The 110,423-nt window shown below is 70.4% G+C and carries 109 protein-coding genes and 2 pseudogenes (2 of these 111 running past the window's edge); 50 read left to right on the top strand and 61 right to left on the bottom strand.

The window, feature by feature from the left end; all coding sequences use genetic code 11:
- Together ABXJ52_RS35355 and ABXJ52_RS35360 are read right to left on the bottom strand one after the other, a co-directional pair.
- Positions 1-1,030, bottom strand: the 5' portion of a protein-coding gene (locus ABXJ52_RS35355) for a cryptochrome/photolyase family protein (protein ID WP_367047979.1). Its footprint begins 467 nt before the window's first position; the window shows 1,030 of its 1,497 coding nt (coding positions 1-1,030); it begins with the start codon at positions 1,028-1,030; its stop codon lies beyond the left edge, outside the window.
- 13 nt (positions 1,031-1,043) lie between these two features.
- Positions 1,044-2,417 (bottom strand): deoxyribodipyrimidine photo-lyase, encoded by a 1,374-nt coding sequence (locus ABXJ52_RS35360; RefSeq protein ID WP_367047980.1) that lies wholly within the window; start codon positions 2,415-2,417, stop codon positions 1,044-1,046.
- A 253-nt stretch (positions 2,418-2,670) separates the two neighbouring features.
- Between ABXJ52_RS35360 and ABXJ52_RS35365 the strand changes: the two genes are divergently transcribed.
- The gene (locus tag ABXJ52_RS35365) at positions 2,671-3,252 is read left to right on the top strand and encodes a fasciclin domain-containing protein (RefSeq protein WP_367047982.1); all 582 of its coding nucleotides are present in this window, start codon (positions 2,671-2,673) and stop codon (positions 3,250-3,252) included.
- A gap of 90 nt (positions 3,253-3,342) precedes the next feature.
- Here the strand turns inward: ABXJ52_RS35365 and ABXJ52_RS35370 are convergent, their stop codons facing one another.
- The 3 genes from ABXJ52_RS35370 to sigK form a co-directional block, all read right to left on the bottom strand.
- Positions 3,343-4,002 carry a fasciclin domain-containing protein gene (locus ABXJ52_RS35370; RefSeq protein ID WP_367047984.1) on the bottom strand — a complete coding sequence of 220 codons (660 nt, stop codon included), beginning with the start codon at positions 4,000-4,002 and terminating at the stop codon, positions 3,343-3,345.
- A gap of 185 nt (positions 4,003-4,187) precedes the next feature.
- Positions 4,188-4,952, bottom strand: a complete 765-nt coding sequence (locus tag ABXJ52_RS35375) for an anti-sigma factor (RefSeq protein WP_367047986.1) — start codon at positions 4,950-4,952, stop codon at positions 4,188-4,190.
- Complete coding sequence (gene sigK / locus ABXJ52_RS35380; protein WP_367047988.1) at positions 4,949-5,533, bottom strand: ECF RNA polymerase sigma factor SigK; 585 nt, start codon at positions 5,531-5,533, stop codon at positions 4,949-4,951. Before sigK ends, ABXJ52_RS35375 begins: the two co-directional genes overlap by 4 nt.
- Positions 5,534-5,758: 225 nt before the next feature.
- Here sigK and ABXJ52_RS35385 point away from each other — a divergent pair, with 225 nt between their 5' ends.
- Positions 5,759-7,423, top strand: coding sequence for a sulfite oxidase (locus tag ABXJ52_RS35385; protein ID WP_367047990.1), 1,665 nt, complete (start codon positions 5,759-5,761; stop codon positions 7,421-7,423).
- Between the two features lie 113 nt (positions 7,424-7,536).
- Positions 7,537-8,115, top strand: a complete 579-nt coding sequence (locus ABXJ52_RS35390) for a hypothetical protein (RefSeq protein WP_367047992.1) — start codon at positions 7,537-7,539, stop codon at positions 8,113-8,115.
- Between the two features lie 12 nt (positions 8,116-8,127).
- On the opposite strand, the gene ABXJ52_RS35395 is transcribed toward ABXJ52_RS35390, so the two are convergent.
- The 3 genes from ABXJ52_RS35395 to ABXJ52_RS35405 form a co-directional block, all read right to left on the bottom strand.
- Positions 8,128-9,672, bottom strand: a complete 1,545-nt coding sequence (locus tag ABXJ52_RS35395) for a sulfatase (protein WP_367047993.1) — start codon at positions 9,670-9,672, stop codon at positions 8,128-8,130.
- A 101-nt stretch (positions 9,673-9,773) separates the two neighbouring features.
- Positions 9,774-11,201 carry a HAMP domain-containing sensor histidine kinase gene (locus ABXJ52_RS35400; RefSeq protein WP_367047995.1) on the bottom strand — a complete coding sequence of 476 codons (1,428 nt, stop codon included), beginning with the start codon at positions 11,199-11,201 and terminating at the stop codon, positions 9,774-9,776.
- Positions 11,198-11,950, bottom strand: coding sequence for a response regulator transcription factor (locus ABXJ52_RS35405; RefSeq protein WP_367047997.1), 753 nt, complete (start codon positions 11,948-11,950; stop codon positions 11,198-11,200). The genes ABXJ52_RS35400 and ABXJ52_RS35405 overlap by 4 nt, the downstream gene beginning before the upstream one ends.
- Before the next feature lie 186 nt (positions 11,951-12,136).
- On the opposite strand from ABXJ52_RS35405, the gene ABXJ52_RS35410 reads away from it, so the two are divergent.
- The 3 genes from ABXJ52_RS35410 to ABXJ52_RS35420 all read left to right on the top strand — a co-directional run bounded on the left by ABXJ52_RS35410 (position 12,137) and on the right by ABXJ52_RS35420 (position 15,455).
- The gene (locus tag ABXJ52_RS35410; RefSeq protein WP_367047999.1) at positions 12,137-13,000 is read left to right on the top strand and encodes a class I SAM-dependent methyltransferase; all 864 of its coding nucleotides are present in this window, start codon (positions 12,137-12,139) and stop codon (positions 12,998-13,000) included.
- A complete protein-coding gene (locus ABXJ52_RS35415) occupies positions 12,997-13,683 on the top strand; it encodes a GNAT family protein (RefSeq protein ID WP_367048001.1) in 687 nt (228 codons plus the stop codon). Before ABXJ52_RS35410 ends, ABXJ52_RS35415 begins: the two co-directional genes overlap by 4 nt.
- A gap of 104 nt (positions 13,684-13,787) precedes the next feature.
- Positions 13,788-15,455, top strand: coding sequence for a helix-turn-helix domain-containing protein (locus ABXJ52_RS35420; protein ID WP_367048002.1), 1,668 nt, complete (start codon positions 13,788-13,790; stop codon positions 15,453-15,455).
- A gap of 294 nt (positions 15,456-15,749) precedes the next feature.
- Here ABXJ52_RS35420 and menC read toward each other — a convergent pair whose 3' ends face one another.
- From menC to ABXJ52_RS35445, 5 genes are all read right to left on the bottom strand, one after another.
- Entirely contained in the window at positions 15,750-16,850 is a 1,101-nt protein-coding gene (gene menC / locus ABXJ52_RS35425) for an o-succinylbenzoate synthase (RefSeq protein WP_367048003.1), read from the bottom strand.
- Between the two features lie 42 nt (positions 16,851-16,892).
- A complete protein-coding gene (locus tag ABXJ52_RS35430) occupies positions 16,893-17,711 on the bottom strand; it encodes a GNAT family N-acetyltransferase (protein WP_367048004.1) in 819 nt (272 codons plus the stop codon).
- A complete protein-coding gene (locus ABXJ52_RS35435) occupies positions 17,708-18,799 on the bottom strand; it encodes a M20 family metallopeptidase (protein ID WP_367049474.1) in 1,092 nt (363 codons plus the stop codon). Before ABXJ52_RS35435 ends, ABXJ52_RS35430 begins: the two co-directional genes overlap by 4 nt.
- A 237-nt stretch (positions 18,800-19,036) precedes the next feature.
- Positions 19,037-19,969 (bottom strand): acetylxylan esterase, encoded by a 933-nt coding sequence (locus ABXJ52_RS35440; RefSeq protein WP_367048006.1) that lies wholly within the window; start codon positions 19,967-19,969, stop codon positions 19,037-19,039.
- Positions 19,970-20,013: 44 nt separating this feature from the next.
- On the bottom strand, positions 20,014-20,910 hold the full coding sequence (locus tag ABXJ52_RS35445) for an SGNH/GDSL hydrolase family protein (RefSeq protein WP_367048007.1): 897 nt from the start codon (positions 20,908-20,910) through the stop codon (positions 20,014-20,016).
- Between the two features lie 107 nt (positions 20,911-21,017).
- Here ABXJ52_RS35445 and ABXJ52_RS35450 point away from each other — a divergent pair, with 107 nt between their 5' ends.
- Together ABXJ52_RS35450 and ABXJ52_RS35455 are read left to right on the top strand one after the other, a co-directional pair.
- A complete protein-coding gene (locus ABXJ52_RS35450) occupies positions 21,018-22,250 on the top strand; it encodes a helix-turn-helix domain-containing protein (protein ID WP_367048009.1) in 1,233 nt (410 codons plus the stop codon).
- Positions 22,251-22,253: 3 nt separating this feature from the next.
- Entirely contained in the window at positions 22,254-23,393 is a 1,140-nt protein-coding gene (locus ABXJ52_RS35455; RefSeq protein ID WP_367048011.1) for a winged helix DNA-binding domain-containing protein, read from the top strand.
- 24 nt (positions 23,394-23,417) lie between these two features.
- On the opposite strand, the gene ABXJ52_RS35460 is transcribed toward ABXJ52_RS35455, so the two are convergent.
- The gene (locus tag ABXJ52_RS35460; RefSeq protein ID WP_367048013.1) at positions 23,418-24,506 is read right to left on the bottom strand and encodes a polyprenyl synthetase family protein; all 1,089 of its coding nucleotides are present in this window, start codon (positions 24,504-24,506) and stop codon (positions 23,418-23,420) included.
- Positions 24,503-24,919 carry a VOC family protein gene (locus tag ABXJ52_RS35465; protein ID WP_367048015.1) on the bottom strand — a complete coding sequence of 139 codons (417 nt, stop codon included), beginning with the start codon at positions 24,917-24,919 and terminating at the stop codon, positions 24,503-24,505. Before ABXJ52_RS35465 ends, ABXJ52_RS35460 begins: the two co-directional genes overlap by 4 nt.
- A 143-nt stretch (positions 24,920-25,062) precedes the next feature.
- Here ABXJ52_RS35465 and ABXJ52_RS35470 point away from each other — a divergent pair, with 143 nt between their 5' ends.
- Positions 25,063-26,178, top strand: a complete 1,116-nt coding sequence (locus tag ABXJ52_RS35470; protein ID WP_367048016.1) for a hypothetical protein — start codon at positions 25,063-25,065, stop codon at positions 26,176-26,178.
- Between the two features lie 11 nt (positions 26,179-26,189).
- Here the strand turns inward: ABXJ52_RS35470 and ABXJ52_RS35475 are convergent, their stop codons facing one another.
- The gene (locus ABXJ52_RS35475) at positions 26,190-26,558 is read right to left on the bottom strand and encodes an STAS domain-containing protein (protein WP_367048017.1); all 369 of its coding nucleotides are present in this window, start codon (positions 26,556-26,558) and stop codon (positions 26,190-26,192) included.
- Between the two features lie 208 nt (positions 26,559-26,766).
- On the opposite strand from ABXJ52_RS35475, the pseudogene ABXJ52_RS35480 reads away from it, so the two are divergent.
- A pseudogene (locus ABXJ52_RS35480) lies at positions 26,767-27,412 on the top strand (DNA alkylation repair protein).
- Positions 27,413-27,441: 29 nt separating this feature from the next.
- Here ABXJ52_RS35480 and ABXJ52_RS35485 read toward each other — a convergent pair.
- Entirely contained in the window at positions 27,442-28,017 is a 576-nt protein-coding gene (locus ABXJ52_RS35485) for a TetR/AcrR family transcriptional regulator (RefSeq protein WP_367048019.1), read from the bottom strand.
- Between the two features lie 96 nt (positions 28,018-28,113).
- Here ABXJ52_RS35485 and ABXJ52_RS35490 point away from each other — a divergent pair, with 96 nt between their 5' ends.
- Both ABXJ52_RS35490 and ABXJ52_RS35495 read left to right on the top strand, forming a co-directional pair.
- A complete protein-coding gene (locus ABXJ52_RS35490) occupies positions 28,114-29,064 on the top strand; it encodes an alpha/beta hydrolase (RefSeq protein ID WP_367048021.1) in 951 nt (316 codons plus the stop codon).
- A gap of 64 nt (positions 29,065-29,128) precedes the next feature.
- Positions 29,129-29,908: an NAD(P)-binding domain-containing protein gene (locus ABXJ52_RS35495; protein WP_367048023.1), complete on the top strand. Its 780-nt coding sequence runs from the start codon at positions 29,129-29,131 to the stop codon at positions 29,906-29,908.
- Positions 29,909-29,941: 33 nt separating this feature from the next.
- On the opposite strand, the gene ABXJ52_RS35500 is transcribed toward ABXJ52_RS35495, so the two are convergent.
- The 5 genes from ABXJ52_RS35500 to ABXJ52_RS35520 form a co-directional block, all read right to left on the bottom strand.
- On the bottom strand, positions 29,942-30,343 hold the full coding sequence (locus ABXJ52_RS35500) for a nitroreductase family deazaflavin-dependent oxidoreductase (RefSeq protein WP_367048025.1): 402 nt from the start codon (positions 30,341-30,343) through the stop codon (positions 29,942-29,944).
- Positions 30,344-30,846: 503 nt separating this feature from the next.
- Positions 30,847-31,785, bottom strand: a complete 939-nt coding sequence (locus ABXJ52_RS35505) for a sigma-70 family RNA polymerase sigma factor (RefSeq protein WP_367048026.1) — start codon at positions 31,783-31,785, stop codon at positions 30,847-30,849.
- A 10-nt stretch (positions 31,786-31,795) separates the two neighbouring features.
- Complete coding sequence (locus ABXJ52_RS35510; RefSeq protein ID WP_367048028.1) at positions 31,796-33,058, bottom strand: FAD-dependent oxidoreductase; 1,263 nt, start codon at positions 33,056-33,058, stop codon at positions 31,796-31,798.
- A gap of 97 nt (positions 33,059-33,155) precedes the next feature.
- Positions 33,156-34,520 (bottom strand): AMP-binding protein, encoded by a 1,365-nt coding sequence (locus ABXJ52_RS35515; protein ID WP_367048030.1) that lies wholly within the window; start codon positions 34,518-34,520, stop codon positions 33,156-33,158.
- Positions 34,521-34,634: 114 nt separating this feature from the next.
- Positions 34,635-35,558 (bottom strand): ANTAR domain-containing protein, encoded by a 924-nt coding sequence (locus tag ABXJ52_RS35520; protein ID WP_367048032.1) that lies wholly within the window; start codon positions 35,556-35,558, stop codon positions 34,635-34,637.
- A gap of 306 nt (positions 35,559-35,864) precedes the next feature.
- Between ABXJ52_RS35520 and ABXJ52_RS35525 the strand changes: the two genes are divergently transcribed.
- Positions 35,865-36,281, top strand: a complete 417-nt coding sequence (locus ABXJ52_RS35525; protein WP_367048034.1) for a CBS domain-containing protein — start codon at positions 35,865-35,867, stop codon at positions 36,279-36,281.
- Between the two features lie 312 nt (positions 36,282-36,593).
- Here the strand turns inward: ABXJ52_RS35525 and ABXJ52_RS35530 are convergent, their stop codons facing one another.
- On the bottom strand, positions 36,594-37,034 hold the full coding sequence (locus tag ABXJ52_RS35530) for a glutaredoxin domain-containing protein (RefSeq protein WP_367048036.1): 441 nt from the start codon (positions 37,032-37,034) through the stop codon (positions 36,594-36,596).
- A gap of 76 nt (positions 37,035-37,110) precedes the next feature.
- On the opposite strand from ABXJ52_RS35530, the gene ABXJ52_RS35535 reads away from it, so the two are divergent.
- The 3 genes from ABXJ52_RS35535 (at position 37,111) to ABXJ52_RS35545 (ending at position 38,929) form a co-directional block, all read left to right on the top strand.
- Positions 37,111-37,788 (top strand): helix-turn-helix domain-containing protein, encoded by a 678-nt coding sequence (locus tag ABXJ52_RS35535; protein ID WP_367048038.1) that lies wholly within the window; start codon positions 37,111-37,113, stop codon positions 37,786-37,788.
- Positions 37,789-37,820: 32 nt separating this feature from the next.
- Positions 37,821-38,351 (top strand): DUF3291 domain-containing protein, encoded by a 531-nt coding sequence (locus ABXJ52_RS35540; RefSeq protein ID WP_367048039.1) that lies wholly within the window; start codon positions 37,821-37,823, stop codon positions 38,349-38,351.
- An 86-nt stretch (positions 38,352-38,437) separates the two neighbouring features.
- Entirely contained in the window at positions 38,438-38,929 is a 492-nt protein-coding gene (locus ABXJ52_RS35545) for an SRPBCC family protein (RefSeq protein ID WP_367048041.1), read from the top strand.
- 68 nt (positions 38,930-38,997) lie between these two features.
- On the opposite strand, the gene ABXJ52_RS35550 is transcribed toward ABXJ52_RS35545, so the two are convergent.
- The 3 genes from ABXJ52_RS35550 to ABXJ52_RS35560 form a co-directional block, all read right to left on the bottom strand.
- Positions 38,998-39,885, bottom strand: coding sequence for a SigB/SigF/SigG family RNA polymerase sigma factor (locus ABXJ52_RS35550; RefSeq protein WP_367048043.1), 888 nt, complete (start codon positions 39,883-39,885; stop codon positions 38,998-39,000).
- 33 nt (positions 39,886-39,918) lie between these two features.
- A complete protein-coding gene (locus ABXJ52_RS35555) occupies positions 39,919-40,686 on the bottom strand; it encodes a VOC family protein (protein WP_367048045.1) in 768 nt (255 codons plus the stop codon).
- Between the two features lie 324 nt (positions 40,687-41,010).
- Positions 41,011-41,745 (bottom strand): alpha/beta hydrolase, encoded by a 735-nt coding sequence (locus ABXJ52_RS35560; protein ID WP_367048046.1) that lies wholly within the window; start codon positions 41,743-41,745, stop codon positions 41,011-41,013.
- 144 nt (positions 41,746-41,889) lie between these two features.
- Between ABXJ52_RS35560 and ABXJ52_RS35565 the strand changes: the two genes are divergently transcribed.
- Both ABXJ52_RS35565 and ABXJ52_RS35570 read left to right on the top strand, forming a co-directional pair.
- The gene (locus ABXJ52_RS35565) at positions 41,890-42,297 is read left to right on the top strand and encodes a YciI family protein (protein ID WP_367049475.1); all 408 of its coding nucleotides are present in this window, start codon (positions 41,890-41,892) and stop codon (positions 42,295-42,297) included.
- 9 nt (positions 42,298-42,306) lie between these two features.
- On the top strand, positions 42,307-43,446 hold the full coding sequence (locus ABXJ52_RS35570; RefSeq protein WP_367048048.1) for a DUF6596 domain-containing protein: 1,140 nt from the start codon (positions 42,307-42,309) through the stop codon (positions 43,444-43,446).
- Positions 43,447-43,459: 13 nt separating this feature from the next.
- Here the strand turns inward: ABXJ52_RS35570 and ligD (ABXJ52_RS35575) are convergent, their stop codons facing one another.
- Together ligD (ABXJ52_RS35575) and ABXJ52_RS35580 are read right to left on the bottom strand one after the other, a co-directional pair.
- A complete protein-coding gene (ligD, locus tag ABXJ52_RS35575) occupies positions 43,460-44,470 on the bottom strand; it encodes a non-homologous end-joining DNA ligase (RefSeq protein WP_367048049.1) in 1,011 nt (336 codons plus the stop codon).
- Positions 44,467-45,135, bottom strand: coding sequence for a DNA polymerase ligase N-terminal domain-containing protein (locus ABXJ52_RS35580; protein ID WP_367048051.1), 669 nt, complete (start codon positions 45,133-45,135; stop codon positions 44,467-44,469). Before ABXJ52_RS35580 ends, ligD (ABXJ52_RS35575) begins: the two co-directional genes overlap by 4 nt.
- A 242-nt stretch (positions 45,136-45,377) precedes the next feature.
- Between ABXJ52_RS35580 and ABXJ52_RS35585 the strand changes: the two genes are divergently transcribed.
- Genes ABXJ52_RS35585 through ABXJ52_RS35595 form a run of 3 tightly spaced genes read left to right on the top strand, consistent with a single transcriptional unit; the run spans position 45,378 to position 48,470 of the window.
- Complete coding sequence (locus tag ABXJ52_RS35585) at positions 45,378-46,259, top strand: SDR family oxidoreductase (protein ID WP_367048053.1); 882 nt, start codon at positions 45,378-45,380, stop codon at positions 46,257-46,259.
- A 54-nt stretch (positions 46,260-46,313) separates the two neighbouring features.
- Positions 46,314-47,225, top strand: a complete 912-nt coding sequence (ligD, locus tag ABXJ52_RS35590; RefSeq protein ID WP_367048054.1) for a non-homologous end-joining DNA ligase — start codon at positions 46,314-46,316, stop codon at positions 47,223-47,225.
- Positions 47,226-47,285: 60 nt separating this feature from the next.
- Positions 47,286-48,470, top strand: a complete 1,185-nt coding sequence (locus tag ABXJ52_RS35595; protein WP_367048056.1) for a zinc-dependent alcohol dehydrogenase — start codon at positions 47,286-47,288, stop codon at positions 48,468-48,470.
- A 9-nt stretch (positions 48,471-48,479) separates the two neighbouring features.
- On the opposite strand, the gene ABXJ52_RS35600 is transcribed toward ABXJ52_RS35595, so the two are convergent.
- Positions 48,480-49,277 (bottom strand): VOC family protein, encoded by a 798-nt coding sequence (locus tag ABXJ52_RS35600; protein WP_367048057.1) that lies wholly within the window; start codon positions 49,275-49,277, stop codon positions 48,480-48,482.
- Between the two features lie 243 nt (positions 49,278-49,520).
- On the opposite strand from ABXJ52_RS35600, the gene ABXJ52_RS35605 reads away from it, so the two are divergent.
- Positions 49,521-49,766 (top strand): DUF6479 family protein, encoded by a 246-nt coding sequence (locus ABXJ52_RS35605; RefSeq protein WP_367048058.1) that lies wholly within the window; start codon positions 49,521-49,523, stop codon positions 49,764-49,766.
- Between the two features lie 58 nt (positions 49,767-49,824).
- Entirely contained in the window at positions 49,825-50,844 is a 1,020-nt protein-coding gene (locus ABXJ52_RS35610; RefSeq protein ID WP_367048060.1) for a Gfo/Idh/MocA family oxidoreductase, read from the top strand.
- 118 nt (positions 50,845-50,962) lie between these two features.
- Here ABXJ52_RS35610 and ABXJ52_RS35615 read toward each other — a convergent pair whose 3' ends face one another.
- On the bottom strand, positions 50,963-51,955 hold the full coding sequence (locus ABXJ52_RS35615) for an NADP-dependent oxidoreductase (protein ID WP_367048062.1): 993 nt from the start codon (positions 51,953-51,955) through the stop codon (positions 50,963-50,965).
- A 69-nt stretch (positions 51,956-52,024) separates the two neighbouring features.
- On the opposite strand from ABXJ52_RS35615, the gene ABXJ52_RS35620 reads away from it, so the two are divergent.
- Complete coding sequence (locus ABXJ52_RS35620) at positions 52,025-53,017, top strand: helix-turn-helix domain-containing protein (protein ID WP_367048063.1); 993 nt, start codon at positions 52,025-52,027, stop codon at positions 53,015-53,017.
- Between the two features lie 54 nt (positions 53,018-53,071).
- Positions 53,072-53,284, top strand: coding sequence for a hypothetical protein (locus ABXJ52_RS35625; RefSeq protein WP_367048065.1), 213 nt, complete (start codon positions 53,072-53,074; stop codon positions 53,282-53,284).
- Between the two features lie 14 nt (positions 53,285-53,298).
- On the opposite strand, the gene ABXJ52_RS35630 is transcribed toward ABXJ52_RS35625, so the two are convergent.
- The 4 genes from ABXJ52_RS35630 to ABXJ52_RS35645 all read right to left on the bottom strand — a co-directional run bounded on the left by ABXJ52_RS35630 (position 53,299) and on the right by ABXJ52_RS35645 (position 55,346).
- Positions 53,299-53,955 carry a disulfide bond formation protein B gene (locus ABXJ52_RS35630; RefSeq protein WP_367048066.1) on the bottom strand — a complete coding sequence of 219 codons (657 nt, stop codon included), beginning with the start codon at positions 53,953-53,955 and terminating at the stop codon, positions 53,299-53,301.
- The gene (locus ABXJ52_RS35635) at positions 53,955-54,119 is read right to left on the bottom strand and encodes a DUF5993 family protein (protein ID WP_367048068.1); all 165 of its coding nucleotides are present in this window, start codon (positions 54,117-54,119) and stop codon (positions 53,955-53,957) included. The genes ABXJ52_RS35630 and ABXJ52_RS35635 overlap by 1 nt, the downstream gene beginning before the upstream one ends.
- A gap of 99 nt (positions 54,120-54,218) precedes the next feature.
- Positions 54,219-54,671 (bottom strand): hemerythrin domain-containing protein, encoded by a 453-nt coding sequence (locus ABXJ52_RS35640; protein WP_367048070.1) that lies wholly within the window; start codon positions 54,669-54,671, stop codon positions 54,219-54,221.
- A gap of 63 nt (positions 54,672-54,734) precedes the next feature.
- Positions 54,735-55,346, bottom strand: a complete 612-nt coding sequence (locus ABXJ52_RS35645; RefSeq protein WP_367048071.1) for a dihydrofolate reductase family protein — start codon at positions 55,344-55,346, stop codon at positions 54,735-54,737.
- Between the two features lie 277 nt (positions 55,347-55,623).
- Between ABXJ52_RS35645 and ABXJ52_RS35650 the strand changes: the two genes are divergently transcribed.
- From ABXJ52_RS35650 to ABXJ52_RS35665, 4 genes are all read left to right on the top strand, one after another.
- Positions 55,624-56,775 (top strand): hypothetical protein, encoded by a 1,152-nt coding sequence (locus ABXJ52_RS35650; protein WP_367048074.1) that lies wholly within the window; start codon positions 55,624-55,626, stop codon positions 56,773-56,775.
- Positions 56,776-56,798: 23 nt separating this feature from the next.
- Positions 56,799-57,296, top strand: a complete 498-nt coding sequence (locus ABXJ52_RS35655) for a DinB family protein (protein ID WP_367048076.1) — start codon at positions 56,799-56,801, stop codon at positions 57,294-57,296.
- Positions 57,297-57,443: 147 nt separating this feature from the next.
- A complete protein-coding gene (locus ABXJ52_RS35660; protein ID WP_367048078.1) occupies positions 57,444-58,565 on the top strand; it encodes a winged helix DNA-binding domain-containing protein in 1,122 nt (373 codons plus the stop codon).
- Positions 58,566-58,680: 115 nt separating this feature from the next.
- The gene (locus tag ABXJ52_RS35665) at positions 58,681-58,872 is read left to right on the top strand and encodes a hypothetical protein (RefSeq protein WP_367048080.1); all 192 of its coding nucleotides are present in this window, start codon (positions 58,681-58,683) and stop codon (positions 58,870-58,872) included.
- On the opposite strand, the gene glgB is transcribed toward ABXJ52_RS35665, so the two are convergent.
- The 5 genes from glgB to ABXJ52_RS35690 form a co-directional block, all read right to left on the bottom strand.
- A complete protein-coding gene (glgB, locus tag ABXJ52_RS35670) occupies positions 58,859-61,147 on the bottom strand; it encodes a 1,4-alpha-glucan branching enzyme (RefSeq protein ID WP_367048082.1) in 2,289 nt (762 codons plus the stop codon). The two genes, ABXJ52_RS35665 and glgB, sit on opposite strands and share 14 nt — an antisense overlap.
- Positions 61,148-61,194: 47 nt before the next feature.
- The gene (locus tag ABXJ52_RS35675; protein WP_367048083.1) at positions 61,195-62,541 is read right to left on the bottom strand and encodes a maltokinase; all 1,347 of its coding nucleotides are present in this window, start codon (positions 62,539-62,541) and stop codon (positions 61,195-61,197) included.
- A gap of 14 nt (positions 62,542-62,555) precedes the next feature.
- Positions 62,556-64,277: a maltose alpha-D-glucosyltransferase gene (treS, locus tag ABXJ52_RS35680; RefSeq protein WP_367048084.1), complete on the bottom strand. Its 1,722-nt coding sequence runs from the start codon at positions 64,275-64,277 to the stop codon at positions 62,556-62,558.
- A gap of 39 nt (positions 64,278-64,316) precedes the next feature.
- Positions 64,317-66,290 (bottom strand): alpha-1,4-glucan--maltose-1-phosphate maltosyltransferase, encoded by a 1,974-nt coding sequence (locus ABXJ52_RS35685; RefSeq protein WP_367048086.1) that lies wholly within the window; start codon positions 66,288-66,290, stop codon positions 64,317-64,319.
- Positions 66,291-66,382: 92 nt separating this feature from the next.
- On the bottom strand, positions 66,383-66,607 hold the full coding sequence (locus tag ABXJ52_RS35690; protein ID WP_367048087.1) for a DUF5133 domain-containing protein: 225 nt from the start codon (positions 66,605-66,607) through the stop codon (positions 66,383-66,385).
- A gap of 293 nt (positions 66,608-66,900) precedes the next feature.
- On the opposite strand from ABXJ52_RS35690, the gene ABXJ52_RS35695 reads away from it, so the two are divergent.
- Together ABXJ52_RS35695 and glgX are read left to right on the top strand one after the other, a co-directional pair.
- Positions 66,901-67,419 (top strand): pep a2, encoded by a 519-nt coding sequence (locus ABXJ52_RS35695; protein WP_367048089.1) that lies wholly within the window; start codon positions 66,901-66,903, stop codon positions 67,417-67,419.
- A 108-nt stretch (positions 67,420-67,527) separates the two neighbouring features.
- Positions 67,528-69,639, top strand: a complete 2,112-nt coding sequence (gene glgX / locus ABXJ52_RS35700) for a glycogen debranching protein GlgX (protein WP_367048090.1) — start codon at positions 67,528-67,530, stop codon at positions 69,637-69,639.
- A 90-nt stretch (positions 69,640-69,729) separates the two neighbouring features.
- Here the strand turns inward: glgX and ABXJ52_RS35705 are convergent, their stop codons facing one another.
- The 3 genes from ABXJ52_RS35705 to ABXJ52_RS35715 form a co-directional block, all read right to left on the bottom strand.
- On the bottom strand, positions 69,730-70,380 hold the full coding sequence (locus ABXJ52_RS35705; RefSeq protein WP_367048091.1) for a hydrolase: 651 nt from the start codon (positions 70,378-70,380) through the stop codon (positions 69,730-69,732).
- Positions 70,381-70,482: 102 nt separating this feature from the next.
- Positions 70,483-71,262 (bottom strand): cytochrome c oxidase assembly protein, encoded by a 780-nt coding sequence (locus tag ABXJ52_RS35710; protein ID WP_367048092.1) that lies wholly within the window; start codon positions 71,260-71,262, stop codon positions 70,483-70,485.
- Positions 71,259-71,681 carry a DUF2243 domain-containing protein gene (locus ABXJ52_RS35715; RefSeq protein ID WP_367048093.1) on the bottom strand — a complete coding sequence of 141 codons (423 nt, stop codon included), beginning with the start codon at positions 71,679-71,681 and terminating at the stop codon, positions 71,259-71,261. Before ABXJ52_RS35715 ends, ABXJ52_RS35710 begins: the two co-directional genes overlap by 4 nt.
- A gap of 282 nt (positions 71,682-71,963) precedes the next feature.
- On the opposite strand from ABXJ52_RS35715, the gene ABXJ52_RS35720 reads away from it, so the two are divergent.
- Positions 71,964-72,638: an HAD family hydrolase gene (locus tag ABXJ52_RS35720; protein ID WP_367048095.1), complete on the top strand. Its 675-nt coding sequence runs from the start codon at positions 71,964-71,966 to the stop codon at positions 72,636-72,638.
- Positions 72,639-72,651: 13 nt separating this feature from the next.
- On the opposite strand, the gene ABXJ52_RS35725 is transcribed toward ABXJ52_RS35720, so the two are convergent.
- Genes ABXJ52_RS35725 through ABXJ52_RS35735 form a run of 3 tightly spaced genes read right to left on the bottom strand, consistent with a single transcriptional unit; the run spans position 72,652 to position 74,657 of the window.
- Positions 72,652-73,029 carry a toxin Doc gene (locus ABXJ52_RS35725; RefSeq protein WP_367048096.1) on the bottom strand — a complete coding sequence of 126 codons (378 nt, stop codon included), beginning with the start codon at positions 73,027-73,029 and terminating at the stop codon, positions 72,652-72,654.
- Complete coding sequence (locus tag ABXJ52_RS35730; protein WP_367048098.1) at positions 73,029-73,268, bottom strand: hypothetical protein; 240 nt, start codon at positions 73,266-73,268, stop codon at positions 73,029-73,031. The genes ABXJ52_RS35725 and ABXJ52_RS35730 overlap by 1 nt, the downstream gene beginning before the upstream one ends.
- A 60-nt stretch (positions 73,269-73,328) precedes the next feature.
- Positions 73,329-74,657: an aspartate aminotransferase family protein gene (locus tag ABXJ52_RS35735; RefSeq protein ID WP_367048100.1), complete on the bottom strand. Its 1,329-nt coding sequence runs from the start codon at positions 74,655-74,657 to the stop codon at positions 73,329-73,331.
- 91 nt (positions 74,658-74,748) lie between these two features.
- On the opposite strand from ABXJ52_RS35735, the gene ABXJ52_RS35740 reads away from it, so the two are divergent.
- The 5 genes from ABXJ52_RS35740 to ABXJ52_RS35760 all read left to right on the top strand — a co-directional run bounded on the left by ABXJ52_RS35740 (position 74,749) and on the right by ABXJ52_RS35760 (position 78,314).
- Positions 74,749-75,654, top strand: coding sequence for a LysR family transcriptional regulator (locus tag ABXJ52_RS35740; protein WP_367048101.1), 906 nt, complete (start codon positions 74,749-74,751; stop codon positions 75,652-75,654).
- A 125-nt stretch (positions 75,655-75,779) separates the two neighbouring features.
- A complete protein-coding gene (locus ABXJ52_RS35745; RefSeq protein WP_367048103.1) occupies positions 75,780-76,058 on the top strand; it encodes a hypothetical protein in 279 nt (92 codons plus the stop codon).
- Between the two features lie 17 nt (positions 76,059-76,075).
- Positions 76,076-76,489 (top strand): immunity 49 family protein, encoded by a 414-nt coding sequence (locus ABXJ52_RS35750; RefSeq protein WP_367048105.1) that lies wholly within the window; start codon positions 76,076-76,078, stop codon positions 76,487-76,489.
- Between the two features lie 62 nt (positions 76,490-76,551).
- On the top strand, positions 76,552-77,526 hold the full coding sequence (locus ABXJ52_RS35755; RefSeq protein ID WP_367048107.1) for an ATP-binding cassette domain-containing protein: 975 nt from the start codon (positions 76,552-76,554) through the stop codon (positions 77,524-77,526).
- Positions 77,523-78,314 (top strand): ABC transporter permease, encoded by a 792-nt coding sequence (locus ABXJ52_RS35760; RefSeq protein WP_367048109.1) that lies wholly within the window; start codon positions 77,523-77,525, stop codon positions 78,312-78,314. Before ABXJ52_RS35755 ends, ABXJ52_RS35760 begins: the two co-directional genes overlap by 4 nt.
- Before the next feature lie 56 nt (positions 78,315-78,370).
- Here ABXJ52_RS35760 and ABXJ52_RS35765 read toward each other — a convergent pair whose 3' ends face one another.
- Positions 78,371-81,538: a BTAD domain-containing putative transcriptional regulator gene (locus ABXJ52_RS35765; RefSeq protein WP_367048111.1), complete on the bottom strand. Its 3,168-nt coding sequence runs from the start codon at positions 81,536-81,538 to the stop codon at positions 78,371-78,373.
- Positions 81,539-81,895: 357 nt separating this feature from the next.
- On the opposite strand from ABXJ52_RS35765, the gene ABXJ52_RS35770 reads away from it, so the two are divergent.
- Positions 81,896-83,404, top strand: a complete 1,509-nt coding sequence (locus ABXJ52_RS35770) for an MFS transporter (RefSeq protein ID WP_367049476.1) — start codon at positions 81,896-81,898, stop codon at positions 83,402-83,404.
- Here the strand turns inward: ABXJ52_RS35770 and ABXJ52_RS35775 are convergent.
- Entirely contained in the window at positions 83,338-84,534 is a 1,197-nt protein-coding gene (locus tag ABXJ52_RS35775) for an erythromycin esterase family protein (RefSeq protein ID WP_367048112.1), read from the bottom strand. The genes ABXJ52_RS35770 and ABXJ52_RS35775 overlap by 67 nt on opposite strands.
- A gap of 58 nt (positions 84,535-84,592) precedes the next feature.
- On the opposite strand from ABXJ52_RS35775, the gene ABXJ52_RS35780 reads away from it, so the two are divergent.
- The 4 genes and pseudogenes from ABXJ52_RS35780 to ABXJ52_RS35795 all read left to right on the top strand — a co-directional run bounded on the left by ABXJ52_RS35780 (position 84,593) and on the right by ABXJ52_RS35795 (position 87,720).
- Entirely contained in the window at positions 84,593-85,387 is a 795-nt protein-coding gene (locus ABXJ52_RS35780) for a TioE family transcriptional regulator (RefSeq protein ID WP_367048114.1), read from the top strand.
- A 33-nt stretch (positions 85,388-85,420) separates the two neighbouring features.
- A complete protein-coding gene (gene ppk2 / locus ABXJ52_RS35785; protein WP_367048116.1) occupies positions 85,421-86,389 on the top strand; it encodes a polyphosphate kinase 2 in 969 nt (322 codons plus the stop codon).
- A gap of 32 nt (positions 86,390-86,421) precedes the next feature.
- Positions 86,422-86,915 (top strand): annotated as a pseudogene (locus tag ABXJ52_RS35790) (PIG-L family deacetylase).
- A 19-nt stretch (positions 86,916-86,934) separates the two neighbouring features.
- Positions 86,935-87,720 (top strand): alpha/beta fold hydrolase, encoded by a 786-nt coding sequence (locus tag ABXJ52_RS35795; RefSeq protein WP_367048118.1) that lies wholly within the window; start codon positions 86,935-86,937, stop codon positions 87,718-87,720.
- A 27-nt stretch (positions 87,721-87,747) separates the two neighbouring features.
- Here the strand turns inward: ABXJ52_RS35795 and ABXJ52_RS35800 are convergent, their stop codons facing one another.
- Positions 87,748-88,602, bottom strand: a complete 855-nt coding sequence (locus ABXJ52_RS35800) for an alpha/beta fold hydrolase (RefSeq protein WP_367048120.1) — start codon at positions 88,600-88,602, stop codon at positions 87,748-87,750.
- Between the two features lie 131 nt (positions 88,603-88,733).
- Here ABXJ52_RS35800 and ABXJ52_RS35805 point away from each other — a divergent pair, with 131 nt between their 5' ends.
- Together ABXJ52_RS35805 and ABXJ52_RS35810 are read left to right on the top strand one after the other, a co-directional pair.
- Complete coding sequence (locus ABXJ52_RS35805) at positions 88,734-89,351, top strand: hypothetical protein (protein WP_367048122.1); 618 nt, start codon at positions 88,734-88,736, stop codon at positions 89,349-89,351.
- Between the two features lie 47 nt (positions 89,352-89,398).
- On the top strand, positions 89,399-89,743 hold the full coding sequence (locus tag ABXJ52_RS35810; protein WP_367048124.1) for a VOC family protein: 345 nt from the start codon (positions 89,399-89,401) through the stop codon (positions 89,741-89,743).
- On the opposite strand, the gene ABXJ52_RS35815 is transcribed toward ABXJ52_RS35810, so the two are convergent.
- Complete coding sequence (locus ABXJ52_RS35815; protein ID WP_367048125.1) at positions 89,689-91,266, bottom strand: hypothetical protein; 1,578 nt, start codon at positions 91,264-91,266, stop codon at positions 89,689-89,691. The genes ABXJ52_RS35810 and ABXJ52_RS35815 overlap by 55 nt on opposite strands.
- Complete coding sequence (locus ABXJ52_RS35820) at positions 91,259-92,452, bottom strand: FAD-dependent monooxygenase (protein WP_367048127.1); 1,194 nt, start codon at positions 92,450-92,452, stop codon at positions 91,259-91,261. The genes ABXJ52_RS35815 and ABXJ52_RS35820 overlap by 8 nt, the downstream gene beginning before the upstream one ends.
- A 320-nt stretch (positions 92,453-92,772) precedes the next feature.
- Between ABXJ52_RS35820 and ABXJ52_RS35825 the strand changes: the two genes are divergently transcribed.
- Positions 92,773-93,117: an STAS domain-containing protein gene (locus ABXJ52_RS35825; RefSeq protein ID WP_367048130.1), complete on the top strand. Its 345-nt coding sequence runs from the start codon at positions 92,773-92,775 to the stop codon at positions 93,115-93,117.
- A 25-nt stretch (positions 93,118-93,142) separates the two neighbouring features.
- On the opposite strand, the gene ABXJ52_RS35830 is transcribed toward ABXJ52_RS35825, so the two are convergent.
- The 7 genes from ABXJ52_RS35830 to ABXJ52_RS35860 all read right to left on the bottom strand — a co-directional run bounded on the left by ABXJ52_RS35830 (position 93,143) and on the right by ABXJ52_RS35860 (position 101,659).
- A complete protein-coding gene (locus tag ABXJ52_RS35830; protein WP_367048132.1) occupies positions 93,143-94,204 on the bottom strand; it encodes a DNA topoisomerase IB in 1,062 nt (353 codons plus the stop codon).
- A gap of 63 nt (positions 94,205-94,267) precedes the next feature.
- A complete protein-coding gene (locus ABXJ52_RS35835) occupies positions 94,268-94,576 on the bottom strand; it encodes a hypothetical protein (protein ID WP_367048134.1) in 309 nt (102 codons plus the stop codon).
- 13 nt (positions 94,577-94,589) lie between these two features.
- A complete protein-coding gene (locus ABXJ52_RS35840; protein WP_367048136.1) occupies positions 94,590-95,570 on the bottom strand; it encodes an alpha/beta fold hydrolase in 981 nt (326 codons plus the stop codon).
- A 146-nt stretch (positions 95,571-95,716) separates the two neighbouring features.
- The gene (gene cydC / locus ABXJ52_RS35845; protein ID WP_367048138.1) at positions 95,717-97,429 is read right to left on the bottom strand and encodes a thiol reductant ABC exporter subunit CydC; all 1,713 of its coding nucleotides are present in this window, start codon (positions 97,427-97,429) and stop codon (positions 95,717-95,719) included.
- Positions 97,426-99,216 carry a thiol reductant ABC exporter subunit CydD gene (cydD, locus tag ABXJ52_RS35850; RefSeq protein ID WP_367048140.1) on the bottom strand — a complete coding sequence of 597 codons (1,791 nt, stop codon included), beginning with the start codon at positions 99,214-99,216 and terminating at the stop codon, positions 97,426-97,428. Before cydD ends, cydC begins: the two co-directional genes overlap by 4 nt.
- Before the next feature lie 62 nt (positions 99,217-99,278).
- On the bottom strand, positions 99,279-100,337 hold the full coding sequence (locus ABXJ52_RS35855) for a cytochrome d ubiquinol oxidase subunit II (RefSeq protein ID WP_367048142.1): 1,059 nt from the start codon (positions 100,335-100,337) through the stop codon (positions 99,279-99,281).
- Between the two features lie 5 nt (positions 100,338-100,342).
- Complete coding sequence (locus tag ABXJ52_RS35860) at positions 100,343-101,659, bottom strand: cytochrome ubiquinol oxidase subunit I (protein ID WP_367048144.1); 1,317 nt, start codon at positions 101,657-101,659, stop codon at positions 100,343-100,345.
- A 178-nt stretch (positions 101,660-101,837) separates the two neighbouring features.
- Here ABXJ52_RS35860 and ABXJ52_RS35865 point away from each other — a divergent pair, with 178 nt between their 5' ends.
- Positions 101,838-102,767, top strand: coding sequence for a LysR family transcriptional regulator (locus tag ABXJ52_RS35865; protein ID WP_367048145.1), 930 nt, complete (start codon positions 101,838-101,840; stop codon positions 102,765-102,767).
- Positions 102,768-102,854: 87 nt separating this feature from the next.
- On the opposite strand, the gene ABXJ52_RS35870 is transcribed toward ABXJ52_RS35865, so the two are convergent.
- Positions 102,855-103,544, bottom strand: a complete 690-nt coding sequence (locus ABXJ52_RS35870; protein WP_367048147.1) for a DUF2848 domain-containing protein — start codon at positions 103,542-103,544, stop codon at positions 102,855-102,857.
- Between the two features lie 156 nt (positions 103,545-103,700).
- Between ABXJ52_RS35870 and ABXJ52_RS35875 the strand changes: the two genes are divergently transcribed.
- Together ABXJ52_RS35875 and ABXJ52_RS35880 are read left to right on the top strand one after the other, a co-directional pair.
- On the top strand, positions 103,701-105,065 hold the full coding sequence (locus ABXJ52_RS35875) for an MFS transporter (protein WP_367048149.1): 1,365 nt from the start codon (positions 103,701-103,703) through the stop codon (positions 105,063-105,065).
- 87 nt (positions 105,066-105,152) lie between these two features.
- On the top strand, positions 105,153-105,956 hold the full coding sequence (locus ABXJ52_RS35880) for a carbon-nitrogen hydrolase family protein (protein ID WP_367048151.1): 804 nt from the start codon (positions 105,153-105,155) through the stop codon (positions 105,954-105,956).
- A 155-nt stretch (positions 105,957-106,111) separates the two neighbouring features.
- On the opposite strand, the gene ABXJ52_RS35885 is transcribed toward ABXJ52_RS35880, so the two are convergent.
- Complete coding sequence (locus tag ABXJ52_RS35885) at positions 106,112-106,738, bottom strand: GntR family transcriptional regulator (RefSeq protein WP_367049477.1); 627 nt, start codon at positions 106,736-106,738, stop codon at positions 106,112-106,114.
- A 115-nt stretch (positions 106,739-106,853) separates the two neighbouring features.
- Positions 106,854-108,341 (bottom strand): hypothetical protein, encoded by a 1,488-nt coding sequence (locus ABXJ52_RS35890; RefSeq protein WP_367048152.1) that lies wholly within the window; start codon positions 108,339-108,341, stop codon positions 106,854-106,856.
- 268 nt (positions 108,342-108,609) lie between these two features.
- Between ABXJ52_RS35890 and ABXJ52_RS35895 the strand changes: the two genes are divergently transcribed.
- Positions 108,610-109,560, top strand: a complete 951-nt coding sequence (locus ABXJ52_RS35895) for a DUF4344 domain-containing metallopeptidase (RefSeq protein WP_367048154.1) — start codon at positions 108,610-108,612, stop codon at positions 109,558-109,560.
- Positions 109,561-109,619: 59 nt separating this feature from the next.
- Here the strand turns inward: ABXJ52_RS35895 and ABXJ52_RS35900 are convergent, their stop codons facing one another.
- Positions 109,620-109,868 carry a S1 RNA-binding domain-containing protein gene (locus tag ABXJ52_RS35900; protein ID WP_367048156.1) on the bottom strand — a complete coding sequence of 83 codons (249 nt, stop codon included), beginning with the start codon at positions 109,866-109,868 and terminating at the stop codon, positions 109,620-109,622.
- A gap of 197 nt (positions 109,869-110,065) precedes the next feature.
- On the opposite strand from ABXJ52_RS35900, the gene ABXJ52_RS35905 reads away from it, so the two are divergent.
- On the top strand, positions 110,066-110,423 hold the start of the coding sequence (locus ABXJ52_RS35905) for a hypothetical protein (RefSeq protein ID WP_367048158.1). The gene runs 818 nt beyond the window's last position; 358 of the gene's 1,176 nt are visible here — the first part of the coding sequence; its start codon is at positions 110,066-110,068; its stop codon lies off the right edge, out of view.

Here is a 110,423-nt window from a genome sequence, read left to right on the forward strand (position 1 = left end):
GGCAGCGCGCCTCCACCGCGTCCGCGTCCAGGTCGCTCCACCAGTCGGGCAGCCCGGAGGTATGCCGAAGGACGTTGGAGTCGCGGTACCCCTCGCCGAAGTACCAGTAGAGCTGCCACACGTACTCGCGCCAGCCCGCGATCTGGCGGACGAAGCCCTCCACGCTGCCCAGCGGCGCCCGGTCGGCGCGCCACTGCGCCTGGGCCCCCTCGACGCATTCGGCGGGGTCGAGCAGGCCGAGGTTGAGTGAGGACGACAGCAGGCTGTGGCTCATGACCGGGTCGGCGGCGAGCATGGCGTCCTCGTGCGGTCCGAACGTACCGAGCCGGTGTGCGAGGAAGCGTTTGAGTGCCGCTCGTGCCTCGGCTCGGGTCGCGGGGAACAGACGTGGGCCGTCGCGTCCGACGAAGGACACGTCCCCGTCCTTCTCCCAGCGATCGAGGTCGTGGCGGACCTCGTCGTCGATCTCGTCCTCGCGCGGCCGGTACGGCGCCGGGACCGGCAGGGTGTCCGAGCCGCGTGGCGGCGGCTGCCGGTTGTCGTGGTCGAAGTTCCACCGGCCGCCGGCCGGGGCGTCGCCCTCCATCAGCAGGTCGTGTCCCCGGCGGACCCACCGATAGAAGTCTTCCTGCCGCAGCCGCTTGCCGCCGTGCCCGTCGGCCCATGCCGCGAAGTCGTCCATCGGCACCAGGAAGCCCCGCGCCGGGCCCATCGTGACCTGGGGAAGGGAGCGCAGAAGCCGAACGGCGGCGTACGAGGTGGGGTGGTGGACGGTGACCGGGCGACTGCCCGCCGTCCGCTCCAGTGCTTCCCGGTAGCTGTCGGCACGGACATAGGTCAGCCGGTCGCCGAGTTCGGCCGCCCGGTGACGCATGGCGGACAGCACCAGATGAGCCTTGGCCCGGTGGAAACGCCGACGCCGGAACACCGAACGGGCCTCGATCATCAGCAGCGGGGTGTTCCGACCGGGGCCGCCGTCACCGCCGTTGAGGAAATGCGGGCCGAGTTGGTCACCGAAGAGCCAGTGCATGACGTGTCTCTCCTCAGTCGCGACCGCGGGCTTCCTTGAAGCGTGCGAGCCCGTCGGCGAGGTCGATCAGCGGTTCCGGGTAGTCGAGGTGGGCGCGCCGGCTCTCGGGGAGCCGCCAGGGCTCGTGCACCAACCGGGCCTCCACGTCCCCCAGTTCGGGCACCCACCTGCGGACGTAGGCTCCCTGCGGATCGAAGCGTTTGCCCTGCACCACCGGATTGAGGACGCGGTGGGGCCGGGTGTCGGTGCCGGTTCCCGCGACCCACTGCCAGTTGAGCTGGTTGTTGGTGATGTCGCCGTCGACCAGCAGGTCGAGGAAGTGCCGGGCGCCGATCCGCCAGTCCACGTACAGCGTCTTGGTCAGGAAGCTCGCCGTCAGGAGGCGGGCGCGATTGTGCATCCAGCCCTCGTGACGCAGTTGACGCATCCCTGCGTCGACGAGCGGATAGCCCGTACGCCCCTCGCGCCACGCGGCGATCTCCTTGGCCGCGTCGTCCTCGCCGCGCCAACGGTCGTGCCGGGTGCGGTAGTCCTGGACGGACGCCTCCGGCCTCGATGCCAGTACCTGGTGATGGAAGTCGCGCCAGCACAGCTGACGGACGAACGCCTCCGCCCCAGGACCACCGTGCTTCCGGGCGCGTTGGACGAGTTCGACCGGTGACAGGGCCCCGAAGTGCAGGTAGGGCGAGAGCCGGGAGGTCGCGTCGCCCGCCAGGTCGTCATGCCGATCCGCATAGGTCGCAAGGCCCGAACGCTTCCAGCGCGAGAACAACTCGCGCCCCGCCTCCTCGCCCCCGTGCGGAATGCCCGGCGAGATGTCGGACCCGGTGCCGCGGGACGGCAGCCGATCGCCGCGGATGGAGGCGGGAACGCGCACGGTGCGCGGCGCCGGGCAGGTCTCCCTCAGTCGCACGCCCGACCAGCGGCGGAAGTAGGGGGTGAACACGGCGTAGTGGTCAGTGCCGGTGGGCGTCAGGGATCCGGGGGCGACAGCGGTGATCACACTGTCGTGAACGCGCAGTTCCACGCCGCGTGCGCCAAGACAGTCACGCAGCCGCTCCTCCCGCAGATGGGCGTACTTGGTGACGCCCGCCGCCATGTGTACTTCCTCGGCCCCGCACTCCGCGGCGACCCCGGCGACCTCCTGGGCGACCGGCCCCGTGCGCACGACCAGGCGGCCACCACGCCGGCGCAGCGAGGCGTCGAGGTCGGCCAGGCATTCGGCGAGGAAGGCGCTGCGGTTGGGCGCGTCGAAACCGGCCGCGTGCACACCGGGGTCGCGCACGAAGAGCGGCACCACCTCGTCGGCCCCCGCCAGCGCGGCGCGCAACGGCGGATGGTCGTGCAGACGCAGATCCGAGGTGAACAGGACGACCGCGACGGTCATGTCGTCACTCCTGGGGGAAGTCCTTGGGCGACTCGGGCCGCCCGCGTGACTACTTCGTGCGGATGTGGGCTGTTGGATGCACGGAGCGACGATAGCTCCGAAATATGTGTTTTGCTCCAAAAAGCTCACAAAACGGAATCCGGTGCATCGGGTGGCTCCGAATTACTCATGCAACGGGCGTAACGCAGCACCACACCGGCTGTCCCGGCCGGCGTTCCCGCGCCCCCGATCCCTCATCGAGGAGGGCATTGTCATGAGTGTCCACCACCTCCGTCGAACGGCCGTCGCGGTCGTCGCGGGACTGGCCCTGCCGGTCTCACTGGGGCTTCTCGCCCCCATGGCTCACGCCGGTGACATGACCGAGCCCTTCGGTCCGGCGTGTTCCACCGTTCCCAAGGACGGCGCGGGCAGCTTCAGCGGTATGGCCGACGACCCGGTCGCCACCGCCGCGTCCAACAACCCGGCCCTGTCCACGCTCGTGTCCGCCGTCAAGAAGGCGGGCTTGGTGGACACGCTGAACAACGCCAAGGACATCACCGTGTTCGCGCCGACCAACGACGCGTTCGCAAAGATCCCGAAGGCCGATCTGGACAAGGTCCTCAACGACAAGGCGCAGCTCACCAAGATCCTCACCTACCACGTGGTGGGCGAGAAGCTCGCCCCGGATCAGCTGACCAAGGGCTCGTTCAAGACCATGGAGGGCAGCAACCTCACCACCTCGGGCTCCGGTGAGTCGTACAAGGTGAACGATTCCGCCAAGGTCGTGTGCGGCAACGTCAAGACGTCCAATGCGACCGTCTACATCATCGACTCGGTCCTCATGCCGAAGATGTGACGGTCTATCAGGATGGCGGCAATGCGGGGGACTTCCTCGGCCTCGCGGCTTCAAGGCCGCGAGGCCGAGGACTCTTGGGCGACCCGGGCCTCACATCTTGGGCATGAGAACGGTGTCGATGATGTGGACGTTCGCGTTGGCGGTCTTCACGTTGCCGCAGACCACGTTGGCGCTGTCGTTGACCTTGTAGGACTCACCAGAGCCCGCCGTGGTCAGCTTGGACTTCTCCAGCGTCTCGTAGGAGCCGCTCTCCAGGTCCTTGGGGGCGAGCTTCTGGCCCACGACGTGGTAGGTCAGGACCTTGGTGAGCATGGCCTTGTCGTTGAGGACCTTGTCCAGGTCGGCCTTCGGAATCTTCGCGAAGGCGTCGTTGGTCGGCGCGAACACGGTGATGTTCTCGGCGGTGTTGAGCGTGTCGACCAGGCCCGCCTTCTTGACCGCGGTCACCAAGGTGGACAGCTCGGGGTTGTTGGACGCGGCCGTGGCGACCGGGTCCTTGGCCATCCCGTCGAAGCTGCCCTTGCCGTCCTTGGGCACCGACGCACACGCCGAACCGAACGGCTTGTCACCGGCCATGTCACCCGAGGAGCCTTCGCTCGCTTCGTCGGACTTCTTGGACTCGCTCGCCGCCGTGCTGTCGTCCGCCTTGTCCTTGCTGTCATCGCCGGAACACGCGGCCAGCGACAGGGGCAGGAGTGCGGCGGCGGTCACGGCGATGGCGGTGCGGCGGATGCGAAGGGTGGTGCTCATGAGTGTTCTCCTTGCGGGGATGGGCGTCAGAGCTGCGTACGTCGGGGGACCCGGCTGTGTCCCCCCGCTCACACCTGTCATTCGGAGCCGTGAGCCGGACGGCTTGGTCGGTCACCCGGCGCGATTTCCCCGGCCCGTACGAATTTCCCCGGCCCGTACGGATTCCCCCGGCCTGTACGAACAGCTCAGGCAGGGAACTCGATCAGACCGACCGGTGGAAGGGTCGGAGTCCTGGATCCGCCCGCGGGCTCGATGGTGAGGCCCATCCCCGTGGCCCCTTGCAGCGTGCCGTCCATGAGGACGGTCTGATCGCCGCTCCTCGACTCGAGCAGGCCAGCCGCGCGCATCGTCCCCCGGTCGTTGAACCACATCTCGTACACCTTGTCCCCGGGCGGCGCGTCGAGCCCTGAGACGGTGAAGACCGCGCGGTTCTGGCTTTCTGAGGTCACGACGACTCCCCGCGCGCCACCGGAGAGCGCCGCGGCCCGTGTCTTCGCGTCCGGCGCGGCAAGAACCGCGGCGACCTGATCCGCCTGCGCCCGTGCCTGGTTCGCCTGTTCGCGAGCGTCCCGCGCTTCCTGATGCTGCCAGGTGGCCACTCCGCCAAGGGCGGCGGCAGCCAGACACGCGGCCAGCGTCCAACGGCCCGCGCCACTCGCCCAACGGCCGCTCCTGCCCAGCCACCCCGTCGAGCCTTGGAGCTCGGGGGGACGCGAGGCATGGGCGGGTTCCTGGGGCACCTTTGCGATCTGGTCGAGAACCGATTGCTTCAGGGAGGGCGGCGGGGCGGCGGGCGCGGTGAGTTGCGCCGCCGTGGCCAGGAACTCCGCTACTTCCTGCCGACACGGCCCGCAGGAGTCCAGGTGCGTCTCGAAGGCGTCGACCTCGTCCGGGGGCAACGCGTGCAGGGCGTAGGCGGCGGCGAGGGTGTGCGGGTCGATGACGCTCATGCCAGGCCTCCCAGACAGTTGCGCAGCCGAATGAGCCCGTCCCGCATGCGTGTTTTGACCGTGCCCAGGGAAGCGGAGAGGCGCTGGGCCACCTCGCGGTACGTCAGTCCCTCGTAGTACGCCAAGGTGATCGATTCACGCTGTACCTCGGTCAACGACCGCAGGCACCGCCGCACTTCCTCGCGTTCCAGGCGCGTCTCGACCTCGGCCTCGGTCACGTCGAACGCGGGCATGCGCTCGCGCAGGGCGACCACCTCCTCGCGCGCGGAGGCCGCGGTCACCGACCGGACGCGGTCCACGGCCCGGCGGTGGGCCATCGTCAGCACCCAGGTCAGTACGGTCCCTCGCTCGGGCCGGTAGCGGTCGGCGTGCCGCCACACCTCCACCAGCACTTCCTGTGTCACTTCCTCGGACTGCGCCGTATCGCGCAGAACCGCGCGCACGATCCCGAAGGCGGGCCCGGACACAGCGTCGTACAGCTGCGAGAACGCCTGCTGATCGCCGTCCGTGACCCGCTTCATCAACGCCGGCAGATCGGGCTCGCCCGCAGGAATGCCACCGATGAACACCGCTTGTCTCATGCCTCCCCATCATGGCCCCACGCGCACGGCAGCCGCTGCCGTGCGCCTCGCCCGCGCGGAGCGACGTGTGCAGAGCCTCTCTGCCAGTGATTCGTAGCCGACGGGCGGACGGATGGGTCTCGTTTTCCTGGTCGAAGGGTGAGGGAGCGGCTGGCAGCCTTGCTGATTCCTCCACATGGGGGAGGGCGACCAATCCGTACAGGGGCGCGGGTACGGATAGCGGGTGTGAAAGACGAGCTGAGGACATCACGGCGCCGGACCGCGTGGCGCCTTCTGGGGCTGGGCGCACTGAGCGGACTACTGGCGGCCTACGCCGCACTGGCGGTCGCCGAGTTGGTGTCCGCCGCGGTGCGCCCCGAGTCCGGACCGGTGGTGGCGGTCGGCGGGGCGGCGATCGACCGTACGCCGTCATCGGTCAAGGACTGGGCGATCAGAGAGTTCGGGACGAACGACAAACTCATCCTGCAACTGGGCATTCTCGGCGTCCTTACCCTGTTCGCGCTCGTCCTCGGTGTCGTGGCGGTCCGGTACCGTCGCAGCGGCTCGGCCGGTGTGCTGCTGTTCGGCGTTGTGGGCGCGCTCGCGGCAACGAGCCGCCCCGACTCCACGAGCGTCATGGACGGGCTGCCTTCCGTGGTGGGCGCGGTGGCGGGAGCCGGGCTCCTCTACTGGCTCGTGGGCCGGCTTCGGTCGCCCCGCCCCGCGTCCGCCCCCGCCGCAGGGACGCCGGGGGAGAAGGACGGGACGGACGGTCCCGTGGACGAGCCCGGCCAGCCTGCTCGGCAGTCTGGCCGGCAGCCGGGTTGGGATCGTCGGGGGTTCGTCATCGCCGCGACGGCGGCAGCGGCCGCGTCGACCGGCGCGGGTCTGCTGGGCCGGTCCCTGAACGGCTCACAAGGGAAGAACGCCGTCGAGGCCCGCAGCCAGGTGACCCTGCCGGCCCCCGCCTCCGCGGCCGCCCCGGTGCCCAAGGGCGCCGCGCTGCGCGTCCGGGGCATCAGCTCGTTCGTGACGCCCAACGACGACTTCTACCGAGTCGACACCGCGCTGGTGGTACCCAAGGTCGATGCCAACGCCTGGAAGCTGCGCATCCACGGCAAGGGCGTGACGCGGGAGCTCACGCTCACCTTCGACGACCTGCTGCGGATGGAACTGGTCGAGCGCGACATCACGCTCGCCTGTGTGTCGAACGAGGTCGGCGGTCCGTACGTGGGCAACGCCCGGTGGATCGGCGTGCGCCTGGCCGACCTTCTGAAGCGCTGTGGTGTGAAGCCGCCCTCGCGAGGTGGCCCCGCGGATCAGCTCGTGGCGCGGTCGGTGGACGGCATGACGATCGGCACCCCGGTCGAGGACGTGATGGACGGCCGTGACGCGATGCTGGCGCTCGGCATGAACGGGCAGCCGCTGCCGTTCGAGCACGGCTTCCCGGTGCGGATGATCGTGCCGGGACTCTACGGATACGTGTCCGCCTGCAAGTGGATCAAGGACATCGAGCTCACCACGTTCGACGACTACGACTCGTACTGGGTGAAGAGGGACTGGGCCCGCGAGGCACCGATCAAGACCCAGTCGCGTATCGACACCCCCAAGCCCTTCGCCCGTCCCGAGGCGGGGACCGTGATGGTCGCCGGAGTCGCCTGGGCCCAGCACCGCGGAATCCGGAAAGTGGAGGTCCGTGTCGACGACGGGCCATGGCAGGTCGCCGACCTGGCCGCCGAGGACACACGCGACACCTGGCGCCAGTGGTCCTTCCCCTGGAAGGCCACCTCCGGAGGCCATACCCTCACCGTCCGTGCCACCGACGGGACGGGCGAGACACAGACGGAGAAGCGCACCCGCCCCATCCCGGACGGAGCCAGCGGCTGGCACTCGGTGGTCGTCACCGTCTGAGGAGGACGACGGCAGCTCGGTTATCCCCGCTTATCCCCGCCCGCATTGGGCACCGATCCAGACGGTGCCGCCTTCAGGGGGAGTGAGCGCGGATGTTGAGGATACGACCGGCAGTGCTCGCCCCTCTGATCGTCATCCCCGCGGCGACTTTCATCGTTCTGCTCATCGACGGCACCGCTTTCGAGTCCGCCCCGCGGCAATTGCCGGACTATCCGTGCCCCGCCTCTGCCACAGCCGAAAAAGGTGTCCGCCCGACGGACTTCACCGAGTCGGCGCGGCCCTACGCAGGCGCAGGGCCGCACTTGGTGACTTCGGACGACTCATTGCTGGTGGACCGGATGCCCGCCCACTGGAAGGTGCCGCCCCGGCGGGACGCCACCACGTCCGAGCTGGTGGTGTGCGCATACGAGAAGGACACCGGTGAGAGGGTCGAGGACTGCCGCTACCACCACGGCATCACCTTGCCGCTGACGAAGGCGCGTGCCACCTACCGGTTGTTCGAGGCCAAGACCTCCAAGCTGGTCGCCGGCTTCCAGTTCAAAGGGGAGGGCGGCTGCCCCCGGTCGATCCACTACTACAAGGGAAATCCCCCCTCCTCCCTGCCTCAAGACATCGACCAGGAGGATGTGATCGCCAAACTCCGGCCCTATGTCGAAGGGCCAGTCAGGAAGGGAAGCGGGGAACTCCGGTAGGTGTCAGGGCCTTCAGGTGCCGTCGAGTTGGGCGGCCTTCTTGCACTCTTCTGCGCCGTCGCAGGCCTTGAGCCGGGCCAAAGCGCCGTGCAGCTGCTCGCGGCGTTCCTCTGACAGAGCGTCTGCCGTGTTCTTCAACTGCAACGGGTCGGCCTTGAGGTCGTAGTACTCCCGCTCCCCGGTGGCGTACTCGACGTACAGCTCGTCGGGGGTCCTGATCGCCTCATAGGTGGGCGGGTTTCCGGCCTTCTCCGGTCCCGCGTCCGGATCGTGTTTCTTGGACGCGGAACGGCGGTGTTCGATGAGCACGGCTTCTCGCCCGTCTTCCGCCGACTTTCCTCGCAGCAGGTCGGCGAAGCTCTGTCCGTCGGTGTCGGCATCCGGTGTGACTCCGGCGAGGTCGAGGAAGGTGGGGTTCAGGTCGGTGTTCTGCGTGAGAGCGTCGACCTCCGTGCCCGCCGGCACTCCGGGTCCGGTGACGGTCATCGGCACCTTGATGTCGGTGTCGTAGGCGGTCTGCTTTCCCGGTCGCAGGCGGTGCTCACCCATGTGGAAGCCGTTGTCGGAGCTGAACATGAAGTAGGTGTTGTCGGCCATGCCCTTGGCCTTGAGCTGCTCCTGAAGGCGTCCGATCATCGTGTCGATGGCCTGTACGGAGCGCACCCTCTTGGCGAAGTTCTGGTCGATCTTCCGCTGTTCCTTCTCGGTGAGCGGGGCAAGCTCCCGCTGCCACTGCGGGGCGTCTTCGGTGGCGCGGTCGTACGCCTCCGTGCGGGGCGCCTTCAGGTGGGGATAGGAGTCCGCGTCGCGTGGGGCCGGTGTGGCGGGGCCGTGCGGGGTGAAGGGCGAGAGCTGGAGCATGAACGGCTTCTGCTCCTTCGCCGAGGCATCGATGAAGGAGCCTGCCTTGTCGGAGATCACGTCCGTCAAATAGTCCTCAGGGTCTTTCCCGTAGTGGCGGACCGTGCCGTTCTCATTGAGGTCGTAGTCGAACTCGGGGTAGCCGTTACCGGCGACAGCCCACTCGTCCCAGCCCGGCGGGACGTACCCCTTTGAACCGTTCTTCTTCTCCGCCGGCTGGTAGCCGTTGAGGTATTTGCCCATGAAGCCGGTCCGGTAGCCGGCGTCCTGCATCTTCGGGGCGTAGCAGCGCTTCTCGTTGCCGTTCTTCATGAACGCGCCGTAACCGCCGTCGTCGCCGGTATTGGTGAACACGCCCGTGTTGTGGGGGAAGTCGCCGGTGAGGATGGTGGAGCGGGAGGGGCAGCACAGCGAGTCGGTGACGAAGAAGTTGGAGAGGCTCGCGCCCTCCTCCTGCATCTTGCGGACGTGCGGCATGTACTGCACCAGATTCGATGACAAGTCATCGGTGAGCACGTACACGATGTTCGGCTTCGAACTGTCCTGCTGATTCGAACTGTCCTGCTGAGAGGCGGACTTGTTCGTGGACGTATTCGACGGACCGGATTCCGCGCCACTGGAACAGGAGGACATCAGGACGGCCAACACCGCACACCATGCGGCGAGCAGTGTGGGGCGACGTCGTGCACCCGTCATGAGCATCACCTCCGCGATTAGGGGTCGAGAACGCCCCGGAGGCTAGCGGCCCACTTTGTGGGATTCTTGTGACGCGCGGCGGCCCGTGGCCGACCCGCCGGCTACCCCTCCCGGGCCCCCGCGGCGGCGAACCGGATCTCGGCGCGTGTTCCGCGGCCGTCGGGGACTTCGTCGAGCCGCAGCGCCGCCCCGTGCAGAGTCGCCTGCTGGGCCACCAGGGCGAGCCCAAGACCATGACCCTCGCTGTCGGGCGCGCGATGAAACCGTTCGAGGACCGTCTGCCGCAGGTGGGGTGCGATGCCCGGCCCGCTGTCGTCGACCCGCAGCACCACGACGCCCCGTTCGGTACGCAGGGTGACCCTGACGTGCGCCTGGCGACTGTCCGGATCACGGCCGTGGGTCAGGGCGTTCGCGAGCAGGTTGTCGACCAGGGTGCGCAGTCCGTGCTCCCAGCCACGGATGACGCATGCTCCGGTCGGCAGGTCCAGGCGCAGGTCCGCTTCCGGGTGACGGCGCCTCGCGTCCTCGGCGGCGGCTTCGACGATGTCCGCCATGTCCACCGGAACCATGGCTTCGTGGCTTGCCAGCTCCCCTCGGCCGAGCTCCCGCAACATGACAAGCAGACCCAGCATCCGGTCGTGTTCATGACTCAGGTCATCGATGATCTCGCGGAGTTCGCCGGGCTCCAGCCCCTCCCATTCGGCGAGCACATCCAGATTCGTGCGCATGCTGGTCATGGGGGTGCGCAGTTCGTGCCCGGCCGTGGAGGCGAAGGACCGCGCTGTCTCCAAGGCACCCCGGGCGCGCAGTACTTGCTCGTCGTAGCGGGCGAGCACGGTGGTGAGGGTGCCGGCCAGCTCGTCCACCTCACTGACCCCGGTGGGCGCGTGCTCGAGCCGAGCCGAACCGACCGCCGGGTCCAGGCCGCCGGCCTGACGCTGGAGCAGACGCAGCGGGCGGCTGGCCCGGGACGCCGCGAGCCAGGCCAGCAGGGCCGAGAGCGGTGCCGCGCCCAGCGCCACCCATACGACACGGCTGCGGACCGAATCGAGTTGTTCACGTCCGGCGCTGTCCGACGCGAACAGCCACAGGCGGCCGTGCACGCCGGGGTGCGAGCCGTCGATCTCGCGCACCAGAACCCGCCAGCTGTCCCTGCGTCCGCCGCCTGCCGACGTGCTCGCTTCGACGGTGACCGGGCCCGTCGCCGCGGTCGGCAGCTCCGTGCCCGCGGGTGGCTGCGGCCCACCGGCGACCACTCCTGACGGCCCCTCGACACGGACACCCACGTCCAGTGCCGCACCGAACATGGCGCGCTCGCGCTGCTGGGCGATGACCGGCTTGCCGTCCGCCGTGACGCGCAGCAGCCGACGGGCGTCCTCGACGACGCTCGCCGCACGCTTGCGCAGGTGCGCGTCCTGTTCCGTGTGCAGGTCGTGCGCGATGAGCAGGAACAGCGACCATCCGCACAGCACCACGAGAAGCGGCACTCCGAGCCCGGCGATCAGGGTGATGCGCGTCGCGAGCCTCACCCGGTGCCCGCCCGGTCGTCACGGAGTACGAAGCCGACCCCGCGCACGGTGTGCAGCAGCCGGGGCCGTCCCCGGGCCTCCGTCTTGCGGCGCAGGTAACTCACGAACGTATCCACCACATCGGTACGTACGGCGACGTCGTACCCCCACACTCTGCTCAGCAACTGATCACGGCTCAGCACGAGACCGGCGTTCCGGGCCATCACTTCGAGCAGCGCGAACTCACGCCGGGTCAGGTCCAGGTCGTGGCCGTCCAGCACCGCACGGTGCGCGGCCGGGTCGAGCACCAGCCCGCCCACCCGCACCGTGTGCGCGCCTCTCGCGTCACGTTCACGCGCCCCGGCGCTGCGGCGCAGGAGTGCGTCGAGGCGCAGCACGAGTTCCCGCAGGGCGAAGGGCTTGACCAGGTAGTCGTCCGCCCCCGCCTGGAGGCCGGCGATACGGTCCTGCGTCTCGTCCAGTGCCGAGAGCATCAGGAGCGGTACGTCGTCGCCCACTTCGCGCGTCCTGTGGCACACCTCGATGCCGCTGATGTCGGGCAGCGACACGTCAAGGACCACGGCGTCCACGCTCTTCCGGCCGAGGATCTCCAGGGCCTCGGCCCCGCGGCCGGTGAGCTCGACGTGAAAACCGTTCACGCGCAGACCTCTGCCGAGCGACTTCAAGATGGCCGCGTCGTCGTCCACCACCAGGACCCGCCGCGGGCACGCTCCATCGCCAAAGCCCCCGCTCGTGGCCGCAGTCGGCATGCACCCTCCCGCCCCAGGCACTCGCGTCACCACGAAGCCTAGCCTCCGCATCCGACAGGCCCCTCATCCGAGTTGAAGGCCGAGAACGACGCTCCGCGGCGGAAATCCCAACTGAAGGAGTGATGAATGTGCTCGCAGGAGTGACGCTCCTTGCTGGGGCGCCGACAGAGTTGTGACCATCGCCGGATGAACGGACAGAAGCGGAAGGCCGAGTTGGATGGCGTCGCCGAAACGACGCTATGGACGTTGCACCACCGCGCTCTGGCCGCGAAGCACCCTCGCTCGGCACTGCGGGACCCGAAGGCGATCGAAGTGATCGACGCGGTCGACTACCCCTTCGAGGGGCGGTTCGGCACCGGCAACTGGGGCTACGCCCAAGGGATGGCCGTACGGGCGCGGTGTTACGACCGCGAGGTGCGACGTTTCCTCAGGGACCACCCGGACGGCATGGTCGTCTCGCTCGGGGAGGGTCTCGAGACGCAGTTCTGGCGGGTGGACAACGGCCAAGTCCGCTGGCTCGGGGTCGACCTGCCCGAGGTCGCGGCCCTGCGCCGACGGCTGCTGCCGGATGAGCCACGGCACCGGACACTGCCCTGTTCGGCCACCGACACCCGGTGGATGGACGAGGTCGACGCCTCGCGCGGGCTGCTGATCCTCGCCCAGGGGATGCTGATGTATCTCCCCCGGGAGGTCGTGCACCGGCTCATCGAGGACTGCGCCGCCCGGTTCCCGGGAGCGGAGCTGGTGTTCGACACCCCGCCTGCCTGGATGGCCGCCCGCACCGAACGCGGCCGGTGGAAGTACCCCGCCGGATACCGCCCGCCGCCGATGCTCTGGGGGATGACACCGGCGGAACAGCGCACGCTGCGCGCGGTGCACCCGAACGTCACCGCCGTGCGAGCGGTTCGCGAACCACGGGGCCGGGGCTTCCTCTGCGGGTGGGTCCTGCCCCTGGCCAACGTCCTTCCTGCGTTCCGTGCGCGGAAGCCACTCTGGGTCACGCGCGTGTCGTTCGGCCCGACGCAACATCACCAAGGAGTCAGCAGATGACGGAACGCCTGGAAGCCGAGCGAGAGCAGATCCACCTCTGGCCTCCGCGGGAAGCGCCCCTGGCAAGCGTCGATGAACGGCCGCCCCCGGTGCCGGAGCAGCGCGGGGTTCTCGTCGAGGGCGGCACGCTGCGACTGCGGGAGTTCCTGCCCAGCGACGTCGACGGCGTACTCGGCATCTTCGGCGACCCCCGTACGACCCGGGAGTTCGGAATGCCGCCCTTTCGGCGCCCCGACGCCGCCGCACTGGTCGAACAGGCCAGGGCAGGCGCCCGGCGGACGCCCCGCACGCACTACCGCCTGGGTGTCAGCGAGATCGCCACGGGTGAGTTGATCGGCTCGGCGAAGCTGATCGTCGAGGATCAGTCGGGCGAGGGCGGGATGGTCCGCGTCGGTTACCGCAGCGCGGAAGTGGGGCTGGCCCTGCGCGCCGACCGGGTCAGCGTGGGCCACAGCGTCGAGATCGGCTTCCTGCTGGGCGTCCTCGGCTTCGACCGGCTCGGCCTGCACCGCGTCTGGTCGGGTTTCATGCCGTCGAACGTCGCCGCGCAGCGAGCCATCGAGAAGGCCGGCATGGTGCGGGAGGGGCGGCTGCGCCACTACGGGCACGTGGACGGCGTATGGCACGACATCGTGCAGTACTCGATTCTCGAGGACGACTGGAAGGCTCTGCGCGGCCGCTGAGCACGTGACGCCGCCCTGCCGGTCGGTACGCGGCGACGATTTCCCGTCGCCAACTTGTTCCCCCACACGAACGTCAGCGACGGTCGCCCTCTTAGCCTGGGGTGGTGACCAGCGACGTGCCGACGAACCTTCGCACCAGCCTTGCCCGCGTGCTCGACGACTTCAGCCCTGCCCTGCTCGATCTCGTGCACGGCAGCACCGAGCCGGCGGAGCCGTCCGAGCGGACCGGTCCGACCGACGGGCTCGGCGGGGTGGTGATCCATGACCCGGGGGACGTGGTCGCGTACCCGCCGCGCGCCATCGTGCTGGGCGTGGGCGTCTACGGGACGGAGGCGATCGCCCGGCTCATGCGCGAGCTGGGAGAGCACGGTGCGGCGGCCCTCGTGGTGCGTGGCCCGGTGGAGCGGGACGAGGCGCTGGCCGCGGCTTCGGCGGCCTCGGGGGTGGTGCTGGTAAGCCTGACGCAGGGCGCGTCGTGGTCGCAGCTGACGGAGCTCCTGCGGACGCTACTCACCGAGGGGGACGTCGGTGAGACGGGGGTGGAGTCGCTCGGGGGAGTGCCCTCCGGTGATCTGTTCGCGCTGGCCAACGCCGTCGCGACGCTGCTGGACGCGCCGATCACGATCGAGGACCGGCGTCAGCGCATCCTGGCGTTCTCGGGCCGTCAGGACGAGGCGGACCAGTCGCGTGTCGCCACGATCCTGGCCCGCCAGGTGCCGGACGGATATCTGCGGATCCTGGAGAGCCGCGGCGTCTTCAGTGAGCTGTACCGCAGCGACCGCCCCGTGCACATCGCCCCGGCCACGGTCGAGGAGGGGGAGACGGCCATCCCGCGCGTGGCCGTCGCGGTGCGCGCCGGTGACGAGTTCCTCGGGTCTGTGTGGGCCGCGGTCGAGGAGCCGTTGACCCCCGATCGCGAGCAGGCGTTCCAGGACGCGGCGAAGCTCGTCGCCCTGCACCTGCTGCGCCACCGGGCGGGCGCCGACGCGCAGAACCGGCTCAGGGCCGACCTCGTGAGTACCGTCCTCGAAGGCGGCACGGGTGCGGTGGACGCCCTGGCCCGGCTCGGCCTGGTGAACGAGCCCACGGTGGTGATGGCCATGGGCCTGGCCGGGGCGAAGAGCGATCACGCTCAGCTGGCGGCGGAACGCCAGCGGCTGACCAGCGCCCTCGGCATCCACCTCAACGCGGTGCAGCCACGGTCGGCTCTCGCTCTCCTCGGCGACGTGGCCTACGCGGTCGTCCCGGTACCCGCGGACCCGGCGGCCGGCCGGGAGCGTGCGGTGCAGATCGCGGACAACTTCCTGGAACGTGCCGGAAAGTGGACGCGGGTGGTGATCGGCATCGGGTCGGTGGCGACCGAGCCGTCGGCGCTCGGCCGCTCACGCACCAGGGCGGACCGGGCGCTGCGGGTGCTGATGAGTGACCTGGGCAGCAGGCGCGTCGCCTCGATCAGCGACGTGCACGTCGACGCGCTGCTGCTCGACCTGCGGGACCTGGCCGCCGCGCAGGGGGACGAACTGCTCGGCCCGGTGGCCCGGTTGGTGGAGTACGACGCCAGACACCGCTCCCACCTGGTCGAGACGCTGCGCGCGTGGCTCGACGCCTTCGGCGACGTCATCGCCGCGTCGGCGAGCGTGTTCGTCCACCCCAACACCTTCCGCTACCGCATCCGGCGAGTCGCTGAGGTGGCGCAGATCGATCTGGGGGACCCCTCGGTGCGTTTCGCTCTCATGCTGCAACTGCGATTGATGCAGCCCACCGTCACCTAGCAACCCCCGGGGGGGGCGACTCAAGTACCGTCTCCCTACGTCTCTTCGATGGCGGGCATCGGCTCTCAGTGTCGGCGCACGGATCGAACTCGTCGACCTGAGCAGGCAGGCCGCTTTCCTCAGCGGATGGCATCCGGGCGGACCCAGGCGCCGCGAACTCTGCTGTATATCGCTGGTCCAGAAGCCGATGTGATCGAACCTGGCTCCGTCGGACGAGTCCCAGGGGCTGCCCGGAGCCCCTTCGATGAGCTCGATGAAGGGCGGCAGTCATCCGTCCATGATCCCGCAGAGCCCCTACAACTGGATCCATTCCTTGGCCGTCGTCACCCCTTCAAGGATCGCGTCGACCGGCTCCACGCCGAGCCCCGGTCCGGTGGGCACGTCGAGGTGACCGTCGGCGAGTTCGAAGGGTTCGGTGATGTCCGTGGCGAAGTAGCGGCTGGAGCCGGAGGTGTCGCCGGGCAGGGTGAAGCCGGGCAGCGCGGCGAGCGCGACGTTGGCGGCGCGGCCGAGTCCGGTCTCCAGCATGCCTCCGCACCACACGGGAACGCCGTGGGCCACGCACAGGTCGTGAATCGCCTTGGCCTCCAGATAGCCGCCGACCCGGCCCGGCTTGACGTTGATGATCGAAGCGGCGCCCAGCGTGATGGCAGCGGCGGCGTCCTCGGCGGACTCGATGGACTCGTCCAGGCACACCGGCGTACGCAACTGCTTGGCGAGCGCCGCGTGTTGCACCAGGTCGTCGTCGGCCAGCGGCTGCTCGACCAGCAGGAGGTCGAACGCGTCGAGCTTGGCGAGCTGACGTGCGTCGGCCAGGGTGTAGGCGGCGTTGGCGTCCACCTGGAGCAGCAGGTCGTCGCCGAAGCGCTCGCGCACGGCGTGGACCGGCTCGATGTCCCAGCCGGGCTCGATCTTGAGCTTGATGCGCACGTAACCCTCCTCGATGAAACCGCCCACGGCGTCGAGGAGTTCGGGGATCGAGTCCATGATTCCGACCGAGACACCGCACGGCACGCGCTCACGCTCGGCGCCGAGGAAGCCGCCGAAGGACTGCCCCGTGGCGCGCAGTTGGGCGTCGAGTACGGCGGTCTCCAGAGCCGCCTTGGCCATCTTGTGGCCCTTGAACGGCTTCAGGGCACGCTTGACCGCGTGGGCGTCCGCCACGGCGGGCAGCGCAGGGATCAGGAAGCGGCGCAACACGTCGGCCGCCCCGTCGACGTACTCGGAGCAGTAGCGCGGTTCGGACATGGCGACGCACTCGCCCCAGCCCTCGCCGTCGGGCGTGACCACGCGCACAAGCAGGACGTCGCGTGCCGTCTCGACGCCGAAGGAGGTCCGGAACGGCGCCCGGAGGGGCATCGCGATCCGCCGCAGTTCAATTCCGTTGATCTTCATGGTGCTTGGGCTCCTGGGGGAGGGGCGAGCGAGGGGTCGGGGCTACGCGGTGGTGTCGCGCGTGACGACGTAGGAGGTGCGGTCGTGGAAGCCGGTGACGCGGGCGCCCTCGGCAAGGAGGCCGCCGAGCACGTCGCGCATCGCGAGGCGCCACTCCTTGGCCGCGCCGGGGTCGGTGCGACGCAGCCCCTCGATGTCCGGCGGGACCTCGACCAGCAGCGCCGCCGCGTCCCTGCGGCCGACTACGGGCAGGCCGTCGCGTACGGACAGAGCGGTGGCGGCATTGTCGGGCACCGCCACGGGTGCGAGGCGTGATTCCGAGGCGGCGACCGCGGCGTCGTCGTTCAACTCCCAGGCAATGAGCGCCCGATCGGTGTCGTCACCGCCGTTGATCACGTCGTCCATCGCCCCGTAGAAGCTGGTGAGGTACTCGACCGGCCAGCCGCCCAGCTTGGTCAGGTTGAAGTGGGCGTTGCGCCGCACCAGCGGGTCGTAGGTCCACGTGATCCGTCGCAGCCCACGGGTCAGGGCCCACTGGCGCTGGTGGAGTTTGAGAGCGAGTCCCGCTCCGCGGCCGGGCAGTGCACCGGTGACATGCGAGTGCAGGGCCGCGCCTGCCGGGGCCGCGAAGAAGGCCACGGACGCGCCGACGAGCCGGCCGCCTTCGAAAGCTCCGGCGACGTAGTTGCCCGCGTGGGAGAGCGCCCGCATCTGCTCGACACCCATGGGGGAACTGCCGGGGGAGCTGCCCCAGATCTCCTCGAACAGCGCGTTGGCTCCCTCCAGTTCGCGCAGTTCGTGCAGCTCCCGTACGACTAGACCGTGCGGCGTGGGCGAATCCTGTACGCCGATGGCACTCACCGGGCCACCTCCTCGACGAGGGCGGCGAGCAGCCGGGCGCGCGGAACCATCTCTGCCACGATCAGGTGCTCGTGGTCGGCGTGTGCTCCGCCGCCGACAGCGCCCAGGCCGTCGAGAGTGGGGCAGCCGAGCCCGGCGGTGAAGTTCCCGTCGGACGCCCCGCCGACCGCCGCCGATGGCAGTGCGCCGAGACCCAGGCGCGCGGCGAGACGATCGGCCCGCTCGAACAGCTCGGCGGATGAACTGGTCTCCAGGGGAGGTCTGTTGGGGCCGCCGCGTACGACGAGGCTCGCCCCGGGCACGGTGGTCCTCAGCGCACGCATCGCCACGTCCACCCGCACCTGGGCGCTGAGCGTCGGGACACGGACGTCGACCGAGACGCGTGCCTCCGCGGGCACCGTGTTGGTCGTCGTACCCGCTCCGACCACCGTGGGGACCACGGTGGTGCGCCAGTCCCGCGGGGCATCGACGTTGATCTCCTCGGCCAGCGCGTCGAGGGCGAGGATCAGATGTGCGGCCTCCACCGCCGCGTTGACGCCCTTGTCCGGCTCGAGGCCGGAGTGGGCCGCCTTGCCCCGGACCACCAACTCGTAGGCGGAAGTGCCCTTGCGTGCCGTCTTCAGACCGCCGCCGTCCGCCGACGCCTCCAGAACGAAGGTCGCCGCACACTTTTGCGCCATCTCCTCGATCAGCGGCCGCGAGGCGTCCGAGCCGACCTCCTCGTCACCGGTCACCAGGACGCAGACCCCTTCCAGGGACGGCAGGGAGGCCAGGGCGTGGAACATCTGCACGAGGCCGGCCTTCATGTCGAAGATCCCCGGGCCGCGTGCGACGCCGTCTCTCACCGACCACGGGTGAGTGGCCAGCGAGCCCATCGGCCACACCGTGTCGTGGTGTCCGAGCAACAGCACCCGGGGTGTGCCGAAGGACCACCGCAGGTGCGTGACGCCGTCGACGACGATGCGTTCGGGCGGGGCGCCCAGGTGACGGGTTCCCTGGGCGGCCACCACGTCCGCGCTGTGCGCCACCGCGTCCAGATCGGACGAGAAGGACTCGCACACCACCAGTTCCTCGAGATCCGCGAGCATCGCGGGGAGGTGAAGCGCCTCATGCCCCGGCGTCGCCTCGCTCACTGCGTCCTGCCCCGGCATCGCACCCCTGACCGTGTGCGTGTCGGCGGCGGCCGTTCGGCTGTTCGGATCCTCGGTCACCTGCGACTCCTTCTCGAATACCTGCCTACGACGCTATTCGAGCCCGAAGCGACGCAGTTCGTCGAGGGAAACGAATATCCGGGAGCCGTTCCGTACCACCGGACGGCTCAGCCGTCAGTCCTCGTGACTCACCGCCTTGGCGTTGCGCCGGAAGTCCGACCAGGCAGGTGAGGTGCACGCGGCGCAGGTGTCGAAGAACTCGGCGCGCGCCTCTCGGTCGCCCATCAGGAAGTAGCGGAACCAGGCCGTGACAGGCCCTCGGAACCCGCCTCCGTCCCCGGCGGGGGTAACGTGCGAGGCGCCCGCCAACTCCCCGTAGACAGCGGGGACATGACCGGCGCTTTTGTAGCGGGGGACCACCAGGAGCTCGGGGATCACCACCGGGTCGTGCTCACCGCCGAGGATGAACATGGGGCCCTTGAGGTCGCTGATTCTGCCCTGAGGACCCGGCTCGACGGGCACGGTCACGTCGACGCGCGGGTCGGCACCGGCGTTGATCGCTCCGCCGCCGCCCTGCGAGTGCCCCGACGCGCCGACCTTGTCCAGGTCGACCTTCCCGTAGTACGGGCTTCGGGGATCGGCTTCGGCCTTCTTCAGCACGTCCAGGCCGTCGAGCATGGCGGCACCGGAACCGGACTGCGTGGTGTGCGCGGCGACCACGATGAACCCGTGGGAAGCGAGGTGCTTCAGAAGCCCGTCGTGGATCACCGGCGTCACGAACGAGCCGTTGCCCCAGATGATCACCGGGTGCTTCGCGCAGCCTCTGCTACCGAGCTCGGCCGGGCGCAGGATGGTGTGACTCAGCCCCGCGCGCTCCTTGGTCACGGCGAAGGGGCCGTCCTCGGCCCAGCGTCCGCCGACCGACGGGCAACTGTCGGCCGTGCGGGCGGCTGTAGCTGTATCGGGACCGGTGGGTGGCTGCGCGACTCCCTGGCCCGTCAGCGCGGCCGACAGTGCGAGCGACGTGGCCAGCACGGTGGCGGCTCGGCGCACCCAGGAGGCGGCCGGCACGGTGGCGGACCGCCACCGCCTCTCCATCTTCGGCATGGGGATCTCCTGTCCTGAGGTGCGGGTCCTGGGGCGGGGGGCCGTCACGGACGCGCCGCGGCCTCGGCGACGGCCGTCCCGAAGGCCGCCATCCCGCGGGCGTTGGGGTGCAGCGGTGCCGCGACGCTGGTGGGTACCAGGCCCTCGATGTAACGCTCGGCCGGGGCGGCGCAGGTGTCGTGTCCGGCGCTGACGGCGGCGGTGTCGACGAATGTGGCGCCGTGGGCCCGGCTCTGCTCGGCGAGCACGCCGTTCAGCTGGTTCACGCGGGCCTGGAGATAGTTGGCGTCCTTGTCCCAGAGGGGCTGGGTGGGCCAGCAGCCGTCCTTGCGGATGTAGGTGGCGTACCCCGCGACGACGATCCGGGCGTTCGGTGCGCGCCGGTGCACCTCGTCAAGGGCCTTGCCGAAGGTGGCGCTCCAGGCGGCGATGGCTTTCGCGGTGGCGTCGCCCTTGGCCGCGGCGGTGTCGGCGCAGGAGATCCCCGCCGGCTTCGGCAGGAGGTTGACGCAGCCGAGTGCCTTGCTGACGAGGCTGACGTCGTTGCCGCCGATGGTCAGGGTCACCAGGTCGGTGCTCGGTTCGAGGGCCTCGTACTGGGGCGGCAGCAGGCCGAACTGGCGGCCGGAGAAATCGCTGACCTTCGCGCCCGAGCAGCTGACGTCGGTGAGCCGCGCGTCCAGCGCCTCCGCGACGACGGCCGGGTAGTTACGCCCGGAGCGCAGGCACGACCACTGGCTCTGATCGGGGATGAGGGGACCCGCAGCGAACGAATCACCGATGGCGACGTACTCCAAAGGGTCCTCGGCCTGCGAAGACACCTGCGAAGACGCCTGCGAAGGCGACTGCGAAGACACCGCGCCGGCCGGAGACACTCCGAGGACGCAGGCGGACAGGGCGGCGGCCATGACCGCGGTGGTGCGGGCGCGTGTGGGGCGCACGGGCTCTCCTGTGTGGGGTGTACCGGGGGTAACGGACGCCCTTATGATCCGGGCCATCGCCGCCTTGGTGTTCTAGGCGCGCAACCAGACTTTCCGAGGGATCAGTTGTGACCGGTGACAAAAGCGTGAGCCGCTTCCTGATCGCCGACGTGCCGCGGCTGGCCGCGACCGTCACGCGGCGCATCGCGGACGACCTTCCGGTCTACGGGCGACTGCCCGCCGAGGAACTGCACGGGGACGTCCGGGCCATCGTCGACATGACGATCCGCGCCTTCGCCGAGGTGTTGCGCACCGAGCGCATGCCGCCCCCGGAGTTCCTGGAGACGGTGCGCCGCTCGGCGGCCAGACGCGCGGAGGAACGCCTCCCCGTGGAGGCGGTCGTCAGCGCCTACCACTACGGGGCCCGCATCTGCGTGGAGGAGGTGGCGGCGACGGTCGAACCGCACGACCTGATCGAGGCCCACCGGTTGCTGCTCGACTGCCTGCGGGAGATCACGGCCGCCGTCACCTCGGGCTACGTCGAGGAGAGCCAGTCGCTGATAGGGGAGCGCGACGCGGCCCGCCACACCGTCCTGTCCGCCCTCCTCGACGGCAGAGGCCCCCAACTCGACTCCGCGCACCTGGGGATACGCCTCCCGCCGTGCTATCTGGTGCTCGCCTTCACCATCGGGCGCCACCCCGACGAGGACCGCGAGGACGTCGACGCCACCGTGGCATCCCGCCGCAAGATCAGACGCCTGCGTACGGAGCTCGACCGCGCCCTCGGACATCCCGTACTCTCCCGCCTGTCCGCCGACGAGGGCCTCGCGCTCGTCCCGTCCGACGCCGCGCCGGACCAAGCGGCCGAGACCGACCGGGCCCGCATCGAGCGGCTGACGGCATCCCTCATCACCGTGAGCGGAGTCCCCCTGATCGCGGGTGTCGCCGCCAGTACCCCGGCCGATGTCCCGCACGCCGTCCGCCTCGCCACCGAACTGCGCGACACCGCGGCGGGCACGGGACGACCGCCCGGCGTCTACCCCCTGACCGCGCTGCTCCTCGACTACCAGCTCACCCGCGCCAGCCCGGCCCGCGCGCACTTGGCCGCGCTGCTGTCGCCGTTGACGGACGGCCCGGACCTGCCGACGACCCTGCGGACGTACTTCGCCTCGAACCTGGACCGCCGTGAGACGGCGGCGCGCCTGCACGTGCACCCCAACACCGTGGACTACCGCCTGCGCCGCATCGCCACCCTGACGGGCCTCGACCTCGCCGCCCACACCGATCTCCTGACGCTACGGGCGGCGCTGAGCGCGTACGACGCGACGAGCGTGGGGCGTGCGAGAAGGGCAGAATCCTGAACCGTGACGATCACCGCGCGTGAACTCAACCGAGCGACCCTCAGCCGCCAACTGCTGCTGGAACGTGAGCCACTGACCGTCCAGGAAGGCATGCGCCGCGTGGTCGCGCTCCAGGCACAGCAGCCGGTCTCGCCCTACCTCGCTCTGTGGAACCGGCTCACCGGTTTCACCGCGGCCGACCTCGACGCGGCGTTCACCGCGCGTTCGCTGGTCAAAGCGACCCTGATGCGGATCACGCTGCACGTCGTACACGCCGATGACTATCCCGCCTTCCGGGCGGCGATGCAGCCGACGCTGTACGCCTCGCGGCTCGGCTTCCGCTTCGCCGCGTCCGGACTGACCCCGGCGGACGCCGACGAACTGGTGGCGGAACTCCTCGGCTTCGCCGACCGGCCGCGGACCTCGACGCAGATGCAGGCGTGGGTCGAGGAGCGGCTCGGCGCGGAGCAGAAAGAGGGGGCGTGGTGGGGGCTCAAGGCGTACGCGCCGTTGCACCATGCCCCCACGGAGGCGCCCTGGTCGTTCGGCCTCCGACCGTCGTTCGTGGCAGCCCGAAAGGGGCCCGTACCAACAGGCCGGGCGGGGGACCCGCAGGCGCTGCGGACGCTGATCCTGCGCTACCTGGCAGGGTTCGGGCCCGCGTCGGTCGCGGACGTGGCGCAGTTCGCCATGGTGCAGAGGGCGCCCGTCCGCGCGGCGCTCCTCGCTCTGGGCGACACCGTCGAGCGGCTCCAAGGCCCGGAGGGGGTGGTGCTGTTCGACCTTCCCGGCGCCGCTCGGCCGCCCGCCGAAACCCCCGCGCCTGCCCGGCTCATGGCCATGTGGGACAGCACTCTGCTGGCGTACGCCGACCGCAGCAGGGTGATACCGCCGGCCTACCGGCCGTGGGTGATCAGGCGCAACGGCGACGTACTGCCCACCTTGCTGGTGGACGGGCAGGTCGCCGGTGTATGGCGCCAGCAGAAGGACGGCATCGAAGTCACGGCCTTCCACCCTCTGGCGCCCGCCACGTGGGACGAGATCGCCGACGAGGCCCAGTCCCTGACGGCCTTCATCGGTGACCGTGAGCCGGCGGTCTACAGCCGCTTCCACCACTGGTGGGCGAAGTTCCCCGAGGCCGAGACCGAAGTGCGGATGCTGTAGCGGCGCCGGCGGCGGAGCGCGACGTCATCGGTTCCGGTGGGTGTTCCAGAGCGGCAGCTGCTCGAAGAGGGCGACGGCTTCGCCGTTCCAGTGCCGGTGCCAGGTGCTCGCTTCGGCCGACGCGGCGTGGGCGTAGTGGTCGATGGTCTGCTGCAGGCGGATGTGGACGTCGTGGCGGTGGGCGATGTCGCGGATGCGGTCGATGGTCCACGGCGGGGAGTCGGCGCTGCCCAGAGCGGCCTTGACGGTCTCGTGCTCGTCATCGCTGGTGACGGCGAGGAGCTCGCGGGTCAGGTAGGTGTGACGGCCCGCCCGGAGATCGGCGCCCGCGGGCTTGCCCGTGACGTCGGGGTCGCCGAAGAGGTCGAGGTAGTCATCGCGTATCTGACCGCTGAGTCCCGCTAGTCGGGCATAGCGGCGCAGACTTTCCTCGTGTTCCGCGAGGTCCTGGCCCGCGGCGAGCAGGCCGAGGCGCATGGGGGCGAGGACGGTGTAGCGGGAGGTCTTGTACTCGCACACGGTCTCCAGCAAGCCGTCGTCGGCCGACGACCTCGATGAGTTCACATCGCGTTCCAGGTCGAGGACCTGGCCGAGCACGGTGTCGGTCGTCACCCCGAGCTGGACATCGAGCAGGGCCTGTTTGCGGTCGGCGGGCAGGTCGGCCAGGGACAGGACGCGCAGGGCGAGGAAACCGGCGAGGTCCGCCGTCATCATGGCCAGTCCCAGCGCGGCCTGCGGGTGGTCCGGGAGGTCTTCGCGGCACGCGTAGTACGTCGAGGGGCCGCCGCGTCGCGTCGGTGAGTCGTCCATGATGTCGTCGAGGATGAGCGCGTGGCTGTGGAGCAGTTCGAGACTCAGCGCGGCTTCCACCAGCCCCGGGACCTCTTCCCGGGTGACGAGACCGGCGGCCTCGTAGAGCAGGGTGGTCCGGATTCGTTTGCCGCCGCGCAGCGACAACTGCGCGAGAAGGTCGAGACATCGAGCCGGGAAGCGGCCCAGTCGCGCCCCGTTGAGGTCGTCCGCGAGTTCGGCGAAGTATCTCGCGAAGGACACTTCGAACCGCTGCTGATGAGCGGCGGCACGCTCCAGGGCGCTGACGGTGTGGCTGTTCACGGGTGTTCGGGCCGGCCTTCCCGCTTGGGCGCACTGCCGCTGGGCGCTCGGCTCAGGTCGACCACGCAGAAGAGGTTGTCGTCCGGGTCGGCGAGAACGATGAAGTCCGGGTCGGGTGGATAGAGGTCCCATGGGACGGCTCGCGCTCCCAGCGAGACCAGCCGCTGGACCTCTGTCTCCTGTTCCTCAGCGGTATCGGTGAAGAGGTCCAGATGGAGACGGGGCCGGGCTTCGGCCGGCGACGCGCTGTGCATCAGACCAAGAGCCCGTCCCGATCCGTCGGCATGGTCGAGCGTCCGCCATTCCTCGCTCTGCCACTCCTCGGTGGCGACCAGGTCCAGCGCCTGCGTCCAGAAGGCGACCGCACGCGGGATGTCGGCGACGCCGATCACGGGGATTCCGAGCTTCAGCATGCGTACGAGCCTAGAGCCCGTCACGACTACCGAAAGCACTGCCACGTCTTGTCACGTGCGTGGCTAGACCTCTGCGCGGCGTGGGCTCACGGTGGTTCCCTCTACCCACGCGGAGGGATTCAGCGATGAAACGAAGACGGTTTGTGGCAGGGACCATCGGCGCTCTCTCAGGGATCACGCTGGCTTCGGGCCAGGCAAGGGCCGACGCGCCGCTGACATCGCGCGCCCAGGGCTGGCAGCCCGTACCGGCACCCGGCAGCACCCCGGCCGCGCAGTTACGCCGCATCGCCGCAGCCGGGCCCCAACTGGCCTGGGCCGTCGGCGAGGAGGGGCGCGCCGGGCCTTCGCAGGGGCGGGCACTCGCCATGGTCTGGAACGGCAGCGCCTGGTCGAAGACCGACCTGTCGCATCTGGATTACGCCGGGCGGCTGAGCGACGTCGCCGGCACCTCCGCCGGCGAGGCGTGGAGCGTGGGCCTGCCCGCGGGGAACGCGAGCCCCCTGCTGCGCTGGGACAAAACCACCTGGCGCGAGGCGGAGTTCCCCGGCAAGGGCGAACCGGGAGTCCGACTCGAATCGGTGGCGATCGGCCCCGACCAGCGAGTCTGGATCTGCGGCAGCCGGGACGGCGCCGCCCGCCTGCTGCTGGGCGAGGGACAGAAGTGGCGATGGCTGGACCCCCTGCCTGGCGCGAGCGCCAGTCTGTACCGCATCGTGCTGCGCGCGCCCAACGAGGTCTGGGTCAGCGGCGACCAGGCTTCGGGCGGCGGATGGTCGGGGCTCGTGGCCCGCTGGAACGGTACGTGGACGGTGCTGCCCCCGATCACGGGCGCTCGCCTGAGCATCGGCGACGTGCACGCCGCAGCCCCGGACGACGTATGGGCCGTGGGCACCGACGCCGGTGTCGGCGGCCCTCCGGGACGTCCGGGCAACCCGGTCCTGGCCCACTGGAACGGCACGGCCTGGACAAAGGTGCAACCCGGCTTCACCGCCGGTGCGTTGAGCGGCATCGCGGCCGACGGGCAGGGCCGCGCCGCATGGATCTCGGGCTGGAACTACCAGGACCAGAGCCGCAGCACGTATCTGCGCCGGGACGGCAGCACCTGGTCCGTCGTACGAGGCCCGGCGAACGCGGCTCCCGCCCCGTACCTGAGCGACGTGACACCCATCCCCGGCACCGCCGGATTCTGGTCGGCCGGCATGACGAGCCCCACCCCGGCCCCTCCGACCGCGGCCTACACGGAGCGCTTCGGCGCCTGAGACGAACAGCGCTAGGGCATGCCCGGGGCGCCGTCCCCCGGGTCATGCCGCTCTTCGGTCCTGTCCTGCTCCGCCAGCAGCCCGTACACACCGAGGAGCTGGAGGATCTGCCGCACGGCCCTGGAGGGATGCAGCACGACGAGCCGGCCGCCCGCGGCCCGGCACCGTTCGTGATGCGACAGCAGGACGTTGACGCCGGAGGAGCCGATGAAGGTGACGTTCGCGAGATCCATCTCGACGCTCTTGGCCAGCAAGGGCTCAAGGACGGTCCTCAGCGAGGCCGCGCTGTCCATGTCCAGGTCCCCGCCCACACGCATCAGCACGGGGTCGAGACCCAATACCGTGTCGACATGCAGCGGCTGGGGTGTGGCGGGAGCCATGCTTCGTGGTCTCCTCGGTGCGCGGAACGGCTGGCCGGGCGGTAGATCGCTTCGTCGCGCATGAATATGCCCCGAAATGCCGAGCCGCACGCACGACGACACAGGGGGAACGTTGCTTGCGGGAACACGGCTAGGCTGACGCGCGTTCGAGGGGTACGGGCGTGAGGGACAGGAGACCGAGGTGGCCGGGACGGTGTTGGCCGAGGTGATGGCCGAGGTCGGCGAGCTCGAGGACCCGAAGGTACGCGCGGCGAACGAGAAAGCGCGGTGACGATCACGGCGTGAACCTCGGCAAGCTGCGCGCGCTCGCGAAGCGGCTGAAGACGCAGCACGAACTCGCACGCGAACTCTGGGAGACGGACGACACCGCGGCACGGCTGCTGGCGCTCCTGATCTGCCGCCCGAAGGCGTTCGAGCGTGACGAGCTGGACGCCATGCTGCGCGAGGCGCGCGCACCCAAGGTGCACGACTGGCTCGTGAACTACGTCGTCAAGAAGAACCCGCACGCGGAAGAACTGCGCCTGGCCTGGTCCGCCGATCCGGATCCCGTGGTCGCGAGCGCCGGCTGGGCACTGACCACCGAGCGTGTGGCGAAGAAGCCGGAGGGTCTGGACCTCGTAGGACTGCTCGACATCGTCGAGGCCGAGATGAAGGACGCGCCGGAACGCCTGCAGTGGGCGATGAACCACTGCCTCGCCCAGATCGGGATCGAGCACGCCGAGCACCGCGCCCGAGCCGTCGACATCGGTGAACGCCTTGAGGTGCTCAAGGACTACCCGACGCCACCGGGCTGCACGTCTCCGTTCGCCCCCGCCTGGATCTCCGAGATGGTGCGGCGACAGAACGCCCGCTAGGGCGTGCCAGGGCGCCGTCTCGCGTGTGATCAGTCAGGCGCGGGACCGTCGGCGAAGTGCGGCAGCACCATCTCGATCAGCGCGTCGACGTCCGCGTCGACCATCGGCTCGCCGGTCATGCCCATCCGGTGGAGCAGGACTCCGACGACGACGTCGATGAAGAACAGGACTCGGTTCTCCGGCTCGCCGAGCGCTTCCTGGAGCGCGATCCGATACGGGTCCTGCAACCGCGAGGAGAGGATCTCGCGCAGGGCCGGGTCGCTGACGGCGTCACTGAACACGCCCGCGAACGCGTCACCCACCCCGGGCTCGCCGATCTTCGCCGCCACCCAGCGGACGGTCGAGGTCATGAGCTCGGCGCGACTGGCCCCCTCCAGCGGCGCCGGGCCGAACGCGTCGAGAAGGCAGTCCACGATCAGTGCGCCCTTCGAGGGCCAACGCCGGTAGACCGTCGACTTCGCGACGCCGGCCGCGGCGGCGATGCGCTCGACGGTGGCCTGCCCGTACCCCAGCTCCCGCACCGTGCTGAGCGTGGCGGCGAAGACCGCGTCGTTGACGCCGGCGCGGGGGCGGCCCGGCGGCCGGGCGGATGTGGGCGAAGCCATACCCATACGGTACCTGTTTTCGCTACCTTAGGTTTCGATACTTCAGGTCGCGTAAATTGACTTCGGGTCGCGAAGAGCGCTGGGCAAGGAGAAGACATGAGCGAGGACACTGTGACGGAACGGCCGCCGGAGCCGGACTGGCCGACCATGACGAGCGAGGAGTTGCTCGTCTACCGCGAGGCGGAGAACCGTTTCCGTGCGTCCGGCGCGGCGCGGGCGTTCCTCGGGGACCCGGATCCCGGCGCCACGATCGAGTGGCAGGAGGTGGCGCTGCCGGGCCGGAGGCTTCCGGTGCGCGTGTACCGGCCGGCCGCTGATTCCGCACGCGGACCTGACCTCCCCCTCGTGCTCCACGTGCACGGAGGAGGCTTCGTGGGAACGGCGGTGCAGTGCGACTGGCCGAACAGCCATGTCGCCGCTCAACTGCCCGCGGTCGTCGTCTCGGTCGAACACCGCCTGCTCGCCCCGGGAACGCCCCTGTCGGCAGCGGTCGACGACGGCTGGGACGCCCTGGAGCACGTGGTGCGGCACGCCGCGCAATGGGGCGTCGACCCGGCGCGGACCGCCGTCTTCGGCGAGAGCTGCGGCGCGCTGATCAGCGCCCTCGCGGCGATACGGGCCAGGGAGGCCGGTCTGCGGCTCACGGCGCAGGTGCTGGTCAACCCCGCGGTCGATGTGTCCGCGACGATGTTCGACTACGCCTCGATCGCCGAGTACGGGTACAGCCCGACCCGCGCCGAGCCGCAGCTGCGCTTCTTCCATCAGCTCGCCGTACCGCCGGGAACCGACGGTCGCGCGCTCTCGCCGCTGTACGCGGACCATCTGAGCGGCCTCGCCCCGGCGCTCGTGGTGGTGCCGACCGAGGACGCGGTGGCCGATCACGGCCGCAGCTACGCCGAACGACTTCGGACGGCCGGGACGCCGGTACGGCTCACCGAGTACCCCGGATCGCGGCACGCGTTCCTCACCCTGCCCGGCGTGGACCCACAGGCAGGGGCCGCGCGGACGGAGATCGTCGAATTCCTCCGAACCGCACTCGCCATCTGACCACCTGTCCGACTCATATGACCCGTCTGACCTGACTGACCCGTCTGATCCAGGAGGAAACGCAGTGGAGAGCATCGGCATCAAGCGCATCGGCATCATCGGGGTGGGCGAGATCGGCCGGGCCGTCGTGACGGGCCTGTGTGACGGGACCGAGGAGTCGCCGGAGGTGTTCCTCTCCCCACGAGGAGCCCGTACGGCGGCGGAACTGGCCGCGCGCTACGAGGAAGTGGAGATCTGCGCCGACAACCAGGAGGTGGTGGACCGCTCCGAGGTGGTGATCATCGCCGTGCGCGCCAAGGACCGGCACGACGCTCTGGCCGGCCTGCGGGTGGACGGCGACAAGACGGTGATCAACGTGATGGCCGGTGTCGCCAACGACGACCTGCGCCGGACCCTGGCGAGCGACGCCGCGTTGGTCCGGGCCATCCCCCTTCCCTCCGTACGTGAACGCCGCTCCGTCACGGTGACCTTCCCGTCCCACCCGGTGGCGGACGCACTCTTCGAACGGCTGGGCGGGGCGCAGCCGGTGGCGGACGAGGAAGCCTTCAACGTCTGCTCCGCGCTGACGGGAACGCTGACCACCCACTACTCGTACCTCGCCACGCTCACGACGTGGGCCGTCGGCCACGGCATCGCGCCCGAGGACGCCGAACGCTACGTCCGCGGACTGTTCCAGGGTGTCGGCCGGGCCCTGAGCGACGAGTCCCGCTCCCTGAACCAACTCGCCGCCGACCACGAGACCCCGAACGGAAACAACGAACGCATCCGCACCACGTGGTTCGGCCCGGCCAACTCCCAGGCGCTCCACCAGGCCCTGGACGGCCTCCTCACGGACCTGAGGTGAGCCGGAGGGCCTGGCGGGGCCGGGGCGTGAGCTTCAGACGCGTTCCAGGACCACTACCGGGATCTCCCGGTCGGTCTTGCGCTGGTAGTCGTCGTAGGCCGGCCATGTGGCGGCCATGGTCCGCCACATGTCCGGCTTCTCGTCGGGCCCCGCCGTACGCGCGCGGGCGGTGTAGCGGTCGCTCTTCACCTGCACCTGGACCTCGGGGTTCGCTTCGATGTTGCGGTACCACAGGGGCGGCTGGTCCGCGCCGCCGTTGGAGGCCACCACCAGCACATCGTCACCGTACGGCTGGTAGATCAGCGGGGTGCTGCGCTGCTCGCCGCTCTTGCGGCCGATGGTGGTGAGGATCAGCACCGTGGTGTTCTGCCAGTCGTGGCCTTCCTCGCCGTCAGTCGCCACATAGCGCTCGACGTGCTCTTTACCGAACAGCATCTGCCGTCTCCTTCGTGTCCACGTGGGGTCGTGCGGGTTCTGCCTCCGCCGACCAACTCTTCATGGTCACTGTGCGGTTTCCCAGCGGAACACGCATCAAGGGGCCTCGAACGGCCAGAAGACGCCAACTCGGCGGTAGTGAAATCGCTCCTTCTACCCGCTCTTCGCCGACTGAAGACACCAGAGGAGGAACTTCAGGCGTATGGGCGGCGTGTGGGGGCAGAGCGACCTCCGACCCCAGAACCCGGTACATTCGGGCCTCGTTGACCGGGGCATGGACGAGGAGACGAGAGATCCGCTGCCCGCTCCGGAGCAAGGTCAACTGCTCACCGGTGCCTACTGGTTGGACTCTCCCGCACACGTGGCCGACGCATGCACATGGTGCACGCAGTTGGAGCGGGAGGGCGACGCTCCCGGCCGACGGTTCGGCGTGCGGGTCGAATGATGCCGCACGTACGGCCCGCGCCTCGGCGGGGGAGGGCGCGGGGCTAAGGCCGGGCCGCTCACCACTGGTCGATGGCCGGGGCGTCGGGTTCGTGCCGCGGCCACATCGTGGTGAGGCGGGCGAGGCGTTCCGCGGCGGCGAAGCCGTGCAGCGCCGCCACCTTGCCGTCGCTGACCTGGAACGCCACCGCGCCCACGACGCGGTCTTCGAGCACGGCGAGCACCGCCGGCCAGCCGTTGACCCGCCCGACGTGGATCGTGGGAGAGCCGCCGGCCAGGCGCCGCTTCGCGGGCGTCGGTTTGAAGGCGGTCCGCATCAGACTCGCGATGCGCGCCGGGGTCTCGAAGCGCAACAGCCTCTTGGTGAGTCCCGCGCCGTCGGAGACCGCGATCGCGTCGTCCGTGAGCAGCGCCACCAGCCGCTCGGTACGGCCCGACGACGCGGCGGCGAGAAACTCGTCGAGGACCTTGCGTGCCGACGCCGGGTCGACCTCACCACCTCCGCGGCGCGCGGCCGCGACCCGGCGCCGGGACCGGTGGACGTGCTGCTGGCTCGCGGACTCGGAGATGTCGAGGATCCCGGCGATCTCGGCGTGGGGGTAGGAGAACACCTCGTGCAGGACGTAGGCGGCCCGCTCGACCGGTGAGAGCCGCTCCATCAGGGTCAGGATCGCGAGCGACACGGATTCGCGCTGCTCGAAGGTGTCGGCCGGGCCGAGCATCGGGTCCCCGTCGAGAAGCGGCTCGGGCAGCCACGTGCCGGCCGCGCGCTCGCGGCGCACCGGTGCCGAACGGAGCCGGTCCAGGCACAGGTTGGTGACGACCTTGGCCAGCCATGCCTCCGGCACCTCGATCCGCCCGCGGTCAGCTGCGTGCCAGCGCAGGTACGCCTCCTGCACGATGTCCTCGGCGTCGGCCGCCGAGCCGAGCAGACGGTACGCGAGCGAGGCCAGCCGTGCCCGGCCGGCCTCGAAGCGATCAGCGACGGTGCTTTCCACGCGGAGCACCTTATGCGGCGGCGTTCTCTGACGCGACACCAACGGCCGGGGTGCCGACGGCTGTTGTGCCGACGGGCACCGTGGCGGCGGGCACGGGGGCGGCGGTCAGGCGGCGCTTGCGCTTCGGCAGGCCGAAGGTCGGGTGCGAGACGGACCACAGGCTGCCCTTGAGGATGCCCGCCTTCAGCCGCGCGGCCTTCCGGCCGCGCACGGACCAGGACTTCGCCCGTGCGTCGCCGTCGACCATCTGGAAGATCGCGTCGTACCGCCCGAGGCTGATGTGGTTGCCGACGTAGGACTTCTTGACGTTCGGGACCGGGCGTCCGGTCAGCCGTCCGATGATCGCCTCCGTCGCCTGCATGTTGGTGAACCCCGCCGAGGCGCAGGACATCGGCAGTGGCCGTCCGTTGTCGGCCATCGCGTACGCGCTGTCGCCCGCCGCGTGGACGTCCGGGTGCGAGACCGAGCGCATGGTGTCGTCGACGACGATCCGGCCCTCCTCGGTGACCTCGAGACCGGCGGCTCCCGCGATGGGGTCGACGGCGAACCCGGCCGTCCACACCGTCGCGTCGGCCGGGTAGGAGGTGCCGTCGGCGCCGACCGCGTACGTCTCCCCGACGGCTTCGATGCCGGTGTGCTCGTGGACGGTGATGCCGAGCCGGTCGAAGGCCTCGCGCAGATGGAGCCGGGCGCCCGGGGAGAGCCAGGCTCCCAGCTCACCACGGGCGGCGAGAGCCACGGAGAGGCCGGGACGCGACTCGGCGATCTCGGTGGCGGTCTCGATGCCGGTCAGGCCCTCGCCGACGACCAGCACGGAGCCGGCTCCGCCCAGAGCGTCCAGGCGTGCGCGCAGCCGTAGTGCCGACGGCCGTCCCGCGACGTCGAAGGCGTGCTCGGCCATCCCGGGGACACCGTGGCCGGCGACCCTGCTGCCGAGGGTGTAGAGCAGCGTGTCGTACGCGAGCTCGGCGTCGCCTTCCGCGCTTTCCGCGCCTTCCCCGCCGGTCACGGTGACGGTCTTGCGCTCCGGGTCGACCGAGGTGACGCGGGCCACGCGCAGGCGTACCCCGGTGCCCGCGAACACGTCGGAGAGGCGCCGGGTCGCGAGTTGCCGGCCGGTCGCGAACTGGTGCAAGCGCATCCGCTCGACGAAGACGGGCTCGGCGTTGACGACGGTGATCTCGGTGTCGGCGGGCGAGAGCCGACGGGCCAGGTTCCCGGCGGCGAAGGCCCCGGCGTAACCGGCGCCGAGGACGAGAATGCGGTGCTTCATGGGTGTGGCTCCTGTCTGAATCGCTTGCCCTTCGGCCCTTCGACCCTTTGAGCGGGACAGCGCGGCGATTCCTGACAGGGGGGAGGTGTGAGGTGGGTCACGCCTCCCGGTCGTAGACGCGGCCTTCGATGACGAGGTCGCCGTCTTTGGTGAGGTGTGCGATCTGGCCGGTCTGGAGGTAACCGTCGGGGGTGAAGGCGCGGGCGTTCCGTTCCGGGGCCTTGTAATAGCCGCGCAGGATGCAGGGGCCGCGCGTCCAGAGTTGACCGGGGGTTCCCGTGGGGACGTCGTCGCCGTTCGGGTCGGTGATGCGGATCTCGTCCCCGGGCGAGAGCGGGCGGCCCTGCGTGAGGTGGACGACGTCGTCGGTGTCGGTGGGACGGGTCAGGGACAGCAGCCCCTCGGCCATGCCGAAGACCTGCTGGAGGCGGCAGCCGAGGGCCGGTTGGACGCGGGCCGCGAGATCGGCGGGGAGGGGCGCGCCGCCGATCTGGACGAGGCGCAGGCTGGAGAGGTCGTACTGGCCGTCCGGGAGGGCTTCCAGCCACTGTCGCGCGTCAGCGGGGCCGAGGGAGGTGACGGTGACCTTCTCGGTCTCGATCACGCGGAAGGCGTCGGCGGGGCCGGGCTCGTCGATCAGCACGACGGTGCCTCCGGCGGTGAGGGTGCCGACGATGCCGGGGCAGCCGAAGGTGAAGTTGGCCGCCGCCGGGAGTGCCGCGAGGTAGACGTCCTCGGGGCCGAGGCCGATGAGTTCGCCGGCGGCCCGGGCCTGGTACGCGTAGTCGTTGTGGGTGCGCGGGACCAGGTCGGGCAGGGTCGAGGTCGCGGCCGGCCCGGTCGTGGTGGCGTCCGTCGGCAAGAGGAACGCGACGTCGTTCGGGTCGTACGTGCGGTCCGGGCCGCGCGGCGCGTCCAGGGAGCCGAAGGGGAAGAACAGGCAGCCGCTGGGGGCCGTGCCGAAGCCGCCGTGAGTGCCGTCGGGGCCGTCGAGGGTGAAGGCGAGGCGCAGACGGGGATGGTCGTCGCTGACCGCGGAGGCCATCTTGGCGTGGTCGAAGCCGCGATGCTCGGTGGGGCCCATGTAGGCGGCGGCTTCGGTGACATGGGCGAGATGCCCGATCTCTTCGGCACGGAGGGAGGTGGACGTCGGCACCGGGACCGCGCCGGCACGCATGACGGCGTAGACGGCGATGACGAACTCGGGCACGTTCGGAAGCTGGACGATGACCCTGTCACCCGCGCGGACGCCCCGGAGGGTGAGCCCGGCGGCCATGCGGTCGACGGAGCGGTTCAGCTCGCGGTAGGTGAGCCGGCGTGCGCCGTGGACGAGGGCGGTGCGGGTGGCGTGCGCACGGGCCTGCTCGGCGAGGAGTTGGGGCAGGGCGGCGCCCCGGTAGTAACCACGGTCGTAGTAGCGGCCTATGGTCTCGGGCAGGTGCGGGGTGCAGCCGCGCAGCATGGTCCAGATTCCTTCCGGTGGCGTGGGGGGATGTGGATCACGGCCGCTCACACTGGCACGCGGGATGCGGAAGCGACAACCAGCAGTTGTCCCCGGCCCCTTGCCCATCGGCTGCTACCGGCTGGAGGCGCGGGCCAGTTGGTGGAGGTCTTCCAGTGCGTCGACGAGGACGGTGTGCTGGTGCCACTTGATCCACGTGCCCAGGGCGCGGCTCGTGGCGTCCAGGGTCTGCAGCTGCGCCTGGGTGAAGCCGACCAGAGGGCGGGCGTGGTGAGAGGAGATGACACCGCGGACCGTGTCCTGTTCGTCGACGAGCGGGACGCTGTGGCAGGCGCGGCTGCCGGCCATGAGGATCACTCGGCGCGTCTGGTCGTCGAAACCGGCAGAAGTGGCCACGTCCTTGACGGTGACCTGGTGGCTTGCGGCGGCGGCCCGCGAGCATGCGGTGTTTCCGTCGACGAACGCGAAGTAGTCGGTGAACTGCCGGGGCAGCCCCGCGTGCTTGGCCATCCGCAGCACACCGTCCTCGACCAGCTGCACGTTCCCCATGTCCGTACCGGTCACGGCAAGGACGCGATGCAGCGCGGCGCCGAGGACCTCGCCCTGGTTGGCCGCGTTGAGCGTGCCTGCATCGAGCGCGGTCAGGTCGGGTATCGGATGCTGGACCCGTCCGCTGAACCACGTCTTGGCCCCCGGCGCCGGTCCCGGCGTCCGGGCCACCGCGGCGGCCAGCTGGTGCAGCTTGATGTTGGCCCGCTGGGACGCCTGACGCAGCAGGGTGAACGCCGCCTCCGCGTTCGCCAGGCGGTACCGCTCGACCAGGACGCCCTCTGCCATCGCGATCCTGGGGCGCGCACGCGCCTGGACCTCCAGCTCGGACACCTGCTCGCGCAGCTGTTCGGCGGTGGCTCTCAGCTCGTCTTCCGTCTCTGCTTTCGAGGACGGGAGGCCATCGGATCTCGGGGACGGCAGTCCATCGGCCGAGGGCTGATCCTCGGGTGGGGGCGCGGCCGGAATGTTCGTCACGCTGTCTCCCATGGCGGCACCCTGCTCCCTGGCCCTCGTCGATCGGTGAGCAGCGGACGCGACCATCGCCGACCCCGCCCACCCCAGCCCCGTTCGCTGGAGGGGCCTGCTGACCACCACACCAGGCTGACCTTAACCCGGCGTGTGCACGGTGTGACGACCCCCCTGGAACTCATGGGTGGGGAGGTGTGGTTGGGGCTGGTTTGCCGTAGATCTCCCCATTCTCGGTACCTGTCTGATTCGGCGTTATGACCGGGCACCCGAGGGCACCCGGGAAGCCACCCAGCACATCCCCGTACATCAGTGGAGGAGCCCGACATGACCAAGGCACGCGACATCATGACCGGTGGCGCCCACTGCGTGGGCGCCGAGGAAACCGTGCTCGACGCCGCCCGCAAGATGACCGAACTGGGCGTGGGCGCACTGCCCATCTGCGGAACCGACGACCGGCTCAAGGGTGTTCTGACCGACCGGGACATCGTCGCCAAGGTGCTGGGCAAGTCCAAGGACCCGGCAACCGTCCTGGCCGGTGAACTCGCCCAGGGCGAGGCCGTCACCATCGGCGCCGACGACAGCGCGGACGAGATCGTGGCGACCATGACGCATCACAAGGTGCGGCGACTTCCCGTCATCGACGGACATCGGCTCGTCGGGATGGTGGCCCTCGCCGACGCCGCCCGAGCGCTTCAGGACCCCAAGGCCGGGCAGCTCATCGAGGCGCTCTCCACCGACTGACTGATCCGCGGAGCCAGGGCCGCCGAGCCGTCGGCGGCCGACATCCAAGGGCGACTGGAGCCGCATCACCGACAACACGGCCCCAGCCTCCGCCCACCAGACGCGGCGGCGAGGCAACTCCCGCAGCCTCGCACCGCCGGGGGCGTTTCGGGCGAGAGCCGACCAGGGGGGAGCCTCGGCCTCCCGCGCTCCCGGACGCTGCCGCGCTCGGGCGGCGACGCCGGACACTCCCAGCGTCCCACTACGAGCGCGGCCTGTCCCCATGCCTGCGCAAACCCTGTGCGATGCCTGCGAGTTCCGGAAACGCCCCGATCACGGGGCAGGTCGGACGGCCTGCTCGCGCACCCATGCGGGGTCGGGGTTGACGTGCGGTCGGCCCGCCACGACGACGGTCGGAACGGTCTCGTTGCCCTCGTTGGTCGCCCGCACCACTGCCGCTCCGGCCGGGTCACGCCAGATGTCGACCCAGTGCAACTGGCGCGCGCTGCGCCCCAGTCGGATACGCAGCCGCACGCAGTACTGGCAGCCCGGCCGCCAGAAGACGATCGGCCGGCCGTCGACCGCGCTGCGGCGCTGGGCCTCCGTCGCACCGATCGACCTCGGAAAGAACAGCGGCGAGTGCACGCCCGCGAGGATCAGGAACACGAGGAAAAACGCTGCGGCCGCGCCAGGATCACCCCTGAAGATCAAGCCGACCGCAACGGCCGAGCCGCCGATCACCAGCCACATCGGAAGAATCCAAGCGCGCATCATGGACGCAGGCTAACGATGCGGACGGTCGCCGACCGGCCCTTCTATCTCCAACCCGGGTTGTTCCTAGACTGGCCGGGTGGAGGACATCGATGTGATCGCGGTGCTGCAGGATCCCGTGCGGCGCCGACTGTACGAGTACGTGGCGGCGCAAGGCCGTGAGGTCGGCCGCAACGAGGCCGCCGAGGCGGCCGGGGTGGCGCGCACGCTCGCCGCGCACCATCTGGACAAGCTGACGGACGCCGGGCTCCTGGAGAGCGGCAGCCGCCGCCTGACGGGCCGCTCGGGGCCGGGGGCGGGCCGTCCCGCCAAGGTGTACACGCGGTCGCGGGCCGAGCGGTCGGTCTCGCTGCCCGCCCGTGACTACCGCACCGCCGCCGAGCTGCTCGCCGAGGCCGCCGAGCAGGCCGGTCTCGACGCCGGGCTCTGCGCGGCGGCGCGCCGCAGGGGCGAGGCTCTGCGCGGATCGGCCGAGCCCTGCGGCGGCCTCGAAGAAGCCATGGAGATGTTGACCGCGCGCGGCTACGAACCGCACATGGAGGGTCCCGAAGGCGCGGAGGAGGAAGCGCCCGTCGTCCGTATGCGCAACTGCCCCTTTCATGCCGTGGCCGAGCGCTTCCCACCGCTGGTGTGCGGAATGAATCTCGCGCTCCTCGAAGGGCTGCTCGGTTCGGAAGGCCCGGTCCGCGCTCGCATGGACGCTCGGCCCGGGGAGTGCTGCGTCGTGCTCGACTCTTCTAAAAACCATGGGCGTTGACATAGAAAAGCGGGCCGTGCTGGGATGAGGCCATGACCGCATCCGCCGCGCACGGCGCCCACACCCACACAGACGGCCACGCCCCCACGCACGCCCATCTCGCCGAGCTCAACATCGCCACGCTTCTCCACCCCCTCGACGACCCGCGCATCGCGCCGTTCGTCGAGTTGCTCGATCCGGTCAACGCCGACGCCGACGCCGCGCCCGGCTTCGTGTGGCGGCTCGTGGAGGAAGGGGCGGCCGACGCCACCGGTCTGCGCCCGGCAGGTGAGGACGTCATCGTCAACCTGTCGGTGTGGGAGACCCAGGAGGCGCTGTGGGACTTCGCCTATCGCAGCGGGCACCTGGAGGTGATGCGCAGGCGGCGCGAATGGTTCGAGCGGCACGTCAAGGCGCACATGGTGCTCTGGTGGGTCCCCGCCGGACACCTCCCGACCGTCGGCGAGGCCCTGGAGCGCCTCGCGGACCTGCAGGCGCACGGCCCGTCCCCGCGGGCGTTCACGTTCACCTCGTCCTACACCGCGGCCGAGGCCGCCGAGCACCTTCAGGCCGCCCGGCGATGAGTTCCGTGGCGCCGGGTCGTCTACATGTCGGGACCATGCTTTCCGCGCCTGCGGAGGCCCGACGAGGTGACAAGGAGCGAGCGATCGTGGACCAGGAGAACGTGAGCGCCACCCTGACGGTCGCCGCGCCCGCCGCGAGGGTGTTCGCGGTACTCGCGGACCCGACGACGCACTCCGCGATCGACGGCACCGGCTGGGTCCAGGAAGCCGCCGACCGGGCGCCGCTGACCGAGGCGGGGCAGATCTTCCGGATGGACATGTACCACCCGAACCACCCGAACGGCGACTACCGGGTGGCCAACAAGGTCCAGGTGTTCGACCCGCCGCGCGCCATCGCCTGGCTGACGGGGGAGGAGAAGGAAGGCGGCCGTCTGGAGTTCGGCGGCTGGTTCTGGCGTTACGACCTCGTCCCGCTCGACCCGGCGCAGACCGAGGTCACACTCACTTACGACTGGTCGGCCGTGCCGCAGTTCATCCGCGAGTACCTCCAGTTCCCGCCTTTCGGCCCCGAGCACCTCATCAATTCGCTGCACCACCTGGCGAAGCTGCTCCCGGGCCACCGGACGGACGCGACGTGATGTGGGGAGCTGTGGGTCCGGGCAGCACGCTGCCCGGACCCACAGCCCCGTAATCCCGCCGGCGTCTCCTAGTCGTAGGTGAGCAGACCGGTGCGGAGGACGGCGAGGGTCGCTGCCAGGAGCCGGGACACGTGCATCTGCGAGAGTCCCAGAGCGGCTCCGATCTGCGCCTGGGTCATCTCCTGGCCGAACCGCATCTCGATGATGCGGCGTTCGCGTTCGTCCAGTCCGGCCAGGAGCGGGGCCAAGGCGTGCAGGTCCTCGAACACCTCGATGGCCGGGTCCTCCTCGCCCATGACGTCGGAGAGGGAGCGACCGGTGGTCTGCGCCCCGCCCTCCTCTCCCTCGCTGCGCGGGCTGTCCAGCGATCCGGCGGCGTAACCATTGGCCGCCACGATCACCTCCAGGACCTGGTCCTCGGTCACCGAGAGGTCGGACGCGAGCTCCGTGACCGTGGGTTCGCGGCCGAGTGTCGAGGACAACCGCTCCTGGGACTTGACCAGTTGAAGCCGCAGCTCCTGCAGTCTGCGCGGTACGTGCACGGCCCAGCTGGTGTCACGGAAGTAGCGCTTGATCTCCCCGAGGATGTAAGGGACCGCGAAGGAGACGAACTCGAAGCCGCGGTCGACGTCGAACCGGTCGATCGCCTTGATCAGGCCCACGATGCCGACCTGGACGATGTCCTCCAGCTGGCCGTTGCCGCGGTTGCGGTAGCGGCCGGCCACGTAGTGCACCAGCGAGAGGTTCATCTCGATCAGGGTGTTGCGCGTGTACAGGTAGGCGGGGGAGTCCTCATCAAGCGCCTTGAGCTCCTCGAAGAAGAGCTTCGACAGCTCCCGGGCGTCCCGCGGCGCGACCTGGTCGGCTTCCTCGATCCACGGCAGCCCGACGCTGTCGCCCCGTGCCCGTCCACCCGGCTCGGCGACCTCGTCCACGTCCGGCGCCTGCAGAAACATCGTCTGACTCCTCACTCTCTCGTTCTGCGTTGCTCAGTTCGCCACGACCGTGAAGGGGTTGCCCTCACGGTCCGCCAGCACGGCTTCGCGCCGGCCACGGGGACCTTCCGGCGGTGAGATGACCCGCCCGCCCCAGCCGGTGGCCGCCACGGCTGCCACGCCGACGTCGGCCACGCGAAAGCACGGCTGCCACCCGGACGCCGTGGCATCCCTGAACGCGGCGACCGTGCGCAGCCCGTCGCGCACCTCGATCTGCCCGTTCGTGTACTCCACGTCGCAGCAGTCGCCCGACGTGCCCGCCCAGCCCAGTACGTCCCCGTAGAAGTAGGCGGCGGCGAAGATGTCCCGGGTGCGCAGCTCGAGCCGGGCGACGGGGCCCGTGCCCACCCTCCACCGGGGGTCGGGGGCCTGCTGGCGCAGCCCGAACACCGCTTGCTGCGGACCCGCGGCCACGGCCAGTCGCCCGGTTTCCGTGGACAGCGGCCCTACGGCGACGGTGGCGCCGCGATCGCGCAGCCTGCCCACCATGGCGTCCACGTCATCGACGCCGAAGTACGGAATCCATCCCGCGGAGACGCCCAGGTCGCACGTGGCCTGGCTGATGGTCCCCACCGGTGCTCCGCACCGCAGCGCCAGGAAGCGAGCCCGGTCCGGCGCACCGATCAGCGGGACGTGGCACCAGCCGAGAACGCGGGCGTAGAACTTCTTGGCGGCCAGGACGTCACCGGAGGCCAGGCTGAGCCAGCACGGCGCACCCCGCGCCTTCTCCGAAGCGCGCGGCGACGAGCTGTTGCCGGGCACGGCACCCCGCCGTTCACCGGGCGGCGGAACAAGACGCAGCCCTCCGCCCCGCCGGAACGGCCTGACGCCGGTCCACACCCGTCCCGCATCCCGGCCCTGCCCCCTCGCACGCGGAGCAGGCCTCTCCCGCCGCTGCTGCTCGCGCTCGCTGCTCACACCGATGTCCCTTGGCATAGCGCCCTCTCCCCATCTGGTTCGCGGTCTCGCCAGGTGGTTCCGCAGACGGGAGGCGCCATACCGGGACCTTCCTCACCCATCCCGAGGACCAAGGCCCTGCCCTGCCCAGTGCCAAAGCCCCGCTCCCCTTACGGGCAGGGGACACCGCTAACGGGAAGGGGACACCGCGCCCGCTATCAAGCGGGCTGTCTCCCGCCCGATACGCGATACGGACGGCTCGTCCGTCGCCAGGCACCGGTGCGCGGCCGGGTCGTACACACAGCCGAGTACCCCGGCGTGGTCGGTCACCGGCTCGGAGAGTTCGGAGTCCCAGCCGTGGGCGAGGAGGGCTTCGTGCAGTTCGCGCGAGGAATCGACGGGCACGATCTCGTCCGTGGTGCCGTGCACGAGCCGTACGGGTATCGGTGCCACCGCCCGTCCGACGGCGTGGAGGGGCGCGGTGCCCGTGGTGGGCGCCGGGCGCCGATAGCCGCCCGCCACGCCCACCACCGCGGCGGGCCTCCAGCCGCCGACGACGTCCGGCCGCAGGGTGACGCCCAACGCGGCGGCTGCCCCGGCCGACCACCCCGCCAGGACCAGACGGCCGGTTCCGCCGGTGAACGCGGCCACGTGGTCGCGGGCGAACCGCAGGGCGTCGGTGAGATGTTCCCGGCCGCCGTCGGGCCGGTCCGAACGCCAGTCGGGGACCAGGACGGTGGGACCGAACCCGGCGATCTCCCGGGCCAGCGAGGCCATCACCTCTCGCTCGTCGGGCCCCATGCCATGCCAGAGCAGCACGCACCGGTCATCCCGCTGCCCGGAAGGACGGATGGGGGCGTGGATGTCGAGGAGCTTGCCGGCGCCGCCGGTGGCGTAACGCTCGGTCCGGGTCGTGATCGTCAAGACTGTTCCTCCGAGTCTCCGGGCCGGGCGCTCCTCGAAAGAAATTCGAGAAGAGTCGCGCGGCGATGTCGAGAATCCGAATCCCGCTCCGTCCCCGTGGTGAACGCGACCACAATGGGCCGCACCAGCACCGAGGAGAACACCATGGCGAAGTACCTGCTCCTGAAGCACTACCGGGGCGCCCCGGCCGCGGTCAACGACGTACCCATGGAGCGCTGGACGCCTGATGAGATCACGGCCCACATGCAGTACATGCGCGACTTCGCGGACCGGCTGGAGAAGACCGGGGAGTTCGTCGACGGCCAGGCGCTCGCTCCCGAGGGGACGTTCGTCCGGTACGACGGAGAGGGCCGCCCGCCGGTCACCGACGGCCCCTTCGCCGAGACCAAGGACCTCATCGCCGGCTGGATGGTCATCGACGTCGACACCTACGACCGCGCGCTCGAACTGGCAGGGGAACTGTCGGCCGCCCCCGGGGCAGGCGGGAAGCCGATCCACGAGTGGCTCGAGATCCGCCCGTTCCTGGGCGCGAAGCCCACCGCCACGGAGTGATGGCCGGACATGGACGAAGCCCAGCTCCGGAGTCTCACACCGAGCGTGCTCGGAATCCTCGTCCGCCGCGGAGCCGACTTCGCGGCGGCCGAGGACGCCGTACAGGACGCCCTGGTCGAGGCGGTCCGCGTCTGGCCGGACGAGCGGCCCCGGGACCCGAAGGGCTGGCTGGTCACGGTGGCCTGGCGCAAGTTCCTCGACGCGACCCGCTCGGACACCGCACGCCGTCGGCGTGAGGACCTCGTCGACGAGGAGCCGGCACCCGGACCCGCGTCCGCCGTGGACGACACGCTCCAGCTCTACTTCCTGTGCGCCCACCCGAAGCTGACGCCGTCGTCCGCGGTCGCGCTCACGCTGCGCGCCGTCGGCGGTCTCACCACCCGCCAGATCGCCCAGGCGTACCTGGTGCCCGAGGCGACCATGGCGCAACGCATCAGCCGGGCCAAGCGAACCGTCTCCGAGACGCGGTTCGACGAGCCCGGCGATGTCGCCACCGTGCTGCGGGTCCTCTACCTGGTCTTCAACGAGGGCTACTCCGGCGACGTCGACCTCGCCGCCGAGGCCATCCGGCTCACCCGGCAGCTCGCGGCCGCGATCGACCACCTCGAGGTGGCGGGCCTGCTCGCCCTCATGCTGATCCACCACGCCAGGCGCGCCGCCCGGACCGCGCCCGACGGCAGCCTCGTGGCGCTCGCCGAGCAGGACCGCGGCCGGTGGGACACCACGTCCATCGCCGAGGGCATCGGGATCCTGCACGCCGCCCTCGCCCGTGACCGCCTGGGCGAGTTCCAGGCCCAGGCCGCCATCGCCGCACTCCACGCGGACGCACAAACCGCCGAGGAGACCGACTGGGTGCAGATCGTCGAGTGGTACGACGAGCTCGTACGTCTGACCGACAGCCCGGTCGTCCGGCTCAACCGCGCGGTGGCCGTCGGTGAGGCCGACGGACCACGCGCCGGTCTGGCGGCGCTCGCGGCCCTCGACGACTCACTGCCACGGCACGCCGCGGTGGCGGCGTACCTCCACGAGCGCGACGGGGACCTGAAGGAAGCGGCGCGGCTCTACGTCGAGGCGGCCCGCAAGGCGCCCAACCTCCCCGAACGTGACCACCTGACGCGTCAGGCGGCCCGGCTCAACGCGACCACGTAGCCGGCCACGCGGCTCAGGACTCCCCGCGCTCCCTGACCACATCGGCCGGGTTCTTGTCGTCCCGCAGCCCCTGGAAGCGGGGGTGGCGCAGCATGCCGTCGCGCGTCCACTCCGTGAAGGCGACCTGCGCCACGAGACGCGGCTGCGCCCAGTGGGGCCTGCGCTCCGCGACGGTGTCCGCGAACGGCGATTGCCGTACCTGGAGTTCGTCGAGTTGCCGCCGCAGGGACATCAGGGTGCGCGCGTCGAAACCGGTGCCGACCTTGCCGGCGTAACGCAGCCGTTCGCCCTCGTAGTAGCCGATGAGCAGCGCGCCGATGCCCGACCGGCTGCCCGCGGGCTCGGTGAACCCGCCCACCACGAACTCCTGGCCCCGGGAGCACTTCAGCTTGAGCCAGTCACCCGAGCGGCGTGCCTGGTAGGTGCTGTCGGCCCGCTTGGCGATGAGGCCCTCCCAGCCGCGCCCGCACGCGTCGGCGAGGAGCTCGGGACCGCCTTCGTTGCGATGGGTGCTGAACCGCAACGGCGCGGTGAACGTGATCGAGCGCCGCAGCAGGGACTTACGGGTGCGCAACGGCAGCCGCCGCACGTCCATGCCGTCCAGGCGCAGCAGGTCGAAGACGTAGTAGGTCACCGCGACCTTGCTCGCCGCCACGTCGGCGGGCCGGGTGAGCCCCATGCGCTGTTGCAGTCGCGAGAAGTCGGTCCTGCCGTGCGAGTAGGCGACGATCTCCCCGTCGACCGTGAAGTCCGCACTGTCCTGCCCGGCGAGCGCGTCGATGATCTCCGGGTACGTGGCGTCGAGCCGTCGACCGGACCGGGACCGGAGCGTCAGCGTGCCGTTCTCGCGCACCGCGAGTGCCCGGATACCGTCCAGTTTCCGTTCGAAGATCCAGCCGCCCGGAAACTGCCGCAGGTTGGTGAGCGTCGCCAGCATCGGGGACGCCGCGAGTTCGACGCCCGGCGCCGCCTCGCGGGTGCGGGCGGCCAGGTCGGGCGGCAGCGTGTCCAGCAGGCCGGTCATTTCCGCTCACCCCGGTCGGAACGCCAGGTCGGCGCGTCCGGCGCCTCGGCGACCTGGCGCAGCGTACGGCCGCTGCGTGCCGAGCGCGCCCGCCGTGGATCGGGGGTGCCGCCACCCGAGTGGTGGCCGGTGCGCACGAGCAGCCAGGTCGGCTTCGCGGAGGACCCTCCGCTCTTCTCCTCGCGGCTGTGGAAGCGGGTGAGCGCGTACTCCCCGCGCAGTTTCTCGCCGTGCAGGACGAACGTGGCGTGACCGTTCTCCAGGGCCTGGTCGAAGGGCACCGGCCGGTTCCGCTTGTCGTGACTGGTCGGCCGATACGTGCCGTGGTCCCAGACGATGACGGTCCCGCCGCCGTACTCGTCCTTGGGGATCACTCCCTCAAAGTCCCGGTACTCCATGGGGTGGTCCTCGGTGGGGATGGCGAGCCGCTTGTCGTGCGGATCGGTGGAGGGGCCTTTCGGGACCGACCAGGACTTCAGTACGCCGTCTACCTCGAGGCGGAAGTCGAAGTGCACCGAGCTCGCGTCGTGGATCTGCACCACGAACGCGGGCTCGTCGGCCGGAGTCCGCGCTGCGTCCCGCGTCCCGCGCTCGCCGCGCGGCTCGCTCGTCCGCTCGAAGTGCCGCTTGTCCCGATAGGTCCGCAGCTGGTCCTTCTCGCTCACCTCAGCTCCCTTCCACCGACCGGTCCGGAGGCCGCGTACAGGTTATGCACCCCCGATCTCACCCGCACGGCGAGCCGATCGGAATGTGTGGGACCGCGGCTCGCGGGACACCCGGTGCCCCGATGGCTCCCGTTCACTCAGGTCGTGTGCCGCGAGCGGAGTCAGGCGTTCGCGCCCCCGAGAGGTGCGGAGCAAGCTGGAGAGAGTGGACCCAGAGTGGACCCGAGGAAGGAAGCGCACCGATGAGTGACAGCCCGCAGGACCCGACGACCAAGCACCCGCAGCCGGAGTTCGCCCAGCAGGACCAGCAGACCCCCGGCTGGACCGGGCCGATGGACCCGCCGCCCGACCACGGCGAGGAGTCCTACCGGGGGAGCGGACTGCTGCAGGGCCGGGCAGCTGTCATCACCGGCGGCGACTCCGGCATCGGCCGGGCCGTGGCCATCGCCTACGCACGTGAGGGCGCGGATGTCCTGTTCACCTATCTGCCCACGGAGGCGGGGGACGCCCAGGAGACGGTCAGGCTCGTCGAGAAGGCGGGGCGTCGTGGTCTGGCCGTGCCGTGCGACATCCGGGAAGAGGAGCAGTGCCGGCGACTGGTCGAGCGAGCCGTGGCGGAGTTCGGACGCATCGATGTGCTGGTGAACAACGCGGCGTACCAGATGTCGCAGCCCGAGGGCATCACGGAGATCTCCACGGAGCAGTTCGACCGTGTCGTGCGCACGAATCTGTACGGCATGTTCTGGCTGTGCAAGATGGCCGTGCCGCACATCCCGTCGGGCGGCTCGATCATCAACACCACGTCGGTACAGGCCTACAAGCCGAGCCCGCACCTGCTCGACTACGCCATGACCAAGGGCGCCATCGTCACCTTCACCCAGGGCCTCGCGCAGATGCTGGTCGAGAACGGAATCCGCGTCAACGCCGTCGCTCCGGGGCCGGTGTGGACGCCGCTGATCCCGGCCACGCTGCCGGACACCAAGGAGTTCGGAAAGCAGGCCCCGATGGGCCGGCCCGCCCAGCCCGCCGAGATGGCGCCCGCGTACGTGTTCCTCGCCTCGGAACACGCGAGCTTCATCACCGCGGAGATCATGAACGCCACCGGAGGTACGCCGCTCCCGTAGTCCGGACGGGGCGTGAGGAGGCAGCACAAGCATCCGCGCTAAGGAGGCGGCGAGGTGAGTTCCAGCGTTGAGCTACGGGTCGGACGACGCAGGATCGAGGTCAAGCGAGCCGAGAAGGAGCTGTTTCCCGAGGACGGCATCACCAAGGCCGACCTCGCCGAGCACTACCGGCGTGTGGCGCCGCGCATGCTGCCCGAACTGCGCGGCAGGCCACTGATGCTGGAGCGGATGCCGGACGGGATCGACGGGGACCGCTTCTACCAGAAGGAGGTCTCCGACTACTTCCCCGACTGGATTCACCGCACCACGGTGTCCAAGGAGGGCGGCGAGGTCACCCATGTGGTCTGCGACGACACGGCGACCTTGGTCTATCTCGCGGGCCAGGCGTGCATCACCCCCCACCGCTGGCTGAGCCGCGCCGACCGGCCGCGCCGCCCCGACCGCCTCGTCTTCGACCTCGACCCGCCCGGCGACGACTTCGAGCCCGTGCGCCGCGCGGCACACCATCTGCGCGAACTCCTCGATGAGCTGGACCTTCCGTCGGGCCTGATGACCACGGGCTCACGTGGCCTGCACGTCGTCGTGCCGCTGAACCGGCGCGACGACGCCGACGACGTGCTCGCGTTCGCCCGCGCCGCCGCGGACGAACTGGCCGCGCGCCACGAGCGGGAGCTGACGACCGAGCCCCGCAAGGACGCACGCAAGGGGCGGCTGTATCTCGACGTGGCACGCAACGGCTACGCCCAGACCGTGGTCGCTCCGTTCGCCGTCCGGTCACGGCCGGGCGCCCCCGTGGCCGCGCCCTTGGGCTGGGACGAACTGGACGCACCCGATCTGACCGCGCGCCGCTGGACCGTCAGCGACCTCGGTGACCGCCTCGACAAGGACCCCTGGGCCGGCCTCACTCGTCACGCGCGTGGCGTGACCGCGGCAGCCCGGCGTCTGCGAGAACGTACCCACGCATAGTGACGCCCTCTCGGGAGACCCGCAGGGGACCGAGCGTCGCCGCTAACGAAGGAGAGCCCGATGCGAGCACTCACCTGGCACGGCAAGCGCGATGTCCGTGTCGAGACCGTCCCCGATCCCGTGCTGCGGGACCCGACTGACGTCATCGTGCGGGTGACTTCCACCGGTGTCTGTGGTTCGGACCTGCATCTGTACGAGGTCCTTGGGCCCTATCTCGACCCCGGCGACATCCTGGGGCACGAACCGATGGGGATCGTCGAGGAGGTCGGCGCCGGAGTCACCGAACTGTCGGCCGGTGACCGGGTGGTGGTGCCGTTCAACATCTCCTGCGGGCACTGCTTCATGTGTGACCGCGGCCTGCAATCGCAGTGCGAGACCACCCAGGTCAAGGAGCGCGGCACGGGCGCGTCCCTCTTCGGATACACCAAGCTCTATGGGCAGGTGCCCGGCGGGCAGGCGGAACTGCTGCGGGTGCCGTTCGGCAACACCTTGCCGATCAAGGTGCCGGAGGGCCCCGCGGATGACCGGTTCGTGTTCCTGTCCGACGTGCTGCCCACTGCCTGGCAGGCGGTGGAGTACGCCGACATCCCGCCCGGCGGCACGGTGACCGTCCTGGGCCTTGGGCCGATCGGCGCCATGGCGGCGCGTATCGCGCTGCACCGGGGCGCGAGCCTCGTCGTGGGCGTGGACCTGGTGCCCGAGCGCCTGAGCCGCGCCTACGGCGACGGCGTCAAGGCCCTTGACCTGCGCCGGTACGGCAAGGACCTCGGCGACAAGATCCGGGACCTGACGGACGGGCGCGGCACGGACGCCGTCATCGACGCCGTAGGGATGGAGGCACACGGCGCGCCCCTGGCCAAGGCGGCCCACTGGGGCGTGGGCCTGCTGCCGAACGCCGTGGCCGAGAAGCTCATGGACCGCGCCGGCATCGACCGGCTCAGCGCCCTCTACGCGGCGATCGACATCGTCCGCCGGGGAGGCACCGTCTCCCTCTCCGGTGTCTACGGCGGCTCGGTCGACCCCATGCCGCTCCTGACCATGTTCGACAAGCAGATCCAGCTCCGCATGGGACAGGCCAACGTCAAGCACTGGGTGGACGACATCCTCCCCCTCCTCACCGACGAGGACCCGCTCGGAGTCGACGACTTCGCCACCCACCACATGACCCTGGAAGACGGCCCCAAGGCGTACCAGATGTTCCAGGACAAGGAAGACGGCATGATCAAGACGCTGCTCAGGCCTTGAGCTGGTTGCTCAGGCCTTGAGCTGGGTCACGACGAAGCGCGCCCCGTCGGGATCACTCAGGAGCGCCTCCGCCGCCCCCTCCGCGCGGTGCAGGAGGCTGCCGCCGTAGGCTCGCGCGGCCTGGACGCAGGCATCCACGTCGTCGACCGTGAAGTGGATCTGCCAGTGAGGGCGGATCTCTGGATCGGGCGCGGATTCCACCGCGCCCGAATGGATGCGGGCCACGACATCGCCCCCGCTGCGCAGGACGACCTTGTCGTCCTCGTAGTGGACCTCGCAGCACCCGGAGGCGGTCGACGCCCAGCCGAGGACCTCGGCGTAGAAGATGGCCGCGTCGAAGGCGTCCCGGGTGTAGAGCTCCACGAAGACCGGTGCGGCGCGGCGCCATTCCTCCCAGTCGGACACCAGCTCGCCCTCCCAGATGCCGAATACCGCCCCCTCGCGGTCGGCCAGCAGCGCCGCTCGCCCGGGAGGGAACGAGATGGGCCCCACGGCGGTCGTCCCGCCGCGTTCCTGACTGCGGGCCACGGTCTCGTTCGCGTCGGACGCGGCGAAGAAGGGAGTCCAGGCGACAGCCGTCCGCCCCACGGCCTCCACGGCCGAGACCCCAGCCACCGGCACACCGTTCACACTCGCGAATCTGTACTCGTCGCCCAGTTTTCCGATGCGCCAGTCCCACCCCAGTACGGCGTGGTAGAACTCCTCCGCAGTCTCTAGATCACGCGTGGTCAGACTGACCCAACAGGGTGCTCCGAACACCGAGCTGCTGGCTACGTTCTGGTTTGCAGGTGCCTTTTCGCTGTTCATCTTCGTACCGTTCTGAGGTCGATGGGCGCCCCACCCTCCGGGTTACCGGCGCCCGACCTCGCGAGGCCGGGAGACGACCCGCGTCAGCGGCCCGCGCCCGTGATCCCTTTCGGCTCCATCATCCCCATCGCGGGGCCTCACGTCGCGCTGTACTCCGGCATCGGGCCGGGGGCGGCACGCGGCTCGGCACGCCCCATCCCACTGGCGGGCGCTTTTTCTCCTCGGACGGGGTAGATCATCGTTATGCGTACTCACAGCTATACCGTTCTGGCCGTCGAGGGCGGCGGCTCGTTGATCTTCATCATCGTCGGCCTCTTCGTGGTCATCGGGCTGCTCACCATGTTCGTCAGCGGCCGGCGCCGCGCGGCCCGTCGCACCGAGCCCACCACGCCCCCGCACAACGCCAATCCTCCCAGCGGCGAGGCCCAGCGCGGCACCACCTGGCAGACCCCTGACGACGACCCCGACCAGGGGCACCCCCACCCCTGAGCGGATGATGGCGGGTAGTTCCTGACCAGAGGGCACCAGGAGGGGAGACACCATCGTCATGCCATCTCAGCGAGGACTCGGTGTGGCCGTCATCGGCACCGGCAAGATGGGCGCGGACCATGTGCGCCGGCTCCACGAGGTCATCAGCGGGGCGCGGGTGGTGGCCGTCGCCGACATCGAGGCGGAGCGGGCGAAGTCCCTGGCCGCCACGATCGACGGGTGCACGGCCTACACCGACCCGGCGGCCGCCATGGCGGCGGGAGAGGTGGACGCCGTACTCATCGCCTCCCCCGGCGAGGCCCACGAGGCGGCCCTGATCGAAGCCATCGGCCGTGATCTGCCGGTGCTGTGCGAGAAGCCGATGACTCCGGACACGGCCTCTTCCCTGCGCGTCCTCGATGCGGAGCAGCGGCTCGGGCATCGGCGCGTCCAGGTGGGCTTCATGCGGCGCTACGACGCCGAGTACGTCAAGCTCGAAGGGCTGCTCCGCAGCGGCGAGTTGGGCGCGGCCCTGATGCTGCACCAACGCCACCGCAATCTGGCGATGCCGCCGGGGTTCACCGACGAGATGCTCATCACCAGCTCGGTCTCCCATGAGGTGGACGCGACGCGCTGGCTGCTCGGCCAGGAGATCGCGGCCGTCACCGTGCTCAAGCCGACGGCTTCGTCGCTGGCACCGGCAGGCATGAACGACCCTCAGTTCGTCCTCCTGGAGACCGCGTCGGGTGCGCTCGCCGACGTCGAGATCTTCGGCCACTGCGGTTACGGCTACCAGGTCCAGGCGGAGGCTGTCTGCGAGCGGGGCGTCGTGCGCATCGGGGACGAGCAGGGCCCCCGGGTGAGCACCGAGGGCCGCTGGGGAGGTCACGTACCCCCGGACTACGTCGAGCGTTTCGAGGACGCCTACGACCGCGAGGTGCAGGCCTGGGTGGACGCGACCCGCGGGGACGAGGTCACGGGGCCGAGCGCCTGGGACGGCTATGCGGCCGCGGCCGTGTGCGAGGCGGGCCTGGCGTCCCAGCGTGATGGCGGGCGCGTCGAGGTCGAGCTGGTGGAGCGACCGGAGTTCTACGGGTAGCGGGTGACCCGGGCTCTACGAGTGAACCGTGCGGCCATGGCGGGCGACGCCGCATGGCGGGCGGCGCCGGATCCGGTGCCGCCCGCCATGGCCGCGTAGCCGCTGTGGCTCCCGGGGCCTACGGGCGGACCGTGAGCACCAGCTTCCCCGTGACGCGGCCCGTCTCAGCCTCGGCGTGCGCCTTGGCGGCATCCGCGAGGGGGTACGTCTGCGAGACGTGCACCCGCAGTTGCCCGGACTCGGCGAGCGCCGCGACCGCCGCCATGCCCGCCTGGTCGTGCTCCACCAGCATGTCCGTGGCTCGCACGCCCAACTCGGCGGCCCGCTCGGCCACTTCGCCGAAGTTGCCCGGCAGGATCGACACCAGGATGCCGCCAGGCCGCAGCACCTCCAGGGAGCGCAGCCGGTCGTCACCGCCCAGGGGATCGAGGACGATGTCGATGTCGCGGGCCTCCTTCACGAAGTCGGCGGTGCGGTAGTCGATGACCTCGTCCGCGCCCAGGCCGCGCACGAAGTCGTGCTTCGCCGCGGAGGCCGTACCGATGACGTACGCGCCGCGGGCCTTGGCGATCTGCACCGCCGCATGGCCCACACCACCGGCCGCCGCGTGCACCAACACCCGCTGACCCGGCTCCACTTGGGCGTTGTCGACCAGGGCCTGCCAGGCGGTCAGCGCGACCAGCGGCAGGGCACCCGCCTCGACGTGGCTCAGCCCCGCGGGCCTGGGCACGAAGGCGCGGGTGGGTCCGGTCACGTACTCGGCGTGCGAACCGGCCCCGTACGGGTACGGCAGCATCCCGAACACCTCGTCGCCCGGCTCGAACAGCGAGACGCCGATGCCGACCGCCTCGACGACGCCCGACACGTCCCAGCCGAGCGTGAACGGCGGCTCACCCAGGAAGGCGCCGGACCGGCGGTGCTTCCAGTCGGTGGGGTTCACGCCCGCGGCGTGCACGGCGACGAGGACCTGGCCGACTCCGGGCTCGGGGCGTGCGACCTCGATCTCCTTCAGTACGCCGGGGTCGCCGAGGACGTCCTGGCTGATGGCCTTCATGGCCGGCTGGGTCGAGCGAGTCGGCTCGGTGGGCTGAGACGCGGTGTTGTTGGTCATGGATCCAGCGTGCGGCACAGGCCTGACCTGGGCAATGGCACGATTGCCATTAAGCGATAGGATCGTGCCATGGCTTCAGTGTCGATGGAACTCCTCGCCGGTCGCCCGCACCGTGTGGTCGTCCTCGCGCTCGACGGCGTCTACCCCTTCGAGCTGGGCATCCCTGACAGGGTCTTCTCGCTGGTCCCCGGCGCCTACGAGGTGCTGACCTGCGCGGCGACAGCGGACCGTACGGTGGCCACCAACGCCGACTTCAGCATCAACGTCGGGCACGGCCCCGAGGCGCTGGAGAGTGCGGACACGGTGGTCATACCGCCGTACGACCTGCGGTACCTGGCGGCCGAGCTGTCGGATCCGGTGCGCGACGCGCTCGCCCGGATCAGGCCCGGCACGCGGTTCGTGTCCATCTGTACGGGGGCCTTCACGCTCGCCGCGGCCGGTCTGCTCGACGGGCGGCCCGCGACGACGCACTGGGCGCTCGCCGATCACTTCCGGAAGATGTTTCCCCAGGTCGACCTGGACCCCGACGTGCTGTTCGTGGACGACGGTGACGTGCTCACCTCGGCGGGCGCCGCGTCCGGGGTCGACGTATGCCTGCACGTGGTGCGCTCCGACCACGGCAGCGCCATCGCCAACCGGGTCGCCCGGCACTGTGTCGTGCCCCCGTGGCGAGAAGGCGGCCAGGCCCAGTACATCGAGCAGCCGATCCCTGACGAGGGCGCCGCGGGCACCGCGGCCACCCGCTCCTGGGCCCTGGAGCACCTCGACCGGCCGCTCGCCCTGCGGGAGTTGGCCGCGCACGCGCGGATGAGCCCGCGCACCTTCGCCCGCCGCTTCCAGGAGGAGACGGGCACGAGCCCCGGCCGTTGGCTGATCCAGCAGCGGGTGCACCGGGCGCGGCATCTGCTGGAGTCCAGCGACCTGTCGGTGGACCGGGTCGCCGCGGAGGTCGGTTTCGCCACCGGGACGTCACTGCGACAGCACCTGCACGCGGCCATCGGGGTCTCGCCGCAGGCCTACCGGAAAACCTTCCAGGCGGGGACGGCGGCCGGCGGGGCATAGGCGGTTCCGGCCGCTCGGAGTGCTGACCCGAGCGTCACGGAGCACCCTGGAGACATGCAGACCGCGCCGATCATCGTCCACGCGCTCTCCCCGACGGGCGGGCGCAGAGTGACCGCGCGCGGAAAGATCCTCGGCCTCGCGCACTCCGATGCCGACGTCATCGAGTTCCTGCGCCGGGCCGGCCTGCCGGACGCGGAAGTGCTGCTCGACGACCCGGCGTGGGTGAAGTGGCGCGGCGGCAGGGCTCACCACTATGAAGCGGCCTAGCGCGATGGGGCGCCTCAGTCCATGATCCCGACGTCGTAGAAGAAGCGGTAGCGGTCCGGGTCGTCCGGCAGGAACCAGTGGAAGCCCTCCAGGAGGAAGACGGCGACCAGGTTCACCGCGATCACCAGGGCGAGGAAGCCGAGCACGACGCGGCCGGCCATGCCGTACGCACCCTGCCCTCCCCGCGCTCCCCGCACGGGCACCGTGGTGTCGGCCGTGGAGTGGGCGAAAGCCATCACGATGCCGATCGCCACCACTGAGGCCATGAAGAGGATCCAGGCCCAGACATACATGTGCAGACCGAGCACGGGGGCGCCGTAGCCCTTGTCGCCCGGCAGGATGTGCAGCATCGTCTGCCGCCAGGAGGCGAAGGCGCCGCACATCACGGCGACCAGGGCAAGCCCCCAGCCCATCATGTAGTCGCGGCCCGTGATCGTGCCGGTCATGCCCCGGCGCACGATGTACGCCGCCCCCAGCGCGGCGAGCAGCATGAACATGCGCTGCACCATGCACAGCGGGCAGGGGTAGTCCCAGGAGATGAACTGCACGCCGAGGCCGCCGCAGACCACGCCCGTCCAGCCGGCGGCGAAGAAGCAGGCGAACCAGTACTGGACCTTGCCGAGCACGCTGAAGCGTTCGGTCCCCGGCAGCGGGCCCGTCAGAGTGCTCATCAGTAGTTCAACCCCAACTTGAGGCCGCTGGTGATGTGATGAGCGAGCAGGAGGACCGTGAGCACGAGCATGATCCACCAGCCGCCGAGCAGCACGGCCCGTGACCGCTGCCGGTGAAGGGCGTACAGGGTGGCCAGGAGGCCGCCGAAGATGAGGGTGTCCATGGCCGCGGAACGTATCCGGGACGGCGGCGTCACCGCCGCAGGACGGCCGGGACGCGCCACCGGTTCCACGGGAAGGGACCAACCCGGGTCCCCTGGCACTCACATGGGATGCGCCGCACGCCAGGCCGCCATGGAGAGGTTCCACTCCTCGCCGTCGAGCGCCGTGAGCGAGGCCGGAAACAGGCCGTCCTCCTCCTTGGCGATGTGCCGGTGCAACTCGTCGACGGCTTCGGTGAGGGTGCGCACGTCGTCGGCGTCCGAGAGATCGAGAGCGGGCAACAGACGCGCGAGCTCACGGTGTTCACGCTCCAGGCTCGCGATGTAGTCCGCGTACTCGGGGTCCTTGCGCATCACCCTGAACAGGCCGTTCTCCTCACCCCGCCAGTGCGCGTCCAGCTCGCGGGCCATGACGTCCACGAGCGCACGCGCAACGGCGGTGTCCCCCTGCTCCAGGGCACGGACCGCGTCTCCCGCCGCATCGGTGACGCGCTCGTGTTCGGCGATGAACTCCTTGATCAGAGGAATCTCCCGGCAACCGCAGTAGTGACACATGAAGGCGTTTCTAGGCGAAACCCGGCCCCGGATGCCGAACCGCCACGCGCGCGTGCCCGGCTGTCACGCGTCGGCGCCGTACGTTCCGTATTGCGGGTGGCCCGTCGATTCGTAGACGTGGATCGCCAGTCCGCCCGGGGTCGTCTCGTTGCTCAGCAGGCGCAGGCCGGTGGGTGCGCCACCGTCCGGCAGCAGGCGGCGGCCCGTGCCGACGATCACGGGTGCGATCGCCAGGCGCAGTTCGTCGACCAGGCCGGCTGCCAGCAGGGACTGGCCGAGTCGTCCGCTGCCATGGATCTGCAGTTCGCGGCCGGGTTGCCGCTTCAGCTCGGCGACCTGGTCGGGGATGTCGCCGGACAGGATCGTGGTCGGGTCCCACTCGGCCGAGGTCAGGCTGTGTGAGGCGACGTACTTCGGCAGGCCGTTCAGGATGGCGGCCGCGGGGTGCTCGGTCATCTTCGGCCAGTCCCGCGCGAAGTTCAGATACGTGCGACGGCCGAAGAGGAACGCGTCGGCCCGGCCGAGCCAGGTGCCGGCGAGGCGTTCGAACTCCTCGTCCAGGTGCGGCACGAACCAGCCGCCCCGGGTGAACCCGTCACTAGTGTCCTCGTCCGGCGCGCCCGGGCCCTGGTAGACGCCGTCGAGGGTCAGGAATTCCTGCAGTACCAACCTCATCGCGCATCACTCCTCAACGGGGGACGTGGCGGGTGGCCGTCCCTCTCACTCTTCAGACACCGTCCGCCACGCATACTCATCGGTCCCGCCGCTGCCGGCTCGTGTTCCCGGCCGGAGCGCGGCCGCCCCCGTTTGACCTGCGATGGCTGCATCGGAGCGGCTTGACGCCTAACGTACGGTCCGTCCCGCGTGGTGGAGCGGCGGTGCGGGGTACCGCTCTCCTCCTCAGGTCCACGGGCCATACTGGTCGGGCCCCGACCACTCACAGAACGACTCCATGGCCAAGAAAAGCACCTCCTCGACCACCGTCCCCGACACCGCGTGGCTGGGGCGCGGGCGCCACCTCGGGCCCGAGCCCGAGCAGGACGTCCGGCGCAACCTGATCGCCCTCAAGGCGGCCGGGGTGCTTGACGACTTCCTGGACCTCGATCCTGTCGAGGCGGTCCGCTCCACCGTCCTTCATCCGCGGGACGAGTCCGCCGACCCCGGCCCGTCCGCCCGCCGCCTCTTCGAGGCCCGCTGGCGCGTGGCCGACGAGGTCACGGTCCGCGCGCAGCTGACGCTGTACGACCCCGAGAGCCGCCGCAAGGAGGGCGAGGGCGTCACGTGGGTCCTCGCCGCCGAGGCGGAGCGGGCCTGGGAAGCGCACTGGCCGTCGCCCGCCCTGATGTTCTGGCCCGACTCCGACCGGGTCGACTGGGACCACGACACGGTGCCGGGCGTGCGCCTGCGGACGACGAACCACCTGCCGAAGGACGACGACGAGCTGCGCCACCGGCTGCGGGACTGCACCCGCCAGAGCTGGTACATCCATCTCGTGGTGCACGAGGCGATGACGCCGGACGCGGTCGGGCAGCGGCCGCTCTCCACGTTCCTGCCCCCGAGCCTGCGGCACAGGGTGGTCGAGCACCGGGGCACGCCGGAGCAGGCGCAGATCGCCGACTTCGCGATGAAGCGGGAGCTGAGCGTACGGATGCCGCGCGGCGGCGCCGTGGTCCTGCCCACGGCGCCGCAGACGGAAGGGTACGACGCGGAGCGTTTCTCGGTGCGCACCGTCTTCCTTGACGGCTCGGAACCGACCGAACTCCTCGACAGGATCAAGGAGTTCGCCGCCCTGCCGCGGCCGCTGCCCGCCGAGGCCGAGCGGGCCCTGACCCGGCTGCGACAAGGCTGGCACCTGCTCACCCCGGACGAGGAGCTGACCCACGCCCAGGGCATGGTCACCAAGTACGCCGAGGCCTTGGAGGCCATGACGAACTCCCGCGACCTGTACCAGCAGGCGGCCGAGGCGGCGCAGGCCGCGCTCGCCGAGGTGGCCGGCGGCGACGGCGTGCCCCGGCCGTCGACGCCCGGACATGTCAAGGCGGAGGGCTCGCCGCTGAGCGCCCTGACGAAGGCGTTCGGCCGCTTCCGGGACCCGAACAAGTAAGCGGGCCCGTTAGGGTGCCGTGCATGGTGACGAACGTGCCGTTCATCGGCGGCGAGAAGGAGAGCCTGTACGCCAGCCTCGACCGGCACCGTGACGCGGTGCTGTGGAAACTCGACGGTCTCGACGACGAGCAGCTGCGCCGGCCGATGACGCCGTCGGGGACGACTCTGCTCGGCCTGGTCAAGCATCTCGCCGTCGTCGAGTACGGATGGTTCTGCGAGACCTTCGGGCGCGAGATGGAGCCCTTCCCGTTCGATCCGGAGGACGAGGGCGCAGACCTGCGGGTGGAGTCGCACGAGAGCACCGCCGACGTCGTGGATTACTACGGGCGGGCGCGGGCCGCCGCCGACGAGGTGATCGGCGAGGTCGGGATCGAGGAGCTCGGCACGGCGCGGTTCGGCGCGAGCATGTCGCTGCGGTGGGTGCTCATCCACATGATCGAGGAGACCGCGCGGCACGCGGGCCACATGGACATCCTGCGGGAACTCATCGACGGCGCGACCGGCGATCACGCTGTTTGACCAGGCCGCCCCGCGGCCCGCGACCCGGGTCGGCTCCCGCTGATGCGTGCGAGCGCCGAGACCGCCCAGCACGCCGGCCACGGGGACATCCCTCGCGGGTCCACCATGAAACCGCTACTGGTCCGAGCACGCCGCAGGAGGCCGCCCATGACCGTTCTCGACCACCGGGCGCTCAACCGCGCGACGCTCGCCCGGCAGCTGCTCCTCGAGCGTGCCGACGTACCGGCACTCGACGCCGTCGCACATCTCGGCGGTCTGCAGGCGCAGGAACCGCAGGAGCCGTTCTTCGGCCTCTGGTCTCGGCTGCGGGCGTTCGACCCGACGGAGCTCTCGGACCACCTCGTACGGCGGCGCGTGGTGCGCACCCACCTCATGCGCCGCACCATGCACCTCGTCACCGCCGACGACGCCCTGGCCTGGCGCGCCCGACACGACACGATGCTGCGTCAACGCGTACTCGGTGTCTACCGCGGCGAACTCGACGGGACGGACCACGACGAGCTCGCGGCGGCGGGCCGCGAGGTCATGGCCGACGGTGAGCCGCGCTCGATGACCCAGCTCGCTCGTGCGCTCGCCGAACGCTGGCCGGAGCCAGGGCCGCGGGCCCTGGGGGAGATGCTCTTGGCCGTCGTTCCCGTGGTGCAGCTGCCGCCGCGCGGACTGTGGCGGACGAAGGCGGGAGTTCGGTACCTCTCGCTGGCGTCCTGGCTGGAGCGCGAGGTCGTCCCTCCCTCATCGGACGGCTCCGACCCCGTGGGACAGGCACTGCTGCGGCGCTATCTGGCCGCCTTCGGCCCCGCCGCGTCGGCCGACCTGCGCGCCTGGTGCGGACTCGCCGGGCTGTCGGCCGCTGTCGCCGCACTGCGCGATGAGCTGATCACCTTCCGGGACGAGCGGGGCCGGGAACTCCTCGACCTCCCCGACGCACCGCGCCCTGACCCCGACACACCCGCTCCGGTGCGGTTCCTGCCGGCGTTCGACAATGCCATCCTCGGCTACCACGACCGCAGCCGGATCATCGACGACGCCCACCGAGGCCTGTCGGTCGCCGGAGCACGTGTCGTCCTGGTCGACGGAAGGGTCGCCGCCACGTGGACCGTGGAGGAAAAAACCGTGACGGTCACCCCACTGGCCCGCTTCACCCGCCCGGAGCACACCGCGGTCACCGAAGAGGCCCAGGCCCTGGCAACGTTCCTGTCCGCCGACTCCGCCGACTCCGACCACGGCATCCACCGGGTGCGGATCTCGACCTCCGGCTCGGGGCAGTGAACACCGTGGTCACCGAACGGTAGAGCCCTTCGGGCTGGGGCTGCTGTGCGCTTGACCTGACACGGCGGAGGAGAAGAGCTGTTGACCACTAGAGTTCCACGAAGTCTGCGCCGACGTGGCGCGCCAACTCCACGCCGAAGGTCGCCTCGTCAGCGCGCTCGGACGGCCCCTGCCGGTCATCCTCTACGACCTGTCCGACCCGGACGAGACGTTCGCCCTGACCCGCGCCGCCAACCCGCCGGAACTGGTCGCGGAGTTCCTGAGCGAGGACCCGCAAGGGCAGAGCGGCCCCCTCACGCGGACTTGATCGGCCTCAGCCAGAGAGCCGCCAGCGGGGGAAGCGTCAACGCGAGGGACGTCGCGAAACCGTGGTGGGGCTGGGGGTCCGGGCTGCACGGGCTTCCGTTTTCGACGCCGCTGCCGCCGTAGCGCGACGCGTCGGTGTTGAGGATCTCCTCCCAGGCGTCGCCCGCCTCGGGGGGCACGCCGAGCCGGTAGTCGTGGCGTACCACCGGCGAGAAGTTGAAGACGGCCAGGAGCGGGCTGCCGTCGGAGGCGTGGCGCAGGAAGGCGAAGACATTGTCCTCGGCGGCGTCGGCGGTGATCCAGGTGAAGCCCGACGGGGAGGTGTCACGCTCCCACAGGGAGGGTGTCGCGACGTAACGGTGGTTCAGGTCGGCCACGAGACGCTGGACCGCGCGGTGTTCCAGGTGGGCAGGGTGATTCTCCTCGAGCACCCACCATTGAGGCCCCTCGGCCTCCGACCACTCGGCGCCCTGCGCGAACTCCTGCCCCATGAAGAGGAGTTGCTTGCCGGGGTGGGACCACATGTAGGCGAGATAGGCGCGGTGGTTGGCGCGCTGCTGCCACCAGTCGCCCGGCATCTTCGACACCAACGCCTGCTTTCCGTGCACGACCTCGTCGTGCGAGAGAGGCAGGACGTAGTTCTCGCTGTAGGCGTACACCATCGAGAACGTCATCTCGTCATGGTGATACTTGCGGTGCACGGGCTCGTGGGAGATGTAGGCCAGCGAGTCGTGCGACCAGCCCATGTTCCACTTCAGCCCGAACCCAAGGCCGCCGAACCCGCCCGCGCCAGGCCGGTCCGTGGGCCGGGTGACCCCGTCCCAGGCGGTGGACTCCTCGGCGATGGTGACGACGCCGGGGCAGCGGCGGTAGACCGTCGCGTTCATCTCCTGGAGGAAGGCCACCGCGTCCAGGTTCTCCCGCCCCCCGTGGGCGTTGGGCGACCAGCCCCCCTCCTCGCGGGAGTAGTCCAGGTAGAGCATGGAGGCGACGGCGTCGACCCGGAGCCCGTCGATGTGGAACTCCTCGCACCAGTAAGTGGCGTTGGCGACAAGGAAGTTGCGGACCTCCTTGCGGCCGTAGTCGAACACGAGGGTGCCCCAGTCGGGGTGCTCCGCCTGCCGCGGGTCCTGCGGCTCGTACAAATGGCGGCCGTCGAACGAGGCCAGTGCCCAGTCGTCGCGAGGGAAATGGCCGGGGACCCAGTCCAGGAGGACGCCGATCCCGGCCTGGTGCAGCGTGTCGATCAGGTACTTGAAGTCGTCGGGAGGTCCGAAACGTGCCGTGGGGGCGTAGAAGCCGGTGACCTGGTAGCCCCAGGAGCCGCCGAAGGGGTGCTCGGCGACCGGCATCAGCTCGACGTGGGTGAATCCCAACTCCCGTACGTAGGAAACGAGTTCATCGGCCAGTTCACGGTAGGTGGCTCCCTGTTTCCACGATCCGAGGTGGACCTCGTACACGGACATCGGCGCCTCGTGGACCGGGCGGTCACCCCGGCGCTCCATCCACTGGGCATCGCCCCACTCATGGTGGCTGCTCGTCACGACGGAGGCCGTCGCGGGCGGGGTCTGCGTGCGGCGCGCCATCGGGTCCGCGCGCTGCGTACGCGAACCGTCTTCCCGGGTGATCTCGAACTTGTACATCGCCCCTTCGCCCAGTCCGGGTACGAAGAGCTCCCACACGCCCGACGACCCGAGGGACCGCATGGGCAGCGCGGTTCCGTCCCAGTGACAGAAGTCGCCGCAGATCCGCACGCCGCGCGCGTTCGGGGCCCACACGGCGAACCGCGTGCCCTGCACCCCTTGGTGCTCTCCCACGTGCGCGCCGAGCGCCGTCCAGAGCTCCTCGTGGCGCCCTTCGGAGATGAGATGCAGATCCAGCTCGCCCAGGGTGGGAAGGAACCCGTAGGGATCCTCCACCTCCAGGACGGCCTCGGGGTACCGCACGCGCAGCCTGTAGGGCGCGGGTCCCTGGACGACCGGGATGCCGCCCGAGAACAGGCCGTCTCCCTCGTCGTGCAGCTCCCACACGAGGCCGTCCATGACGGCGGACACCGCCTTCGCACCGGGCCGCAGGCACCGTAGATGCACCCCGTGGGGCACGGGATGCGCACCGAGCACGGCGTGCGGGTCGTGGTGCGCGCCGCGCAGCAGCCGGTCCCGGTCGCCGGCGGCCAGTGGAGGCACCGCGCACGCGCCGCGGACGGCCGCGGTCGCGCGGACGGCTGCGGTCGCTGTGTCGGCTGTTGCGGCGGGGGACACGTCGGTGACGGCCATGTGTGCTGCTCCTCGAACCGTGGGCGGGCGATCAGGGTGGCGGGCGCTCAGTGGTGGCGGGCGAGACGTGCGACGGCCCGCAGGGGGACGGTGATCCAGTCGGGGCGGTGCGTCGCTTCGTAGAGGACCTCGTAGACGGCCCGGTCGGCTTCGTGTGCGTGCAGAAGTACCGGGACGTCCTGCGGATCGAAGAGACCCGTGTCGCCGTATCCGTCGCAGAAGGCCTTGCGGCAGCGTGCCGCCCATTCCGGCCGCGCCCCCTTCTCGACGTGGGCGGCGTAGTCGAAGGAGCGCAGCATGCCGGCGATGTCGTGGATCGGGGAGCGATCGGCGCGCCGTTCCGCCAGCGGTTTGGCGGGCTCGCCCTCGAAGTCGACCACGTGCCACCGGCCGTCGGCGTGCAGCACCTGGCCCAGATGGAGATCGCCGTGGATGCGCTGCAGGTGCAGACCGCCGTCCGTGGTGGCGAGCTTGATGAAGACCTCGCGCACGCCCGCCACATGCGAGCGCAGCGCGGGCACGGTGGCCGCGGCGTGCAGCAACCGGTGTGTCATCTGGTCGGCAAGGCGCGTGTGGTGCTCCGCGGTCGGCTCGCCCACGGGGAACGACTCGGCGAGCGCCACGTGCAACTCGCCCGTCAACCGGCCCAGTTCCCTGGCCTGCTCGGAGAAGTCACCCTGGCCGACCGCCGATTCCAGGGCCAGGGCCCAGCCGTCCGTCGCTCCGCGGAGGAAGCGCTGCACGACACCGAGCGTGCCCCAGAACGGCTGGGATGTGTGGAACCACGCGACCGGTGGGGGCACGCGGGTGTACCCGTGCCGGGCCAGGACCCCGGGAATCTCCAGATCGGGGTTGATGCCGGGCTGGACCCGGCGGAACAGCTTCAGGATGATCTCGTCGCCGTACACGATGGACGTGTTCGACTGCTCTGCCTCCAGGACATGGGGCATGAGACCCGCGGGTACCGAGGACCTGGGGAACGACTCGAAGCGGAGCGCTCCCGTGACGCCGCCGCGCCTGATCCGGTCGAGGAGCAGGATCGTGGCCCGAGGGTCGTACAGCGCGTCGTAGACCTGGAGGCCCTGGCCGCGCGGACCCTCCATGCGGCCGAGGAGGCAGCCGTTCAGGCGGGGCGGCAGGTCGGTGACGGCGCCCAGCAGCAGCTGGTAGCAGGCGGAGTCCTGGGGGAGGCCGTCCTGTTCGACCCGCACCAGCAGATGAAAGATGTCGGGGGCCAGCTCCGTCGCGGCCGTCACGGAGACGCCGGTGACGGCACGCTCCCGGTGAGCGAACCATCGTTGCCGTGGCAGCCAGCGGCTCAGCAGAGCCGTCAGCGTCGGCCCGGCGATGGGATGAGGCTCGGTGTCGTACGACAGCAGCAGAGGCGAAGACATGACGTCACGTCCGATCACTTTGTGGAACGCACGGTCCGAGGCGCTCTTTCGCAGAGTCGGAACCAGTAGGAGCCGTGGCCGGCGAGGGTCAGGAGATAGGGAAGTTCGCCGATGGCGGGGAAGCGCACCCCGCCGATGAGCTCGACGGGGTTGCGGCCGTCGTAGGCCCGGAGGTCGAGCTCGGTGGGCTGTGGGAAGCGGGAGAAGTTGTGCACGCACAGGACCAGGTCGTCGTTGTATTCGCGCAGGAAGGCGAGGACGGCGGCGTTGGAGGAGGAGAGCTCGAGGTACGAGCCGAGTCCGAAGGCGGGGTTCTGTTTGCGGATCTCGATCATCCTGCGGGTCCAGTGCAGGAGTGAGGAGGGTGATGACATGGAGGCTTCTACGTTGGTGACTTGGTAGCCGTAGACGGGGTCCATGATCGTGGGGAGGAAGAGGCGTCCGGGGTCGCAGGAGGAGAAGCCCGCGTTGCGGTCGGGGGTCCATTGCATGGGGGTGCGGACGGCGTCGCGGTCGCCGAGCCAGATGTTGTCGCCCATGCCGATCTCGTCGCCGTAGTAGAGGATCGGTGAGCCGGGCAGGGAGAGCAGGAGTGCGGTGAAGAGTTCGATCTGGTTGCGGTCGTTGTCCAGGAGGGTGGCCAGGCGGCGGCGGATGCCGATGTTGGCGCGCATGCGGGGGTCTTTGGCGTATTCCGCGTACATGTAGTCGCGTTCTTCGTCGGTGACCATTTCGAGGGTGAGCTCGTCGTGGTTGCGCAGGAAGATGCCCCATTGGCAGCCGGCGGGGATGGCGGGGGTTTTGGCGAGGATTTCGGAGACGGGGTAGCGGGATTCGCGGCGGACGGCCATGAAGATGCGGGGCATGACGGGGAAGTGGAAGGCCATGTGGCATTCGTCGCCGCCGTCTTTGAAGTCGCCGAAGTAGTCGACGACGTCTTCGGGCCATTGGTTGGCTTCGGCGAGGAGGACGGTGTCGGGGTAGTGGGCGTCGATTTCGGCGCGGACGCGTTTGAGGAGGGCGTGGGAGCGGGGGAGGTTTTCGCAGTTGGTGCCCTCTTCGGCGAAGAGGTAGGGGACGGCGTCCAGGCGGAAGCCGTCGATGCCGAGGTCGAGCCAGAAGCGCAGGGCGGAGATGATTTCTTCCTGGACGGCCGGGTTCTCGTAGTTGAGGTCGGGCTGGTGGGAGAAGAAGCGGTGCCAGAAGTACTGTTTGCGGACGGGGTCGAAGGTCCAGTTGGAGGCTTCGGTGTCGACGAAGATGATGCGTGCGTCTTGGTATTGCTTGTCGTCGTCGGCCCAGACGTAGTAGTCGCCGTAGGGGCCATCGGGGTCGGTGCGTGAGGCCTGGAACCACGGGTGCTGGTCGCTGGTGTGGTTCATCACGAAGTCGATGATCACGCGCATGCCCCGCTGATGCGCGGAGTCCACGAACTCCACGAAATCCCCGAGATCGCCGAACTCGGGCAGGACGGCGACGTAGTTGGCCACGTCGTATCCGCCGTCGCGCAGTGGTGAGGTGAAGAACGGCGGCAGCCACAGGCAGTCGACGCCGAGCCACTGCAGATAGTCCAGCTTGGCGGTGATGCCCTTGAGGTCGCCGATGCCGTCGCCGTCACTGTCGTGGAAGGAGCGGACAAGGACCTCGTAGAAGACGGCGCGCTTGAACCACTCGGGATCGCGGTCCTTGGCGGGCGTGTCCTCGAACAGGTCGGACACAGGCTTGTTGACGGTCATGCATCCTCCGTTGCCGCACGGCTGATGGCGCGTGCTTCCTCACTCGACCGCGCATACGTGCGCGGGGGAAACGCCCGGTGTCAGACGGACGTATATGACCTCGCCCCACGTGTACGTCGTGTCGCTCAGTTCGTCGCGCACGCGGAAGGAAGAGCCGGGCGCGATGTTCAGACGCGTGGGGTCGAGGCGTACGGTCGCCTCCTGGGTGTGGTGCGGGTCGAGGTTCACGACCACCAGCACCGTGTCGCCGGGCTCATGGCGGCTGTACGCGATCACCTGGTCGTTGTCCACGGGGTGGAAGTGCACGTTGCGCAGCCGGTGCAGCGCCGGATGGCGTCGACGGATCGTGTTGAGCGTGGTGATCAGCGGTGCGATGGTGGTGCCCGCGCTTTCCGCCGACTCCCAGTCGCGGGGCCGAAGTTGGTACTTCTCGGAGTCCAGATAGTCCTCGCCGCCCGGTTGGAGAGGCGTGTTCTCGCAGAGCTCGTATCCGCTGTAGAGACCCCACGTCGGCGCTAGGGTCGCGGCCAGTACGGCGCGCAGCTCGAAGGCGGGGCGGCCGCCGTTCTGGAGGAACTCGGGCAGGATGTCGGGGGTGTTGACGAAGAAGTTCGGCCGCATGCAAGCGGCCGTCTCACTGGCCAACTCCTGTACGTACGAGGTGAGTTCGTCCTTGGTGTTGCGCCAGGTGAAGTACGTGTAGGACTGCTGGAAGCCGATGGCGGCGAGGGTGCGCATCATGGCCGGGCGGGTGAAGGCCTCCGCCAGGAAGATGACGTCGGGGTCGGTGCGGTTGATGTCGGCCAGGACCTGCTCCCAGAAGGTGACCGGTTTGGTGTGCGGGTTGTCGACGCGGAAGATGCGTACGCCGTGGTCCATCCAGAACCGCAGCAGGCGTACGGTCTCGGTGATCAGGCCGGGCATGTCGCGGTCGAAGGCCAGGGGGTAGATGTCCTGGTACTTCTTGGGCGGGTTCTCCGCGTAGGCGATGGAGCCGTCGGCGCGGTGCTGGAACCACTCGGGGTGTTTGTTGACCCAGGGGTGGTCGGGGGAGCACTGCAGGGCGAAGTCCAGGGCGACTTCGAGGTGCAGGTCCTTGGCGCGGCGTACGAAGGCGTCGAAGTCGGCCAGGGTGCCCAGGTCGGGGTGGACCGCGTCGTGGCCGCCCTCGGGGGAGCCGATGGCCCAGGGCACGCCCACGTCGTGCGGGCCGGGGGACAGGGAGTTGTTGGGGCCCTTGCGGAAGGTGGTTCCGATGGGGTGGATCGGCGGCAGGTAGACGACGTCGAAACCCATCGCGGCGATGGCCGGAAGCCGCTCGGCGGCGGTACGGAAGGTGCCCGACTTCGGCGGCTGCCCCTCGCGGACGACGGCGCCCTCCGAGCGCGGGAAGAACTCGTACCAGGAACCGAACAGCGCCCGCTCCCGCTCCACCAGCAGCGGCAACGGCGCGCTCTCGGTGAGGCGTTCGCGCAGGGGATGGGCCGAAAGGAGCGCGCGCACCTCGGGTGCCGTGGCTGCCGCGAGGCGGTCGAGGGGGGTGCGTGTGTCATCGCGCAGCAGACCGAGCGCGGTCTGCAGGGTGGAGCGCGTCGTGTCGTCGGGAGCCTGGGCGACGGCACGCTCGAAGAGCAGGACCCCGTCATCGAGGGTGACCCCGGTGTCCACGTCGGCGTGCACCTTGATCACCGCGTCGCGCTGCCAGGCGGCCATGGGGTCGGTCCAGGCCACGACGGTGAACGACCAGTGGCCGACCGCGTCCGGGGTGATGTCGGTGGTCCACCGGTCCGTCCCTGGCGCCGACTCCCGCATGGGCCGACGACGCCGGGGGGCGCGGCCGTCGGGCGCGTACAGGACCGCCTCGGCGCCGACCATGGCGGAGCCTTCGGCGAACACGACAGCCGTGACCTCGACGGCCTCGCCGACGACTGCCTTCGCCGGGCGCAGGCCGCCGTGCACACAGGGCCGCACATCCTCGATGGGGATGCGGACGTGGCTGGGGTCCACCGACATGCTGTCCACCTCCGTGGGTCGTCCGGTGCGTTGCTCGTCTCGGAGTACGTCTCGGCTTCGTTCCTTGCGGCTTCGTTCCTCGCGGTTTCGTCTCACGCGTCGGCCGACCCGTTTCGGCCGCCGCGCGGCGGGCGTTCCGCGGCCTCGGCCGCCTCACGGCCGCAGCGCTCGCTCGTCACCGCGCACAGCGCGGCCACGGCGTCCTCGAACTGGGCGCGCACCGCGGGGTCGCCGGGCGAGGCGAGGAAGCGGCGCTGCCATGCGCGGTACCTCACCAGTTGCCGGTCAACGTCTTCTGTGACGCGCTGCGCCCGCATCGCACTCGACCTCCTGGGCCCCCGCGACGGCGAGTCCCGGCGGGGCTCGCGGGCCGTTCACGGAGGGGGAGCGAGCCGTCACAACGGGTTCACTCCCTCCCCCATGGTGCGAGCTGAAGCGCGCCGCGTCCTGTTGAACGCAGCGCGCTCGACCGATCACGCTCGTGTTGCACGAATGGAGTAGGGGGGTGAAAGTGGTGCTGACTCTCGAGCGAACACCGCTCACGTTCTGTGCACACAACGGCTCTGCCGAAGCGTCGGAGCGCGAGCCTCCGCGGTGAGGAGCATGAACGATGAACCACCACGCAGTGCCCCGCTACTACCACCTCGACGTGGATCTGGTGCCTGAACGCGTCGGTCAGATCCGACGCATCCTGGCCGCCCATCTGAGGTACTGGGGGCTCAAACAGCTCGTTCCGGACGTGTCGCGAGGTCTCGGTCTCCTGCTGGAGCCGGCGGCACGGAACGCCTCCGCGGGCCGGACCGCGATCGAGACCTGGTGGACCGGGCAGCATCTGATCACCGCGGTCTCGCACGGCGACCCGGCCACCGAGGGGGAGCATCGCGCGGAGCCGGACTTCCTGGCCGAGATCGCGGCGCTCAGTGACGGGTGGGGCCGCTGCACCGCCGACGACAAGCACATCGTGTGGTTCTCGCTGCGCAGCCGTACCGAGGTCCGCGAACCGCTGGTTCCCAAGGGCCCGGCGCCCATCACGATCGAGGCGCGGCCCCTGCCCCGGGCCGTACCGCTGCCCGTCGGCGTGGGCACGCCCGAGCCGACACCGCCCCTTGAGGTCGCCGAACCCGCCTGACCGGACCATGGCGGCGAAGGTGCGGCGGGTGCGCTCCCGGAAAGGCGCGCACCCGCCGCATGCCCGAAGGTCGAACCAGGGACACCAGGGACGACGACGGGAGACCTTGTGCGCGTGTGGACCGGCCGACCTTTTCCGCTCGGCGCCACGTACGACGGTGACGGGACGAACTTCGCCCTCTTCAGCGAGGTGGCCGAGCAGGTCGACCTCGTCCTCCTGGACGCGGACGGCACCGAACAGGCCGTGACGCTCGCGGAGGCCGACGGCTCGGTGTGGCACGGCTACCTGCCCGACGTCGGGCCGGGCCGGCGGTACGGATACCGGGTGCACGGCCCCTGGATGCCGACCGCCGGGCATCGCTGCGACCCGGAGAAGTTCCTGCTCGATCCGTACGCGCGGGCGATCCACGACCTGGCCGACGACGGGCCGCGGCGGAAGGCGCCCGCTCGTGGCGCTGCGTCCCGCGACGGCTCCGGACCGGCCACCCTGTGCGGTGTCGTCGTCGATCCGTCCTTCGACTGGACCGGGGACAGCTCGCCCTCGCACGCCTACGCCGACTCGGTGATCTACGAGACGCACGTACGCGGACTGAGCCGCACCCACCCCGGCGTCCCCGAAGAACTCCGCGGCACCTACGCGGGCCTGGCCACACCGGCCGTCATCGACCACCTGACCTCCCTTGGGGTCACCGCGGTCGAACTGATGCCGGTGCACCAGTACGTCCAGGACGGGTTCCTGCTCGACAAGGGCCTGTCCAACTACTGGGGCTACAACACGATCGGATTCTTCGCGCCGCATCACACGTACGCTGCCCACGGAACACTCGGGCAGCAGGTCACCGAGTTCAAGTCCATGGTGAAGGCCCTGCACGCGGCAGGCCTCGAAGTGATCCTTGACGTGGTCTACAACCACACCGCGGAGGGCAACGAGAACGGCCCCACCCTCTCCTTCCGCGGCATCGACAACGCGTCCTACTACCGGCTGTCCGACGAGGACTTCAGCCGGTACTACGACACCACGGGGACCGGCAACAGCCTGCTGATGCGCCACCCCAACGTCCTTCAGCTGATCATGGACTCCCTGCGCTACTGGGTCACCGAGTGTCACGTCGACGGATTCCGCTTCGACCTGGCCGCCACCCTCGCCCGGCAGTTCCACGAGGTGGACCGGCTCTCCGCCTTCTTCGACCTCATCCAGCAGGACCCCGTGATCAGCCGCGTCAAACTGATCGCCGAGCCGTGGGACCTCGGTGACGGTGGCTACCAGGTCGGCAACTTCCCGCCGCTGTGGTCCGAATGGAACGGGAAGTACCGCGACTGTGTCAGGGAGTTCTGGCGCGGCGGCGAGGGGGCACTCGCGGAGTTCGCCTCACGGCTGACGGGATCCGCCGACCTCTACCAGCACGACCGGCGCCGTCCGCGCGCCAGCGTCAACTTCATCACCGCCCACGACGGATTCACCCTGCGCGACCTGGTCTCGTACGACACCAAGCACAACGAGGCCAACGGCGAGGGAAACCGGGACGGCGAGAGCGACAACCGCTCCTGGAACTGCGGCGCGGAAGGTCCCACGCGCAACCCCGAGGTGCGTGCCCTGCGCGCACGCCAGCAGCGCAACTTCCTGGCGACGCTGATGCTGTCCCAGGGCATTCCGATGCTCGGCCACGGGGATGAGATCGGCCGCACCCAGCTCGGCAACAACAACGCGTACTGCCAGGACAACGAGACGGCGTGGATCGACTGGGACCTCGACGAGGAGCGCGAGGACCTCCTTGACTTCACCCGCCGGGTGGTGGCGCTGCGCACCGAGCATCCGATCCTGCGCCGCCGCCGCTTCTTCCGGGGCGACACCGTCACGCATCAGGGGCAGCCGCTGCCGGACCTGGTGTGGCTGCGGCCTGACGCGGCGGAGATGACGACGGAGGACTGGGACCGGCCCGACGCGCACTCCGTGGCCGTCTTCCTCAACGGCGACGCCATCGCGGAACGGGACCGCGTCGGCCGTACCGTCGTCGACGACTCGTTCCTCGTCCTGTTCAACTGCTTCTGGGAGCCGATGGAGTTCCGGCTGCCCGACGCCGCCTACGGCTCGTCCTGGACCACCCTGCTCGACACGTACGAAGCCGGCGGCCCGCCCGACGAGACGGAGCACAAGGCCGAGACGACCCTGAGCGTGGGCCCGCGGTCCCTCATCATCCTCTCCCGCCCACCGGGCAGGTGAAGCGACCGGGTCACGGGTGGTCCGGGTGGTCGCCAAGGGAGGCCGCCTCGCCCTCCATGGCGCGGCGGACCTCTCGCTGTGCCGGGCCGCTCAGATCTCCGCCTGCCCCATGCCGGCGAACCACCGAGCCGCCACGGTGGCGGCCTCGTTCAACGCTCCGGGTTCCTCGAACAGGTGCGTGGCGTCGGGAATCACGCGCAGCCGGCTCAGGACGCGAAGCCGGTTGGCCACTTCCCTGTTGAGCCGCAGGACCTCGGTGTCGCGCCCTCCGACGAGAAGCAGGACCGGCGCGTGCACATGGCCGAGAACATGGTCTCCGGCCAGGTCGGGGCGGCCGTCGGGGCAGACCACCGTGTCCACGAGGCCCGGCCTGGCGGCGGCGGCACCGAGCGCGGCCGCCGCGCCCGTGTTCGCGCCGAACAGGCCGACCGGCAGATCGGAGACGCGAGGGGCCAGCCAGTCGACGGACGCGACCAGCCGGTGCGTCAGGAGCTCGACATCGCTGTGCTGCCGGCCGGTCGCCCGATCGGCGGCCGCCTCGTCGGCGGTGAGCAGGTCGATGCGCAGCGTCCCGAGCGCGGAATTGTGGAGCGTGCCGGCCACGGATCGGCTGCGGGGGTTGTGCCGGGCACTGCCGCTGACGTGGGCGAGGACCGCGACGCCGAACACCGTGTCCGGGACGGTCAGTTCACCGATGAGTGCCCCCTCGCCGCTGGGTACGGTGACGGTCTCGGACAGCATGTGACCTCCGGGTTCCGGGGACGGGGTGCATGCCGGGTACCCCTCGGGGCCCCCGGTACGCGGCAGCGGTACGGGGCGTACGTATTTACGGGGCGTACCCAGTCACGACGACGTCGGCATTGCCCTTCCCCCACCGGAGGTGCGCCGGGCCCGGGCAAGGGCCCGGCCCTCGGCCGCGTACCACTGGTGGCACAGGAGCACGGCCAGCGCGATGCCGACCACGTCACCGCCGTAGTACATGACGTATGACGCCCGCTGCAGGTCGGCGGCGGCGAACGAGGTGCCGGGCGGCCCCGCGGCGTAGAGGGACTTGGCCAGGATGCCGTGCGCGGCCGACGTGGCGAGCAGGGCTCCGCCCCGCAGCGCGAATCCCGCGCGGTGGCGCACGGGGTCGAGGGCCAGGACGGCGAAGGCGAACAGCGCGCCGGAGGCCAGGAGATGCACGCTGACCAGCGTGTCCAGCCATGGTCGGTGGTGCGCGGCGGCCATGAGCGGCGTGCGGTACACCGCCCAAAGACCGGCGATGTGCAGCAGCGCGGCCAGTGGCGGCCATACGAGCAGGGCCGCGGGCCGGGAACGCAGGCAGGAAAGAAGCCGCCGTCGGGATCCCACCGGCAGAGCCCGCAACGCCAGCGTCACGGGCCGTCCGAGTACGAACAGCAACGGCGCGATCATCCCGGTGCCCAGATGCGCGGCCATGTGCCCGGTGAACTGCGGCCATCCGTCCCACGAAGCGGTGACCGAGACGACGAGTACCGCACCGCCCGCCCAGACCGCCGCGTCACGCCGGCGCGGCCAGCGGTCGCCGCGCCGACGCAGCTGCCGGGCCGCCGCCAGATAAGCGAGACAGCCCACGGCCACGGCAAGCACCACGGCCGTCATCGACGGGCCCGGACCAGCAGCAGCGCTCCGGCGAGCAGGAAGAGTACGGCGATCACGTTCCAGGTCCAGTCGTACGGCGCCAGCTCCACGCCGTAGCGGATCTGGTGCAGCTCCAGAGCCTTGTGCTGGAACGTGCCGTCGTACAGCTGGAAGCCGCCGAGCCCCAGACACAGGCCCGACCACCAGGCGGTGAGGTGGCGGGCGCCCCGGCGCCACAGATCCGCGTACAGGAACAGGCCCGCCACCATCGCCAGCCAGCCGAAGGCATGGAAGACGCCGTCGGAGACCAGGCCGGCCTCGCTCGACGCCTTGTCGTAGAAGTGGTGCCAGTGCAGCAGCTGATGGAACACCATCTCGTCGATGAACGCCGCGAATCCGACGCCGACCAGTGCCCCGGAGAGCAGGGAACGCCGGGTCATCGGCCCGTGCCCCTGCGCCGCTCCTGCGGAACACATCGCTGTTCGCGGGGATGGAACGTCATCCGGGTCTCCTCGGTGCCAGGGTGGTCGAACGGTTGGGACGTGCGGGAAGCGAGGCGCCGGGTACCCGTGAAGCGGAATGGCAGGCCGCCACTATTGCGCCACCGTGGGGGCCCGGGTGCGGGCCCCGGACCCGGCGGCGTCCGGCCATGCGTGCCGCCCGTACGACTATTACGGTGAAACCCCAGTGAAACCCCACGAATGACCGTGAATGGAGCCCTCGTGAAGCGTGCCGCCCTGTTCGACGTCGACGGAACGCTCGTCGACACCAACTACCTGCATGTCACGGCCTGGTGGGAGGCCTTCCGGCAGGCCGGTCATCGGGTGCCGATGCGCGCCGTGCACCACGCGATCGGCCTGGGTGGCACCGACCTCATCGAACACGTTCTCGGCGACGACCGCGACCCGGGACAGGACGACGCCATCAGCGCCGCGCACAAGACGCTCTACGGCACCCACTTCGACCGGCTCGAAGCGTTCGAGGACGCGGGGCGACTGCTCCGTGCTCTCGCGGGTGAGGGGTGGACCGTCGTCCTCGCCACGTCCGCGGGCGGCGCCGAGCTCGACGCGCTGCGCGCCGCCGTCGACGCGGACGACGTCATCACGGCGACCGCGAGCGCCGACGACGTCGAAGAAGGCAAACCCGCCGCCGAGCCCGTCACCCACGCGCTCGACCTGGCCGGGGCGAAGGCGCGGGACAGCGTGTTCGTCGGCGACTCGGTCTGGGACATGAAGTCCGCACGACGTGCGGGCGTCACGCCCTTGGCCGTGCTCAGCGGCGGCATCCCCCGGGACGACCTCTCCCGGGCCGGAGCGGCCGAGGTGTACGACGACACCGCCCACCTGTTGTCCTCGCTCAAGAGCAGCGTGTTCGCCCGTCAGGACGGCGAAGGGTGAGGGCGGCGGTGGTTCAGACCTTCCAGGACCTGATCCGGTCAGCGACCGCGTAGACGGATATCCGGCTGTCGCGGATCTTCCGGATGAGGTCGGACAACGCACCGTAGGGCGGATCGATGCCCTCGCCCGACTGGTCCATGTACTGGGCAGCGACTAACGCCGCGTACAGGCTGTTGCGGTAGGGCAGCGGCTCCAGGCGCACGATGGTGTGCAGCAGTGCGGCGGCGCGCCAGGCGGCGTCCGGGTCGGCGGACTCCAGGGTCGGCAGCTTCGTCTTGTGGCGTGCGACCGCGGCGACCAGCGCGGAGTAGTCCGACACCGTCATGTCCTCGGGGGCGACCGCGAACTCCTGCACGTCCAGGAGCCAGGAAACGTCTACGTACAGAACCATCAGGCGGCCGTGGACCCCTCGTGCCGGGCGGAGGGCGGAATCTCCTCGGGGATGGCCGCGTCGAACTCGGCCCGCAGCCTGTCGGCCCAGGTGGACGCGCCCGCGACGAACTTCTGGCGCTCCATCTCACGGACTCCGAGGTCGTGGAGATACTGCTTGAGGCTCTTGCCCTCGGCCGCCGCGGCCGCGCGGACACCCTTGAGCTCCTCATCGGTGAAAGTCACGTTCAGAGACGGCATACCTCCAAGGTACCAACTAGGTACCTGCCGGGGGAGTGCCTCCCTCGGCACGGTTGAACCTCACAGAGAGGCGCAGGCTTCGCCGATCGCCTGGTCGAGCATCGTCAGGCCGAGTGACAGCTCGTCCTCGGTGGCGGTCAGGGGCGGCGCCATCCGCAACACCCCGCCCATGTTGGCGAGTTGAACGATGTTCATGTGCAGGCCGAGTTCGAGGCAGCGCCGGGTGACCCGAGCGCCCAGCTCGTTCGAGTGCTGCTTGGTCTCGCGGTCGACGACGAGTTCGAGCCCGGCCAGCAGGCCCCGGCCGCGGATGTCGCCGACCACCGCGTGCCGCGCGGCGATGTCCGTCAGGCCCTGGTGGAGGAACGCGCCGAGCGACTGCGCGCGCTCGTCGAGCCTGTCGCGGGTCAGGACGTCCAGGACGGTGTTGCCGACCGCGGCCACCAGCGGGTCGGCGACATGCGTGGTGAAGAACAGGAAGCCGCGCTCGTGCGCCTCCTGCTCGATCTCGGCGCTGGTCACCACGGCAGCCAGGGGCAGGCCCGCGCCCAGCGTCTTGGAGAGCGTGAGGATGTCGGGGACGACGCCGTCGCGCTCGAACGCGTACCACGTCCCGGTGCGGCACAGGCCGGTCTGCGCCTCGTCGAGGATCAGCAGCATGCCGCGCTCCCGGCACTTGTCCCGCAGTGCGGCGAAGTAACCGGCCGGCGGTTCGATGATGCCGCCGGAGCTGAGAATCGGTTCGACGATGCACGCGGCCAGGCTGCCGGTCGACTGGGCGTCGATCAGGTCGAAGGCGAAGTCCAGTTGCCGGCGCCAGTCCAGCGAGCCGTCTTCCGTCGTGAAGTCGGGCCGGTACGCGTTCGGCACGGGAATGGCGAAGTTGCCGGGAGCGCCGGGACCGTACCCCTTGCGTCCCGCGCTGTAGGTGGCGGACGCCGCGGCCTGCGTCATCCCGTGCCAGGACCGCGCGAACGAGACGATCTCGTGCTTGCCGGTGACGAGCTTGGCCATCCGGATCGCGGCCTCGTTGGACTCGGCGCCGGTCGTCAGGAGCAGCGCCTTCTCCAGCGGCGCGGGCAGCGTGTCCGCGAGCCGCCGGGCGAGGTCGACCACCGGGCGGCTGAGCATGCCGCTGAAGAGGTGGTCCAGGTTCGCGACCTGCCGCTGGACGGTCGCGACGATCTCCGGGTGCGAGTGGCCCAGGATCGCGCTCATCTGGCCGGAGGTGAAGTCGAGGATCTTGCGGCCGCTCGCGGTGAACACGAAGCTTCCGGCGGCGCTGTCGATGATCTCGCGGGTGAACTCGCCGCCGTAGCGCACGAGATGCCTCTCGGCATCGGACCAGAAGGTGTCGGTGGACGGCAGTGCGGTGGTCGAAGCGGTCATGCCGCCGACGGTAGGCGGCATCCGAGCGACACGTCCATCTCACGTTTCCGGCTTTCCTGTTCGGAAAAACCGTACAAGAATCGTGTACGTGATGAACCCCTGGAGGCTGCGGCTCCTGAGCCAGCTCGACACGCTGGGCACCGTCCGGGCGGTCGCGCAGGCCGCCAACCTGAGCCCGTCGAGCGTGTCCCAGCAGCTCGCCGTGCTCGAGACCGAGACGCGTACGCAGCTGCTCGAACGGACGGGACGCCGGGTGCGGCTGACCCCGGCCGGGCTGATCCTCGCCCGCCGGGCGCGGGCGATCCTCGACCACATGAACAGCGTGGAGGCGGAGCTGCGCGGGTTCGGCGAGGAACCGGCCGGCCTGGTACGGCTCGGGGCGTTCCAGAGCACGATCCACACCATGGCCGTGCCGGCGGTGCGCCGCCTCGCCCGCGAGCATCCGCACCTCGATGTCGAACTCCTCGAACTGGAGCCGCACGCGAGCATGCCAGCGCTGCGGGGCGGCGACGCGGACATCATCATCACCACCACGGACTTCGACGAGCTGCCGCTCGGACCGGACCTCGACCTCGTTCCCCTGGCCATGGACCCGATCCTGCTGGTGGTCCCGCCCGAGCATCCGGCGGCCGGCCGCGGCGCCGTGGACCTCGCGGCGTACGCGGACGAGTCGTGGTCGTTCGACATCCCGCAGTCGTACATGGCCAATCTCGCGCTGCGCCTGTGCCGTCAGTCGGGCTTCGAGCCGCGCGTGGTGTGCCGGTTCAGCAACTACATGATGACCCTGCAGCACGTCGAGGCCGGACTGTCGATCGCGCTGCTGCCCGGCCTTGCGGTCGACCGCCGCTACCGCGTCGCCACCAGGGAGCTCGCCACTCCCGTGACGCGCTCCATCACGGCGGCGATCCGCCGCGGCTCACCGCCCCGCGCGGCGGTACGCGCCGTACTGGAGGCCTTGCGCCACCATCCGGAGCTGCCGCTGCCGGGCGGCGAGTGAAGCCCCGCGGGACCCGGACAGCCACAGCAGCTCTGCCTGCCGGCGGATGCCGGGCAGGCTCCGGCGCTGTCATGCGCCCACGCCCGCGGAGCCCGATTGTCAGTGGTGGCTGGGAGTGTGGGGGCATGGACAGGGACGAGGAGTTGCTGCGCGGCCGGATCTACGGCCAGGACCATGACGACCCCCAGCAGGGCCCGCAGCCGGGACGGGACTACGCCGAGCTGGTCGGCGGGCCGCTGGATGGCCTCCTGCTCGACATCACCGGCTGGACGAGGGGCGAGATGGACACCGGCGTCGCCCTGCCCACGGAACTCGGGAAGTTCGGTGCCGGAGGGCGCGCGATGTACGACCCACGCCCTGGTGACCGACGGCGCCGCTGGGACTGGTCCGGCGACACTCCCTGACGACCGTCCGGCTGCACGTGCGGCAGCTGCCCGCGACCCCGGCCGCGCCGCCCGCGGACGCCAGCGCCTGGCTCGACGCCTTCTACGTGGCGGTCGCGTGCCGGCAGCAGGCCAGGGCCGACCGGCTGTGCGAGGTACCGCTCGAGGTGCTGCGGCAGGACGACTCGGTCGACGCGTACGTGCTGCACCGGATCGACACGCTGCAGACCTACTGGTCCGAGCGCCCCATGGACGACGTCGTGGCCAAGCTGCTCGACACCATGAAGGCGTCTCACCCGGAGTCCCTGACCCATGCGCCGAAGGACTTCTCGGACCTGATCGACTACCAGCCCGTCGCCCTCTTCCACCGCCTGATCGCCCGCGATCACGACGCCTTCGCCAAGGCCCTGTCCGAAGCCGTCGCGCACCACGGCACCTACTGGGGCGAGTGAGGCTCCGAGGCTGAAACCCTCCTGAAACCACGCTGAATGCGTCATGCCGCAGCCTCTGCGGCATGACGACAACGACGACATCGTCCTCGCTCGCCATCGCCGCCACGGGGATGCGCAAGGCCTACGGTGACAAGACGGTCCTGGACGGCATCGATCTCACGGTGCCGGCCGGCACCGTGTTCGCGCTGCTCGGGCCGAACGGCGCGGGCAAGACCACCGCCGTGAAGATCCTCTCCACGCTCATCACCGCCGATGCCGGAGCCTTGAACGTCGGCGGCCACGACATCGCCACCTCACCGGACCGGGCGCGTTCCGCGATCGGGGTCACCGGTCAGTTCTCCGCCGTGGACGGTCTGATCACCGGCGAGGAGAACATGCTCCTCATGGCCGACCTGCATCACCTGCCCAGAGGGGAAGGCCGCCGCGTCGTCGCTGAACTCCTCGAACGGTTCGATCTCACCGAGGCCGCGAAGAAGCCTGCCGCCACCTACTCGGGCGGTATGAAGCGGCGTCTGGACATCGCCATGACGCTGGTCGGCAGCCCGCGGATCATCTTTCTCGACGAGCCCACCACCGGCCTCGACCCCCGCTCCCGGCACAACATGTGGGCCATCATCCGCGAACTCGTCTCCGGCGGGGTGACCGTCTTTCTCACCACCCAGTACCTGGAAGAGGCCGACGAACTCGCCGACCGTATCGCGGTGTTGAGCAACGGCAAGATCGCAGCCGAAGGCACCGCCGAGGAACTCAAGCGGCTCATCCCCGGCGGCCACGTACGCCTGCGCTTCACCGACCCGGAGGCGTACCAGTCGGCCGCGGCCCTCCTGCGCGAGGCCGCTCGCGACGACCGGACGCTGTCCCTGCAGATCCCCAGCGACGGCACCCAGCGCGAACTGCGCTCCATCCTCGACTGGCTCGACTCGGCCGGCATCGAGGCCGACGAACTGACCGTGCACACCCCCGACCTCGACGACGTCTTCTTCGCCCTCACCGGCAGCACCCAACTCCCCAACCAGCCCATGGAGTCCCTTCGATGAGCTCTTTCTCCCTCGCCGTCCGCGACTCGTCCACGATGCTGCGCCGCAACCTCCTGCACGCGCGGCGCTACCCTTCCCTCACCCTGAACATCCTGCTGACGCCGATCGTCCTGCTGCTGCTCTTCGTCTACGTCTTCGGCGACGTGATGAGCGCGGGCATCGGCGGTGGCGGCGCCGACCGGTCGGACTACATCGCCTATCTCGTGCCGGGCATCCTGCTGATGACTCTCGGTGCCACCCCGGCCGGCACCGCTGTATCCGTCTCCATGGACATGACCGAGGGCATCATCGCCCGCTTCCGTGCGATGGCGATCCACCGCGGCTCCGTGCTCATCGGGCACGTCGTCGGCAGCGTGCTGCAGGCCATCCTCAGCGTGCTGCTCGTGGGCGCGGTCGCCGTGGCTATCGGGTTCAGGTCCACCGACGCCACGGTCCTGGAGTGGCTCGCGGCGTTCGGGCTGCTCTCGCTCGTCGCGCTCGCCTTCACCTGGATCGCGGTCGGGATGGGGATGGCGAGCCCGAATGCCGAGGCGGCAAGCAACAACGCGCTGCCGCTGATGATCCTGCCGCTCATCTCGAGCGCCTTCGTGCCGGTCGACGCGATGCCGGGGTGGTTCCGGCCGTTCGCCGAGTACCAGCCGTTCACACCCGCCATCGAGACCCTGCGCGGGCTGCTGCTCGGCAGCGGGATCGGCAACAACGGGTGGGTCACGATCCTCTGGTGTCTCGGCCTGGCCACGCTCGGATACCGCTGGTCGACGTCCCTGTTCAACCGCGACCCGAAGTAGGGACCCGCCCCGGAACAGCGCGCGTTCCGTCCGCCCCGAAGGAAACGGCTGCCGCGTCAGGCAAGCGCGCGGACCGCCTCCCACAGCTCGTCCCGATCCAGGGCCGCGTACCGCGACACCGCGTCGGCGTACGCCGCCCGGTCGGCGTGCTCGGCCGCCTGCCGCGCGCGGCCCGCCGACATCGTCGGCTGGAACTCGCGCGGCACACGCAGCCGTTCGGCCAGCGCGATCACGCGTACGGCGGAGGCGTCGCCGGACGCGAGCCCGGCCATGCCGAGCGCGTGCAGCACCGTCCCGAGCACAGGCAGCTCCACGGGGGAGCGGGGCGGGCCACCGAGCAGTGCCCGCAGCCGCGCCCGCAACCGGTCGACCTGGACCGCGACCAGATCGAGACGGCCGGCGTACGCGTGCGCCGTCACCGCCGCCGACTGGATCTGCAGCGCCCACGGGTCTAGCCCCGGGTCGCCGCCGTACAACGAGCCCGCCTCGGCCGTACGCTCCACCGCGCCGCGCCACAGGCCGAGCCCCGCCTCCGTCAGCCCACGGGTGAGGGCGATCTCCGCGCGTCCGCCGAGGTCGGGGCTGTAGAAGGCGTCCTCATCAGGGGTGCCTCCCTCGGTCTGCCGCAGCCAGTACTCGGCCTCGTCCGGGTCACCGCGCTGCAGGCAGGCGAGGACCAGAGCCGAGCGAATGCCGATGTGGTCGAGCTCGTCACCGATCCGCGGGAGCGCCTGCAGTGCGGCCCTGAGGTTCTCGTAGGCGGTCTCCCCGTGCCCCATCCGCAGGGCCAGTTCACTCAGCCGCGAGTGGCCCATGAGCCGCAGGGACGGCTGGTCGACCGCGGTGAGCGCGGTGAGCATCCGTCGAGCCGATGCGAGCGCGCCGTCGATGTCGTGCTCGTACTCCCATATGTACGTGGCCACGCACTCGGCGACGCCGGCGACCAGCGGCTGGTCGCTGTCGCAGAGTGCTCGGAGCACCGCGTAGTCGGGAGGGCGCATCTCGGGGAGTGCGCTGAGGACAGCCGCGGTCGCGCGCGGCAGCGTGTCCGGCGGAGCCGTGGGCAGCCGGCGGAGGGTGACGAGCTGGCGCACGCCATGCGGGCCGTAGTTCATGAAGAGGCCCGCAGCGCACAACACAGCGGCGGTGCGCGCGACTTCGACGTACGCGGGCCCGGGGTAGTAGTGCGAGAGCGGCGGGCCGGAGTCGGCCGCGAGAGCGGCGAGGCGGGGGTAGTTGGAGTCGGTGGACCACAGTGCGGCGAGCACGGCGGTGAGGGCGGCGATCGTAGGACCGTCCGCACGGGCGAGGGCGTGCCGCAGGGCCCGTACGAGGTTGTCCTGCTCGGTTCTGATCCGCTCCCGGGCGGCGACGGGTGCGCCCCCACCCGGCCGGGAGCTGAGGGAGGGCTCCGGGCCGAAGAGCACATCGTGCTGCGCGAGCCCGAAGTCCCGTGCCCAGGCGAGGAACCGGCCCACGGCCTCGCCCTCCTCGCCGGCCTCCGCACGGCGGACAGCGCTGAACTCCCGTACCACCTCCAGCATTCGGAAGCGCACGCCGGCCGGGGTGTCGAAGACGGTGAGCAGCGACTGCCCGGCCAACTGCTCGACGAGCAGCAGCGCGTCGTCCCCGAGCACATGCTCCGCCGCGTCCCCGGAGAAGCTCCCGGGGAAGACCGCCAGCGTACGCAGCGCGGCCCTGGCGTCCGGCGCGAGCAGATTCCAGCTCCACTCCACGACCGCGTGGAGCGTGCGGTGGCGCTCCGGCACGTCCCGCGCCCCACCGCGCAGCAGCGCGAACCGGTCGCCGAGCCGGCGCGCGATCTCCGGCACCGACATCACCCGCACCCGCGCCGCCGCCAGCTCCACGGCGAGCGGCAGCCCGTCGAGGTGACGGCAGAGGTCGGCAACGGCGTGCGGTGGCAGCTCCACGCCGGACCTGGCTGCCCGTGCCCGCTGCGTGAACAGCTCGACGGAAGTGGCAGGACCGAGTGCCGGCAACGCGTACACGGCCTCCGACGTGAGGTCCAGCGGGGCCCGGCTCGTGGCGAGCACCCGCAGCTCCTTCGAGGACGCGACCAAGTCCTGTACGAGGTCGGCGGCGCCCCGGACGACCTGCTCGCAGTTGTCGAGCACCAGCAGGGCGGGCCCGGCGCCGAGCACGCCGAGGATGCCGGACACCGGGTCGGCCGCTGCGTGCCCGCTCACGACGCCGTGCCGCCCTTCGCCCGCACCGAGCGCCGTGGCCACCTCCATGGCCACGTCCGCGTCCGCGGTGACGGCGGCGAGCGGCACGAAACACACCACCTTCTGCTCGGCGCGGCGGCTGACGGCGTGCGCGAGCCGGGTCTTGCCGAGGCCGCCGGGACCGACGACGGTCACGGCCCGGGAGTCGCCCAACAGCCGTTCCACGGCCGCGATGTCCTCCTCCCGGCCGAGGAGCGGATTGGGCTCGTGCGGCACACCGTGCCGGACCACCGGCTCGCCGCGCAGCAACTCCTGCTGCACGGCCCTGAGTCCGGCGCCGGGATCCGTGCCGAGCGCGTCACGCAGCTCACGGCGGTAGGCCTCGTAGCGCGCGAGCGCGGCGGAGGGACCCGCCGTCGCGGCCTCGCCGCGCAGCAGCTCCGCGAGCACCTCCTCGTCGCGCGGATGCTCGGCGGCGGCCACGGATAGCGGTCCTGCCGCCTCCGCATGCCGCGCGAGGCGGGCGAGCGCGAGCGCCCGCGCACGTACGAGAGCGTCGCGGACGGGAGCACGCTCGGCGCGCAACGCGGCGACGGGGTCGGCGACGCCGGCCAGTTGGACAGGAGGACCGCCGGCCGCTCCGCCCGGGACGCCCTCCCACAGGGCGAGACCCGCCTCGGCCGCGGCCAGCGCTGCCGCGTGGTCCCCGGCCCTTGCCCGCTCCGCGCAGGCAGCGGCATGCAGCAGCACGGCGGAACTGTCGACCTGCTCCTCGGCGAGGTCGAGCCGGTACCCCGTCGGTGTGCTCACGATGACGTCGGCACCCAGCTGCGCCCGCGCCCTGGACACGAGCACCTGCAACGCCTTCCCCGGCCGCTGCGGCAACGCGTCCGGCCACAGCCCCGCCACCAACCGCTCGGTGCCGCAGCCTGCGCGCACCTCGCCCGCGAGCAGCGCGAGGAGGCCGCGGAGCCGGGGCGCGGTGACCTCCTGCCCACGAAGGGCGACACGCGGCAACAGGGTCAGTTCGGTGGCCACCCGAGCAGATTAACCAAGGCGGCGGGTCAACGAGCGGGGGCGGCTCCCTCATTGTGAGTGATGTGGGCCCGCCGCGCGTGCCGGTCGGGCGTTGACTTCACGGGTGGATATTTGCTGACGGCACCGATCCCTGTGGTGCTTGGAGCTTTCTGTGCCTGTCACGCCTGACGCTTGTCTGTCCTCGAGTGGCAGCCTTCTCGGCTTCCCGCCGGGCGCAGCCGCCGGGCACCTCTCCCTCGCCCTGACCGCCGAGCCGCACTCCACGTCCTCATGAGGCCGCACGCCGACACAACTGCCGCCGCATGTCGCCCTGTTGCCGGTCGCCGGTGGGCCGCGTCCGGTGCGCTGTGCCTGGGTCTGTTCATCCTCGGCATGGACCTCACGATCCTCAACGTCGCCATCCCCGACCTGCACGCGGACCTGCGGCCTTCCATGGCGCAGATCCAGTGGATCGTCGATGGGTACGCCCTGATCCTGGGCGGCACCGTCCTGGCCTGTGGAGCGCTCACCGACCGCATGGGACGCCGGCGCACCTTCCTCGCCGGTCTGGTGCTGTGCGCGGGAACTTCGGTCCTCGGGGCCGTCGCGCAGACGCCGCTGCAGACGATCGCGGCCCGCGGCGGCATGGGTGCCGCCGGGGCCCTGATGATGCCGGCGACCCTGTCGATCATCCACTGGATGTATCCGGAGCCGATGTTGCGGCGCCGCGCCATCGCGGTATGGACGGCCGTCGCCGCGGCCGGTGGGCTCACGGGACCCGTCATCGGAGGATGGCTCGTCGAGCACTTCTCCTGGCGAGCCGGATTCTGGGTCAACGTGCCGCTCGCGGCGACGGCATTCCTCCTCACCTGCCTGCTCGTCCCCGAATCACGGGCGAAACGCACCGAGCCTCTCGACGGCGTCGGCACCGCGATGTCCGCGGCCGGACTCCTCGTCCTGGTCTGGGCGATCATCGAGAGCCCGGTCCGCGGCTGGACGAGCGGCCCCGTACTGCTCGCCTACGCGTCCGGGGCGCTCCTGCTCGCCCTCTTCGCCGTGCGCCAGGCCCGCACCGCGTTCCCCATGCTCCCGCCCGCCCTCATGCGCGACCCTCGCGTCAGCATGGCCGCCGTGGCCCTCGCGCTGATGTCCTTCGCCCTGTTCGGCGCGCTCTTCGTCATCACCCTGCATCTGCAAGGGGTGCTGGGATATACGCCCTGGCAGGCCGGGGTCAGGACACTTCCGTTGCCCTTGGCGCTCGCCGTGGGAGCCATCGCCGCCCTGCCGTTGGGCGGCCGGTGGGGGCAGCGACTGCCGATCGTCACCGGGCTGCTGCTCATCACGGCTGCCTTCGCGATCCTGGCCACGACCACCGCAGCCGACGGTTACGCGCACCTGATGCTCTTCCAGGCCGTGGCAGGCCTGGGAGCGGGGGCGACGGCCGCGGCCGGCACCGAATCCGTCATGAGCGCCGTCCCCGGCGACCGCGCGGGCCTCGGCTCAGCGGTCAACGACGCCACCCGTCAGGTCGGTTCATCCCTCGGGGTCGCCGTACAGGGCTCTCTCCTCAGCTCGGTCTACCACCACCGCATGGCCGACAGCCCGCCAGGAGCGGGTGACAACATCCTCGCCGTACGTGGCACCGCGTCCCACCTGCCAAAGCCCCAGGCCCTCCAACTCATCGCCACCGCGAAGGAATCCTTCATCTCCGGCCTCACCGCGACAGCCGCCCTGGCGGGCGTCGTCACCTTCGCCACCGCCCTGGCGGCAGCCCGTTGGCTCCCGGGTTCACGCCGGCCGGCAGCATTGGACCCCGACGTTCAGTCACCCTTGACGAACACGAGCCCGTCGACCCCGCTCAGGCGAGCCGGGTCGAGCGGGGCGTAGCCGAACCAAGGGGATTCGCGGGGCGGCGGTGGAGTGTCACCGAAGGCGGCAGCCAGCTGCGCGGCATCGATGACGTAGCGGTCCTCCGGGAGCGCGTACAAAAGCCCTTCGAGGGTGTCCGGATGCGGGGCGTCCACGCCCTGGCGGCGGATGGTGCCGAGGGCTGTGGCCAGGAAGGCGTACTCCTCGCCGATGCGGGCGCTGACGAGCGCACCGGCACTCCACCACTCCAGCAGCGGCTGGTCCCACATGCGTATCGAGCTCTTGTCCCGTTGCAGATGGCTGTTGTGGGCGTGCACGAAGGTGGGGCCGCGCTCGGCGACGGCGAGGAGGTTGTGGGCCATCATCTGGTCCCGCAGGCCCAGGAGGCGGGTCATCCGGCCCGGTGAGGTGTCGGCCATCCAGTGGTGGTAGCGCAGCAGGCCCGTCGCGGTGCGGCCGTAGAGGCGCGCTCGGTCCAAGGCGTCGCGCGAGGTCGTCGCGAGCAGATGCGGGATCTGCGTGTCGAGCAGGGCCACGAGGTCGTCGGCGATCAGCCTTAGTTGCTCCGCCTCGGCCGACTGTCCCACGGACCGGGACGGGTCCATCATCGCGGCGGGATCGGTCCATGGGGCGTCGGCGCCGAGCAGGCGGTCGAGTGCGTCCGTGGTGACGGGGAGCAGGTCCGCGTCCAGCTGGGCCGCGAGGTAGCTGTGGAGCGCGGTGAGGGCCTGGCGGGGGCTCGCGGCGTGGGTGATCTCCAGGGGGCCGTCGAAGCCGGCGAAGCGGACCTGTTCGTGTGCGGGCCTGCCGTCGTTGAACGCCTTTGCCCAGCGCACGAGTTCGCGGTTGGCCGCATGGGTGTCCCAGCCGTGGCTGAAGCCGTGCTTCACGACGTCGTCGAGAGTGCCGGTGCCCGAAGTGACGTAGTCGTCCACTGCCAGACCCCTCATGCAGTCGCTCTCGATCGCGATCGTCCGGTAGCCCTCCCGCTCGGTGAGCTGCTGGAAGAGCTCGTTGCGCAGGTCGAGCAGTGCGTCCTCGCCGTGGGTGGGCTCGCCCACGGCGAGCAGTCGCGGCCGGGCCGGGAGGAGGTTCATGACGGTGGCCGCGTCGACGGAGCGCACGGTGTCCTTGGTGTCAGTAGCCATGCCTTAAACGCTATCGTTGAACCAACGGTTGAAACTTTGCAGCGGCATGGGCGGTCCAATGGGACGAAACCTTCAAAGCGGTGAGCGGCTCAGGCCCGTGGATCTGGCGCGCGGGCACGGTCTGTCCACCCAGGCGGTCAGGAACTACGAGGAGGCCGGGATCCTCCCGGCCGCCGATCGCTCGCCGCACGGCTATCGCGCCTACACCTCGCTGCACGCGCGGGCGCTGCGCGCTTTCCTCGCCCTGGTGCCCGGCCACGGCCACCGGACCGCGACGGCCATCATGCGGGCCGTGAACCGAGGTGAGGTCGAGGAAGCGTTCCGCCTCATCGACGAGAGCCACGTCCAGCTCCTTGAGGACCGGCGGACCCTCCAGGCTGTGGAGAGGGCACTTCGAGACCTGGGGTCCGCGACACCGCTGTCCGGTGCCGGTGCCGGGCCCGGGGCAGGGGCCTGGGCCGGTTCCGAGGGCATGTTCGTCGGGCCGCTGGCCGGACAGCTCGGGATCCGGCCCGCGACCCTGCGCAAATGGGAGACGGCCGGATTGGTGAGCCCGCGCCGGGACCCGCGGACCGGCTACCGCGTCTACGACGAGGCCGACGTACGGGATGCCCGGCTGGTGCACCAACTCAGGCGGGGCGGCTATCTGCTGGAGCGGATCGCCCCGCTGATCGCCCAGGTGCGGGCGGCCGGTGGCCTCGAGCCCCTGGAGGCCGCGTTGAGCGACTGGCGCGGCAGGCTGGTCACCCGCGGACGGGCGATGCTGACCGGCGCCGCCGAGCTGGAGACATACCTGAGCGAGAGCGGGCTCTCAGGAAGGTCAGGGCGAGCCCACTCCAAATCTGCGGAGTAGCGTTCGAAGTGGGTAGGAGGGTGACACGCGTCGATGAGAGGAGACGGTGTGGCGTCGGACGACAAGGACCCGGAGCGTTTGCTGGACGGGTTGTCGGTGGATGAGGCCCGGCCGGAGCGCCCGGTGCTGCTCGACGCGGACGGAGAGCCGCTGCGGACCTGGCGGGAGAACTATCCCTACTCGGAGAAGATGAGGCGCAGGGAGTACGAGCGCCAGAAGCGGATCCTGCAGATCGAGCTGCTGAAGCTGCAGAGATCGGTGCGTGAGCAGGGCCAGCGCATCGTGATCGTGTGCGAGGGACGCGACGCGGCGGGCAAGGGCGGCACGATCAAACGCTTCACCGAGCGCCTCAACCCCCGCGGGGCCCGCATCGTGGCGCTGGACAAACCCACTGAACGGGAAGCCGGGCAGTGGTACTTCCAGCGTTACGTGGCGCAACTGCCGTCCGCCGGTGAAATCGTCTTCTTCGACCGGTCCTGGTACAACCGAGCCGGCGTCGAGCCCGTCATGGGCTTCTGCACTCCACACCAGCACGAGGAGTTCCTCCAGCAGGCGCCGCTGTTCGAGAAGATGATCACTGATGACGGCATCGTGCTGGTCAAGTTCTGGTTCTCCGTCTCCAGGGCGGAGCAGCGCACACGCTTCGCCATCCGCCAGGTCGATCCCGTACGTCAGTGGAAGCTCTCGCCCACGGACCTGGCCTCGCTGGATCTCTGGGACGCGTACACCCGCGCCAAGGTGGACATGTTCCGCGCCACGGACACCGTCCATGCTCCGTGGTCGGTGATCAAGTTCAACGACAAGCGCCGCGGGCGCCTCGAAGCGATCCGGCACCTGCTGCTGTCCGTCGACTACGCGTCGATGGACAAGGAGGCGGTGGGGGAGGCGGACCCGCTCATCATCGGTCCGGCCGACACGCTGCTGGAAGCGGACGAGGACCCGACGGACCTGTCACCCAGCCGAATCGCCCAGAATGAGGAAGGGCCCGGCAAGCACCCGTGACGGCCCGCGCCCCGAAGCCCGCCCCCACGCCCGTGCCGAGCCTGCTCGCGGTTTTCGCCCACCCGGACGACGAGTCCCTGTCGGCGGGCGGCGTGCTCGCCCGGCACGCAACCGCGGGCGCCCGCACCGCAGTCGTCACGGCGACATGGGCCGCGGACACCACACGCGCCACCGAGCTGACCCGGGCACTTCAGCTCCTCGGCGCGGGTCCACCGCGCATGCTCGGATACGCCGACGCCCGCGTACCACGGTCTGGGGCGGGCGACTGGCCGCGACAGGCAAGGCCATGCACAGTGTTCCGGACGAGTGGGTCACCGCGACCGTCGATGTCGGGCCCTGGCTGGAACAGAAAGTAGCCGCGGTGCTGGCCCACCGCACCGAGGTGGAGCGGGGGGCCGTCCCCGGGCTGATCGCGGGCCTTTCGGCAGCGGAACGGGCACAGCTGCTGTCCACCGAGTGGTACATCCGCCACGACCCAGGCCACGCCAGGCCGGCAGTGGCAGCACAAACGGAACTGACGGTCTGAATGAAGGGGGAGTCCGCGTATGACCGCGTTACATGTGACGGTGTGGGACGAGACCGGCGGTGAGGCAGCACCTGCGGTCTTCGCGCACAACATTTTCACGTGGGGCAGTGACGAGGCGTACGGGTTCGCCGCCCAGCGGCCGCTGTCCGACCGTAATCGCCTGCTCCTGGTGGATCGCCGCGGCTACGGCCGAAGCCCCGACACCGACCGGAGCGACTTCGACACCGACGCCGACGACCTGGTGCAACTCCTTGAACAGCAGGACGCGGGCGCGCACTTGGTCGGCCACGGCAACGGCGGCCTGGCAGCCATGCTCGCCGCCGGACGCCGTCCCGACCTCGTGCGTTCCCTGACGCTGATCCAGCCATCCGCGTTCTCGGCGGCGGCCGGGCACCCGGTCGTCAAGGCCATGCTGGACCGGGTGCACGACAGTGCCGGCCTGCCGGACTCGGTGACGCCGGAGCAGTACCTGCGCGCCTCCACCGAAGGCCTGGGCATGACCATGCCCGACCCCACCCCGCAGCGTCTTCGTGCCGTGGCCACCTCGATGCGCGAACGCCCGGTGTGGGAAGCAACCGTGCCCCTGGAGCCGTTGCGGGCCGCGCCCTGGCCGACGCTGGTGATCTGCGGAACCTGGCAGGACGCGCCGCAGACGTACCGCACGTACGCGGGTGAGCCGCTGATCGCCTGCGCCGAAGCGGTGGCGGACGCCGTCGGTGGCCGGCTGCTGCGTGTGGAGGGCTACTACCCGCACACCCAGCAACCGGCCACGGTCAACACTGCCTTGAGGAACCTGTGGGCTTGACCCGCGATGACGACGGAAGAGCGGCCGTCAGCGCTCGGCGAGGCCCGCGAGCAGCTGGGCGGCGGGCTTCGGGTGGACGAGCCAGCGCAGGTGGCTGCCCTCAAGGGTCCCGACGTCGAAGGTGTTGTCGGGGGTGAGCGCGTCGGCCTCGCGGATCATGCGGTCCTGCACGGCGAGCGGGACGCTCGCATCGTCCGTCAGGCGCACATAGGTCCTGGGAATGCGACCCCACGTGGCGGCCTGCGTCCGGTCGGCGGACGTGCCGACATCGAGGTTCTCGTCGGGCTGGAAGGTGTTCAGGAACGTCAGGAACTCCTCATCGGTGAGGTCGGCGGCGAAGGCCTGCTTCATAGCGGCGATCGTCTCCGGGGCGGCAGTCCGGAAGTTGACCCGGAGCAGGCCGAGTTCGGCGGGGTTCCCGACCAACGCCGACGCGAAGGCGGCCGGGTCGACACTCGCCATCTCCGGCTCGGCGTAGTAGTCGCTGACATCCAGGTCCACGGGGCACCAGGCGGAGACATAAGCGATACGGTCGATCAGCTCGGGGCGGGCATTGCCCACCTTGGTGATGGTGGCGCCGCCTCTGCTGTGGCCGACGAGGATCGTCGGCCCGTTCTGTTTCGCTCTCTCGAGGACCTCGATCACACGGGCGGCATTGTCGGCGAGGGTGACTCCCTTGATGGATCCGGGGACTCCGGCTAGCGCGTCGAGATCCTGCGGCGCCTGGTATGCGGCGGCGTAGGTCGCCTCGAACCCGTGCCCGGGAAGGTCGACCGCGACCGAACGGTGGCCGAGGAGACCGAGCTCTGCCTGCAGCGGCGCGAACGAGAACGAGTTCGCGAAGGCACCATGAACAAAAACGAATGTCGGCTGATTTTGCATGCCCGTAGCCTCCAACGAAAGGATCTTCGGAGCAAGCACGATTCGGCTGCTCCCGAGCCAACGCCCGTCCCGCGGCGCCACCTTGCTGAGCAGCGGTCGGGTACCCATTCGTCCCCGCTTAGCCTTTGCCCATGAGTGACGACACCTGGGACGCCCTGAACACGACTCCGATCGCGGAGATACGGCGACGCGCCGCGATCATCGACACCCTTGCCGAGGTCGAACCGGTGACGGTGGAGAGCGCGGAGAGGTTCGCCTGGAACGACAGTGGTGGGCAATCGGCCGTGTGGTACTTCACGCCGGACGGCCGAGCGATGTTGCTGACCTTCGACCACGAGTCGGAGCTGAACCTCTACGCCGAAAGCACCTACGCGGTGCAAGAATCGCTGTACGCCGGAGTCCCCGCGGACCTCGTCCAGCTGGTACGCAACCGCCCTGAGAACTACGAGTCCTTGAACCTGACCGATCCGGAGACCGATGAGACGATCCACTACGCCGGCGGCGTGTTCTGGTTCGACGGCACGCGGTGGCAGGCCGCCGAAGGGTTCCTGGCCCACTGTGACCGGGAGGGCCTGGACGCCATGACCGAGTCCGGATTCGGCTACTGCCTCGACGACTACCTTTTCGGCCAGGAGTTCACCGCGGAGAGCTTCGTCGCCTACCGGCAGGACGACGGCTGGTACGACACCCCCGCGGAGAAGGACGAGGCGCTGGCCGCTGCCCGGTCCGTCTTCACCAGGCACGGATGACGTGGCGGAGCGGCCCGCTGGGAGGCCGCCCTGCATAGCATGACCTCATGACCGTAGATCTGTTCGCGGGTATTCCCGTCCGCGACTACACCACGGCGGTGGCCTGGTACCAGCGACTGTTCGGCGGGCCGCCGGCCTTCCTGCCCAACGAGACCGAGGCGGTGTGGGAGCTCGGCGAACACCGGTACATGTTCATCGAGGTGCGGCCCGATCACGCCGGGCACGCCCTGCACACCGTCTTCGTCGAGGACCTGGACGCCCGCCTCTCCGGGATCGCCGACCGAGGTCTGAGACCGGACACACGCGAGACCTACGCCAACGGCGTCCGCAAGGCCACCTACCGTGATCCGGACGGCAACGAAATCGGATTCGGCGGCGGCCCGACGGCCTGACCGTCCCTCTCGGCGCAGAGGTAGGGGCGCGCGAGGAACAGGGCGGTGGCGGTCAGGATGATGCCGAAGTAGACCGGGGCGAGGTGGATGAGGTCGGTGTAGTGGATCGTGCCGTGCACCACCACGGCTGGTAGGAAGCCGGCGGCCGCCGCCGTGGCCAGAGTCCAGAAGACCCAGGCCTCGCCCCGCCGCCAGCCCCACGCGCTGAGCAGCACGATCGCCACCGCGGCGGACATGAGGGCGCCCCCGAAACCCGCACGGTCGTGGGCGAGGAACGGCACGAGCCGCGGATTGACGGCTTCCAGGGTGCGTGTGTCGGAGCCCAGGAAGGTCAGGTCCGTCGGGACGAAGACATCGGTCAGACCGACGACCGAGATCACCGCCCCGCCGACGAAGAGCCCCGCACCCGTGAGAATCATCAGCAGCTGGCCCACCAGGGCGCGTCGGCGCTCCGGCTCCGGGCCCTCCGGCGCCACGCGCCACCGTGCTGTGTGCGGCGCGCGGCGTACCGCCGCGACGAACATCGGGAACAGCACGAGGGCGGTGGCCGTGTGCAGCGGTTCCACGAAGCCGGTGGCCAGGAAGTAGAACAAGGTGGGGAAGCCGATCGCCCCCGAGAGCAGATACACCTCACGCGCCCAGGGCCAGCCGCTTCGGATTCCGCCCACGGCGAGGCCCGTGTAGAGCGCGCCGATGGCCACCATCGTGCCGGCCATGGTGATCCGGTCGTGCTGGAGGAAGTGCACGAGGTGGTGGTTGGCCGCGTGCAGTTCGTGCAGCGTCATGCCGAGGTAGTCGCGGTCGTACCAGAGCAGCACCGGTCCGAGCGTGATCGCCGCGGCGCCGAGTCCCGCGCCCGTCATACCGAGCCCGACGAGCAGCGCCCACCACCAGGCGGGCCAGCGCCGGGGATTGCGGCCGACGTCGCGCAGCGCCGGAGCGGGCACGGTGGGCGTCGCGGCCTCGGTGACCCGCGCGAACCAGCCGGGTCCCGCGGCCACCAGCACCGCGGGGCGGGCGAGGACGACGGTGCCCGGATCGTCGAGCGCGGTCGCGGCGGCGGACACCGACGCATCGCACACATGGACGACGTGGGGGTCGTCGCCGCTGGTGAATCCGTCGACATACGGCTTGAGGGCGGCCTCGGCCTCCGGGTCGCGGGCGCGGACGACCACCGGGACAGAGCGTCCTGCCGCGGCCTCGCGCACGGTCTCCGCATCAGCCGCCGAGACCGGCGCCACCTCTACGACCCCGGCCCCGAGCGGGGACATGGCGCGGACCGTGTCGCGGGCGAGCGAGGGCGGGACGGATATGCCGAGGCGGACGGTGACGGGCACACCTGCGATCTCACCGGCGAGCCGCTCCGGCGGATGGCGATGGCCGAACCCACGGGCGATCAACCGCGCGCCGGCGGGACGGGATCCGACCGAGGCCAGCAGCCGCAGGGCGGTGCGCTGCGAACGGCGCAGGCCGAGTACGGCAGCGGCGGCGCCACGCAGCGGCTGATACGTCCAGTCAGGCATCAGTGGCCGCCGTCCCCGCCGCGGGCACCTGGTCACCAGGCGCCGTCCAGCCGAGAACCGCCGTCATGGAACGCAGCGCCGCCCGCTCCGGCACCAGCCGGGCGGCCGCGTCGCGCAGCAGCACGGCGGGCGGCCAGGCCAGTTGGCCCACTGCGCCGAGCCGGGCGGAGCGGCGCGAGATCGCCCGGGTCCTCGGGCGGCGCAGCAGGTCGTACGAGCGGAGCGCGGCCGGCACGTCCGGGGTGCCGTCGAGACAGTGGGCCAGGGTGACCGCGTCCTCCAGGGCCTGGCACGCGCCCTGGCCGAGGTTCGGGGTCATGGCATGGGCCGCGTCACCCAGGAGCGCGACCCGGCCGCGGACGAAGGAGGGCAGCGGCGGCAGGTCGTACAGGTCGTGCCGGAGCACCGCGTCCGGGGGGACGGAGGCCAGCAGGGTGGGGATGGGCTCGGGCCAGTCCCCGAACCGGCGCAGCAGTTCGCCGTGTTGCGAGGTCCCGGAAGCCACCTCTGCCCCCGCCGGAAGCGAAGCGGTCGCGAAGCAGTACATCCGTCCGCCCGGAAGCGCCGTGTAGCCGAACCTCTCACCGCGACCCCAGGTGGCCGCACCCTCGGAGGGCGGCGCGGCCAGCGGCTCGGTGACCATGCGCCAGGCTGAGTACCCGGCGTACCGAGGGCCTGCCGCATCGGGCCAGAGCGCGCCGCGGACCGCGCTGCGCAGCCCGTCGGCGCCGACCACGAGGTCGGGTCGGGACTCGCCGCCGGGGTGTTCCACGACCGGGCCGTGGTCGTCGTCACGGACCGCGGACACCTCGCTGGCCGGCCGCAGACTGTCGGCGGGCAACGCCTCGGTGAGCGCCCGCAGCAGGTCCGCGCGGTGCAGGACCACCAGGGGGTGGCCGAAGCGGCGGGCCAGCTCCGCGTTGTCCGTACGGGACAGCCAGCGGCCACGCCGGTCGCGTACGCCGCCGGTGGCCTCGACGGCGCCGAGTGCCCGGACGGTGCGGTCCAGGCCGAGTACTTCGAGCGCCCGGAGCGCGTTCGGCCACAGGGAGATACCGGCGCCGATCTCGGTGAACTCGGGGGCCCGTTCGAGTACTTCGACTCGCCATCCCCGGCGGTGCAGGGCGATGGCCGCCGCGAGGCCGCCGATACCGCCGCCCACGATGGTCGCGGCGCGCTGCGCCATGGTTCCTCGCTCTGCGTTCGGGCGCCACCCCCGGTCAAGTGGCCGTCGATCCGGTGCCCGAACGGCAAGCGACTTGCACAAGTCCGCCTGAGCAGCGCCTTATGCCAACATGTCGACAGAGACCTGTCAACGCGACATCTCATGCCGGCCACTACGAGCGGGGTGCGACCACCCAGCCGCGAGGCCGCCCCCTTGACTCGACAGGGCCTGATTATCTCTTGGCCGAGTATGCGGAAATCTATGTTGGCCAGATTAGACATTGGGGCACGGTGGCAGTCACAATGAGCACGTGCCTGGACCCCGCACCTCTGGAGTTGCCCATGTCCGACAGCGTCAGCCGCCCCAAGTGCGTCGTGGAGCAGTACACGAGGAGGGGCAGTTGGGTCGTCGTCGTTCGGGGTGACCTCGACATGGATTCCGTGCCCTCCCTGCGCGAGGTGATGGAAAAAGCCGCAGCCGCACTCCCGGTGCTCGTCCTGGACGCGAGCGGGGTGACCTTCGCGGACTCCTCCGCATTGAATCTCTTGCTGCTCGTCCACCAGGCCAGCACGCTGCGCATCGTCGCCGCGCCCCAGATGCTGCGCATGCTGCGGCTGACCGGCGCCGACCAGATCCTCGACCTCTATCCGTCCTTGGAAGAGGCCTGCACGGTCGCGGCCGGATGAAGCCGGCGCTGACTGCAGTCGACTCTCAGGCCAGCAGCCGCAGCACCGCTTCCTCGATGGCCCCCTGCGTCGCCGGATGACCGAACGCGGCACTGTCGCCCAGCTGTTCAAGGGCGTCGGCTATCGTCCGGCCTTCGTCGAAGAGCTCGACGACCCGAGGGTTGATGTAGGAGGCGCGGCACACCGCTGGCGTGTTGCCCAGGTACCCACTGACCTCGCGGACGGCCCTGGCGACGGCCCTCTTGCGTGCGGCCCGGGACTCCCGGCCGACCCGCGCCGAGACGGCGAGGGCGACCGCCGCGAGGACGGTCGCGTGCCAGGTGCGGAAGTCCTTCGCGGTGATGTCTCGGCCCGCGCGATGACGCAGGTAGTCGTTGAGTTCGGCGGCGTCGAGCTCGTGCCAGGCCCCGCCCTGCCAGTAGGCGAACAGCCGTTGGCCCCCGCCGCCCCGGCGCAGCAGCGCGCGCAGGACACTGCAGGCGGGTGGATCGACCAGTGCGCGGGTCTGCGTCTTGGAGTACTTCGCCGGATACGTGAGTGTGACCTCCCCGGCCTGGCAGGACGCGTGCTCCTTGAGCAGGGTGGTGAGCCCGTACGTGCCGTTGTCCCGACGGTAGGAGTCGTTGCCGACGCGGAAGAAGCCGAGGTCGAGCAGGCGGACGGCACAGGCCAGGACGCGTTCGCGGCACAGACCACGGCGGCCGAGGTCCTCCGTCACCTGCGAGCGCACCTCGGGAAGTGCCCGCGCGACCTCCAGCACGTGGTCGTGCTTCGCCGTTTCCTGCCGCTCGCGGAACCGCGGGTGGTACAGATACTGGCGCCTGCCCGCGGCGTCGGTGCCCACGGCCTGCAGATGCCCGTTGGGCCACGGACAGATCCAAACGTCCCGCCAGGCCGGCGGGACGGCGAGCCGCCGCAGGCGCTCCTTCTCCTGCGGGTCGCTGATGGGGCGTCCCGATGCGTCCTTGTAGGCAAATCCACGCCCGCGACGGACCCGGGAGATCCCGGGTCCGTCGACGTGGCTCGTCCGCAGCCGCCGCTTGTCACGCATGTCCCAGGAGTGCCCCCGCAGCGCGGCCTCAGACATGGTCGTACGAGCGGCCAGGCACGGCGCGGGCCGGTGGGCTGATGTGCCGTCGGGGCCGACCGGCTACGGCCGGGGGTTCTCCCGACGCCACGAGGGCCGGCCCCCAGGCCCCGCACGCCCGGCGACTGAGGAGCATCGCGGGCACAGTCGCTGAACCCGGTCTGCCGACCCGCCGGACTCGGGGATGGCGTCCGTCCAGGGCACGTGCGGGAAGCGCGTGAGCTGGGACCGACTGAGGGAGAGCCCGCAGACGGTCTCGTTGCGGCCCGGCTGCCAGGCGTGTGCCTCACCGGCCGGCAGACGCCGCCGCCCCTCCTCCTCGTCGACCCACTGCCCAGACGCGGCCACCGCGTAGTTCGTCCGCCTGACCATGGTCACCGACCTCCTACGGCAGGGGCAGGAGCGGAGTGCGGCTCTTGCAGGTCCAGGTGGCGCGGTGGGCGGGGTCGAGGGCGTCCAGGGTCAGGTTGATCACGTTGGGGGAGTACAGGGTGTCGACGTGGCCGGACCTGTCGGTGGGACACACCTGTTGCAGCGTGATGTTGTCGACCGCTGCCGGGCGGTCGGCGGGGGAGGTGAGAAAGCCCGAGGTGTACGGGGTGACCATCTTGTCGTAGGCGGTGGCCACCACGGTGTAGTTGACGCCGGGCAAGGTGTCACCGCCCGCGTTGAGCCGCTTCAAGAACGCAGAGCCCACCATCTGCTGCCGCGACGACGGACCCACCACCACATCGGTCGCCGGGGCGACCGCCCTGACCAGGGTGTCGAGACCGTTCGCCGTCGTTCCGTGGTTGTCCGGGGCGAGCCCGATCAGCCGGTTCACCTTGGACGCACCCCCCTCGAACTTCAGGTACTGGCGCGGCATGAGACCGCCGAGGGAGTGCCCGACGATGTCCACCGTGCGGGCCCCGGTGGTGCGCAGTACGCGATTGACATAGGTGGCCAGTTCCCTGGCCGAGTCCTCGATGCGGCCGGTGCCCTTCGCTCCCAGGGCGTTGAGGGGACTGCCGTGGGCGCCGTAGTTGAGGGCGTAGACGCAGTAGCCGGCGTCGGCGAGCGCGGGGGCCATCGCGTTCCAGCTGTTGTAGGCGTTCATGGCCGTGCCGTGGACCAGCACGACCGGCCGGGGGTGGGCACGCAGGTCGGCGTCGGCCGGGCAAGGGCCGGCGGGGTCCCGCTGGGCCCCGGGTGGACTGGAGTTGGCGGTCGCGGGGGACAGCAGGGTGGACACCGAGGCCCCGAGCGCGGTGTCGTGGTGAGGCCGGGGTTCAGCGGGTGCGGTGCTCGCCGCGGCCGGCCAGGGCGAGCAGGCGAGTGCGGCAAGGGAACAGACAGCGGCGGCCGTGGCGGCGAAACGCGAACGCATGGCAGGGACCTCTCGGCAGGCGGGCTCGACCCGGCAGCCCTCGGAAAGGGAGCTTTGGGCATCCGCACCGACAACGCGGTGCGCGCGCCGCGGGTAATGGTGCGTCACCCGGGCGCACCACGGCCCCGTGGGACCCAGGCGCAGGCTCACCGTATGGCTGGTCGGATGTGGCCGTGATCGAGGGTGAGGATCTGGTCGGCGGTCGTGAGGCCCGCGTCGTCGTGAGTGATCAGCAGAGTCGTGCGGCCGTGGGTGGCGTGCAGGATGTCGGTGAGCACGGCAACGGCGGTGTCGGGATCCAGTCCTTCGGTGGGTTCGTCCAGGACGAGGACGGGCGGGTCGGCGAGCAGGGCTCGGGCCAACAGGAGGCGCCGGCGTTGGCCGCCGGACATGGCGGAGCCGTTCTCGCCGAGGAGGGTGTCCCAGCGGTCGGGGAGGGAGTCGATCCAGGTGAGGAGCTGGGCACTGCGCGCGGCTTCGCACAGCTCGGCATCGGTCGCGTCGGGGCGGGCCAGGAGGAGGTTGGCGCGGATGCTGGTGCGAAAGACGTGGGCGTCCTGGGTCATGCCGGTGATCGCGCGCCGGGCGTCGGTGCCCGCGCAGTCACGCAGCTCGCGTCCGCCGACACGGATGCTGCCGGACTCGTAGGGGACGAACCGCATGAGCGCCGCGATCAGCGTCGACTTGCCGGAACCGCTGGCACCCATGAGTACGGTCAGGCGACCGGGCGGCAGGCGCAGACTCACGCCGTCCAGGGCCGGAGGGGCATCGGGAAGGTGGCGTACGCGCAGGTCGGTGATCTCCACCCCGACCGGTGTCCGGGCGGTGAGTGCGACCGGAGCGGACGGGTCGGTGACGGGCGGCGGAGTGTCGAGGAGCTCGGTCAACCTGCGTGCGCTGACCCGCACTTCGGCGAGGTGGCGAGCCGCGGCGGGCAACGGCGTCAGGGCCTCGAAGGACACCAGCGCGAGGACCGCGAGGACGGTGAGCCGCACGGCGGGCAGTCCCCCCGCCGCATGGGCACGCAGCGCGAGCCAGGTCACCCCGACCGTGGCCGTCGCCTGGAGGAGCAGGACCGTGGCCGAGGCGAGCGAAGTGGTCCAGGCCGCCCGGCGTTCCAGAGCGGCGATGCGGGCGGAGGCGTGGCGCAACCGCCCGTGGGCCCGGCCCAGGGCTCCGTACGCGGCGAGGTCCGCCGCGCCCTGGGTCAAGTCAAGGGTGCACGCGCTGAGTTGGGCCCGCGCCGTCTTCTCCGCGCGGCTCGTACGGCGGGACAGTGTGAGCACCAGGGCGGGTACGAGGAGTCCCGCCACGGCGAGCAGCAGCCCCAGCAGGACGCCTGCCTGCGGCAGCAGCGCCGCGGCCATGGAGGTGGCGGCCGCGGCGACCGCGCAGGCGGCCGCCGCCGGGATCAGGACCCGTAGCAGGAGGTTCTGCGCGGCGTCGACGTCGTCGACCAGGCGGGTGAGCAGGTCGCCGTTGCGGAAGGCGGGGGTGCCCGCGGGGGCGAGGGGCACGAGGGCCTCGTACACCTGGGTGCGGAAGCCCGCGACGGCCCGCAGTACGCCGTCGTGGCCCAGCAGCCGGTCGATGTAGCGCAACGCCCCGCGCCCGAGGGCCAGGGCGCGGACGGCGACGATGGCCAGGCTGACCGAGGCGAGCGGAGGCTGTTCGGCGGCGCGGGTGATCAGCCAGGCGGCGGTGGCCATCAGCGCGGCGGACGCCAGCTCGCTGCCGGCCGAGGCGAGCGTGGCGGGCAGCAGTCGGCGCCAGTGCGGCAGGAGTTGGCGCAGGAGACGGAGGGTCGGGTGGGGTGTCCGTGCCGAGGGGAGGGTGGCTACACCAGGGTGGAGGGTCATCGGGCCATCAGGCCTTCCGCGGGGGCCGGTCGGGTCGGTGGGGTCGGTGGGGTCGGTGGGGTCGGTGGGGCAGGCTGGCCGGCCCGGCCCGGTCGGGGTGCTTGAGGCCGAGTGAGGCTGCCTGCTTCTACGGTGATGATCCGGTCGGCGTACGGCAGCAGACTCGTGCGGTGGGCGACCACGATCGCGGTCTTGCCGCGCATGAGGCGGACCGTGGCGCGCGTGACCATGGCCTCGCTCTCGGGGTCGAGATGAGCCGTCGGCTCGTCCAGGAGCAGTACGGGGGCGTCCTTGAGGAAGGCACGGGCCAGGGCGATCCGCTGACGCTGGCCCGCGGAGAGCCCGGCGCCGTGCTCGCCGAGCAGGGTGTCGTAGGCCTGGGGCAGTTCCTCGATGAAGTGACCGGCGTAGGCAGCATGTGCCGCTCGGCGCACCTCCGCGTCGTCGGCCTCGGGGCGTGCCAGACGGATGTTGTCCGCGACGGTGGCTGCGAACAAGTGCGGGCGCTGCGGCACCCACGCCACCTGCGTGCGCCACGCGTCGGCGTCGAGGTCGGCGAGGTCGGTCGCGCCGAACGAGACGCGTCCCGAAGAGGGGAGCGTGAAGCCGAGGAGGAGCGCGAGGAGTGTGGACTTGCCCGCGCCGCTCGGTCCGACCAGGGCGATGTGTTCGCCGGGGCGCACGGAGAGGGACACGTCACGGAGGGCGGGGGCCGCACGGCCCGGGTACTGGACCGTGACATTCTCCAGGCACAGGTGCCCCTCGCGGGCGTCGGACACCGGGGCGGCGGCGCCCACGGTGGACGGGCCCCGAGCCACGGAGGGGGCGGCGGAGTCGTCGTCACAGCCGTCGAGGACGGCGAAGACCCGCTCGGCCACCGCGATGCCCTCGGCGCTGTCGTGGAAGGCCGCACCCGCCGCGCGCAGCGGCAGGTAGGCCTCGGGGGCCAGGAACAGCACGACCAAGGCCGTACGCAGGTCCAACTCGCCACCGAGCAGCCGTAGTCCGACCGGCACCGCCACCAGCGCCACGGACAGGGTCGCGACCGTCTCCAGGACGAAGGAGGACAGGAACGCCACGCGCAGTGTGCGCATGGTGGCCCGCCGGTGGGCGTCCGCCATCTCGTGCACCACACGCGCCTGTTGCTTCTCCTGCCCGAACGCGCGCAGCGTCGGCAGCCCCGCCACCACATCGAGGAAGTGGCCGCCGAGCCGGGCGAGCAACTGCCATTGCCGGGCAGTGCGCATGACGGTGTGGGCGCCGACCAGCGCACCGAACACGGGGATCAGCGGCAGCGTCACGACGATGATCAGAGCGGAGGTCCAGTCCGTCCACGCCAGCCACCCGATGACCGCCAGGGGCACCACCGCCGTGGCCGTCATCGAGGGCAAGTAGCCCACGACGTACGCGTCCAGGGCGTCGAGGCCGCGGGTGAGCAGCGTGGCCGTCTCGCCGTGGCGCCCGGCCGTGAGCCGCAGCGGGCCGGTGTGCCGCAGCCGGCCGGTGATCCTTTCGCGCAGCGCGAGTTTGGTGTCGGCGGCGGCGCGTTGCGCGAGAACTCCGCGAGCCCAGGCGAGCAGCGCGCGCAGTGCCATGACGCTGCCCAGCGCTGCCGACGGTGCGACGCGGAAAGGGCGCCCGGCGAAACCGTCCGCGAGGACCGCCGCGAGCAGGGCCGCCTGGACGATGGTGAGCCCGGCAGCCAGGAGCGCGAGGGCCGTGGAACATGTCATGTGCCGCCGCAGCACCGGGAGTTCCCGCATCAGGCGGCGCTCTACGGGCTTCATCCTGGGGTCCCTCGTTCCTCTCGTCTTCCGTCTCTTCGCTCTCCGAGGCGGGGTGACGAAGCTCAGAAGTAGCTGGGGTGACGGCGGCCGGTCCGGCCCCGGAAGGCCCACCAGCTCCACGACTGGTAGGCGAGGATCGTCGGGATCACCAGGACCCCGAACGCGCTGAGGATGCGCAACGTGGCGTCGTCCGTGACGGCGTGTCCGATGGTCAGCCCCTCACCCGCCGTACTGATCAGGAGGTACGGGTAGTGGCCGGCCCCCACGAGCAGCACCGGCAGCGCTGTCGCGCAGCAAGTGGCTGCGAACGCCGAGGTGTCGTGCCCGCGGGCGAAGTGCCACCAAGCACTGGCGAGCGCGGCTGCGAACAGGGCGGCGACGGCCGCCGATGTCGCGCGGTTCGTCATCGATGCGCCCGCGCCGAACAGCGTGAGGAGTATCGCCAGGGTGCCCGCGGCCGCGGCCCCACGGAGGAGACCGGCACCCAAGAGCCGGGCTTTGGCCGCTGGTTCGGGGCCTGAGCGCAGCGCCACGAAGGCGGCGCCGTGCGCCGCGAACAGCAGGGCGGTGGTGACGCCGCAGGCCAGTGTGAACGGTGAGAAGACGTCGCCGGTCCCGATGTGGAAGCTCCCGTCTGCCCGACGGGGCACGCCGTGGAGCAGCAGGCCGACGACCAGACCCCAGCACACGGCGGGCAGGGCCCCGCCGAACACGATCAGGCCGTCCCACCAGCGACGTCCGCGAACGCTGTGGGACCGGCGCCGCAGCTGGACGGCGGCGTTGCCGAGGACGAGGCCGACGAGGATTGCCACGATCAACGGGTACAGGCCGGACAGAAGTGTGCCTTCGAGGTGCGGGAAGGCACCGAACAGGACGCCGGCGAAGGCGACCAGCCAGACCTCGTTGCCGAGAAAGAACGGCGCGATGGCGTCGAGGGCGGCGTTAGGGCCGGTGAGCTCCTCCGCCTCCTGCTCCTTCGCTGTCTTCTCCTCCCCGCCATGAACGCTTCGGTCACCGAGGAAGGGATGCAGCATCTGCACGCCGTAGTCATAGCCGCCGAGCACGAAGTACCCGGCGAGCAGCAGGCCGAGGAGGGCCAGCCAGGCGGTCTCCAGAGTCATCTCGCTCAACTTTCCGTTACCGCGGGGGAGTAGGACAGGGTGGTCATCTCGGCGCCACCGCCCGCCGCCGGAGGCAGGTCGTCGGGGAGGGGCTCGGTGGCGCCGAGCTGGGTGGCTTCCGGGCCTCGCAGGGCAAAGCGGGTGATCAGGGTCCAGTTCGTCACCGCCAAGGCGAGGAAGATGGCGATGAAGAGGGCGCAGGACACCGCGAGTGAGGCCGTACTGACGTGGGAGAGTGCGTTCTCGACCGTCAACTCGCCGTAGACGAGCCAGGGTTGGCGGCCGACCTCGCGGACGACCCAGCCGCCCGCGGAGGCGATGAAGGGGAACGGCACTGATGCGACCAGCAACCACAGGGCCGGGCGCCAGCGCGTCAGCCGGCTCTTCCACAGGAGGATGACGGCGATGAACGTGATGGTGGAGACGGTGTTGCCGATGATCGTCATCACGTCCATCGAGATGCGCATCGTGTCCTGCCAGGGCACGTAGTTGCCGGGCCCGTGCTCCTTGACGAGCTGTGCCTGCAGCTCGGCCACGCCGCTGTTCTCCAGGACCGCGTCCTTCATGGGCTGCGTCCGCTCGATGACGGGCCGCTGCATCTCGCCGACGACGACGACGAAGAAGGACGTGACCATGGCCACCCACAGGCCCAGACGCATGGAACCGCGGAACAGCTCGGTCTCCTTGGTGCGCCGGAGGAAGTGGTAGGCGCTGACCCCGGCGATGAAGACACCGCCCGTCGTCAGCGCGGCCAGCGCGATGTGCAGGAGCGCGACCAGGGCGCTGGAGTTGGTCAGCAACGCCCCGAAGTCCGTCAAGTAGGCTGCGCCGTCGCGGACTTCGTAACCGACCGGGTGCTGCATGAAGCCATTGGCGATCATGATCCAGTACCCGGAGGCGTAGGCGGTCAGGGCGACCAGCCAGATGAGCGTGACGTGCACGCCCCTGCGCATACGGCCCCAGCCGAAGATCCACATGCCGAGGAAGGTGGACTCGGCGAAGAACGCGATGAGGGTTTCCAGCGCCAGCGGAGCGCCGAAGACATTGCCCGCGAACTTGCTCAGGCCACTCCAGCTGAGCCCGAACTGGAACTCCATGACCAGGCCGGTGACGATGCCGACCGCGTAGTTGATGACGTAGAGCTGGCCCCAGAAGCGGGTCATGCGCTCCCGGACGGCCTTCTTGACGGGGTCACGGGTGTACGCGGCGCGGGTGTGCATGATCGCCACGAGGGGGACGAGCCCCATGGTGAGGATCACGAACAGCCAGTGGACGCCGGTCGTGGCCGCGAACTGGAGTCGGGCCAGATCCGCAGCGCTCATGGTGGGACCTTCCTGGGGGACGGGTGGCCGTACCCGCGAGGCATCGCCCCTGCTGCGGGGATCGCATCGCCTGCCTGACGGCCTTGATGAAGACCGTAGGGAGAATTCCTTATGCGTTCCAAGACTTCTTTTGGCATGTGAAGATGACTCCGAAGGCATAAGGGAAGGTGGGTGGATCATGGATCTTCTGCAGCTGCGGTACTTCCAGACCGTCGCCCGTTTCGAGCACATCAGCCGCGCCGCCCAGGAACTGCGCGTGGCCCAGCCCTCGTTGAGCCGCACCATCGCCCGCCTGGAGTCCGAACTCGGCTCCCCGCTCTTCGACCGGCAGGGGCGCCGCATCCGGCTCAACCCGTACGGCGCGATGTTCCTGCGGCATGTGGAGCGGGCCCTGAGTGAGCTGGATGACGGCTGCAGGGCCGTGCGTGAGGCCCGTGACACCGGGCTCGGGCGCGTGAGCGTCGCCTCCGAGACCCTCCTGACGATCACTCACATCCTCGGCAGCTTCCGGGCCGGTCATCCGCGCGCCGACGTACGGCTCTTCCAGTCGACCGCACAGGAGATGGACCGCCGGCTGCGCACCAGGGAGGTCGACTTCTGTGTGGCCTCACAGCCGCTGACCGGCACGAACCTCGAGTCGGTCGAGCTCGCCCGCGAGGAGGTGCTGCTCGCGGTGCCGCCCGGTCACCGGCTCGAAGCGCGGGAGAGCGTGACGATCCCCGAGATCGCCGACGAGCCCTTCGTCACCACGCGCCCCGGCCACTGGCAACGCGCCCTCCTGGACCGGCTGTTCGCGGCCGAGGGGCTCACGCCGCTGCTCTCCTGCGAGGGCGACGAGCCGGGTGCCAGCCAGGACATGATCAGCGCGGGCCTCGGCATCGGCCTCATCCCGGAGATCTCCCGCCAGGTCGGCACGGAGACGCAGGTTCCGGTGGCCTGGGTCCACGTGGACGCACCGGACTGCGAGCGGGTGCTCACCCTGGTGTGGAGCCGCGACGGCTACCTCTCCGAAGCCGCCCTGAAATTCCGGGAGTTCATCACCAGCAAGCCCTTCATGTCCCACCGCAGGCCCGCTGCGCGCGGCGAGGCTTCCCTTGCACCGTCCTGACGCGAACCAGGGTCCCGAACGCAACGGCCCAGGTGATCGATGCGTCGGCGGCAAAGTTCAAGGCCGGGTGCCGGACGGCGGGCGGTGTCAGCCGATGGGGTCGGGCAGCGGTACCACCCGGTAGGCGAGCTGGATCGTGCTGCCGGTGGCGGGGTCGCCGAGTTCCACGCGCCAGCCCTCGGCGAACTGGTCCACGCCTTCGGTCATGGGGATGGTGCCCGAGATCAGGACGGTGCCCGGGGTCAGGCCGCCACGCTCGCGCAGTACGCCGGTCCAGTAGCCGGGGGTGAGGAGTTCGGCCAGCGTGCCGTGCTGGATCTCGATCTCCCGGCCGTCGGCGTGGGCGACCCAGGCACGCAGGGTCAGTTCGTCGACGCGCGACTCGACGTCGGCCAGGGGCCAGGCCTGCCGGGCCAGGACATCGGGCGCCGCGTTCTTGCTCCAGGCCACGCCGTGGACCTCGAGGTCACGGTCGGTGTGATCACAGGCCGCCGTCAGCAGCAGCTCGCCACCGTCCGCGACGACCAGGGCCCATTCCGCCTCGCCGGACGTGCGGGCGTGCGGGGCGGCGACCCGCTCGGTCTGCTGGGCCAGGTAGGGGGAGACGGGGTAGAGGGCCGGGGTCACCGACGGCGCGGGCACTCCCAGTTGGGCGAGCTCGGCGACATGCGCGGCGACGTCGGCCTGCTCGCGCCCGGCGTAACCGGCGTTCAGCACCTGCACGACATCGACATCACGGGTGGAGCCGTCAGGAAGTTCGAAGGTCAGCACGGCCATGAGGCACTCCAAAGGGGGCAGGGCTCGACAAGGGTCTCGACGATCTCGACACGGTCGACTTCTGGCGCGGGGGTTGCGCATACGACCTGTATACAAGAAGTATGCCGGAAGGTCGATGTCCAGGTCGATGTCCCCTCGACGCAAGGATCGGGAAGCATGCAGCACACCCCTCAGGGCCCACCGGCGGTCACGCCGGGCCGCTCCGGCATCCGCCGGGCCTTCTTCGCAAGCCTCACCGGCACCGCTCTGGAGTGGTACGACTTCGCGGTCTACTCCGCCGCGGCGGCCCTCGTCTTCGGTGACCTTTTCTTCCCCTCGGAGGACCCCCTCACCGGCACCCTCCTGGCGTTCTCCACGTATGCCGTCGGCTACGTCTCACGACCGCTGGGCGGCTTCGTCTTCGGACGCCTCGGCGACGTGATCGGCCGCAAGAAAGTCCTCATCGCCACCCTGGTCCTCATCGGCGCCGCCACCTTCCTCATCGGCGTCCTGCCCACGTACGGCACCGCCGGCATCACCGCCCCCATCGCCCTGGTCCTGCTGCGGTTCGCGCAGGGCGTCGGCGTGGGCGGCGAGTGGGGCGGTGCGGTCCTGCTGTCCAGCGAGTTCGGCGACCCGCGCCGCCGCGGCTTCTACGCCTCCGCCGCGCAGATCGGCCCACCCGCCGGAAACCTCCTGGCCAACGGCGTACTGGCCGCCCTGGGCGTACTGCTCACCGAGGAGCAGTTCCTGTCCTGGGGCTGGCGCGTGGCCTTCCTGCTCTCGGGTGCCCTGGTCGCCTTCGGGCTGTGGATCAGGGCGAAGCTGGAGGAGACCCCGGTCTTCAAGGCCATGGAAGCCGAGGAATCCCGGCCGCAGGCGCCGATCCGCGAGGTCTTCACCACCCAGCCCCGCGCCCTGTGCGCCGCGATCCTCAGCCGGGTCGCCCCCGACGTGCTGTACGCGATGTTCACCGTGTTCGTCCTCACCTACGCCACCGACGAACTCGGCATGACCCGCGGCTCCGCCCTGACGGCCGTACTGGTGGGCTCCTTCCTGCAGATCTTCCTCATCCCCCTGGCCGGCGCCCTGTCCGACCGGGTCAACCGCCGCCTGCTGTACGGCTGTTCCGCCCTCGCCGCGGGGGTGTGGCCGTTCGTGTTCTTCCTCGTGGTCGACGGCGACAGCTGGTTCCTGCTGGTGTGCGGCGTCGTGATGGCACTGGCCATCCACTCCTTCATGTACGGCCCGCAAGCGGCGTTCGTCGCCGAACAGTTCTCGCCCCGTCTGCGCTACACGGGATCGTCGCTCGCCTACACCCTGGCGGGCCTCATCGGCGGAGCGGTCGCGCCGCTGCTCTTCACCGCCCTGCTCAGCGCGTACGGCAGCTGGGTGCCGCTGGCGCTCTACCTCGCCGCCGCGGCAGCCGTGACCCTCATCGGGCTCTTCCTGGGCCGGGACTCCGCCCACGCCGAAAAGGAGGACGAGCTGCTCGCCGGCGCCGCCACCCCGGAGGCGGCCCCCGCGGCCCGCGTTCCGTAACGTCAGCGCTCCCGGTCCCTGCCCGTGTCCGCTCCCGTCTCCGCCATCACCCCGCCCGCCCCTCACGACTCCGAAAGGCGGTCCACCGTGCGCATCGCACTGAGCCAGCTCACCACCGGCCCCGAGCCCGGCAAGAACCTCACCCTCATCAAGGAATGGACCTCACGCGCGGCCGACGCCGGCGCGGACATCGTCGTGTTCCCCGAGGCGTCGATGGCCTGCTTCGGCACCCCACTGGCGCCCCTCGCCGAACCCCTGGACGGCCCCTGGGCCACCGCCGTCCGCACCGTCGCCGAGGAGGCGGGCCTCACTGTGGTGGCGGGCATGTTCACCCCGGCATCGGGAGGCCGGGTGGCCAACACCCTGCTCGCCACCGGACGCGATGTCGAAGCGGCGTACGACAAGATCCATCTCTACGACGCGTTCGGCTACGCCGAGTCCGACAGCGTGGCCGCCGGGTCCCGGGTCGTCACCATCGACGTGGACGGCGTACGCCTGGGTCTGGCGACGTGTTACGACGTGCGCTTCCCGGAGTTGTTCCGGGCGCACGCCGACGCGGGGGCCACCGCCACCCTGCTGGCGGCCTCCTGGGGCGCGGGACCCGGCAAGATCGACCAGTGGGAGCTGCTGGTGCGGGCCCGCGCACTGGACGCCACGCTGTGGGTCGCCGCCGTCGACCAGGCCGACCCGGCCGCGCGGGGCGACGCGGCCGGGGGCACGGCACCCACCGGAGTGGGGCACAGCATGCTCGTCGGCCCCGACGGCACCGTGCGCCACCGCCTGGGGGCCGAGGCGGAGCTGGCGCTGGTCGACGTGGACGCCGACGAGGTCATGGCGGTCCGCAAGAACATCCCGGTGCTGGCCAACCGGCGGTTGGGGGAGCGGCGCTGAGCGAGAAGGGCCAGCAACTCCCTTTACCTGCGGGGCTGTCGGGCTGGCGGGGCTGACGATCTTCCGCCGAGACTCTCGGGTCCGACAGCAACGCGGCCCAGCGCAACTCATATCGGCGTCCGCCCGTCCGAACGTACGCCCGTGTGCTCGCCCGGCTACCCGGCAAGCAGAACCTTAAGTGTCGACTCCAAGTGGCTGTCGATCGCGGCGCAGGCGGCCTGCGCGTCACCGGCCGTGAGGGCATCCACGATCGCCCGGTGCTCGTCGAGCACCGCTTCCTGGCGGCCCTGCTGGTTGTAGAGGGCCACGACTCCGGCCCGCACCTGGCGGCTGCGCAGCCCCTCGTAATGCCGGTCGAGCAGTGAGTTGCCCACGGCCGACACGAGCGACGAGTGGAAGAGGTGGTCCACGTCGATGAACTCCTTGGCCTGGTCGGGCCCGCTCAGCGTGCGCTGCCGATCCAGGCAAGCGCCCAACTCCCGCACCGGCGCCCGCCCCGCGTCGATGACGTGCTGCGCCGCGTACCGCTCGACGATCCCGCGCAGCTGCATCAGCTCGGTGATCTCACGCCCCGACAGGGGCGCCACCCGCGCACCGCGCTTGGGCACCAACTCGACCAGGTCCTCGGCGGCCAGCAGGAGCAGAGCTTCGCGGATCGGGGTGCGCGAGACACCGATGCGGTCGGCGATGTCCTGCTCGGAGAGGAACTCGCCCTGCATCGCCGGGTCCGTGAGCACCGTCTCCTTGAGGTACGCGTACGCCTTCTCCCGACCCGACGCCACCACTACCCCCAGAGATCGCATACACCTTGTATACGGAAGTGTATACGGAAGCTACCACGAAGCCGCGCTACAGCGCCCGGCGCTGCGGGCCGCGGCGGGCCAGTGCCTCGCTCGGTCAGTCGGCGAGCCGCGCGGTGAAGACCCGGTGCCCGTCGCTTCGGCTGGCGCTGACCGTGAACGCGCCCTCGGCGTCGTCGGCGTCGACCGTCAGAGTGTCTCCCTCGTGACGAACCGTGGCGGGATCCAGCATGAGAACGAGATCTGGCCCGTCGAAGCCGACGCTGGTCTCCCTCACCTCCAGGCTTCCGCCCTTCAGCGACAGTGAGCCGGTACTCCCCAGTGCCACGGTGAACGGCAGCTTGTCGGCCTTGTAGTAGCCATTCGACTGGAAGTCGCTGCGGGCCGCCTTCGCGGGCAGCCGCAAAAGCACGGTCGACGGCTCGGCGTACACCTGCGCCAGCGGATCAAGCACCTCACCCAACTGCTGGTTCGCTGCCCGGGCTTGGGCCCGCGCCCGTGCCTCGAGGCTCTCGGGGACGGACTGCCGCTTCGGGGCGATGCCCTTGAGGAGGAGCTGTTGGGGAGTCTGCCCACTCGACTCGCTCTGCTGCTTGACGCGGGCGCCGGAGCCGAGGTGATCGGCCAGGAGCAGGGAGGCGAGCCCGACGTAGTAACTGCCGGTGTCGCCCTGGATCTTCTCAGGGTCGGTGATGTGCTTGAGGGAGGTGAAGTACGCCTGGCGGGCGGCGTCCAGAGAGCCGCCGGCATTCGCCTGGACGAACGCAAGTTTGCCCACGTAGTTGGCCGTCCCCTCCAGGACGTCCGTGCGGCTCAGGGCACGGTGCTGTTCGGGCAGCGTCTTCGCCAGCTGCTGCTCCCACCAGGCCGCGGCCTGGAGGTGGCCGGCACGCCGGGCCTCGTCACGGCCGGCATCGAGCAAGCTGTTGTAGAGGAGCACCCGGAACAGGGTCTCCTCCTTGCGTATGGGGTAGTACGTCGCACGCCCCGTGACGTCGCTGCCATGGAGCGGCTTGGCGAGGGCCTTCCAGCGGGTCGTCTCGCCGTCGTGTTGTACATAGGCATGGAACTGTTCGTGCGTCGCTGTGTCGAACAGCAGTGACGTCGCGTTCTTGGGGAACATGCCGCTGGGGTCACGGTCGGGCAGCCCTCGCGCGTAGTCCCGCGCCTCCAGCGCCACGACCACGGCGTGCTGCCCGTCCCACTCAGTCATCGTGAACCCACCGGCCCTGGGCACCGCGATGTTCCGTCGCTTCAAGTCCGCGAGGGGCACGCGGTTCCTGCCCCGCGGAGTGATCGACCACGCGGCCTTCCCGTCGGTGACCAGCAGCATGTGCTCCGCGTAGTCGGTGCCTGGCCAGATCCGGTCCATGTGCCGCCAGACCTTGGCCACGTCCTTCTGTAGTCGGTCGGCCGTTTCGTCGAGACCGAGCACCTCACCCGGTGCGGGCGTTCCGGTGTCCGCGAACGCCGAAGTGCCGGTGACGGTCTTGGGTGCGGCGCAACCGGTGTCCGTCAGTGCCAGCACGACGAGCCCGGTCACAGCCAGGGTGATGCCGCGGCAACGCAGCGCCCGGAACGTCATGACGATTCCCAACCTCGGGACGTTTCCCGACCTCGGAAAGGCCGTCGGGACGACAAGCCTCTGCACCACCGTGCGCGCCCCGTCGCGCGGGCGCCCCCGCACCACCGGCCGATGCCGCCGTTCGAGGGAAGGGGGCGACGTTCACCTGAGTGGCCGACGAGGATGGCCGGGTGCGCGCGGTGGGGCAACGCTGAGGGAGCGGGGGCAGGGGGTACTCCATGGCAGAACGGATCCCACCATGTCAGCGAAGCCGCCACTCGCAACGGCCATGTCAGCGAAGCCGCCGACCGCAACGGTCACGTCAGCGAAGCCGCCAGCCGCAACGGTCGCCGCCGTCACCCTCGCGTGCGCGCTCGCACTCAGTGCCTGCACCGCAGACCAGGCCCCCGGTTCGACCAGGGCGGCAGCGCGGGCCGCCACAGCCACCGCGTCGGCCGGGGAGCCCCCGGGGACCGGCCGGCCGACGACGAAGAACGACGGGAAGCTCATCACGGTCTACGAGCCTGGCACGACGCCGGCCGGGGAGAAGTCCCGCGGCTTCCTCGAGAAGAACCACGTCCTGGACGACGTCGCCTCGCAGGCCAACGCGCGCGTGACGCTGGCTCACGATGTGCCCTTGATGGGCTTGAACTGCGATGAGTCGAACGCCTATTGGAGCGCGATGCGGCAGGACATCCGCTACTGCTACGAGTTCGAGGCCTCCACCCGCAAGCTCTTCGAGAAGCCCGATGACGACGGGAAGAAGCCCACCTCCAAGGACGTCGACGATGACATCGTCGGCTTCACCAACGGCATCGTTCTGCACGAGCTGGGACATGCGCTGATCAGCATGTACGAGCTGCCTGTCACCGGCAAGGAAGAGGACGCAGTCGACCAACTCGCGGTCGTCCTGCTCACCACCGGCGATCAACCGCACGACAAATACGTGGCTGAGACGATCTACGCATGGGCCAGGATGGCCTCCGAGAAGGAGCTCAACAAGTCCGCATCGGACATGCTCGAGCTCTACTCCGACGAACACTCCCTGAGCGCGCAGCGCCTCTACAACTGGACCTGCTGGCTGTACGGCTCCAACCCCGACGCCTACCAGGGCCTCGTCGAGAGCGACGACAACCCCGACGGCGCCCTGCCGTCGGCCCGAGCCGGGCAGTGCGAGGACGAGTACAAGAAGCTCAGCAAATCCTGGAACACCCTCCTCAAGCCCTACCTCAAGCAGTGAGCCGCAGACGACAGGCTGCCGCACGCCCGGTGAACTCCGCCCCGCCGCTCGCCATGGGCTCAGGCTTGTCGTAGCGACAGCGCGAACTCGCTCAGGTGGACCAGCCCCTCGACCCCGTCGGCGGCCCGCACGAAGGCGCCGAACGGGATCAGCTTGGTGACCTGTCCCTCAAGGCGTTGGCCCGGTGCTGTGCGGTCGGCGAATTCCTCGAACGGGTCCGGCTGCAGGGCCCGCAGGGACAGTCGGGCCTCCAGGTTCCACGTGTCGAACTGGAGGCACTCGCAAGCGACGCTCTGCCCGATCCCCACGACGTCCGAGGCCGCTTCGATGTAGCGCCACGACAGTTCGGGGACGGTGATGAAATCGACGCCCGGGGTGGTCCCCGGAGGGGGCGGTGGCGGCGTCGGGGTGGTTTCTCCAGTGGCGGGGCGAAAGAAGCGTGCATAGAACGGGAGACACGATCACGTGCGGGGCGAGGACGTCCCGCTGAAATGGAGAATCGAAAATGGCCGCTGAGTCATTCTCTGCCGCGGGGGACACTTCCGGAACCGGCGAACCTCTGCTGTCGACGTCGGTTCACTGGGGTACTGCGCAGCTCGGCGCCCCACCCGCCCACCAGCCCGCCCCATGGCCGCAGGAAGCCGAGCACGAGACCGAGGACGTTCCCCCGGAGTGGGATGCGAACGGCGCCGACGACGAGCCCCCGCCAGAGGTGCCTGACACCGACGACGAACCCTCGGCGCAGGCACCGCCGGGCCCGGACGAGGACGCGGTGGAAGAGCTCATACGCGTCGCCGTGGTGTCCAGGCCGCTGGACGATGTCGTCGACCTCGTCACCCTCCTGGAGCAGTCACCTGGCGGCG

Origin of the sequence: Streptomyces sp. Je 1-332 (assembly GCF_040730185.1) — a bacterium.
In the GTDB taxonomy this organism is placed as follows: Bacteria; Actinomycetota; Actinomycetes; order Streptomycetales; family Streptomycetaceae; genus Streptomyces.

Bases quoted from the DNA above. Each gene is read 5' to 3' on its own strand.
- ABXJ52_RS35360 (WP_367047980.1), bottom strand. From the start codon at position 2,417: ATGACCGTCGCGGTCGTCCTGTTCACCTCGGATCTGCGTCTGCACGAC.
- ABXJ52_RS35365 (WP_367047982.1), top strand. From the start codon at position 2,671: ATGAGTGTCCACCACCTCCGTCGAACGGCCGTCGCGGTCGTCGCGGGA.
- ABXJ52_RS35370 (WP_367047984.1), bottom strand. From the start codon at position 4,002: ATGAGCACCACCCTTCGCATCCGCCGCACCGCCATCGCCGTGACCGCC.
- ABXJ52_RS35375 (WP_367047986.1), bottom strand. From the start codon at position 4,952: ATGAGCGTCATCGACCCGCACACCCTCGCCGCCGCCTACGCCCTGCAC.
- sigK (WP_367047988.1), bottom strand. From the start codon at position 5,533: ATGAGACAAGCGGTGTTCATCGGTGGCATTCCTGCGGGCGAGCCCGAT.
- ABXJ52_RS35395 (WP_367047993.1), bottom strand. From the start codon at position 9,672: ATGACGGGTGCACGACGTCGCCCCACACTGCTCGCCGCATGGTGTGCG.
- ABXJ52_RS35405 (WP_367047997.1), bottom strand. From the start codon at position 11,950: ATGCCGACTGCGGCCACGAGCGGGGGCTTTGGCGATGGAGCGTGCCCG.
- ABXJ52_RS35410 (WP_367047999.1), top strand. From the start codon at position 12,137: ATGAACGGACAGAAGCGGAAGGCCGAGTTGGATGGCGTCGCCGAAACG.
- ABXJ52_RS35415 (WP_367048001.1), top strand. From the start codon at position 12,997: ATGACGGAACGCCTGGAAGCCGAGCGAGAGCAGATCCACCTCTGGCCT.
- menC (WP_367048003.1), bottom strand. From the start codon at position 16,850: ATGAAGATCAACGGAATTGAACTGCGGCGGATCGCGATGCCCCTCCGG.
- ABXJ52_RS35435 (WP_367049474.1), bottom strand. From the start codon at position 18,799: ATGCTCGCGGATCTCGAGGAACTGGTGGTGTGCGAGTCCTTCTCGTCC.
- ABXJ52_RS35440 (WP_367048006.1), bottom strand. From the start codon at position 19,969: ATGCCGAAGATGGAGAGGCGGTGGCGGTCCGCCACCGTGCCGGCCGCC.
- ABXJ52_RS35465 (WP_367048015.1), bottom strand. From the start codon at position 24,919: ATGCTGAAGCTCGGAATCCCCGTGATCGGCGTCGCCGACATCCCGCGT.
- ABXJ52_RS35475 (WP_367048017.1), bottom strand. From the start codon at position 26,558: ATGGCTCCCGCCACACCCCAGCCGCTGCATGTCGACACGGTATTGGGT.
- ABXJ52_RS35485 (WP_367048019.1), bottom strand. From the start codon at position 28,017: ATGGCTTCGCCCACATCCGCCCGGCCGCCGGGCCGCCCCCGCGCCGGC.
- ABXJ52_RS35490 (WP_367048021.1), top strand. From the start codon at position 28,114: ATGAGCGAGGACACTGTGACGGAACGGCCGCCGGAGCCGGACTGGCCG.
- ABXJ52_RS35500 (WP_367048025.1), bottom strand. From the start codon at position 30,343: ATGCTGTTCGGTAAAGAGCACGTCGAGCGCTATGTGGCGACTGACGGC.
- ABXJ52_RS35510 (WP_367048028.1), bottom strand. From the start codon at position 33,058: ATGAAGCACCGCATTCTCGTCCTCGGCGCCGGTTACGCCGGGGCCTTC.
- ABXJ52_RS35515 (WP_367048030.1), bottom strand. From the start codon at position 34,520: ATGCTGCGCGGCTGCACCCCGCACCTGCCCGAGACCATAGGCCGCTAC.
- ABXJ52_RS35520 (WP_367048032.1), bottom strand. From the start codon at position 35,558: ATGGGAGACAGCGTGACGAACATTCCGGCCGCGCCCCCACCCGAGGAT.
- ABXJ52_RS35525 (WP_367048034.1), top strand. From the start codon at position 35,865: ATGACCAAGGCACGCGACATCATGACCGGTGGCGCCCACTGCGTGGGC.
- ABXJ52_RS35530 (WP_367048036.1), bottom strand. From the start codon at position 37,034: ATGATGCGCGCTTGGATTCTTCCGATGTGGCTGGTGATCGGCGGCTCG.
- ABXJ52_RS35540 (WP_367048039.1), top strand. From the start codon at position 37,821: ATGACCGCATCCGCCGCGCACGGCGCCCACACCCACACAGACGGCCAC.
- ABXJ52_RS35550 (WP_367048043.1), bottom strand. From the start codon at position 39,885: ATGTTTCTGCAGGCGCCGGACGTGGACGAGGTCGCCGAGCCGGGTGGA.
- ABXJ52_RS35565 (WP_367049475.1), top strand. From the start codon at position 41,890: ATGGCGAAGTACCTGCTCCTGAAGCACTACCGGGGCGCCCCGGCCGCG.
- ABXJ52_RS35570 (WP_367048048.1), top strand. From the start codon at position 42,307: ATGGACGAAGCCCAGCTCCGGAGTCTCACACCGAGCGTGCTCGGAATC.
- ligD (WP_367048049.1), bottom strand. From the start codon at position 44,470: ATGACCGGCCTGCTGGACACGCTGCCGCCCGACCTGGCCGCCCGCACC.
- ABXJ52_RS35585 (WP_367048053.1), top strand. From the start codon at position 45,378: ATGAGTGACAGCCCGCAGGACCCGACGACCAAGCACCCGCAGCCGGAG.
- ABXJ52_RS35595 (WP_367048056.1), top strand. From the start codon at position 47,286: ATGCGAGCACTCACCTGGCACGGCAAGCGCGATGTCCGTGTCGAGACC.
- ABXJ52_RS35600 (WP_367048057.1), bottom strand. From the start codon at position 49,277: ATGAACAGCGAAAAGGCACCTGCAAACCAGAACGTAGCCAGCAGCTCG.
- ABXJ52_RS35605 (WP_367048058.1), top strand. From the start codon at position 49,521: ATGCGTACTCACAGCTATACCGTTCTGGCCGTCGAGGGCGGCGGCTCG.
- ABXJ52_RS35610 (WP_367048060.1), top strand. From the start codon at position 49,825: ATGCCATCTCAGCGAGGACTCGGTGTGGCCGTCATCGGCACCGGCAAG.
- ABXJ52_RS35615 (WP_367048062.1), bottom strand. From the start codon at position 51,955: ATGACCAACAACACCGCGTCTCAGCCCACCGAGCCGACTCGCTCGACC.
- ABXJ52_RS35620 (WP_367048063.1), top strand. From the start codon at position 52,025: ATGGCTTCAGTGTCGATGGAACTCCTCGCCGGTCGCCCGCACCGTGTG.
- ABXJ52_RS35625 (WP_367048065.1), top strand. From the start codon at position 53,072: ATGCAGACCGCGCCGATCATCGTCCACGCGCTCTCCCCGACGGGCGGG.
- ABXJ52_RS35630 (WP_367048066.1), bottom strand. From the start codon at position 53,955: ATGAGCACTCTGACGGGCCCGCTGCCGGGGACCGAACGCTTCAGCGTG.
- ABXJ52_RS35635 (WP_367048068.1), bottom strand. From the start codon at position 54,119: ATGGACACCCTCATCTTCGGCGGCCTCCTGGCCACCCTGTACGCCCTT.
- ABXJ52_RS35640 (WP_367048070.1), bottom strand. From the start codon at position 54,671: ATGTGTCACTACTGCGGTTGCCGGGAGATTCCTCTGATCAAGGAGTTC.
- ABXJ52_RS35645 (WP_367048071.1), bottom strand. From the start codon at position 55,346: ATGAGGTTGGTACTGCAGGAATTCCTGACCCTCGACGGCGTCTACCAG.
- ABXJ52_RS35650 (WP_367048074.1), top strand. From the start codon at position 55,624: ATGGCCAAGAAAAGCACCTCCTCGACCACCGTCCCCGACACCGCGTGG.
- ABXJ52_RS35655 (WP_367048076.1), top strand. From the start codon at position 56,799: ATGGTGACGAACGTGCCGTTCATCGGCGGCGAGAAGGAGAGCCTGTAC.
- ABXJ52_RS35660 (WP_367048078.1), top strand. From the start codon at position 57,444: ATGACCGTTCTCGACCACCGGGCGCTCAACCGCGCGACGCTCGCCCGG.
- glgB (WP_367048082.1), bottom strand. From the start codon at position 61,147: ATGGCCGTCACCGACGTGTCCCCCGCCGCAACAGCCGACACAGCGACC.
- ABXJ52_RS35675 (WP_367048083.1), bottom strand. From the start codon at position 62,541: ATGTCTTCGCCTCTGCTGCTGTCGTACGACACCGAGCCTCATCCCATC.
- treS (WP_367048084.1), bottom strand. From the start codon at position 64,277: ATGACCGTCAACAAGCCTGTGTCCGACCTGTTCGAGGACACGCCCGCC.
- ABXJ52_RS35685 (WP_367048086.1), bottom strand. From the start codon at position 66,290: ATGTCGGTGGACCCCAGCCACGTCCGCATCCCCATCGAGGATGTGCGG.
- ABXJ52_RS35690 (WP_367048087.1), bottom strand. From the start codon at position 66,607: ATGCGGGCGCAGCGCGTCACAGAAGACGTTGACCGGCAACTGGTGAGG.
- ABXJ52_RS35695 (WP_367048089.1), top strand. From the start codon at position 66,901: ATGAACCACCACGCAGTGCCCCGCTACTACCACCTCGACGTGGATCTG.
- ABXJ52_RS35705 (WP_367048091.1), bottom strand. From the start codon at position 70,380: ATGCTGTCCGAGACCGTCACCGTACCCAGCGGCGAGGGGGCACTCATC.
- ABXJ52_RS35710 (WP_367048092.1), bottom strand. From the start codon at position 71,262: ATGACGGCCGTGGTGCTTGCCGTGGCCGTGGGCTGTCTCGCTTATCTG.
- ABXJ52_RS35715 (WP_367048093.1), bottom strand. From the start codon at position 71,681: ATGACCCGGCGTTCCCTGCTCTCCGGGGCACTGGTCGGCGTCGGATTC.
- ABXJ52_RS35725 (WP_367048096.1), bottom strand. From the start codon at position 73,029: ATGGTTCTGTACGTAGACGTTTCCTGGCTCCTGGACGTGCAGGAGTTC.
- ABXJ52_RS35730 (WP_367048098.1), bottom strand. From the start codon at position 73,268: ATGCCGTCTCTGAACGTGACTTTCACCGATGAGGAGCTCAAGGGTGTC.
- ABXJ52_RS35735 (WP_367048100.1), bottom strand. From the start codon at position 74,657: ATGACCGCTTCGACCACCGCACTGCCGTCCACCGACACCTTCTGGTCC.
- ABXJ52_RS35740 (WP_367048101.1), top strand. From the start codon at position 74,749: ATGAACCCCTGGAGGCTGCGGCTCCTGAGCCAGCTCGACACGCTGGGC.
- ABXJ52_RS35745 (WP_367048103.1), top strand. From the start codon at position 75,780: ATGGACAGGGACGAGGAGTTGCTGCGCGGCCGGATCTACGGCCAGGAC.
- ABXJ52_RS35755 (WP_367048107.1), top strand. From the start codon at position 76,552: ATGACGACAACGACGACATCGTCCTCGCTCGCCATCGCCGCCACGGGG.
- ABXJ52_RS35760 (WP_367048109.1), top strand. From the start codon at position 77,523: ATGAGCTCTTTCTCCCTCGCCGTCCGCGACTCGTCCACGATGCTGCGC.
- ABXJ52_RS35775 (WP_367048112.1), bottom strand. From the start codon at position 84,534: ATGGCTACTGACACCAAGGACACCGTGCGCTCCGTCGACGCGGCCACC.
- ABXJ52_RS35780 (WP_367048114.1), top strand. From the start codon at position 84,593: ATGGGACGAAACCTTCAAAGCGGTGAGCGGCTCAGGCCCGTGGATCTG.
- ppk2 (WP_367048116.1), top strand. From the start codon at position 85,421: ATGAGAGGAGACGGTGTGGCGTCGGACGACAAGGACCCGGAGCGTTTG.
- ABXJ52_RS35795 (WP_367048118.1), top strand. From the start codon at position 86,935: ATGACCGCGTTACATGTGACGGTGTGGGACGAGACCGGCGGTGAGGCA.
- ABXJ52_RS35800 (WP_367048120.1), bottom strand. From the start codon at position 88,602: ATGCAAAATCAGCCGACATTCGTTTTTGTTCATGGTGCCTTCGCGAAC.
- ABXJ52_RS35805 (WP_367048122.1), top strand. From the start codon at position 88,734: ATGAGTGACGACACCTGGGACGCCCTGAACACGACTCCGATCGCGGAG.
- ABXJ52_RS35810 (WP_367048124.1), top strand. From the start codon at position 89,399: ATGACCGTAGATCTGTTCGCGGGTATTCCCGTCCGCGACTACACCACG.
- ABXJ52_RS35815 (WP_367048125.1), bottom strand. From the start codon at position 91,266: ATGCCTGACTGGACGTATCAGCCGCTGCGTGGCGCCGCCGCTGCCGTA.
- ABXJ52_RS35820 (WP_367048127.1), bottom strand. From the start codon at position 92,452: ATGGCGCAGCGCGCCGCGACCATCGTGGGCGGCGGTATCGGCGGCCTC.
- ABXJ52_RS35825 (WP_367048130.1), top strand. From the start codon at position 92,773: ATGTCCGACAGCGTCAGCCGCCCCAAGTGCGTCGTGGAGCAGTACACG.
- ABXJ52_RS35830 (WP_367048132.1), bottom strand. From the start codon at position 94,204: ATGTCTGAGGCCGCGCTGCGGGGGCACTCCTGGGACATGCGTGACAAG.
- ABXJ52_RS35835 (WP_367048134.1), bottom strand. From the start codon at position 94,576: ATGGTCAGGCGGACGAACTACGCGGTGGCCGCGTCTGGGCAGTGGGTC.
- ABXJ52_RS35840 (WP_367048136.1), bottom strand. From the start codon at position 95,570: ATGCGTTCGCGTTTCGCCGCCACGGCCGCCGCTGTCTGTTCCCTTGCC.
- cydC (WP_367048138.1), bottom strand. From the start codon at position 97,429: ATGACCCTCCACCCTGGTGTAGCCACCCTCCCCTCGGCACGGACACCC.
- cydD (WP_367048140.1), bottom strand. From the start codon at position 99,216: ATGAAGCCCGTAGAGCGCCGCCTGATGCGGGAACTCCCGGTGCTGCGG.
- ABXJ52_RS35855 (WP_367048142.1), bottom strand. From the start codon at position 100,337: ATGACTCTGGAGACCGCCTGGCTGGCCCTCCTCGGCCTGCTGCTCGCC.
- ABXJ52_RS35860 (WP_367048144.1), bottom strand. From the start codon at position 101,659: ATGAGCGCTGCGGATCTGGCCCGACTCCAGTTCGCGGCCACGACCGGC.
- ABXJ52_RS35865 (WP_367048145.1), top strand. From the start codon at position 101,838: ATGGATCTTCTGCAGCTGCGGTACTTCCAGACCGTCGCCCGTTTCGAG.
- ABXJ52_RS35870 (WP_367048147.1), bottom strand. From the start codon at position 103,544: ATGGCCGTGCTGACCTTCGAACTTCCTGACGGCTCCACCCGTGATGTC.
- ABXJ52_RS35875 (WP_367048149.1), top strand. From the start codon at position 103,701: ATGCAGCACACCCCTCAGGGCCCACCGGCGGTCACGCCGGGCCGCTCC.
- ABXJ52_RS35890 (WP_367048152.1), bottom strand. From the start codon at position 108,341: ATGACGTTCCGGGCGCTGCGTTGCCGCGGCATCACCCTGGCTGTGACC.
- ABXJ52_RS35895 (WP_367048154.1), top strand. From the start codon at position 108,610: ATGTCAGCGAAGCCGCCGACCGCAACGGTCACGTCAGCGAAGCCGCCA.